We start from the raw sequence: 115,343 nt of genomic DNA, 5'->3' as shown, positions 1-115,343 counted from the left end.
TCCTTATTTATTATTAGAGGCTATTTTAGGATTAAATGTTAATCTACCTGAGAATAAAGTATATTTAGATCCGACATTGCCTGATAATCTGACTACTATTGAGATTAGAGGTTTAACTTTAGGTACTCAGCAGTTAGATTTTAAAGTAGTTCAAAAGAATGAAGAAATAGGAGTAAGTCTATTATCTGATTCTGAATTAGAGATTATTATTAAATAATTACATGGGGGTATTAAATTGATTAAAGCAATTATCTTAGATTTAGATGGTGTTGTTACTGAGACATCTGAGTATCATTTTCAAGGTTGGAAGCGTTTAGCTGACGAAGAAGGAATCTCTTTTACTCGTGAAGATAATGAGCAACTAAGAGGGGTTTCTCGTAGTAAGTCTTTGGAGTTGTTATTAGGAGATCATATTGATGATTATACAAAAGAGGAGTTTCAAGAGATGATGGATCGTAAGAATGGCTATTATCAGGAATATCTAACTGAAATGGGAGAAGATGACTTATTATCTGGAGCTAGAGATCTATTAAATGAAATTAAAGAACGAGGTTTAAAGATGGCTATAGCTTCAGCTAGTAGAAATGCTAAAACTGTACTTGAAGGATTAGATATTACTGACGAATTTGATACTATTTCTGATGGATATAGTGTAGAGAATGCTAAGCCTGCTCCAGATATATTCTTACATACGGCCAAAAAGTTAGGAGTAAAGCCAGAAGAGTGCGTAGTGCTTGAAGATGCTGAATCTGGTGTTGATGCTGCTTTGGCTGCTAATATGGTCGCCGTTGGAGTTGGCCCGAAAGATAGAGTGGGGCATGGGGATTATTGCTTTAGTAGTACTGCAGATGTAGATTTAAATAAAATTTTATAAGAAATCCTTGACACTTGTTTATACATGTTATATAATATAAATGTAGTAAGTTAAAGATAATGAATTTCAAATAAGAATATAAACTATCAGAAAATAAATAAGATATAAGATTATAAAAAGCTTTTGCTATATGATTAAGGGATAACTATGCCTTTAAATCATAGCAAAAGCTTTTTTATTTCCTGATTTAATGTATATAATTAGAATAATATTAAAAAAATGATTTAGAGCTTGATATTAAATTCAATTTATTGTACAATGTAAATGAGGTTCAATACATAATTTGTTTGTAAGTAATAAGTAACCGGTTTCAGATTGCATGAATAACAATTTAAACAAGACTATTAAGATATAATAATTTAAAAAAATATAAGTATATAAGACTATAAGAAGGCTTTTACTAGTAGATAATCTAGGAATTTATTGTCTGGGTTATTAATAGTAGAAGTCTTTTGTCTTATTATAAGCATCTGTAACCGGTTTAATACTTATATTAGTGACAAGTTGTTTATTTTTTAAGAATTTTCTAACATTAAAAAAGGAGGGGGAAGATGTTAAGTAAATTAAAAGAGATTAATCCTTTAAGCCAAACTGAAGAAGGGCCAAACACAGGATTATCAGAAGCACAGTTAGCCTTTTTATTGGTTGCACCAGCTTTATTGGTTATTACTGCTGTTGCATTATATCCAGTGTTAAAGTCTGTTTGGCTGAGTTTATTTCAAATGAATTTAAAGTTTGGAAATACTAAGTTTATAGGTCTGCAAAATTATATCGAATTATTTAAAACACCTAGATATTGGGGGGCTACTTGGAATACTATATATTTTACAGTAATTTCAGTATTCTTTGAAGCAACGATTGGTTTAGTAATGGCATTATTGATGAATCGTAGTTTTAAGGGGAGAGGACTTTTTAGAGCTTCAGTATTAATTCCCTGGGCTATTCCAACAGTTATTTCTGCTATGATGTGGAAGTTAATGTATAATCCGCAGATGGGAGTTATTAATGATATCTTGCTTAGATTGGGAGTAGTTGATCAAACAGTATCTTGGTTAGGACAAGAAAGCTTAGCTATGTGGGCTGCTATTATAGCTGATGTTTGGAAGACAAGTCCGTTTATGGCCTTGATGTTATTGGCTGGATTGCAAACTATTCCTGGAGAGCTTTATGAAGCAGCTGAGATTGATGGAGCAAATAAGTGGCAAAAGTTTAAGGAGATTACTTTTCCTTTATTAAAACCATCTTTATTAGTAGCATTATTATTTAGAACTTTAAGAGCATTTAGAGTATTTGGTTTACTTAGAGTATTAACTGGTGGAGGTCCTGCTAATAGTACAGAGAGTTTATCATTATATTCATATAATATACTCTTTAGTTATTTACAATTTGGAAAGGGATCTGCTGCTTCTGTTACAGTCTTTGTTGGAGTATTAATAATCAGTTATATTTATATTAAAGTATTAGGAACTGATCCTAGTCGTGACTAAAAGGAGGTAAGTAAATGGCAACTACTAAAAAGAAGGTTTCAACAATTAAGGTATTATTTTATTTTTCTATAGTTGGATTTATAGTAACAGTTATATTTCCATTTATTTGGCAATTTTTAATGTCTATAAAACCTGCTAGTGAGATGTATTCTATGCCTGTTGATTGGATTCCAGGTAAAATAATACTAAAAAGATATGTAACTATCTTTACTGGGCGACCGTTTGGGCGTTATTTATTAAATAGTTTGATTGTAGCTACAGGAACAACAACATTTTGTTTACTAGTGGGTTCCTTTGCAGCTTATGCTTTAGCACGATTAGAATTCACTGGTAAAGGGCCAATCTTAGCTTTAGTTTTAGCTCTATCTATGTTTCCGCCAGTAGCTATTGTATCTCCACTATATTTAATGTTAAAAAACGTGGGACTTTTAAATAATTATTTAGGGCTAATACTACCCTATACAACATTTGCTATGCCGATGACAATTTGGATTTTAACAAGCTTCTTTAGAACAATTCCATTTGGTTTAGAGGAAGCAGCTAAGATTGATGGAGCAACACCTTTGCAAGCATTTTGGAAAATAATTGTACCATTAGCTGCTCCAGGAACATTTACTGCAGCTATTTTAATCTTTATCTTTGCTTGGAATGAATATCTATTTGCATTAACTTTCATGACTAGTAGTTTAATGAAGACAGTTCCAGTAGGACTTACAATGTTTCCAGGTCAACATCGGATGCCGTGGGGAGATATTGCTGCAGCAACTGTAGTAGTTACTGTTCCACTGATTATTATGGTTCTTTTCTTCCAACGAAGAATTATTTCTGGTTTGACTGCTGGTGCAGTAAAAGGTTAAGTTTTATATCTTTGGGGAGGTGGTCATAAAAACTAAAAATGCTTTTAAAAGGTTAAATTTATTAAAATAAACTAAAAATCAAGTGAGGAGTGAGATAATGAAAAGAAAAAGTATTATAACATTAAGTTTAATAGCCCTGTTGGTTTTTGCTGTCACTGCAACTTCTTCAGCCTGGTGGATTTTTGGTGGTGATGAGGAGAAGAAAAAGAAAGATGGAGAAGTAACAATTACTTTTAGTACTGGAATTGATAATACTGGTACTGATCCATTATTGATTAAAAAGTTTGAAGAGAAGTATCCAAATATTAATGTTAAGCTTATTGAACAACCTTCTTCTAGTGATACACAACATGATACTTATGTAACTAAGTTATCAGCAGGTAGTTCTAGTATTGATGTTATGAATGTTGATGTAATTTGGCCAGCAGAATTTGCAGCAGCTGGTTGGTTAGAGCCATTAAATAAGTACTTTACTGAAGAAGAAATCAATAAATTCTTACCAGGGCCAATTGATGCAGTTACTTATAAGGGTAAAATGTATGCAGTTCCTTGGTTTACAGATGCTGGAATGTTATACTATAGAAAAGATATTGTAAAAGATGCACCAGATACATGGAGTGAATTATACACAAAGGCTAAAAAGTATATGGGTAAAAAAGGTACCACAATGGGCTTTACTTTCCAAGCTAAGCAATACGAAGGTCTAGTTTGTGACATTTTAGAGTATTTCTGGTCTAATGGTGGAGCAGTATTAAATGACCAAGGTAAAGTAGTAATTGATAGTCCAGAAAACTTACAAGCACTAAAGTTTGTAAAGAAGTTAGTTCAAAGTAAAGTTACTCCACCAGGTATTACAACATTTATGGAAGAATCAAGTCGACGTCCATTTACTGAAGGTAAGGCAGTCTTTAATAGAAATTGGCCTTATGTATGGTCAATTGCTCAAAGTAAAGGTTCTCCTGTAAAGGGTAAAGTTGGAATTGCACCAATGCCCAGAGGGCCACAAGGTGATTCTGGAGCAGCTACTTTAGGTGGTTGGAACTTAGCAATAAATAAGTATTCCGAGCATAAAGAAGCAGCTGTTAAATTTGTTAAATTCATGACTAGTTATAAGATGCAAGCATTTAATGCTATTAAATCTAGTCGAATTCCAACTAGAAAAGCTGTTTATCACGACAAAGAAGTATTAGAAGTTAATCCATATTATAAAGATATGTATAATGTCTTTATTAATGCTAAGCCACGACCAGTAACTCCTATGTATCCTCAGATTTCTGATGTGATTCAAGTTGAGGTACACAAAGTAATTAATGGTATGAAGAGTGCAGATAAAGCATTAGAAACAATGCAGAAGAAGATTGAAAAGTTAATGAATATGATGTAATTAATTCAAAGCGGAATCCTGGGGATTATCTCTAGGATTCTGCTTTAATAAAAAAATTTTAAATTTATTGTAACCGGTTTCAGGGAGGAGAAAATAATGAAATTAAAGAATAATTTATCTACAGAAAATGGTTGGCAGATAAGAGAAAATAAATTCAATGAAGACCAAATAGTAATTACAGGTAGTAATTTCATGATTGGTAATGGTTATTTAGGTTATCGAGGAACTTCAGCTGAATGGGGAGCAGATGAGTATGTAGGTTGTATTGTTACAGATACTTATGATATGGCTGATGGAAAATGGCGAGAATTGTGTAATGCTCCTAATGCTTTATATACTAAATTATATCTTGAAGGAGAACTAGTATCTGAATTTGAAGGAAAAATAAATGATTACCAAAGAGAAATAAATCTAAAACATGGTTTATATAACCGAAAATTAAATTGGAGTGCTAATAATGGAGCAAGTGTTCAGTTAGATGTTGAGAAGTTTGCTAGTTATGATAATCTTCATTTAGTGCCTATGGAATATACTTTTGAAGTTCAAGAGGATACAGAAGTTACTTTAATTACAGGAATTGATGGTCAAGTTTGGGATCTTAATGGTCAACATTTAAAAGATCACGAACTAATAGTTGAAGATGATTTAACTGTTATTAAGGCAGTTACTGGAGAATCTAATATAGAATTAGATGTAGCTGAAGCTTTAGAGATTGTAGGAGCAAAACCAAAATCAGAAGAAATTATTAAAGAAGAAAAGAGAATTTTACGTCAGTTAAAGTTTGATTTAGCAGCTGGTGAGCAAGTAACATTAAAGAAGGTAATGAGTGTTTATAGTAGTAATGATCTAGCTAATCCTTTTGAGGCTGCTACAAGAGATGCTAAAACTGCTATTGAGGCAGGTTATGATAAATTAAAAGAAGTCCATCAAACAAAATGGGATCAAGTCTGGGAAGTATCTGATATTAAAGTTGATGGTGATTTGGAAGCTCAAACCTTATTAAGATTTAATTTATATCATAATACAATTTGTACTCCTGCTCATAGTGATAAATTACCAATTGGTGCTCGAGGTTTATCATGTCAAGCTTATCAAGGCTCAGCTTTCTGGGACCAAGAGATATTTAATATGCCTATGTTTTTATACACTAGACCAGAGTTAGCCAAAAATATTTTAAAGTATAGATATCATACACTTGATGGGGCACGAAAAAAGGCTAAAGATTTAGGATATTATGGAGCTTATTATGCGTGGGTTAGTGGTAAGAGTGGTGAAGAGTTATGTCCAGACTTCTTCTTTGAAAATGTATTAACCGGCAGAAAAATTAGAAATCACTTTAATGATTGGCAGATACATGTGTCACCTGATATTGCCTATGCGGTGTGGCAATATTATCAAGCTACAGGTGATTGGGAGTTTATTGAAGACTATGGGGCAGAAATTGTCTTTGAAATTGCTCAATTTTTAGTAGCTCATGCTTACTTTAAGAAGGATAAAAACAGGTATGAATTTATTAGATTATTAGGTCCGGACGAATACCACGAAAATGTAGATAATAATGCATTTACTAATTATCAAGCTCAATATGCATTAGATAAAGCAGTAACTATTTATGAGAAATTGCAAGATACAGCACCTCAGAAGTTAATAAAATTATTAGGTAGTTTAGGATTAGGAGAAGAAGATATAGATAATTGGAGAGAGATGGTAGAATTAATTTATTTACCACAACCTGATGAAGAAACTTTATTAATAGAGCAATTTGACGGTTACTTTGATCTTGAAGATGTAACTCCTAAAGAGGTAGAATCAAGATTAAAAGATCCTCATGAGTACTTAGGTTGGCCCGTAGGAGTAACAGTTAGAACTCAAGTTAGCAAACAAGCTGATGTAGTTCAATTATTATGTATGCATAATAGTTTTGATGAAGAAGTAATGAAAGCTAATTATGAATACTATGAACCAAGATGTGAACATGGTTCTTCATTAAGCCCATCATCTCATTCTATTGTTGCTAGTAAAGTAGGCAATACAGATGAAGCCTATAAGCACTTAATGAAGTCAGCTACTGTTGATTTATATAATACAAATAAGGCTATTCATGGTGGGACCTTTATTGGTGGAATTCACACTGCTGCGTGTGGGGGAACATGGCAAGCGATTGTTAAAGGATTTGCTGGTTTAGAAGTCAAAACTGAAGGAATTAGTTTTGATCCTATCTTGCCAGAAGAGTGGGATGAATTAGAATTTAATTTAAAATATAATTATAATGATTTGGAATTAGAGATTACAGATGAGCAATTGGTTATTAATTCTGTAGTAAAAAATAAGGATGCTATTGAAGTTAAAGTTAATGATGAGGTTAAGATAATTAAACCTGGAGAAGAAGTAGTCTTTTCTTTGTGTTCTTAAAAACAAGTTGTATAGTATCAGTTTAAAGGGAGGTACCTGTGTGGTACCTTCTACTATTGTGTAACTTTTAAATAAATGCTATAATAGGAGGTAATAATAATGGATAAAAAGTGGTGGAAAGAGGGAGTAGTTTATCAAATTTATCCCAGGAGTTTTAATGATTCAAATGGAGATGGAATTGGTGATTTACAAGGAATTATAGAAAAGGTTGATTATTTAGACAAATTAGGGATTGATGTGGTTTGGTTAAGTCCAGTTTATGATTCTCCTAATGATGATAATGGATATGATATTAGCCATTATCAAAAAATCATGGATGAATTTGGTACAATGGAAGATTGGGAAGAACTCTTAGAAGCACTTCATACTAAAGGGATTAAGTTAATCATGGATTTAGTAGTCAATCATACTTCTGATGAACATAATTGGTTTGTTAAATCAAGAAAATCTAAAGATAACCCTTATCGAGACTATTATATTTGGAGAAAAGGAAGAACAGATACTCCACCTAATAATTGGAGGTCTAATTTTGGTGGTTCTGCTTGGCAGTATGATAAAGTAACTGGTGAATATTATTTACATTTATTTTCTAAAAAACAGCCTGATTTAAATTGGGAAAACCGAAATTTAAGAGAAGATATTTATAAGATGATGACTTGGTGGTTAGATAAAGGGATTGATGGTTTTAGAATGGATGTAATTAACTTTATTTCTAAAGCACCTGGTTTACCTGATGGAGATTCTGAGGTTGGCCCAGGAGCTATGGGAAGTGAACATTATGTTGACGGGCCAAAAGTCCATCAATACTTAAAAGAAATGAATAAAGAGGTTCTTAGTAAGTATGATATTATGACAGTTGGAGAAATGCCTTTTGTAACAGCTGATGAAGGAGCAAAATATGTAGCACCAGATAGAAACGAGTTAAATATGGTCTTTCAATTTGAACATGTACTCTTTGATGAAGGTTCTAAAGGTAGATTAGGTAAACCTCGAGATTGGAAATTAACTGATCTAAAGAAAATTTTGCATAAGTGGCAAGTTAAATTACAAGAAGAGAATGGCTGGAATAGCCTTTATTTAAACAATCATGATCAACCTAGAATGGTCTCTCGCTTTGGAGATGATAAAGAATATCGGGTTGAATCGGCTAAAATGTTAGCTACATTGCTACATACTTTACAAGGAACTCCTTATATTTATCAAGGAGAGGAAATTGGAATGACTAATTTTCCTTTTGAGAGTATAGATGATATTCGTGATATTGATACTCTAAATAAGTTACAAGAAGAGCAAAAGAAAGGGAATATTGATGATCTCAATGAGATGATGGATGTTGTAAGGTATTGGAGTAGAGATAATGCTCGCACACCAATTCAGTGGGATAATAGTCAACATGCTGGGTTTACTACTGGTACCCCTTGGATTAAAGTTAATCCTAATTTTAAAGAGGTTAATGTAAAAAAGGCACTAAATAATTCAGAGTCTATCTTTTATTATTATCAAGATCTAATTAGCTTAAGAAAAGAGGAACCAATAATTGTGTATGGTGATTATCAACTTCTTTTAGAAGATGATGAAAATATTTATGCTTATCTAAGAGAGTTAGAGGGAGAGAAATTATTAGTTATACTTAATTTCTTTGCTGAAAAACCAGAATTTAAATTACCAGATGATATATCTTTTCAAGAACAAGAATTACTAATTAGTAATTATGATGTAAGTAAAGAGGAAGGAATTGATAAAATTAACCTACAACCTTATGAAGCGAGGGTTTATAAGTTAAAATAATTTGAATATAAGCTGACCTCCTAGGGTAATTGGTTTATAAAGGAGGATTATAATGGGGATTACAATGCAAGATATTGCTCAAGAAGCAGGTGTCTCTAAAGCAACTGTCTCTCGGGTAATAAATGAGGACTCTTATGTAAGTAAAAGCACCAAAAAAAAGGTAATGGGAGTTGTAAATAAATATAACTATAAACCTCATACAGTAGCTAGAGGTTTAGCTAGGGATTTATCACATACAATTGGATTAATGATTCCTGGGCCACCACGAAATATTACTGATCCCTTCTTTTTAGAATTTTTACATGGAGCAGGTAATAAAGCAGCAGAATATAGTTATAGTTTATCTTTACCAACAATTAGTGATAATAATGAACAGAAGCTTTATGAAGAAGTAATTGATAAAAATGATATTGATGGTTTAATTATCACTGACCCGCAGGTAAATGATTTTAGAGTAGATTATTTAAAAAAAGAGGGTATTCCCTTTTTATTTTTAGGGAGAACATTTGCTGATGAAAATGTTTGTTGGGTTGATGGAGACAATGTGGGAGGAGCTTATCAAGCAACTGATTATTTAATTAAGCAGGGACATGAAAAAATCGCTTGTATTTCAGGTCCAACTAAATTTGTAGCTAGTCATACTCGTTTTGAAGGGTATAGACAGGCTTTATCTGAAAATGGTTTTGTTTTTAATTCCAATCTAGTTATTAGAGGTGATTTTACTAAAGAAGGTGGTTACTTAGCTATCAAGAAATTATTGGCTAAAGCAGATTTTTTCTCAGCTGTCTTTGCTATTAATGATGCAATGGCAATGGGAGCAATTCAAGCTTTAAAAGAAGAAGGGGTTAATATTCCTCAAGAGTGTGCTGTAATAGGTTTTGATGGAATTGATTTAGGCGATTACATTACTCCTAAATTAACTACAGTACGCCAACCAGTTTATCAATTAGGTCAAGAATCAGTTAAAAAACTAATTAAGTTAATAAAAGGCCAAGAAATTAATGAGAAACAGAAAATCTTACCTGTAGAATTATTGAGTAAAGATTCAGTTTAAACTATAAGTTTTGAGTTAGGTATCTTACCTAACTCTTTTTTCATGTGTTTTAAGAATTATAAAGGGTGTATGGGTTAATTTAATCTGATTAAGTCATGTTTATTTGAATTATCGCAATAATACTATTGTATTCTCTTTTATAATATGTTGTTTATATTTTTTTCATAAAAATCAGAAAATAAAAAAGGAGAGATTAAAATTAGGAAAAGCACATATTAGTACCCAAAAATTTAATGATAGTTAAATTTTTAGATAGGGGTGATTAAAAATGAAAGGTGATAAAATAATTTCTTTAACTTTGATTTTACTGTTAAGTTTGGTTTTAGTTGGTTGTTTAGAAGCTAATGCAGCTAGTAATAAAGTTAAATTAACAATTTATAAACTTGGTAAAGGAGAGATTACTCCTAAAGTAGGAACTCATACTTATAAACAAGGTGCTACAATTACTTTAAAAGCAGTTGCTAAAAAAGGGTATTCTTTTAATAAATGGTCCAGTAAGGGGATTAATGAATTAAATAAAAAGGTTAAAAATTGTGAATTAGTATTAGATCAGGACTTAACAATTACAGCAGTATTTAGTGATGGGAAAACACTTAATTTTGTGGATTATGATATTGAACAAGTACTTCGTAAAAAATTACAAAAATGGGGAAAATTAAATCAGCACTCTAATAATATTTTAAAGGAAGATGTTTATGGAGTAAAATCTTTAAATATTGAAGGAGTAGAAATAGAATCTTTCCAGGGGCTTCAATTTATGCCCGATCTAAATTACCTAGATATTCGAGAAAGTAAAGTCACCGGAAATTTATTTCCATTAGCGAAAAGTAATAATTTAAGGCAACTAATAATTAGAGAAAAGACAAAACTTAAAGATATAAGTCAGCTTGATCTTTTAACTCAACTTAAAGATCTTACTTTAGAAAATCATCAGTTGACTGAACTTTCTCAAATTAGCAACTTAAGTCAGTTAAGTAGACTTAATATTAGTAGTTCTAGCCTTAAAAGTATTAAAGGAATAGAAAACTTCACTAAATTAAAGAGATTTACTTTACAAAATGGAAAAGTTGCAGATATAAGTACTCTATCGCAGCTAACTAATCTAAAAAGGATAACTATTAATGATCTCCCAGTAAAGGATATAAGCCCTTTATCTAATTTGAATAATTTAAAATATTTGACTTTATCAGAGCTTCCAGTTGATGAATCAAAAGATCTAACTAAAGTATTGAAAAGTATGAATAATTTAAAACGTCTTTCATTGACTGATTTAAAAATTAATAGAGTTGATTTCTTAAAAGGAATCTCACAATTAAGTTGGCTTAATCTTTCTAGAAATTCTTTTAGTAATTTAGAAAAATTAAAAGAACACATACTTCGAATAAATAACCTAAGTACTTTATGGCTTAGTCAATTAGGTCTAGAAAATATTGATTTTCTATTAAAATTAGATTTAAATGAGTTAAAAGAAGTATATATTAGAGGAAACAACCTTGATTTATCAAAAGAGGCAGAAGATATGAAAGTTATTAACAAATTAAAGCAAAAAGGAGTCCAAGTTATTTATAAATGGCCCTGGCAATAAAAATAGTAGTAATTTAAGGGGGGGATGGAAATCAATAAAATTAAAAAGAAAAAAATAGTATTTGTAATGTTAAGCATCATGTTATTAGGACTAGCTGGTTGTTCTAGTTCTTTTAACAAGACTGAAACAGGAAATATTTATGGACAAGTCTATTTTCCGGAAGTTGAGGTTTCTGTGTTAGGTAATAACAATCCGGGAAGAACGGTAGTCTATCTAGATGATAAAAAATACCAGGTAACAACTACAAATGGTAATTTCACTTTTAATAATGTAAAAGCTGGTACCCATACTTTGCAAATTAAAGATAAATATTATTATTCAAAAGAATATAAAGTAAAAGTAGAAAACTCTAGTATAAAAACTGAATTAAAAGATAAAATAGGCGGGATATATTTAAAATCTTGGTACTTAGGAGGGGGTAGTAATTTAGTGTCAATTTTACAAGTTAATTTATCTAGTGAGATTGCTAAAAAAATAAAAAGTGGTGAGTATAAAGTAAAAGTATTTCGAATAAAAGATGGAAAAGAAATTTTAATTGAAGCCTATAAAAATGATTATTGGTTAGATGGAAATGTATATGTAGAAGATATATTTAATTTAAATAAAAAGTATAAAATTAAAGTTAAAGTTTTTAATAGTAAAGGAAAAGTAACAAGGCAATTTACTAAGCAAATAATATACCATAAATTAAATTTAATTGGCCCTAAAGATTCAGTAACAAAATCAAATCCTACTTTTAATTGGGAAGAAATTGATGGAATAGTAACTTATAGTTTTAATTTATCACACTGGGACAAGGCTAATAGCTATTGGTCTAGTTTGTTTACTCTTAATAGCAATAATTTATCAATCCCCCAATATGTACTACAAGTTACAGAAAATGATGCTGATAAGTGGGTTACTGGAAATAAGTATAGGTGGCACGTTAAAGGATATTTATATGATAAAGCTGGGCATTGTTACGAAGAATTTCAATCAGTTAAAATGAAATTTGATTATAAGTAAGGAAGAGGGGTGATCTAAGTAAGTACGATAAAATTAACTTTCAATGCCTTAAGATAAATCATAAAGGGGCTTATTATGAGTAAATGGAAGTATGCTTTAATTATGTTAGGACTAAGTTTATTAATAATTATGGTAGGGGGCAATAAAGTAATAGCTAACCATGAACATGATTTAGTGGATGCTGCTCCTTGGATTATAGGTAAAGATAGTGAAGAACATTGGTACTATACTGCTGATAAGGTTTGTAGTATTTCAAATTGTGACTATATAGAAGGAGTAGATAAAACTGGAAAAGCTCATTCCAAAAAATATGGATCATGGTCTTCAAAATCAGGTGATGATACTTATCATTATCGAAAAGTTGAATGTACTGCTTCTACAAGCCTTAATTCTTGCTCTTGGGAGAATGAAGAGAAAGAAAAACATACTTATAAATATGATAGCAGTATTGAAAAAGATAAGTGTACTGTATGTGGTCATACAAGACCAAATTCTTCTCATGAAGCCAGTAAAGAAAGTGAAAATTTAACAGAAGAAGGTAAAGAAAAAGTAAGGACTGCAAAAAATAAAACTGAAAAATCTAATAATAAATCTGATGAAGGAGAAGAAAAGAAAAGAACAAAAATCCAAAAATAAAGTTAAGGAAGTAGGAAATAGTTACAAAAAAGGAAGTAAAACTGAAAATATAACTCAAGATTTATTAAATCAAAAGTCAAAACAAAAGTTGAAAATAATAAAGGGAGTCAATACTAGAACCGGGCACAAAGATGGTGAAACTGCAGGTGATCCAGTAAGATACTCTACCGGAGAATATATAAGTAAGAGTACTGATTTAGTAATAAAGAATGTAACTCCTCATTTTAAAGTGGTTAGAAATTATGGTAGTTTTAATCAAAATAGTTTTTCCTTTGGAAAAGGTTGGAATTTTAATTATGATACTCGAATAATTATGGGGGTTAGACCTGATTATAAAGAAGTTGCTAGGAAGTTAAGTAAGTTTGCCAGTCAGTTAGAGGATTATTATCAAAAAGCAGTAAAAGATTATCAAAGAGCGAAAAGCTTATCCGAGAAAGCTCTAAAACGAGCCCAGGAAGCTGTGGTTCATGCTAGTAAAGCTTTGGAAAAGGCGAAAAAAGCTAAGGGGTTAGCTAAAAAAGCTGTAAAGGCTGCCCAGAATGGAAAGGAAGATGCAGAAGAAGCTGAACTGATTGCTTCTAACGCTTTGTATTATTTTCAACAGGCTATTGAAGAAGCTAGAAAGGCCAAGGATAAAGTTGCTACTGCTAAAAATATGGCTGATACAGCAATTAATAAAGCAGATACAGCAATTTTAAAAGCTAAAGAAGCCCTTAACTCAACTGATGGTAATTCTACGTTGGAAAGAGAAGCTCAGTCTGCTCTAGATAATGCGAAACGACTAAAGAAAAATGCTAAAATTGCTAAACAAAATGCAGTAACAGCTAAAGGAAGAGCAACTGATTTAGAAGAAAAAATTAAAATATTAATTACTGATTTAGAGTTTTTAGAAGAAGATATTACTGCTGAACAAGATGAAGCCGAAGAAAGTTATAATGAAGCAGAAACTGCTTTAAGTAACGCTTGGGATGCTTTAGATTCAGCTAAAAGAATGGTAAGAGAATCTGAAAAAATGTTAAATGCAGCTCAAAATCAATTGAGTAAAACTCAATCATGGCGAAAGACCGTAAAGAAGAAACACCAATTAATAGAGAAACTTAAAAAAATAAAAAACAAAGTTAGAGAGTTAGCACAAGAGGCACAATTAGATAAGGAATATTCTGAAGCAGCTCATTATCGTAATCAGTATAATGTTGATTGGTCCACTAATCTAGAAAGAGATGAAATTGGAACTCGCCGAGTAATATTGATAGATGAATCTGGGATTCCACATATTTATAAAATAGACAAGAAACCTGACTATGATGCAGATATTAAATTTTCTGATGGAAGAAAGAACTATTATCCAAAAGGGAGTTCTACTCAAGCAGTAAAACCAACAGATGATAAACTAGAAATTTTATCGGATGGCACCTATAAATTAACTAAAAAAGATAAGACAGTTTATTACTACTCCTATTTTGGTAAGCTTAAAAAAATTGAAAAACCAACTGAAAGATATCTTAAATTTAAGTATAATAAAAAACATGAGTTGGTTGAAATTAAAGATAGCTTCGGGCGTACGGTTAAGATAGATCGAGTTAATGGTAAAATAGTAAGTATTACTGATCCTATTGGAAGAAAACATTTCTATAATTATCGCGAAGATAAATTAGTTGCTTATACTGATCCTGCCGGCAACACTAGAAGATATGAATACAATGAGGATCACTTAACTAAGTTAATTTATCCGAATGGTGACAGTTGGACCTATTATTATCAGCAGCTTAATGGTAAATGGGTGGTGGACTATCAGGTAGATAGTAGCGAGGCCAAGTTTGAATTTGAATATAATAAAGATAGTCAGAGAACAATTGTAACTGATAGACGAGGTCACTCTACTATTTATATTTATAATGAAGATTATTTGACAGAAGAAACAGTTGGCCCTAATTATAATCGAGTACAAAAAGAATATGATAGTCAAAATAATTTAGTTGCAGTTATAGATAAAAGAGGTAATAGAACAAGCTATACTTATGATAGTAACAATAATATTACTAGTATTACTGATCCTAAAGGAAATACGATTAGTTTTACTTATAATCAATTTAATAAAGTAACTTCTGTAACTGATAAGAATGGTAATACAACTACTTATAGCTATGATAATAATGGAAATTTAACTAGAATTACTTATCCAGACGGGACAAGCCGTAGATTAGTGTATAATCAAGCTGACCTGGTGGTTAAAGAAATTAATCCAAGAGGAAATACGATTCAATATAAGTATGATGACTATGGCAATATTAAGGAGAAAATTTATCCTGATGGTAGTAAAGAAAAGTTTGTATATGATAAAGTAGGCAGATTATTGAAGAAAACTGGACCTAAAGGAGGTACAATAAACTATAGTTATAATGCCAATAACAAAGTAACTAAAATTGTGGATCAGTTAGGAAATACAAAAAAGTATAAATATAACTCTCGCGGCAAAGTAACTATTAAGATAGATGCTCGAGGAAATAAAATAGAATATAAATATGATAATCGAAATAACTTAAAAGCAATAAAGGATGGAAAAGGTAATGTAAGAAAGTTTGAGTATGATGCAGCAGAGAATTTAACCCGTAAGGTTATTTCTGAAAATGTTCATTATATATATAAATATGATAATTTAGATAGATTAGTGAGAAAAAAACAAGTAGAAACAGGTGTCACTACTGAGTATGAATATGATGCCGCTAGCAATGTAACAGCAATTACTGACGGTAAGGGAAATACTACCCAGTTTGTTTATGATGACTTAAATAGAAGGATTAGAAAGATAGATCCGTTAGGAAATACTGTTAGTTATGACTATTCTCCAGAAGGACAGATCAAATCAATAACAGATAAGAAAGGAAATACTACTATCTTTCAGTATGATAGTAGAGGAAGAGTAACCAAGGTAACTAATGCTTTAGGAGAGACAGTCCAGTATGAATATGATGCAGCTGGCAATTTGATCAAGAAAGTAGATCCTAAAGGTAATGAGACTGAATACAAATATGATAAACGAGATAGATTAGTTAAGAAAATAAATCCAAAAGGAAAAGAAACTACTTTTGAGTATGATGACGCCGGTAATTTAGTACAAAAAGTTGATCCTAAAGGTAATGTAACTAAATATAGCTATGACTTAAAAGGTAGATTAATTAGAAAAGAAAATGCTTTAGGAGAAGTCAAAAAGTATGAATATGATGCCGCTGATAATTTAGTAGTCATGATTAATGAGGCGGGAGTAAAAATCACCTATAAATATGATAAATTAAATCGATTAGTTCAGATTAAAAATGAATTAGGTAATACTACTAAATTCGGCTATAATGAGCTAGGTAAGGTAGCCTGGAAAGAAGATGCTCTCAGAAATAGAGTGAAGTATAAATATAATGGTTTAGGACAACTAACAAAAGTGATTGATGTTAAAGGAAAAGCTGTTAAATATAAGTACGACCAGGCAGGTAACTTAGTTAAGAAAATAGATAAAGAAGGTAATGTGACAGAATATAATTACGATCAACTTAACCGTCGAATAGCGATTGTGGATGCACTCAATAACAAAGTAAAATATGAGTATGATCCAAATGGTAATAAAGTAGCAATGACCAATAAAAACGGTAATACCTATCATTATAAGTATGATGAATTAGATAGACTAACAGCAGAGATTAATTATCAAGGAGAGAAGCAGACTTACGAATATGATGCTAACGGTAATTTGGTAGAGAAAACAGACTTTAAGGGACAAACTACTACCTATAATTATGATAAATTGAATCGACTAGTAAAAGTAGCATTTGAAGGAAAAACTAAGAAAGAATATCAATATGACGCAGTAGGTAACTTAACTAAAGCAATTAATTCTCATGCACAACAGACATTCCAGTATGATAAACTATCAAGATTAGTCAAGGTAAAAGTTAATAATAAGCAGGAAAAAGATAGTAGAGTAATTAAGTATAATTATAACGCTGTAGGAAAACGAACCAAAATGAGTATCCAGGATGGATTAAGAGATACTACCAGAGAACTAACTTATCAATATGATCAATTAAACAGATTAACTAAGGTAAGTTTACCAGACGGCGGAAAAGTCAAATATAAATATGATGAGTTAAATAGAGTAGTAGAAAAGGTAAATAGCAATGGTACAGGAACTAACTACCAATATACTGACCGTGGTAGAATAAAAACTATTAAACACTGGACTAAACGAGGCGGTGGTAGGAAGCTACTTGAATCTTACGGCTATATCTATAATGCCAACGGCCAACGGAAATTCCAAATAGAAGGAAGTGGAGAATTACAAGCTTATCAGTATGATCCAGTAGGTCGGCTAAAGAAAGTACACTATCCATTTAGAGATAAGAAGAAACTAGCTGACCTTAAAGAAAGAAAATACTTTGGATTACTTTCAAAAGTTGGCGATCCGACTGATTATCAGTTAAACTTTAATCATGATATGATATGGAGTGAAGAAAGTAATTTACGAGATCAATTAGAAAATAATTTAGACTCTATAGGCAGCAGCTCCGGCGGAGAAGGAACCTTAAGATTAGATCAAGGAGAAAACGCACTACCATTTGTAACAGAATTAGATGTCAGTATGGAGCAAGAAGATAAAATTGATAGCTTATATGATAAGGTTGCAAAAGGCGGTTCTTTTAATATTGATCCACTGAATAGTGGTTACTGGACAGAAGAATTCAGCTATGACCCAGCAGGCAATGTAGTAGTTAAACAAAATGGCTGGGGCCAAATCACCTACGCCTATAACCAAAGCAACCAGTTAGTCCAAGCCGGTCAGAGAAAATATGACTATGATGCCAATGGTAACTTAATTAAGGAACAGCTAGGAGACTTATCAGCCGAATATGAATACAATTATAACAATAGATTAGTCAGAGCTAGAAATAACAGCAACTACCCTCACTTCTTCAACAGCAGGCGACCATTTGAAGGAGAAGTCAGATATAAGTATGATGCTTTAGGTAGAAAGATAGAAAAAACAGTAGATCCTCTACAAGGGGCATGGCAAGAAACTCAGCGGTATATGTACGATGGAAAGAGCCATAACATTATTGAAGGCTATGAAATGAAAGTTAAAAGAAAAGGAAATAATGGAAATAATCGCATAAATGCAGGAAAAATGAATAAAATTAGTGAATATTATCATGCAGAAGGTAAACTAATTGCAATGAATTACTTCAAGAAGCCAAAGATAAGCGGCGGCTGGTGGCCGAAACATCCTAATAAGGGAATGAATTTCTACCACCAGGATGCCCTAGGTTCAGTAACAATGACTACCGGAAGAAACGGACAGGCTGTTGAGCGTTATGAATATGATGCTTATGGTAAGCCGTACAACGGCTGGTTTGAGCACAGTGCTCATAATCAAAATCCTTATGGCTTTACTGGTCAGAGATATAGTAATCAGTTAGGAACTTGGAACTTTGCTTACAGACACTATAATTCAAACAGCATGCGTTGGATAACCAAGGATCCAGTTAAGGATGGAACTAACTGGTATCAGTATTGTTATAGTGATCCAGTAAATTATATAGATCCGTTGGGATTAGATGCTACAACTTTTAAAGCAGCTGCCGGTTTATCTTGGTTACCTATGGCTGATAGCCCATTTTTACCTTTTGGCGATGCAGCATATGCCATAATTGTAGGTGGTTTAGGAATAATTGAATATGGACCACAAGTATATAATTCAGGTAGAAAAGTTATTGATAACTGGGGGAGTCGAGAAGCTAAAGAAAAAGTTAATAATCAAACTAAAGATTCGCAAGGGAAATTAGAACAAGTTGATGATCCAGCACCAGATGTGACTGGGAATAGTACTGATGATTCAGTAACAGGACAAGATGAAGAAAAGGGTACTATAGTCCTGGGTAATAATCTTAAAAATGGAGGAGGAAATGGATTTAACAATAATAATGATGATGATGGAATAGTAAAGAAAATTAAAGGTACAGCTAAGAATATAGCCAAAGTAGTTAAAGAGAAACCAGTAACAACTATAATTACAGTAGGAACATTAGGATCTGTTGCTGGAAATCTTATGCTTAAACCTATTGCAGATTTATTCCAATTATCAAAACCAGAAGAAGAAATAAAAAAACCGGAAGAATATAAAAATAGTAATCAAAATCAAATTGTAGAGGAAGGTAAAAAGTGATGTATAAGTAAAAAAAAGAATAAGAGTTACCTATATAAAAACATGGAGATATTATTTAAATAATATCTCCATGTTTGAAATTTATTAAATGGAGGTAATATAGTTGTTTAGTCAAAAAAATTTATTTATTATAATGACTGGTTATCTTACCAGTTGGCTAGTAATGATGTTTTTATTATGGAAAGGAGTAGTAAGTAGTTTTTCAATTTACATTAGTTGTTTTTTTATTTTAAGTGTTATATCATATACTTTTTATTTCTATATTCTTAAAGTTACTAGAATAAATACATTTTTATACGATATTGTATGTAATGTTTTTGCAATTTTAACTATTATATCTACAAAATACATTAGTGATTTTTTTAATCTTCAATCTATTATAATAGGAAATTTAATTTTTGTGTTAGCAGTATGTGTTTTTGTTTGGAAAGCTATTTCTTTAGTAAATAAAAGATTAAAAAAGCAATCACAAAAATATTATGAAAAAGGTATACAAAACTTTGATGAGAAGAAGTATAATTTAGCTCTAAAATATTTAAATAAAGCAGTAAAATATTATCCCAAAAATTATAAGCTATACTATTGGCGAGGAGTAATATATTTAGAATTAGATATATTTGAAAAGGCAATAAAAGAATTTAATAAAACATTACTTTTATTAGAGAATGAATCTTCAATTTATGGATTTGTCTATTGTAGAATAGGAGAGGCATATGATGAATTAGGAAAGAGTGATAAAGGATTAGAATATTATTTAAAGGCATATAAGTATTTTAAAGAGAATGATAATATAGATACTGATGATTGTAAAGTTACTTTATGGGAAATAGCAAGAATATATGAAAATGAAGGGCAATTAGAAAAATCTATTAAATATTTAGAAGAAAGAAATAGATTACATCCAAATGAGACAAAAGTATTACATAGTCTTGGGTATGATTATGACCAATTAAAAATGGAAGATAAAGCGTTACGATATTATTTGAAAGCATATGATTGTGCGAATGAGGAAGATAAGAAGGAAGAATTTCATTTAGCCAATCTTTGGAATATAGCCAAGATATATGATATTAAAAGTGAATATAATAAAGCTATTTCTTATTTAGAAGAATTGTTAGAATTGGATTTAGAGAATTATGGTAGATATTATAAAGGGTTAATTTTCTTAGGAATAATGTATTTTGAAGTTAATGATTTAGAAAAGGCAAAAGAAACTTTTATGAAAGGAATTGGATCGGATAAAGTAGAAGAAAGATTAGACTCTTATTATTGGCTAATTATAGTAAATATTAAACAGGATAATATAGAAGGTGCTAAAGAATTTTATAGAAAAGCTATAGAAATCAAATCTGATTTTATTGAAATATATGGTTGGGAAGAGATAGATTTAAATAAAGAAGAAGTAGAACAAATATTAACTCAAAAAGTTAAGTGATAAAAGATGACTAGCAATAGTTATCTTTTACTTTTCTTGATATGATGCTTATGGAGATCCATATAATGGCTGGTTTGAACATAGTGCTCATAATTAAAATCCTTATGGCTTTACTGGTCAGAGATATAGTAATCAGTTAGGAACTTGGAACTTTGCTTATAGACATTATAATTCAAATAGCATGCGTTGGATAACCAAGGATCCAGTCAAGGATGGAACTAACTGGTATCAGTATGTTAATGCTGATCCTGTTAATCGAATTGATCCATTAGGGTTATGGACTTTTGCTTTAGGTGTTGAAGGCTCAATAGCTGCTGGTTTGGCAGGGGATGTATCCTCTAAAGTTGTTGTAGATGATAATAATAATTGGGGAGTTGCAATAAATGTTTCTGGCGGAGGTGGTTTTCCAAATGCTTCTGGAGGAGTAGGAGTAGAATTCACTAATGCAGATACTATAAATAAATTAGAAGGTTAGGGAGGAAATGTAGGATTAGATTTAGATAATCCATATATTCCAGCATTACCATCTGGAGATATTAGTATTGGATCAGGGGGAGTTGTAGGTGTTTCCAGTGCAATAGATGCTGGTATTCCCTTACCTGAAGTCCATGGAATGGTTGGACATACGTGGATTATAACTGAAGAAGAAATGAAAAACTTTGGGGTGAATCTTAATGAAAAATATGGAAACTAAATAAAAGAGGCTTTGGAAAAATTAGAAAAAACTGAAATGATGAATATAATAGAAGATAAATTAAATATTCCAAGAGAAGAAATTGAAAAAATGAAGAGAAATATTAATTCAAAAAATAAATGTGATAATTAAAATTAACAACAATAGGTGCTTGATATCAAGCACCTATTGTTGTTAAAAAGTATTATATAAGGAGGAGTTGAATGGAATCATTATTTAAAAGTTATTTATCTAAAGATGAGAGAATTTTATGGATAGGACAGCCTCACAAAGGTTTACTTTTTGATAGAAGGGAAATGTATTTATTTCCAATTAGTATTGCAGCTTTGTTACTTAATATTGGAGTTTTATTTGTTTTCATAGTGAGCATATTGAGTATATTTTTAGATATTACTATTAGTTTATCTGAAAGTGAATTAGTAAATGTGTTTATTATGTTTATTAGTCTAATTATTTTAATAATTTCTTTTTATGTATTCTTGGGTAGGTTTATTTATAAAAAATGGAAAATGAAAAACACATACTATGCAATAACAAATGATAAAATTATTGTTTTAACTGATACTTATAAGAAGCTAGTAGAAAAGATAGATATTAATAGGATTAATGGCGGCTTAACCCCCTAATATTGGAGAAAATCTATATCATACTCAATCATTCGTAACTTCTTATTTTATGCAATAAAGACTTCAGGCTTAATCTTTTTATCTTTAACAGCTCGATAATATTGAGTTGGAGCTTGGTTATTTAAACTACCATGTCTACGCCTGTTATTATAATATCTCATATACTCACTAACAATCTCATAGACCTCTATATAACTTTGAAATTCATTACGACTATAACATTCATCTTCTAATATAGAGTGGAATGATTCAATATGAGCATTCATATTCGGAGTTTTTACTGGTATTTTTTGATGCTTCATGCCTAGAGATTGACAAGTACTACCAAAGAGTTTAGATGTAAACTGTGGACCATTATCTGTTCTTATAACAGGTAAATCCATACCTTTAGTTAATTCTCTTTTAGCAAGAGCCTTTTTTAATACTCTGCAGGCATCTTCAGCTTTACAACTTAAACCTAAATGGTAGTCAATTATTGACCTATCAAAGACATCTATTACTGATAACTGAAAGAAGAATTGATCTGTTCCAGTGATATAACCATATTTAAGATCCATCTCCCAAAGTTGATTAGAATTACTAATCTCGTCTCTCTTAGCTAACCTTCTAGGGTGACGATTCTTTATCTTTCTTTGAGGTCTTAATATATCAAGCTCTTTGCACAATCTATATACCTTTTTATGGTTGATTTTAAGCATATAATCTTCCTTTAGACAAGTAGTTAATTTCTTATAACCATAAGGAAAACCATCACCTGCAACTAATTCTAATAACCATTCTTTTATCTGTTCATCTGAGACTTTTTCACCAGCATAGCTATAAGAATAGCCAGGGATAGGTCTACCATTAGGATTATTTGAGCTATTATCATCTTCGCTATTATGATTAATATTATAATAATAAGTGGATTCTGATAAACCGACAAAGTCTAAAACTGTAGCTATCTTGTAACCTTTCTTTATCCACTTTATTGCAACCTTCACTCTGTCGGTTACTGCGGGTTTGATTGATCTCTTAAATCTCTTAAAATAGCTAATTCTAGTTCTTTTTCAGCAAGTAATTTCTTTAGCTGATCATTTTCAGAACTTACTTTCTCTAATCTTTTAGAAGTTTCTTTGAGCTTTTTCTTTTGATCCTTTGGTAATGAGTTAACAGAACCTGTCTTACGAGCTTTTTTAACCCAAGCATAAACAGTGCTTTTAGAAATTTCATGGCGCCGAGCTACTAAAGAAATATTATCTATCTGTCTGCATTCTTCTACCACTTGCTTTTTAAGTTCGTCAGAATACTTTGTTCTAGGCATTTTTAGTCCCCCTAATTTTAAATTATTTCCATTATACTACTAACAAACGATTTCTACAAGTCAGTTAGGGGGCTATATAGATGGGTTAAGTAGAATTATGCATTCTAATGGTAAAATGACTATAAGATTTGAAAGTTCAGATTTTATAGATGTAGATTTGTGTTCTTTATATATATATACTGGGTTTGATTTTTTTTATAAATTTGGCGATGTGTATAAAGAGAATCCTTCGATTGTGTTTTATAATATTGAACCAATTGAAAATATATTTGAAATCATAGAGAATAATAAGGATACTAACGATTGAATTAATTTAAGGATTCTATATGATTATTTTATTATTCAGCTATAAAATTAAATGAAAGGAGAAATTTTATTATAATGCACTCTATATTAAATAAGAATGAGGAGATTATGTGGTCTGAGAAACCACAATTTACTATAAAAAATTTAAATATTTTTTATATTTTGATAAATATATTTATGATAATTGTTGGTATAATCATTTTTATTCTTGGAGGTTTAGTTATTTACTTTTTTACAATCCGAGGTGAAATGTGGATTATTATTAAATTAATCACATTTTTCGGCGGTGGGTATTTTTTATGTGTAGGTTTTTATTTTAGTTTGGGTAGATTGATTTATAGAATTATTAAAAAAAGAAATACACAATATATTGTAACAGATAAAAGAATTATTATTATAATAAAAGGATTGAGAAATGAGATTATACAAGTTGCTAATATTAGCGATATTAAAATTGCCAGTAAAAATATAGCATCTAATGGAATTGGTAGTATAAAATTAGGAAATGAATTATCTTTTATGGAGTCAAGTCGTATTATATTTGGAATTGATTTTTTAGTTCCAATTAATAATGAATTCTTATTCTTAAAAGATATAAAAAATGCAAAAGAAATTGTGGATTTTATAAAAGAATTCAATGATTCGTAGAATTAAAGTGTATTTAAGAAATAATAAAGAGATATTGTAGAAAAAAATAAATAGTAATAAAATGGAATAAAATACAATTATATCTTCGAACTAAAGTAAAATGTATTGTCCATTGGACAGAACACAATATTGGTTAAGAATTCTTTGAATCTTATAGATATTTTTATAATAATAACGGCCAACGGAAATTCCAAATAGAAGGAAGTGGAGAATTACAAGCTTATCAGTATGATCCAGTAGGTCGACTAAAGAAAGTAAAGTATCCATTTAGAGATAAGAAGAAATTAGCTGACCTTAAGGAAAGAAATCACTTTGGATTGCTTTCAAAAGTTGGCGATCCGACTGATTATCAGTTGAACTTTAATCATGATATGATATGGAGTGAAGAAAGTAATTTACGAGAGCAACTAGAAAATAATTTAGACTCTCTAGGCAGCAGCTCCGGCGGAGAAGGAACCTTAAGATTAGATTAAGGAGAAAACGCACTACCATTTGTAACAGAATTAGATGTCAGTATGGAGCAAGAAAATAAAATTGATAGCTTATATGATAAGGTTGCAAAAGGCGGTTCTTTTAATATTGATCCACTGAATAGTGGTTACTGGACAGAAGAATTCAGCTATGACCCAGCAGGCAATGTAGTAGTTAAACAAAATGGCTGGGGCCAAATCACCTACGCCTATAACTAAAGTAACCAGTTAGTCCAAGCCGGTCAGAGAAAATATGACTATGATGATAATGGTAACTTAATTAAGGAACAGCTAGGAGACTTATCAGCAGAGTATGAGTACAACTATAATAATCGATTAGTCAGAGCTAGAAATAACAGTAACTACCCTCACTTCTTCAACAGCAGGCGACCGTTTAAAGGTGAAGTCAGATATAAGTATGATGCTTTAGGTAGAAAGATAGAACAAACAGTAGATCCTCTACAAGGGGCTTGGCAAGAAACTCAGCGGTATATGTACGATGGAAAGAGCCACAACATTATTGAAGGCTATGAAATGAAAGTTAAAAGAAAAGGAAATAATGGAAACAATTGCATAAATGCAGGAAAAATAAATAAAATTAGTGAATATTATTATGCAGAAGGTAAACTAATTGCAATGAATTACTTCAAAAAGCCAAAGGTAAGCGGTGGCTGGTGGCCGAAGCATCCTAATAAGGGATTGAACTTTTATCACAAGGATGCACTAAGTTCTGTAACAATGACTACTGGACGAAATGGACAGGCTGTTGAGCGTTATGAATACGATGCTTATGGAGATCCATATAATGGCTGGTTTGAACACAGTGCTCACAATCAGAACCCTTATGGCTTTACTGGTCAGAGATATAGTAATCAGTTAGGAACCTGGAATTTTGCTTATAGACACTATAATTCACAGAGTATGAGATGGATGACAGTTGACCCAGTCAAAGACGGGACTAATTGGTATGTTTACGTTAATGCTGATCCGGTTAATTTAGTAGATCCTGATGGGAGAAGTGCTACAGGAGCTTTTGGAACAATGTGGACTGTTGCTTTAGCTGAACCGACTCCTGTAGGAGAAACCATTGCTTCAGTAGTAACAGTTGGTTATGGTGTATATTCAATAGCTAATAGTTCCCAAATGCAGAAAGCTAAAGGATTGGATGAAAATGAAAAACACAAAATGAATAAACCTTTACCAGAGAGTAATTTAGATAATTTAAGAGATGTTTCGGATAAAGAAAATGTAAATCCAGGAAAGACTGAAGATGGAACAATTACTGGTCAGGGTGAAGAAAAAGGGGTTAAAAATTTGATTGATTATGTTAAAAAGGGAGGAGGTTCAGGTAATAATAATAATGATGGACCAAATTTAAAGGAAATTGCTAAAAAGACTGTTGCAATTGGAACAAGTACTGTGGTTGGTATTACACTTGGTACTAAAGGTTGTATAAAGGGTCAAAAAGAATTAGAAAAGCTAAATAATAAACCTGATCCTCAAAATCATGTTACTCATCCTCAAATGCAACAATCTCAAATTAAAGATGAGTCATCTTCTAATAAATAAAAATTTAAATTCTGTTCCCACCGGATATGCTAATTATTAGCATATCCGGATTATAATTTTTATAAAAAAGGAGGAAAATTTTGAAACATAAGTATAAAAAGTTAATAATTAATTTAATTGCTTATTTGTCTAGTTTAGCTGTAATAGTTTTTTTATGGTATACAACGAGAGTTTGGGGTCCCATTTATCCATTCATTTTTCTTATTTTAATTCCTTTTTTAAAATACGTTTGGTGTAGTAGTTTTGGGATATTAAGTATTAATAATTTACTTTATGATTTAGTAGAAAAGTTTTTCATAGGACTGGCTATTTCATTATCAATATTGTTTACTAGTTTTATTAGAGTAAAATTTGGATTAGGAAATATATTAGAGATTGTTACTTTAATAATAATTGTATTTATAAATTCCTGGATTTTAGGATTTAAAATTGTAGATTTTATTATAAATTTATTAAATAAATATTCAGAAAGAATTTATAAAATGGGAGTGGGTTATTATAATGAGGCTAAATATGGATTAGCGTTAAGATATTTAAATAAGGCTCAAATTTTTGATCCGGATAATTTTAAGACTTATTATTATAAGGGAACAATATATTTAGAGAAAGAAAAAGTAAAAAAAGCAATAAAAGAATTGAAAACTTGCTTATTAGTAGAAAATAGTTCAGCTTATTGTTATGTAGCTTTGGGAGAGGCTTATGATGAAATAGAAGAAATTGAAACAGCATTAGATTATTATTTGAAAGGGTATGATTGGTTTAACACATTAGATGAAAAGTTTGATGAGATTGATAAAACTCAAGAAGAAGGTTATTTAGTTGCTTTATGGGAAATTAGTAGATTATTTTGTATTCAAAAAAAGTATCAAAAATCTATTGAATATACAAAAGAATTTAAAAAAACAGTCTCTAAAAGTGATGAAAGATATATTGATTCTTTATTTTATTTAGCAGAACTTCATTTTAGAGTAAAGGAATTTAAAAAAGGTAAAAAATATTTATTAAGAGGGCTAAAAGAACGATCAGACCTTTGTTTAGTTTATCACTGGTCAGATGAGATAAATACTGATATTAAGAAAAAAGCAGAAAATTTTTTTGAGAAAAAGTGTGAAAATCGGAATAATCAAAAGTTATTAGGAATTTATAATTCACTTCTTTATTTTAAATTTCAACTTAATGATAAAAAAGAATTTAAAGATTATTTTAGTGAGCTGAAAAATAAATTTCCAAAAACTAAAACTACATATTATTGGAAAATAATGTGGGAACTTAAACAAGAAAATTATAAAGAGGCTAGAGAAATATATAAAGAAATTGATTATGATGATTCTGAGTTTATAGACTTATATAATTGGGAAGGAGTAAATTTAAAAAAGAATAAAATTAAAGAAATATTAGAGGGAAACTTAAATTAGCAATGCAAGGGCCAACTTCACTGTTGGTCCTATTTTATATTAGATCAAAATAGGTACCTATGAGTATAACCAAAGCAACCAGTTAGTCCAAGCCGGTCAGAGAAAATATGACTATGATGCCAATGGTAACTTAATTAAGGAACAGCTAGGAGACTTATCAGCCGAATATGAATACAATTATAACAATAGATTAGTCAGAGCTAGAAATAACAGCAACTACCCTCACTTCTTCAACAGCGGGCGACCGTTTAAAGGGGAAGTTAGATATAAGTATGATGCTTTAGGCAGAAAGATAGAAAAAACAGTAGATCCTCTACAAGGGGCTTGGCAAGAAACCCAGCGCTATATGTACGATGGAAAGAGCCATAACATTATTGAAGGCTATGAAATGAAAGTTAAAAGAAAAGGAAATAATGGAAACAATCGCATAAATGCAGGAAAAATGAATAAAATTAGTGAATATTATTATGCAGAAGATAAACTAATTGCAATGAATCACTTCAAGAAGCCAAAGGTAAGCGGCGGCTGGTGGCCGAAACATCCTAATAAGGGATTGAATTTCTACCACCAGGATGCCCTAGGTTCAGTAACAATGACTACCGGAAGAAACGGACAGGCTGTTGAGCGTTATGAATATGATGCTTATGGAGATCCATATAATGGCTGGTTTGAACACAGTGCTCATAATCAAAATCCTTATGGCTTTACTGCTCAGAGATATAGTAATCAGTTAGGAACCTGGAACTTTGCTTACAGACACTATAATTCAAACAGCATGCGTTGGATAACCAAGGATCCAGTTAAGGATGGAACTAACTGGTATCAGTATTGTTATAGTGATCCAGTAAATTATATAGATCCTGATGGAAGAAATGCTACAGGAGCTTTTGGAACAATGTGGACTGTTGCTTTAGCTGAACCGACTCCTGTAGGAGAAACCATTGCTTCAGTAGTAACAGTTGGTTATGGTGTATATTTAATAGCTAATAATTCGCAAAATAAAACAATCCAAAATATTTCTAGACAAAAAGATAATGAGGTAGCTCTCGATGAAGTTTTACCAGACAATGACGCATTAACTAGTTTAGATAAGAATTTTGGGAGAAAACTAAAAAAATTCTTTAATAATGGTAATGGCGGCGGTAATGGTCCGAACTGGAGTAAAATAATTATAGGAACAGGAGTTACAGTAGGAACAATTAGTTATGCAGTCAACGAATTTACAACCCCACAAAGAGAAGCGAAAAAGGCAGCTAAAAAACATTTGGCTATGTCTTCAAAAGAGGAAATGAAAAAATTAAAGAAACATATTAGAAAAAACAAACAAGAAGATATAAAGGGAGAGGGCGAGAGTGATATTTAAAAAAGAATTTTATTAAAAATTAAAAAAGCTTGATAAAAGCAAGGATGTATTTAAAAAATGCATCCTTGTATATAATTTAAGGAGGATTCTCATGAACATTAATTGGTTTAAAAAACATTTAATAATAACTTTGCTGATTATTATTAGTCAATTATTTTTATTTTATGTAAATTTAAAGAATAATTTATTAATTTTCATAACCATTTTAAATTTAATTGGATGGTTGTGGTTATTAAAAGTTAGAAAGATAGATGAAATAAAAAAAGCAAAATATTTTATGATATTTTGGATAATAATGTTATTTATAATTTTCCCTAAAATAATTATGAAATGTATTATTTTGAGAAAATTTGAAGTATCTGAATTTATTCCATTGTTTATTTTATTAGGGGTTTATTTTTTTGGTTTATTTTTAGATATCAAATCTTATAAAAAATATAGCTAAAAATTATGGGTCTCTGACTAATGTTGTGAAGAAAAATATGTAAATTTAAAAAATAAAAATGCATTTGCTATCATTTCTCTAATTATTTAAGTAGTCAACTACAATAATTAAAAGAAAGGAATCCAAGCAAATGCAAACTTATAATATCACAAAATTACTTGACTTGCCAGACCTAATTTCTACTGATTTATTAATTTTAGATGATGAATATATCTTTACGGTCGAAGCTAAAAAGAAAAAGTGGAGGTATCCTAATTACTGTTGGTCCTATTTTATATTAGATCAAAATAGGTACCTATGAGTATAACCAAAGCAACCAGTTAGTCCAAGCCGATCAGAGAAAATATGACTATGATGATAATGGTAACTTAATTAAGGAACAGCTAGGAGACTTATCAGCAGAGTATGAATATAACTATAATAATCGATTAGTCAGAGCTAGAAATAATAGCAACTACCCTCACTTCTTTAACAGTGGTCGACCATTTAAAGGAGAAGTCAGATATAAGTATGATGCTTTAGGCAGAAAGATAGAAAAAACAGTAGATCCTCTACAAGGGGCTTGGCAAGAAACCCAGCGGTATATGTATGATGGAAAGAGCCATAACATTATTGAAGGCTATGAAATGAAAGTTAAAAGAAAAGGAAATAATGGAAACAATCGCATAAATGCAGGAAAAATGAATAAGATTAGTGAATATTATTATGCAGAAGGTAAACTAATTGCAATGAATTACTTCAAAAAGCCAAAGGTAAGCGGTGGCTGGTGGCCGAAGCATCCTAATAAGGGATTGAACTTTTATCACAAGGATGCACTAGGATCTGTAACAATGACTAGTGGACGAAATGGACAGGCTGTTGAACGTTATGAATACGATGCTTATGGTGATCCATATAATGGCTGGTTTGAACACAGTGCTCATAATCAGAATGTATTTGGGTTTACTGGCCAGAGATATAGTAATCAGTTAGGAACCTGGAACTTTGCTTACAGACACTATAATTCACAGAGTATGAGATGGATTACAGTTGACCCAGTCAAGGACGGGACTAATTGGTATGTTTACGTTAATGCTAATTCGATTAATTATATTGATCCGTTAGATCTACAAATGGAGGAAAATATAGTATTAGATCTGAGATTTGTAAAGATAACAGATGATCAAAATAGCAAAAATAATAAGCTTAAAAAATCAGTAGAAAAGTCAATAGATAATATTCCTAAATCAATAAAAAAAGCCAAGAAGAGTTTTAATAACTCATTACAGAATATGAAGAAATATACTAAAATTAATAATAACGATGTTTTAATTGATACTGGGTTTGGTAGTAAGCATAATAATATAACTGAAGAAGTCTTTGATTTTCAAGTAACTCAAGATGGAGTGAAAGATAACGTACCAGATTTAGGTGCAAATTTAGATACAAGTATTGCCAAAGTAAAATATGAAAGTGATAATTTCAGCCTAGGATTGAAGGGTGCTACTGTAGAAGCAGAAACATCAGCAGTGATGGGAACAAGAGATTCTGGTAGTGTTAGAGTAGTTGCTTTTTTTGCTGAAATAGAAGGTTCAATTAAATTATCATTTATTGTTCCACTACCTGTACTTTATCCTATATTAAGATTAGGAGCTATTTTTGAATTTAGCAAGGAAAATTTTCGAAGAACTTGTTGGTTTTTTATAAGTTTAGGGCTTTTTGGTTTAGGAATTGGGATTTATATTTCTTTTACTTCTATAGTTGCGCCTTATTATTTAAAAGAAAAGTATGGCAAATAAAATATTTATAAGGATATTAAATGAAATCTTTATAAAAATAATGAATAAAGCTTAAAATTATCTTTATAAAGAGGAACTTAACTATTAATCAAGAAAATAATAAATTAAATAATAAATATTTTAATAGATAATAAAGTAATAAGGAGAAAAAATGAGTTTTACTAATAAGAATCAAGGTTATGCTTTAATAATTGTTTTATGGACAATAGTTATTTTAAGTATTATTTTGACTAGTTTGGTGGATGAGGTTAGTTTGAATACTATGTTAGTTAGTAATAATCTACAACAAAAAAGAACAGATCAAGTAGCTGTATCAGGTGTGATGCTAGGCATTAACCAATTAAAAAAGGATAAGACGGATTATGATACTAATAATGACCAATGGACTAAAGTAATTGAGGGAGAACTAAATAATTTAAAATATAAAGTAAGAATAAAGGATATAGGAAGTAAATTTAATATTAATTATAATTCTTATCAGTTATTTTATAGTTTTGGTTGGTGGAACCGAGAATTAGAAAAAAGATTAAAGCAAGGATTAATTTCTGACTTAGTTTTAATGAAGGATTCATTTGGTAAAGATTATGATCAAGCTGAAAAGTTTCTTACTACCTATGGTAAATTTAATTTAAATACTGATCGATTAGAGAGCTTAAAACAACTTATGTTATCTTTGCAGATAAATGAGTTCCAAACTGGATTAGTTATTGATTATTTACGTAAGCAGCGTAAGCAAAATAATATGTTTAGAAATATTGATAAATTAGATAAGTTATATTTAAAAGGATTAGCTGCAAGTACTGTAGAAAAAATAGAACCTTATATTACGACTAAAGGAAGAATAAATATTAATATAGCTAGGCAAGAGCTTTTATCTGCAATTTTAAGTCAGCAACTAAGGGTTGGCCTAGATTCAAGTCATCTTTATATTAATAAGATATTAAATTATCGCCAAGAAAATGGAATAAAAAATTTAAATAATTTACAGCGAATAATGAGTGTTAAAAAGCTTGAGGCGATAAAACCATATTTTACAGTTACTTCTCATTATTTTTTAATTACTACCAAAATTTTTTCAGGTAGTAATAATTTTAAGAAAGAAGTTAAAGCTATAGTAAAAAGAAAAAAAAAGAATAATCAATGGCAGGTTAAGATTTTAAGGTGGCAGGAATAAATATTATAAATTTCAAGTCAGGTGATTACGCCTGGCTTTTTTTCTTTTTGTTATTTTCTCTTTTACTATTGCATAAATTGATAATAGCAATTAAAAGGGGTTAGATAGTATGAAAAAGATGATCAATAAGTTTAAGAAGGTTAAAAAAGGTTTTGGTAAGTCAGTTAAGCAGACGATTATTGTAGGTGGAAATGAAGTTAGTATTCAATTAGCTGAACATCTAACTCAGTTAGGACAAAATATAGTAATTATTGAGCAAGATAGTAAAAGAATAAAACAGATACAAGAGCGAGTTGATGGTTTAGTCTTAGAAGGAAAGGGAACAGATCTGAGTGTTTTAAGGGAGGCAGGAGTTGAAGATACTGATTTATTAATTGCTATTACTACTGATGATCAATATAATCTGTTGGCGGGGATTTATGGACGTAATTTAGGAGTAGAACAAGTGATTGTTCAGATTAAAGATCAAAGATTATTTGATTCTAAGCTACAAATTGAGAGTTTGAAGCTTAATTTAGTTCTTAATCCTTTTACAATGACTATAAACCGGATTAAAGGTTTAGTCAAACCAGGAGTCGGTTCACAATTAAGTAAGTTATTAGGAGGGAAAGTTAAAGTCTCTAAATTGAAAATTTCTCATCAAGGAGATTTTGCTTATCAGACTGTTAAGGAATTAGATTTACCAGAGGATTCATTGCTATTGGCTGTATTACGTCAAGGTAGAGCTTTGATTCCGCATGGAAATGATAAGTTATATCCCGGGGATACCTTATTTATTATCTTTAAGCAAAGTTTTAAAGGAAAGTTAGGGGAGTTGATAAACTATAGTACCAAAACTAAAAATAAAATGGTATTAGTAGGGGGAGGTAGAATAAATTATCAATTAGCTAAAGCATGTGCCCAGGATTTTGTAGTAACTTTAATCGAAGAGAGTAAAACTAAGTGCGAACAGATTGTTGATGAATTAAATGATGTTTTAGTCTTAGAGGGTAAAGGAACAGATTTAAGATTATTAAAAGAAGAGGGGGTTGCTAATGCAGATGCTTTTATAGCTGGCACTAATAATGATGAAGCTAACTTATTATTAGCTAATATAGCTAATAAATTAGGGGTTAAATATGCTATCAGTGTTGTATCAGATATTAATTATAATTCTTTAAGTGATTTAATAGCAGTAGACCATATTATTAGTCCTTCCTTATTAGCTATTGATACCATTTTAGATTACTTACATCAGGGACAAGTTAGCGAAAATACTATTCTAGCTGGGCAAGTTAAGTTTGCTCAGGTTAAGAATAAAAAAAGAAACAAGTTGGCTCAATTAAATTTACCTACTGATTTATTGATTGGACTGGTCTATCGAAATAAGCAGGTGATAATTCCAGATGGTAATACCAGATTAGAAAGAGGAGATGAATTACTTATCTTTTCTTTGCTTACTAAACGTGATATTAAAAGTTATTTTAACTAGGGGGATGTGATATGAGATTAAGAATGGTTTTGGGAATGATAGGAATATTATTAGTTTTTGTAGGGGCTAGTATGTTATTGCCAATACTAGTATCTTTATATTATCGAGAAATAGATGGTATAGCTTTTATTGTTTCTATGGGATTTACTATTATTTGTGGACAGTTATTAAGAAAATTTGCAACTGAGAAAGAAGGGATTAGACATAGAGAAGGATTTGCAATTGTAACTTTAGGCTGGTTGATTATTCCGATTTTTGGGGCTTTACCTTTAATGTTAGCTGGGACATTTGATAGTTTTGTCAATGCTTTCTTTGAGAGTGTAAGTGGATTTACTACTACTGGAGCTACAGTTATTATGTCTTTAGAGAGTTTATCACATACTATTTTATTTTGGCGCAGTTTAATGCACTGGTTAGGTGGGATGGGGATTATAGTAATGTCGATTGTTATTTTACCTGAATTAGCAGGTTCAATGCAGTTATTTAAAGCTGAAGTTCCAGGCCCAGTTCATGATCGTTTAAAACCTAGAATTAGAGAAACAGCTAAGACTATTTGGGTAATTTATATAATTTTAACTTGTTTACAGACAATAATTTTATATTTTAATGATATACCTTTATTTGATGCTGTAATTCATTCTTTTGGTACTATCTCAACTGGTGGTTTCTCTTCTCGAACTTTAAGTGTTAGAGCATATGATAGTGTGGTAATAGATGCAATTATGTCTTTTTTTATGTTTTTAGGGGGGATTAACTTAACTTTACATTACCAATGTCTAAAAGGAAATATTAAATCATTATTTAAGGATAAGGAGTTTAGATTTTATGCCCTAATTGTTGCAAGTTCTATTATTTTAATTACTATTAATCTAAGATTTCAAGTTTATAATAGTTTTACTGAAGCATTAAGATATGCTTCTTTTCAAGTAACTTCAATTATTAGTACAGCTGGTTTTGCTACGGTTGATTATGACATTTGGCCTCCCTTTTCCCGAGGAATTTTATTGATTTTAATGTTTATTGGAGGATGTGCAGGTTCTACAGCTGGTGGGATTAAGGTGATTAGAATTTATGCTTTAATGAAAAAAGGATTTCAGGAGTTACATAAATTAATTCATCCCCGAGCAGTTACTTCATTAAAAATAGGTAATAGAGCTGTATCAGATGAAGTTTCAACTAGTATTTTAGGTTTTTTCTTTCTCTATATTATTGTTTTTGTGATATCAACAGTAACCTTAACTTCTTTTGGAATTGATTTAGTTAGTTCTATTTCTGCTGTAGCAGCTACTTTGGGGAATATAGGGCCTGGTTTAGGGTTAATTGGCCCGCTAAATACGTACGTTCCTTTACCAATTACGGGTAAATTATTACTCAGTTTCTGTATGATTTTAGGAAGACTAGAAATTTATACAGTATTAGTCTTTTTATTATCTGGCTTTTGGAGGAAGTAATTAAACTTTGCGAATTATAATTAAGGTGATATAATTAGTATTGAAAATTTACGGAAACAATTAGGAGGAATACTTATGCCAGCTAAAATTTTAGTAGTTGATGATGATAAAAATATTTGCAAGTTAATTGAGATTTATTTACAGAAGGAAGATTATCAAGTAATTACAGCTATGGATGGTCAAGAAGCAATTGATAAATACTATGAATATAATCCTCAGTTAGTAGTTTTAGATATTATGTTACCACAAGTAGATGGTTGGGAAGTTTGCCAAGAGATTCGTGAAGACTCTAATGTTCCAATTTTAATGTTGACGGCAAAAGGAGAAAAAGATGATAAGTTAAAAGGATTAGAGATTGGTGCTGATGATTATGTGACAAAACCTTTTGATCCTGATGAATTAGTAGCCAGAGTTAAAGTTATTTTACGAAGGACGAAGATTAGTCAAGAAGAAGAGGTTTTGACTTTTCCTAACTTAAGGGTTGACCACCAAAAAAGACAAGTCAATCTTAAGGGCCAAACTCTTGATTTAGCTCCTAAAGAATATGATTTATTATACTTTTTAGTTAGAAATGAAAAGCAGGTTTTTAGTAGAGAACAGTTATTAGATAAGGTATGGGGCTTTGATTTTATCGGAGATATTAGAACTGTCGATACGCACATTAAAAGACTACGGAATAAGATTGAAAGTCAAGTAAAAGATTATAATTATTTTCATACTGTTTGGGGAGTAGGTTATAAATTTGAAGTTACTGAAGTTTAATACTATCTCAAGAAAATTACTTATTAGATTTGTAGTAATTATTTTGGTAACTCTTTTTATTTTAGGATTGGCCCTTGCTTATCTCTTTCAAAATTATTACTATAATGATACTGAAGAGAAATTTATTGAGCAGGGTAAAAAAATAGCAACTTTAGTACAAGGTTCTCTTTATAAAGGTAATTATAAGGAAACAATATCTTTTTTACGTAATTCACAACGCTTTTTTGAAGGAGAGGTCTGGATTGTTAATTCCAAGGGATTAGTGCTTGCTACTACCCAAGAAAAAGAATTTCAAGGTATTCGTTTAAATAAGAAGGAGATAGAACAGGCATTTAGAGGTAAAATCATTAGTAAACGTGGGTTTGCTCGCTATTTTGAGGAACCTGTATTATTTACTGCTGTACCAATAGTTTTTGAAGAAAGAGTAATTGGAGCAGTCTGTGTCTATTCTCCGTTAGCAGGTCTGTCTTCTACTCTAAAAGATTTGCAATGGTTATTGTTTTATGCTGCCTTATTGGCTATTACTCTAGCTTTTATTTTAAGTTTTACCTTATCAAAGCGATTTTCTCATCCTTTAAAGGTAATGAAAAAAATAGCTGTTAGTATGGCCCATGGTAATTTTTCTAACCGGGTAGAGATTAATTCTAATGATGAAATAGGTCAACTAGCATCTTCATTTAATTATTTAGCTGATAAACTAGAAAAGACTATTGATTCTTTACAAAAAAAGGAGAGGCTACAGCGAAGATTTGTAGCAGATGTTTCTCATGAATTACGTACTCCTCTAACTTCAATTCATGGATTTATTAAAGCTTTAAAGAATGGGGTTTATGAAAGTAAAGCAGACCAGCAAGAATACTATGCTATTATTTCAGAAGAGGTTAAGAGATTAATTAGATTAGTTAATGATTTATTAGATTTATCACGACTTGAACTGGGACAAATTAGGTTAGAACAGGAACCCTTGAATATGAAGGAAATAATTAAAGGAGTTATTAAAAACTTAGAGTTAAATTTAGCCAAAAAGAATCTAACAATTAACCTTAATACGTCTCAAGAGATTCCTTTAGTTTTGGCTGATCGGGATCGAATTGAACAAGTATTAATTAATTTGCTTAGTAATGCTATTGATTTTACCCCTCAAGGGGAACGAATAAAGATAGACTTTTTAGTTGAACCTAATAGAGTAAAAATATTAGTAGAAGATACAGGTCCTGGAATCCCTAAGGAAGAATTAAATGATATTTGGAATAGGTTTCATAAAGTAGATAAGGCGCGAACTACAAGTAAAGGGGGTACAGGATTAGGGTTGGCTATTGTCAAGGAGATAATTGATAGACATGACGGTCAAGTCTGGGTCGATAGTAAAGAAGGAGTAGGTTCAAGATTTGGTTTTAGCCTTCCTAGAGCTTAAGAATAACTACTAAAATACAAATTAATTTAACTTCGTCATACTTTCGTAAAAAAAGGTTGTTATACTGTTATACAAATAAGGAGCATTCCTGTTAGGTTTAAATATGACATTCGACAAAAAAAGAACTCCTTGGTATAATTTTGGTTGCAGACACCAAATACCAAGGAGGCCGACAAATGAATTATACCCAAAATAAGAAGATTAAGCAAATTAAATCGACAACTTTAGTAATTGGAATTGATATTGCCAAGAAGCAACATGTAGCGAGAGCCCAAAACTATCGGGGGATTGAATATGATAAACCATTAAAATTTAAGAATACTCAGAATGGTTTAGAAAGACTTTTAAATTGGATTAAGAAAGTTAAAATAGAAAATGAGAAAGAAGAAGTAGTTATAGGAATGGAGCCAACAGGTCATTATTGGCTAAATATAGCTCAATTCATCACAGAAGAAGAAATAAAACTAGTACTAGTAAATCCTCATCATGTAAAGAAATCGAAAGAGTTAGATGATAATAATCCAACAAAGAATGATGTTAAAGATGCCAAAGTAATAGCTCAATTGGTTAAAGATGGTCGCTTTTCTGAACCAAATATTCCTGAAGGAATTTATGCGGAAATGAGAGTAGCTATGACGCATAAAGAAAAGCTAACGCAAGATTTAACCAGAGTGAAAAACAGAGTAATGCGTTGGTTAGATATATATTTTCCAGAATTTAATGAAGTATTTAAAGATTGGACTGGAAAAGCAGCGTTAGCTACTTTAAAATATTTTCCTTATCCAGATCAGATAGCTAAGATGGAAGCAGAAGAAATAGTAGCTAAATGGCGAGAAGAAGGTATTAAAAGAGGTGTGGGAATAAAGAGAGCTAAGAAGTTAAAAAAGGCAGCTGTGAGGTCAATAGGTGTAACCGAAGGATTTAAGATGGGGAAAGAAGAGATTAGCTATCATATAAAACAATATTGTTTTATAAACGAAGAGTTAGAAGTTTTAATGGAGAAAGTAGAAAAGTTGTTAGAAAAGATACCTGGGGTTGAAAAAATGCTGACAGTAGATGGAGTAGGAGTTAAAACAATAGCAGGTTTCATCTCAGAAGTAGGTGATTTGTGGGATTATGAACATCCAAAGCAAATTATAAGTTTGGCGGGTTTAAACTTAAAAGAAAATAGCTCAGGTAAGCATAAGGGGGAAACCAAAATAACAAAGCGAGGACGTCCCAAATTAAGAGCTTTATTGTATAGGGTAGCAATGCCTCTGGTGGCACAGAATGATGAATTTAGACAATTGCATAAATATTATACTACTCGTCGTGAAAACCCGCTTAAGAAAAAACAATCTCTGATAGTTTTGTGTTGTAAATTAATCCGAGTTCTTTTTACATTAGGTAGAAAGCAAGTAGAATACGATGGGAAAAAGATGTTGAATGATATTAAAAGACCTAATGTGAAGAATGCTGCTTAAAGGTAAGTAAATCAAATTTATATATTGGTTCTTTTAGCTTTATTCATTATAGGAATTGTACTTTAATAAACGAAGCCAGGAGAAGCTGGAAAGAATTTTTCCATAAGGGCATGACCCAGTTAAGGAGCATATCCAGCCTCCACCCATGGACAGGTAGAACGAAGGAATTTAGGGGCGTAGACCCTGCGAGATATGGGAGGTTAAACTGCCATGGTATTTGTGGAGATCTAATTTGGCGACCATATTTAAAAATGCTAAATTCTCTTTTAGGTATAGTTTATCAAAGATATTCCAAATATTTATTTATCTTCAATTAATATCTATTTGTCTAATGGAAAAATGTTTATTAAAAACTCAAATTCTAAGAATGAGTGAGTATAAGAGAGCTAGTTTAACTTACAAGAGGGAGGGATAACTGATGAGAAAAAATAATTTTATGTTATATGGTTGTTTAGTATTAGTAGGGATTTTGGTAGGAAGTGTTTTATTTGTTAATCCTAGTGCTCAAGCTTTTTGGGGAGACGATAAGCATGTAGAACAGAAAAAAGAAAGTAAAAAAATTGTTATTCCTCAAGAACAAGCAATCACAAAAGTAGTTGATGAAGTTGGCCCAGCAGTAGTTAGTATTATCACCAAAAAGGTCAAAGTTAGTCGTGATTTTTTCTTAAATCCTGTTCCTAGACAAGTAAAGGGACTTGGTTCAGGAGTTATTTTTGATAAGAAAGGTTATATTTTAACAAATAACCATGTAGTTGCTGGGGCTGAAGCAATAAAAGTTATCCTATCAGATGGAAGAGAGTTGCAAGCTAAATTAGTTGGTAATGATCCTAGAAGTGATTTAGCTGTTATTAAAGTTGATGCTAAAGATTTACCGGTGGCACCACTAGGGAATTCAAAGCAAATAGATGTTGGTCAGTTAGCAATTGCTATTGGTAGTCCTTATGATGTTAAGTTTAGAAATACGGTAACTACTGGAGTAATTAGTGCTGTAAATAGGACAATTAGAACTAAGAATGGAATTTTGGAAAATTTAATTCAAACTGATGCATCTATTAATCCAGGCAATAGTGGAGGTCCATTATTAAATAGTCAAGGTGAAGTAATAGGTATTAATACTGCTATTATAGGTGGTAGTGCTCAAGGAATTGGGTTTGCTATTCCAATTAATAAAGCTAAAAAGATAGTTAGCGATTTAATTAAGTATGGAAAGGTAAAACGACCTTGGTTAGGTATCTATGGTACTGATATAACTGAGAAACTTAAAAACTATTATGGTTTACCAGTGGCTAAAGGAGTATTAATTATTCAATCTGTTACTGATAGTCCAGCTAGTAAAGCTGGTTTATCCCAAGGAGATATTATTATTGAAGTGAATCGTGAAAAAATAGAGGGCATGGAAGAGTTAAAGAGAATTATTAAAAAACAGGAGATTGGTGATAAATTAAAGTTATTAGTCATGGATAATAATGGAGGATTAACTCCAGTAACAGTTACTCTTAAAGAAATGCCATCAAAATAATAAAATATGGTTTATTTCCCCTGTTAGTAGCAGGGGAATGATTATAAGTAGGAGGTTAAAGAATGAATGTTGCGTTAGTTATTCCAGCATATAATGAAGAAGAAAGAATTGAAAATGTAATTAGAACCGCTCAAAGGTCAGATGTTTTATCAGAGATAGTAGTAGTTAGTGATGGTTCTACCGATAATACTGTCCAAGTTGCTTTAGAATGTAATGTACAAACAGTAGCTTTACCTATTAATCAAGGTAAAGGAGCAGCAATGCAATATGGGGTAGAAAATACTGATTCAGAGATAATAGTATTTTTAGATGCTGACTTGGTCAATTTAAAGGTTGAACATATTGAAAGCTTAGTTAATCCAATTATAGAAGATAATATGGATATGACTTGTGGTGTCTTTCAAGCAGGAAGGGATAGTACAGATATGCATCATAAGATCACACCATGGTTGACAGGACAAAGAGCAGCTAAAAGAGAAGTAATTGAATCTTGTACTGATCTTACTGAGTCTAAATATGGAGCTGAACTGTCATTAACTAAAAAGGCAGTAGAAGAAAAGCTTAAAGTTAAAAAGGTTTGTTTAAAAGGTTTGACTCATACAACTAAAGAAGAGAAAATTGGATTAGTAAAAGGATTTTGGGCTCGGTTAAAGATGTACTGGCAAGTTATTAGTTACTTTAGAAAAAATGACTTAAAGTATGATAGTATTGATGCTGTAATGGAATAGTAATTAAATTATAAAAAGAGCCAAACTGGATTGGCTCTTTTAATCTGTGAAATCACCAATGAATTTAGGCTCTATTTCTAGCTTAATACCGCTTTTTTGATAGACTTTGTGTTGTACTTTTTTGATGAGTCTTTTAATATCCTGGGCAGTAGCTGAACCTAGGTTAACAATAAATCCAGCGTGTTTGGTAGATACTTGTGCATCACCAACTTTAGTACCTTTAAGTCCTGCTGCTTCAATTAAGGCTCCTGCATAGTGATCTACAGGGCGTTTAAAAATACTACCTGCACTTGGCATTTCCATAGGTTGTTTGGCCCATCTTTTTTGGTTCAAATCATCCATTTTTTCTTTAATCTGCCTTTCATCACCTTTGTCTAGTTCAATGTGGGCTTCAAAAGCAATTAAATCTTTTTCTTGAAAGATACTATGGCGATAAGATAAATCCACCTCTTCCTTGGAAAGCATAATTTCCTCTCCAGTTTCATTTAAACAGAGAACTTTTGTTACTACATCTTTTATTTCTCCTCCATAGGCACCAGCATTCATATATAGTGCTCCTCCTAAACTACCAGGAATGCCAGTAGCAAATTCTACTCCAGTTAATCCAGCTGCTAAGGCTTTATCTGCTAAGGCAGTTAGAGTAGCCCCGGTTTGAGCAATCAAGTCTGTGTCTTTAACTTTAATTTTATTTAATTCGGTCATATTAATGACTAATCCTGAGACTCCTTTGTCAGCAACAATTATATTACTTCCCTCTCCTAGTATAAATCTATCTAAGTCTTGGTTTTTTGTGGCTTTAAGTAGCTTTTTTAGTGCATTAAGACTAAAAGGAGTAGCAAAAATATCAGTTGGCCCACCTACTTTAAATGTTGTATGTTCTTTAAGTGAATAATTGAATCTAACTTCAAGGTTTTGTATTGTTTGTAATTTTACTTTTAGACTTTGGTTATCTATCATAGTTATCTCCTCCTTGTATTTTATATATAGTTTATCATACTTATAATCAACTCTAAAATGGAATATATTTTGAAAAGATAATCTAAATTAGATATAATTAGTTTAGATAGGATAAAAATTAAGAGGTGAAATAATGGGAACTGAAAGTAGGTATCAAGCTGGACGGAAAGTTAGCTTAGTTAGTTTAATAGTCAATATAATACTTTCTGTTATAAAAATTATAGTTGGATTTATGTTTGCAAGTCAGGCTTTAGTAGCTGATGGATTTCACTCAGTATCAGATGTTATTTCTACAATGATTGTATTGATGAGTATTAAAGTTTCTCAAGTACCACCAGATAAAGAACATCCTTATGGCCATGGTAAAGCAGAAGCTATTGCTACCAAATTATTAGGATTAATTTTGGTGGGAACTAGTTTATTACTAATAAAAAGTACCATAACCAGTATTTTAGAGGGGGCCAAAGCAAAACCAGGTAGTTTAGTTTTATGGGTAGCTTTTATTTCAATTATAGCTAAGGAATTATTATACCAATATACAATACATATAGGAGAAAAAATTAATAGTAAAGGTCTAATAGCTGATGCTCATCATCATCGTTCAGATGCTTTCTCTTCAATAGCAGCTTTAATTGGGGCAGGAGGGGCCAAGCTTGGCTTCCCAATATTAGACCCAATTGCTGGTTTAATAGTAGCCTTATTTATTGCTAAGGTTGGAGTAGAAATATTACAAGATGCAATTGATGAATTAATGGATGCTATTCCTAATCAAGATAAGATGAGTGGGATTGTTGACCAAGTTAATAGTTTAGAAAGGGTTATTACAGTAGGAGATATTAAATTAAGAACATATGGTCCTTATTTATATGTTGATTTAAATGTTGTAGTTAATAATGAACTAACTGTTGTGGAGGGACACAAAATTGCTGTAGAAGTAAAAAAAAGGATTAAGAATTTATATCCTAAAGTAGAAGAAGTAATGGTACATATTGATCCTGAAAGTGTTTATCAATCAAAAAACTAAAGAATAAAGGAGTAGTAATCAAGATGTTGGTTAAGAAAAAAGGTTTATTAGTATGGATGATATTATTTATATGTAGTTTATTATTAACAGGCTGTAATGATGCGGTAGTAATTAAAGATTTACAAATTGATTCAAAATTTTATCATCAAACGGGTTATTTATTGGGAAATGATAGAGTAAAGCTTAAAATAGAATTAGATAAAGAATTAAATCAAGACTTAACTTATTATTGGAAAGCAACAGGAGGTAGATTTTTAACCCAAGGTAAGCAAGAGGTTACTTACATAACTCCTAAATTACCAGGTGATTATAGTTTAAAATTAGTAATTAAGAAAGAAAATCAAGTAGCAACAACATTTAAGTTTCCTTTTGTAGTAAAGGGAAATTATCCTAAGCGAGTAAAATTAAATAAAGTAGTTATTAATTCTTTAAAATCAGGAGTTAAATTAGACTGGTCAGCTTATAAAGGAACAGATTTTTATAGTTATAAAATACTAAGAAGTAATAATTTTTATATAGATGATCAGGCACAAGTTATAGCTAATATAACTAATCAAGCTCAAGATTATTATACAGATGATAATATTGAGCCCAATCAAGTTTATAGTTATCAAATTATGGTGATTAATCATAGTGGCTACCTATCAGCTAGTAATGAAGAAATGATTAGGGGATTGCCACAAGGAGTTAGAAAACAGCGGATTAAAGAGGAGATTTCTCAAATTGTAGTTGATGATATTCATCTTAAGTCTTATATTACAGTTAGGGATAAACGCCAGATTTTAGTTTTAAATAATAATGGTAAAATAGTCAAACAAATAAATTTAGGGATATACCCTAAAGAGGCAGTACTTGCTTTAGAAAATAAATATTTGTTTGTCTTAAGTTTAAGAGGAAATTCTATTGTTAGGATTGATTTAGAGTCATTAGAGAAAAAGAAATATAAGTTAAATATTAGGATGAAAGATATCACTAGTAGTGGTGATTATTTATACTTATTACCTAAGAGTAAAAGAAAGTTAATTAGGTTTGCTATTAAGAAGGGTAAGATTAAAAATAATTTTTCTATAAAGTTTAAAGGCAAACGGATAAAAGCAAGAAGAATAAGAGTGATTAATAATGAGTATTTAATAGCTGATATGGTATTTGGGCCAACTTTATTTTATAATTTAAAGAATTTAAGTAAGCCAATTAAGAAATTAGATATAGGGCCTATAAAAGATATAGCAGTTTCTATAGCAGGTAGTCAATATTATATATATCTAGGAAGTATAGGTAATAGAATTATCCAGTCATATCTGATAAATTCAGATGATAAAATAATAGAACAACAAGGATTTGTTGTTAATTCGTACCCTAGGGATTTATTAATTAAAGGGAATTCATTATTTGTAGGTTATGATTCTAAAAAAATCACTATTTTTGATTTAAAAAAGGATAAGCTTAGCCAGAAGATAAAATTAAATAATTACATCTATGATTTAGGGCTGTCTAAAAAGAGTAAAAGATTGTATTTAATAACTGCTGCAATAGATAAAACTAATAGTTATTTAACAATAATTGATTTAAAGAAGTTTAATTAGGAGGATTTAGTTTATGGGTTATAATATTAATTATGCTAATCGGGGCCAAAACTTAGAAAATATGATTGAAACATCTAACCAACAGTATTCTTTTCAACAGCGGGCGTTAATTCAAAAGATACCTACTCCAGTTAAAGTACTAAATATTAATTCTAGAACAGGTAAAATAACTAATGGATTTTATAAAAAGAAGTCTACAGTTGATTATATTGGAGTTTATAATGGAGTTTCAATTGCTTTTGATGCTAAAGAGACTAGTATAAAGACAAGATTTGATTTAAGTAATGTTAAGCAACATCAGCATAAGTATTTAAAACAATGGAATGATAATGGGGGGATTGGATTTCTAATTATTTATTTTAATAAATTAGATGAACTTTACTATCTCCCCTTTCAATTATTAGATGATTATTGGCAAGGGATGTTACAGGGAGGAAGAAAAAGTATTCCGTATCAAGAAATTGCCCAAAAAGAATTTTTAATAGGTAGTAAAGGTTTAGTTTTGGTAGATTATTTATCTATAGTGGATAAAATTATAGCAGATAAAGATAATTATAATTCTTGAATTTTGTTACTATCTATAATAAAATGTTGTAGGATATGCTTATATCTATATACATAATTTTTAAGTTTTTGGAGGGGTAAATATGGCAAAGGAGATATTAATTACAGATGACGCTAATTTTATGCGAACAATGCTGGCTAAAATATTAAAAGAAAATGGCTACGAGGTAGTTGGGATGGCAGCTAATGGAGAAGAAGCTATTGAAAAATATAAAGAATTAAATCCTGATTTAGTTACTATGGATATTACAATGCCGGGGATGGATGGTATTGAAGCGACTAAAGAGATTATTGATTATGATGCTGATGCTAAGATTATAGTTTGTAGTGCTATGGGCCAAAAACCTATGGTTTTAGAGGCTATTGAAGCTGGAGCAAAGGACTTTATTGTTAAGCCAATTAAGCCTGAAAAGGTAAATGAAACACTAGATAAATTACTTAAGTAATTTATCTAGTGTTTACATTAAAAACAGTTAATCTTTAAGTAGCACGAAGATTAACTGTTTTTTTACTAGTTAGAAAAGAGGAGCTTTGGTTTTTTTATTGAAATTCATGATAAGCATATAAAAGAAAGAGTATGTACTTATTAAAATTATGATTTATGGAAATAATAGTTTTAGAATAAAAATTCAGAGGAGGAATTTTATGTCTAATAAAGCAATTAAAGCGGTAATAGAAGGTCGATTACAAGGTGTTGGGTACAGAGCTTCGACTCAACAACAGGCAACTAAATTAAATATTAAAGGTTATGTGAGAAATTCCGATGGGAACGAGATTGAAGTAATAGCTCAAGGAGAAGAGGAGAACTTAGAAAAGTTTATTCAATTTTTAAAGGAAGGAACAACTAGATCTGAAGTAGAGGATGTTAGTGTAGAATGGGTAGAACCAGAAGGAGATTATTTTAGATTTAGTATTAATTATTAATTAAGTTAAGTGAGGGGATATAATGGGCTTATTAGCTAAAATAAAAAAGATATTTGGCTTAAATAAAAAAAAGAAAATGTTAAAAGTACAAGTTATTTGTAACAAATGTGGAGAAGAAATTAATTCTGTATTTCGTAAAAATTATGATTTTCAACCTTCATACGGGACTGAAGAATATGATTATGCAATTAATAAGCAATTAGTTTGCCCTGGATGTTATAATTCACTTGATTTAAAAATGGAACTTAACCAAAGGCTAAAAATACTTAACAGTAAGCTTGAAGGCGGAAGCCTAAAAATAGAAGGCGAGCAAAGTGATTAAATGTTGGGGGGAAATAGAAATGACTGTGGCTAATTGTTTAACGTTGATTCGTATCTTACTTCTCCCGTTTTTTTTATTTTTCTTTTTTTACGATTTTTCTAATCATTATTTAATTGCAGCAATTATCTTTACGTTATCTGCTTTAACTGATTTATTTGATGGTTATATTGCTCGTAAATTTGATCAAATAACTTCTTTAGGTAAGATATTAGATCCATTAGCTGATAAATTAACTTTTATTATTGTTTTTACCGCTTTAGCAATTGACGGATTTATTCCATTTATTTTAATAGTATTTATTTTAGTTAGAGAATTAGTTGTTTTATGTGGATCTATGTATATGTACTATCGCAGTAAAGATATCATAAGTCCTAGTAATACTGGTAAAGGTGCTACCTTTTTACTTTACATAACAGCTGTTTCTTATATCTGGGATCTATCCTTTCTACAGCCAGCAGCTTTTATAGCAATTGGATTGGCCCTTCTGTCTGGAGTTAGGTATTGTATAGAAGGATATAATAAATACTTTGTAGGGCATAATATTAAAAAATAATAATTCTAAGACACCAGTTATGGTGTCTTTTTTCATTATATACCAAATAATAATTAAAAAAGCAGTTATTTTTTGGATTATAGTTAAGTATAAATAAAGTGAGTAGGTGATTGAAAGCCACTTGTTAAAATTCATTATCTAATTTTTGCTAGTTTAAACTGTAAAGTGGGGATAAAGATGTTTGGAATTAAAGATAAAATTGTACTTAGTATGTCAGCTATTAGATTAATCTCTGGGATGATTGAGTTATTAGCAGCTTGTTTAATCTTTAAGTTTAACTCAAGAATTGTTGCTTTTGAAATCAACTCTTTCTTGGCTTTAGTTGGCCCATTAGTAATGGTATTAGCTACTAGTGTAGGACTAATAGGTCTTGCTGATGAATTATCTTTATTACAGATGGGAGTAATTGTGTTAGGAGTAATATTAATTTTTGTAGGCATAAAGTTATAAGTAAGGAGTGGTTGGGTGGTTGATTATAAAAGAGGTTGGAATTTTGATTTTGAATTTCCACTAGTAGCAAGAGAAGAGAAGCCTAGAACTCAAGGGTTAACTATGATTATTGATAAAGGCTTAGGTATAAGAGAGACTAAAGATTTGCTTGAATTAGCTACTTCTTATATTGATTTTTGGAAATTAAGTTTTGGAACTTCTGCTTTATATCCTAGAGAAATACTAAAGAAAAAAATTAAGTTAATTAAATCATATGAGATTGATATTTATCCTGGGGGAACTTTTTTAGAGATAGCTATTAATCAAAATAAAACTAGTGAATATTTAAACGAGGCTAAAGAATTAGGGTTTACAGCAGTTGAGGTTTCTGATGGTACCCTTTCGTTGCCTATTAGTTTAAGGTCTAATATTATTAAACAGGCTAAGAGTTTAGGATTTAAAGTACTGACTGAGATTGGTAAGAAGGATAAAAACAAAGAATTTAAAGTTAATCAAATGATTAAACAACTAAAAAAGGATGTAATTGATGGAGCTGATAAAATAATAGTTGAAGCTAGAGAGTCTGGAACTGGAGTATCAATTTATGATCAACAGGGTCAGGCAGATCAATTTATGCTAAAAAAAATATTATTAGAAGCTCCTAATCATAATGATATTATTTGGGAGACGCCTTTAAAGAAACAGCAAGTGTATTTTATTAGATTGTTAGGTAATAATGTTAATTTAGGTAATATAGATCCTAGAGAAATTTTAGCGCTAGAATCATTGCGAAATGGATTACGAGGTGATACATTTAAGACTATCTTAAATGATGATGTAGATGACGGATTATTTATAGAAATTGATTTATAATTAAGATGATTTGGAGTGTGATATAGTGAAATTAGATGTGATACTTTCTGCAGATGAAATTGTTGCAGAAGAAATAATAGGTAAAGTAGCGGTAGTAATTGATGTATTAAGGGCTACTAGTACGATGATAACTTCTTTGGCTAATGGTTATAAGCAAATACTACCTGTAGTTAGTATTGAAGAAGCGAAAGAGTTATCTGCTAGTTTAAAAGAAAAACATTTTATAGCAGGAGAGAGAAATGGAGTTAAGATTAAAGGATTTGATTTTGGGAACTCGCCTTGTGATTATATAAAAAGTAGTGTAAGAAAAAAGCTTATCTTAACTACTACTAATGGAACTAAATGTTTTACTAGGTTACAGAAAGCTCAAGAAGTTATAATTCTTTCTTTATTGAATATGAAAGCAGTTATTGACTGGTTACAAAAAAAAGATGAAATTGTTTTTTGTTGTGCTGGAAGAGGAGGGCAGTTTGCTCTAGATGATTTTATTACTGCTGGGAAAGCAATAGCTCAATTATCTGCTAATAATCAAATAAAACTAAGTGATACTGCTAAGGTGGCTTGTGATTTTTATTCTTATAATAAAAAAAGTATTTTAAAAACACTAAAGAATTCAGCTAGCGGGCAAAATTTAGTTAAATTAGGAAAAGAAAGTGATATTGAATTTATAGCAAGTGGTGAATTTAGTATAGTACCTTTCTATAAAGATCATAAAATTGAAGTTAAATAATTCAACTGCCGGAGTATTCCGGCAGTTTTTGCTAAAAATAGAATAGTATTTATAAAAGAATAGATAAATTTAATGAAATTAAGAAAAGTAGGAGGTGGTTTAGTGAATAGTTTAAGTAAAATAATTATAGTTACTTTACTTATTTTTTTGTGTTCTCCTATTATCTTAGCAACTAAACAGATTCCATGTGACTGTAAAGAAGTGCGGACTCTTTCTTTAAAATATCCACCACTGCAAGGAGATGATGTTTGGGAGTTACAAAAGCAATTACAAAAGTTAGGGTTTTATAAACATAAGTTAAATGGAAGCTATGATTGGCAAACATATGTAGCTTTAAAGAAGTTTCAGTATATTAATAGTAAAAGTGCAACTGGAGTAGTTAAGCAAAAGACTTGGCTTAAATTAGCTAAAGCTTTGGGTAAATCCCCTTTTGTAACAGTAGATAATAAGAAGTTAAATTCCCCTCAAGGAGAAATATCTCTTGTAGTAGATGGATATAGCAGACAGCTTAAGGTCTATTCAAACGGAAAATTATATCATACTTTTCCAGTTGCTATCGGAAAACCATCTACTAAATCCCCTATTGGTGAATGGGCAATAGTTCATAAAGATGCTGATTGGGGAGGAGGGTTTGGTGATAGATGGATGGGATTAAATGTTCCCTGGGGTAAGTATGGGATTCATGGGACCAATAAACCTGGGTCTATAGGTACAGCAGCTAGTCATGGTTGTATTAGGATGTATAATAAAGATGTTAAGCTTCTTTATTCATGGGTTGAGGTTGGAACTCGAGTTAAGATTATTGGAAATCGTGATCCCATTAAGCTCACCCACCAACTTCGGCCTGGTCATACTGGTAAAGATGTCTTATTAGTCCAAGAAAGATTAAGAAAGTATGGTTTCCAACCTGGTTATACTGATGGTAGGTTTGGAGCTTCTACTAAGGAAGCTATAAAGAATTTAAAGTATATTTATGGTTTAAAAGATGATGTAGTGGTAGATGAAAATGTATTTTATATTCTTAATTTAAAATAAGAAGGGAGTAAATTTAGTCTTGCTTAAAAAGTTTAGTTTTAAAAAGTGGTTATTTAGTGGTATTTTTTTTATAGTAATTGCTGTAATTAGTAGTGGATTAACATATTATTTTAAGTTTTATCAACAGAAAGGGTTTAGTATAGACCCTCAAGCCAAAATAGATTATGAGCAAGAATATCAAGTTACTTATTGGGACTATCCCTTATTGATTGGCCAAGATAAGAGGTATAAAAAGTTTTTACAGCAAGCAATTAGTAAATTTAACAAGCGGTATTCTAATATAAGGGTTAATTATCAATTATTATCATTTATTGAAGGCCCTAAAAAGCTAAAAGAAGCCTTAAAAGAAGGGAACCCACCAGATATTTATCATGGTATCTTTGGTAGAAAATTAGTAAATTCTAAATTACAAATTCCAGTTAGTATTTATTTAGCTAAGGAAAAAAGAGATAGTTACAGTTCACTGGCTATGGCTGCTTTTTCATATCGAAAACAGATTTGGGGATTACCTACTTGGTTACTACCGGAAGTTTGGGTTGGTAATAAGGGTCTGTTGACTAAAGCGGGTTTAGATTTAAAAAAGGTTACTAAACAGGGGTGGACTATAGATAAATTATTAGAAATAACTACAAAACTTAAAGAGTTAGATAGAGATAATAATATAATATTTAATCCTTATAATGCAAGACTGTTTCAGCAGTTATTAGCTACAATAGGTAAAAATAATTTAGTCTCTCAAGAGAAGAAACTGGCTATTGCTACTAAAGATTTAGAAAATATCTTTCAACTATTAGATAAACTACAAGAAGAGAAAGTTTTACCTCGTAATAGAGCTAAAATGAGTAAGATGTTGTTGTCTAGTCTTTGGGCCAATCAAGCAGGATTAATAGCACCAGTAAACATTTGGCTGTTAAATAGTCTTTATCAACAAAGTAAAAAACAACAAATTGATTTAACATTACTACCTATTCCAACCTTTAGTTCTCAACGAAATAGAGTACCTATTTCTGTTACGGGATTACTTTTATTTAGACAAGAAAACTATCAAGGTGATGCTCATACTAAAGCTGTTTATAAATTTGCTCAATTTATGAATCGACAACAAAATTTATATATAAGTAAGCAATTAAATGTAGTGCCAGCTTATCTGCCATTACAATCTGTTTGGAAAAGAGAGGTAAAATTAAAGAAACTTATTAAAAAACAACTTATTACTTATGTAAGTAGAGGATACAGTAAAAAAGCAACTGGATTTGCTAATGAGAAATTAGAAATTAAATTAAGAACAAAATTAAGAAAGAATTACCAAAATTATTGGTTAAATAATCTATCTAGCACTGCAGTAGTTAATAATATCTGGATGATTGGCAGCAGGTTATAAAAAATAAAATAAAAAAAGAAGCGGAAGTTGATTAAATTAAACCTCCGCTTTATCCTTGCTGTAAATATTGTTCTAAAGTTAGGTTATTAGAGCTAATTTTAAGGGCATGCTTTCGTCCTACATAACGAAGATGCCATGGTTCATATTGATAACCAGTGATTCTTTTTTTTGCTTTTGGATAACGAATAATAAAACCATATTTAGAAGCATTATTAGCTAACCACTTTCCTGCTTTAGTTTCTCCAAATTTTTCTATTAATTGATAATTTATTTTTGGACTAGATACATCAATAGCTAGTCCAGTCTGGTGTTCACTCTCACCTGGTTGAGCACTAGTCTTATTTGCTTCTTTTTTTCCTTTTCTTCTGACATTATAGTTAAAAATATTTTTTTGTCTTTGGTAAGATCGATATCCAGAGATACCAGCTAGTTTAATATTTTCTTGTTTAGCTTGAGTAAATAATTTTTCTAGTGCTTGAGCGACTATTGGTCTAACTTGTTTTTTAGGTACATTTTCTTCAAAAGGAAATGGAATATTAGGAATTGTCAAGTTAGTTGGTCTAAAATCAGCTGGTAGTGCTCGGTTTTTATTAACTAATACTAATTTGCTAGTTGGTTGAGTAATAATTGCTTTTCCTGCTTTAGTTCTTTTAATTGGGCCAATTATGGGGTTATTAGAAGGGTCATTTTTTTGTTGTGGTGGAATATGATCATTTTCTATTGAACCATTTAGATTAGGTTGAAAGATTAAATTATCAATAGCAAAAATTTTAATCCCAGAATAACTAATCATTAGTAATAAAAGACCAATAATAAATATTTTTTTATTCATTGTATCCCTCCTTGTTAGCCAATTATAACTAATATTAGTCATGACTTGCAATCTATACTTTATAACTTTAATAACAATTATAGGAAGGAATAGTTATTCTATTTTAAATTAGAAGAACATATAATTTAATTAAATCAAGTGACTTTTTAGTTTAAGGAGTGATTTAAATGCTAGAAAGTTATTTATTATTAACTTTCGTATTAGCTTTAGGATTATTAGCAGGTTCTAATCTATTAGTAATAGCTAGTACTATTTTAGGATTGCTTAAATTATTTAAACTTAACTTTATTTTAAATATATTGGATGGTCGAGGGATAAAATTAGGATTATTATTTTTATTAATGGCGGTTTTATCTCCTATGGCTAGTGATAAATTAGGAATTAAAGATATTATAGATAGCTATAAGTCTGTGCTAGGTCTGTTTGCTTTAGTAAGTGGTATTTTAGCAACTCAAGTAGTAGGAGTAGGGATTAATTTATTAGATAGTGATCCTGAATTAGTAGTAGGAATTTTACTAGGTTCAATTGTAGGGATTGTTTTTTTTAATGGTGTTCCAGTTGGCCCGTTACTTGCAGGGGGGCTGACAGCTATTTTTTATCGGATTTATTCATTATTACTTGGTTAGGAGGGGAATTTATGTTTTGGGTATTGATAATTTTAGGTGTCATATTTGTTTTTCTATGGGTTATGAAGCCTCAGGATAAGAAATCAAACCTTAAAATGTTTGATACTTATAGTCATTATTTAAGTAAATACCAGAAGTTAAAGGATAAGAAAAAAGGAAAACAGAAAGAGAATTAATTCTCTTTCTGTTGGTTTCCTAACAGGTCGTCTTCATTGACTAAAAAGAAAGTTAATAAAGAGACTGTTAATGCAATGACAGCTGCAGTAATAAACATTACTGTTGTACTAATTTGATTAAGCAGACTAAAGGTTGGTGGGCCAAATGCTACACCTAAGAAACGAGAACTACCATAAATAGAAGTAATCCCACCACGATGAGTACTAGCAGCTGTACTAGTTACTAAAGTATTTAAAGCAGGTAATACTAATCCGTTTCCTACTCCTAATATTGCCATTGCGATTAAATAAAGAATTAGTCCCTCTAAGAAAGGTAGGATAGTTAATGCAATAGTTGCAATAAATAATCCTAGAGCCATAGCATGTTTAAAATATTGCCCCTTTTTTTCTAAATAAATTCCCGATAAATATGAACTAATGGACATAAATAAGATCGGTAGAGCTAGGATGAGCCCTTTTTTAAGTCCAACAACTTTATATTTGGTCTCAAACAAGTCTGAAATAAAAGATAATACGCCAAATAGTATAAATAGAACAGTTATTCCAGCTAATAAACTAAAGAAGAGTGATTTCCCCTTTTCTTGAAAAATAGACTTAATTTGAGTTAGATAAGTCATTAAACTTTCCTTTTTTTTACTTCTTTTAGGCTCTTGTACCAAGAAATAAACTGCTAAAGCAATAGGAATAGCTAAGAAAGCATAAGAAAAAAATAAAGCATGCCAGACAATTAAAGCTACTGCAGCCCCTAATAAAGGACTAAGAACTTTACCTAACCCATTAGCTGATTCTATGATTCCTAATGCTGTACTTCTTTCTTCTGATTGAAAAATATCACCAACTAAAGCAATCACAATAGGATAAGTGCCTGCAGCTCCAATCCCTTGGATAATGCGTCCTAATAAAATAAGATAATACCCTTTCTTTCCTAGTGTTACAGCTGTAATTCCAGATACTACCCCACCTAACCCATAGATAATTAATGAAGGAATTAAAATAACCTTTCTACCATATCTATCTGATAGATAACCTAAAAATGGAATAGACAATCCTGCTGCAGCTGAAAAAAGAGTAATCATTAATCCTACTTGAAACTGATTAATATTTAGGGCTGATTTTATTTTAGGAAACTCTGGAATTAGCATTGAGTTTCCTAAAACCATTAGAAATGGTACTGAAGCAAAGACTCCAACCATTACTTTATATCTTTTTTCCATTTAAGTGCCTCCTATAACTGATAATTAACTCCATAGCCCCCTCTAGGAAAATGCCAATTAATATTACGATAAGGGCAGCCGTACGGACAAGCCATACATTCAATACATCTTGTATAATCAATTTTAATTTTATTACTTTCCTGGTCCCAAGAATAAACTCGAGTAGGACAATAGTAAGTGCAAGGTTTATTTTCACATTCTGTAATACAAACATCTTTTTCTTTAATCTCAATATGTGACTCTTCGTCTACTTCTATTGTGACATATTGTAAGGGAGATTGGTTATTTTTTAAGAAATTTCCCATTAAAAGACCCCCCAATCTTTCCAGCCATAATAAAGGTCTGTAATTGTTTTTTTAAGAGGTTGCATATTTAAAAGTTCTTTTTGGATATCATTCATTTTTTCTTTATTTGATTTAAGTTGCACTCTAAAGAAATCATAAGCAGCATCATTAACAGCTTTAGCAATTAAAAAATCAGAGTCAGGATGTTGTTTGTAATATTTTTTAGCTGATTTACTTTTTTTAATATTCTTCATAAAGAAGCTATTCATCACTCGTTTGTGGTAACCTTTTAGTAATTTAGCACTAAAGTCTTGAGCAGCTCTAGCTTGAGCTACTGTCTCAGCAGCGTATAGCCCCGTTATCATAGCTAAATCTGTTCCTCTACGTCCACTAACCATCATGGCTGCGTCTCCAATTACTAATATACCGTCATCATAAAGTTGAGGTATATTTTCATAACCACCTTTAGGGATAATATGTGATTTATAGGCTATAGGTTTTGCTCCTTCTATTAATCTTTTAATTAAAGGGTGGTTTTTAAAGTGATATAACATTTGATAAGGATTTAATCCTTTATTATTAATCTGATTTAGATAACCCCCAACAATCAAAGAAAGAGATTCCTTATTAGTCCAGATCCCGCCTTTACCAACTACTCCTGCAGTTGGATAACCAATTATGCCAATAGTAGCACCTTCACCTGGCTCTAATTTAAACCGTTCTTCAATTTTTTTAGCAGGTAAAGCTAACTCTTCTTTGACATATAAAGTCATACTAGAAGCTTCTAAGTCACCTCGCAAACCAGCTTTTTTAGTTAAAATAGCATTAGCTCCTTCGGCTAAAACTACTACATTAGCATAAATGACCTCTCCAGTATCTAACTTAATTCCATCTACCTTTTTATTTAAAAGTCCAGTCTTATGGTAAACTAAATCAGTAGCCAAGCTATTTGTTAATAAATGAGCTCCTTCATTAACAGCTTGCTGGGCAAACCATTTATCAAATTGACTTCTGATAGCAGAGAATTTATTATAGGGTGCTTTTTTAAACTCTAAACCGGTAAACCCCACTTTAAATGCTGAAGTTTTATCCATCATCCATAGTTCATCAGTAACCAAAGGTCTTTCTAAAGGCGCTTCTTCCCAAAAAGCAGGTATTATTTTGGCTGTTGGTTTTCGATAGATATTACCCCCAAACATATTCTTACTACCTGGTTCCTTTCCTCTTTCAATTAGAGCAACTGATAAGTCATTTTCTGCCATTTTAAGAGCTGCACTTGAGCCTGCTGGTCCTGCTCCAACAACTACTGCATCATAACGATCATTACCCATCTTTACACCTCATTTCTCCTATAATTCAAATTAGTATTAGTTTAAGTATTTAAATCATTTTTATGTTGACATTATTTGTATAAAAAAATAAGTTAGTTACAAAATATAAATTAAGAGTAATGGTTAGTTTGAAGAAAGGAGATAAAGATGAAGCCTAAAAAAATGCTAATCTGGCTTAATTGGTTTTATTTTTTAGAAATAAATCAGTATGAATTATATAAAAGGCAACAGCAAGAAAGTAAAGACGATTATATAAAAAAAGTCTTAGATAAATTTGCTACCATTGAAAAAGAGCATGCTAAAAAAATAAAAAAAGAAATTACTAATCTAGGAGGAACGCCTACCAAAATGGGAAATGGTTTAGGACGGTTATTAGGCTCTACAGCAGGTAGTTTGACTTCATTAACAGGAACAGTTAATTTATTTAGAATTAATCTTACATTAGAAAGAAGGGCTATTAAGGATTATAGAAGGTTAATAAAATATACCGATTCTAAAAAGCTACAGAAATTATTATGGTCTAATTTAATTGAAGAAGACTTACATCATAGCTGGTTTGCCCATCAAAAGGAGGAACTACAAGATCAGATTAAATCACAACATAATATAACTGAAAGTTAGTCCTAAATTTTAGGGAGGGCTAAAATGTTAAATTATCTCAAAAGTTATTTAAAAAGGGTAAAATCTGAGCTAAATAATAAAACATTACGGAGATTACTATTAATTGTACTAACTTTATTTCCTTTAAGTGCGGGAGGAATTGTATTAGTAGAAGAAGGAGAATATTTTAGAACTTTTGGAGATGCTTTATGGTGGGCTGTTGTGACAGCTACGACTGTAGGGTATGGAGATATGTATCCTCAAACTTTAATAGGTAGAATAATAGCTATTTGGGTTATGCTATTAGGGATTGGAACTGTAGGGGCAATTACAGCTAAGTTAGCCGATCTTTTTATAGAAACTAAAAGAAGGAAGGAGCTTGGTGAAGTGCCAGCTAGATATGAAGATCATTTAATAATTTGTGGATGGAATAGGAAGGTGAAGGATATAATTCAACAGATTTTAAATGAAAATTTAGAGCAAGAAATTGTTTTAATAGCTAATAAGGAACGCGATCCATTTCCGGATAATGATGATGTGCACTTTATTAAAGGAGTTATGGAAGAAGAGGACATATTAAAAAAGGCTGGAGTGATGAAAGCTCGAGCGGCAATTATAGTAAATAAAGAACAAAATGATGCTAAGACAGTATTAACTGTTTTAAATATAGAGAACTTAAATCCTAATATCTATACTGTAGCTGAAATTAGTGATAGTAGAAATAAAATTCACTTAAGAAATGCCAATGTTGATGAGATTATAGTAGATAATGCGATTAGTAGTCAGCTATTAGTTAGATCAGCACTTTATAGTGGGACTTCTAAAGTAATTGAAGAGTTATTATCTAATGAAAGTGGTAACCAATTATATATGTTAACAACTAAAAAAGATGATGTAGGTCAAGAGTTTTTAGATTTATTTATTAAGTATAAAAAAAAGGATGGGCTAATTCTAATTGGCATTAAGCGCGAGAATGAAATAATTGCTAATCCTGATAATGAACAAAAAGTTAGGGCCAATGATAAATTAGTTTATATAGCTGGTAGTAAACTATAATTTTTAAAAATATTATTACCGAAATTGGTCTAATGACAATATACTGTAATTAGAAAGGAGGTAGTATAATGACGGTAGTTGAATTAGATTCTAAAGATTTAAGAAAGAAGTGTGATTTAAGTCAGTTTGAGTTTGCTACTACTGACGAATTGGCACCTCTTTTTACAGCTTTAGGGGCTAAAAGGGCTCTAGAGGCAATTGATTTTGGTTTAGAAGTAAAGCAGACTGGATATAATATTTTTGCCCTTAACTTTTGTGATGCAGAGGAACAAGAATACATCACTTCATTAATTAAAGAGCGAGCTCTAAAGGAAGAACCTTCTGATGACTTATGTTATGTATACAACTTTGATAATCCTAAACAACCACAAATATTGTACTTGCCAGCAGGTTTAGGAAAAGAATTTAAAGATGATATGGATGATTTTTTAAGCCAAATTCAAAAATCCTTGAAGCATACTTTCTCTGGTGACGAATTTCAAAAGCGCAAGAGTCAATTAAAGAATAGATACAAAGGCCAAAGTAAATTATTATGGACTGAATTAAGAAAAGAAGTAGAAGAATTAGGATATATTTTAGAGAGAGAAGAAGAAGGATTTGCTATTATTCCTTTATTAGAAGATGGAGATCCAATGAGTGAAGAATATTATACACAACTAGCAGCAGAAGAAAAAGAAAAAATTCAGCAGACAACTCAATTAATTCAAGAAAAGATTGATCAAGTCTTTGATGAAGTAACAAAAATACGTGAACAATACAGATCTAAAGTAGAAAAGTTAAAGGAGGAACTAGCTTTAGATCTAGTTACTAATTATCTAGATCCTTTAATTAAAAAGTATAATAATTTTACTCGGGTTAATTCTTACTTTAGTAAACTTCAAGAAGATATCCTTGCTAATTTAGATATTTTTGAAATAGAAGGTCAAGATGCTAGTTTCTTTTTAGTAGAAGATAATGATAATCTAGAGGATAAATTGACTCGATATAAGGTTAATTTAGTAGTTGATAATAGTGAATCTGAAGGTGCTCCAGTTATTTTAGAGACTAATCCTACATACTATAATTTAGTCGGAAGCATAGAGTATGACAATCATTCTAATCAATTGCAGACTGATTTATTAAAGATTAAAACTGGAGCTTTACAAAGGGCTAATGGAGGATATTTGATTTTAGAGGCTAGAAAATTACTATCGAGCTTTAAATCGTGGCAGACTTTAAAAAGAGTTCTTAAAACTGGCAAGGTAGAGATTGAAAATTTAGGCCAGGAGTATGATAAATTTCCTTTAGTAACTTTAGAGCCCGAAGGTATAGAGTGTAATTTAACGATTATTTTGTTAGGTAGCCCCCAAATCTATCGCTTACTTTATCACTATGATCCAGATTTTAAAAAGTTATTTAAGATTAAGGCTGATTTTGATGCAGAAATGGAAAGGAATGAAAAGAACAATTATCAATTAGCTCAGTTTATTGCCCAACAATGTCAAGAGAAGGATTTACGCCCTCTAGATTATAAAGCAGTAGCTAAAGTAATTGAATATTCCTCATGGCTTAGGAGAGACCAAGAGAAATTAACTACTAAATTCAGTACGATTATTGACCTGTTGTATGAAGCTGATACTATAGCTAAGTTAAATAATAAGGAAATAATTACTGAAATTGCAATTAAAGAAGTATTAAATAAAAGAGAACAAAGAGTCAATCGTTACGAAGAGAAGATTCAAGAGTTATATCAAGAAGATAAAATTTTATTAGAAACTACAGGCGATAAGATAGGTCAAATAAATGGTTTATCTGTACTTGATTTAGGTGATTATACTTTTGGGCGACCTAGTAAGATTACTGCTGCAGTTTATCAGGGCCAACGTGGGGTTATTAATATTGAGCGTGAGGCGGATTTAAGTGGTAAAATTCATGATAAAGGCATACTTATATTAACAGCATATCTAGGAGAAAAGTTTGCTCAAGATAAACCTTTATCTTTAACTGCTAGTTTATGTTTTGAGCAGATGTATTCTGAGATTGATGGAGATAGTGCATCTAGTGCTGAGTTATATACTCTATTATCTGCTTTGGCCCAAGTACCTCTTAGACAGGATTTAGCAGTTACTGGATCTGTAAATCAACAAGGGAAGGTTCAACCAGTTGGTGGAGTAACAGAGAAGATAGAAGGTTTCTTTAGAGTCTGTAAGGAGGAAGGTTTAACTGGAAAACAAGGTGTTTTAATCCCTAAACAAAATAAAAATGATTTAATGTTAAAAGATGAAGTAATTAAAGCAGTAAACAATAATAAGTTTCATATTTATACTGTTAGTTGTATTGAGGAAGGAATAGAGTTATTAACAGGTAAGAAAGTAGAGGTTATTAATAATTTAGTAGATAAAAGAATTGAGAAGTGGGCTGATGAATCTAAGTAAGTTTTAGGCCAGGTTTAGCCCTGGCTTAAAACAGAAAGGGAGGTGAGTAAATGTTAAAGAGGCTAGCTTCTTTAGGAATACTAGTATTAATTTTAATTTTAAGTTCTAAGGTTATGTTGGCTTATAATTTAAATGAACTAGAAAAAGAAAAGTTTCTATTATTAGTTTATAATAGATATAAGTTTGAAGTGTGGGCGATAGCAGGAGCTATTTTTTTATTAAGTTTAATTATTATTATTTTAGTATTTAGCATAGTCAAACGTAGGGAAGCAGAAAAAAAGTTAAAAAGTAGTCAAAAACGTTTAAAGTTAGCTTTATGGGGGACTAATCAAGGGTTATGGGATTGGAATATTAAGACTGATAAAATCTATATTAATGATCAATGGGCCAATATGTTAGGATATAAGACAACTGAATTAGCAGGAAGGTTTAGATACCTCCAACATTTATTTCATCCTGACGATATAAAGAGAGTTAAAGATGCTATGGATCGTCATCTAGCAGGAAAGACATCAATTTATGAAGTAGAGTGTAGATTATATACTAAATCAAAGCAGTGGAAATGGATTTTAACGCGTGGGAAAGTAGTTAGTAGAGATAAAGATGGCCAACCTATTAGAATGATAGGAACTCACCAGGATATTGATAAGCGTAAGCAGGTAGAAGAGGAGATTAGATATCTTAATTGTCATGACTGTTTAACTGGTTTATATAATCGTAGTGGCTACCAAAAGAAATTATCTCAGTTAGATAACAGGAATAATTTACCTTTAAGTATTATTATGGGAGATGTTAATGGTTTAAAAATAATTAATGATATGTTTGGACATGATAAAGGTGATAAATTATTAGAGGAAATAGCTCGTATATTAGAAAAGATTACCCGGGATCAAAATGATATTGTGGCTAGATGGGGTGGGGATGAATTTGGAATTATTTTACCTAATACTAATCATCAACAAGCAAACAAAATTATAGCTAGAATTAATGAAGAATGTGCAGAATCTAAATTCAGTCCTCTCAAACCTAGAATTGCTTTAGGCGTAGCAACAAAAAAAGATTTTAATCAAAAGCTAGATGATATAATTAATGAGGCAGAAGGTAAGATGTATCAAGATAAATTAAATTGTAAGCAGCATGTAGAGTGTAATATGCTTAAGTCACTAGAGCAGGAATTATTAAATAAGGCAGATGAAATAGGGTTAAAAGTAGCCAGAATTAAAAAATTAGCCATTGAATTTGGCCCTAAATTAGACTTATCTGTAGATCAACTTAAACAGTTAAAATTATTAGTTAGATTTAGAGATATTGGGCTCTTAGCTATTGAGGATGAAATATTAGATAAAAATAAGGAGGATTTAACCCCCAAAGAAGAAAAAAGAGTACAAGAGCACCCTGAAATTGGTTATAGATTAGCTAAAAATTTTCCAGACTTAACTCCGATTGCTAATTCTATTTTATTTCATCATGAATATTGGGATGGAAGTGGCTATCCTCAACAATTAGAGGGGCAAGAGATTCCGTTATTATCTAGAGTTTTAGCGATTCTTGAAGTATATGAAAAGGTACTTAATAAAGATTCTGCATCCTATAAAAAAGTAATAAAAGAGCTTAAAAAAAGAGCAGGAACTCAATTTGACCCTAAGTTAGTGAAAATATTTATAGAAATGTTAACTAGTTAGCTTTTAATTTCTTTATAGTATTGAGCGCCGGCTCCTACAATAGCTATTCCAAACGAGATAGCTCCAGCAATCATTAAAGTATTTACTCCAGCTTCTACCCCTGCAATATATTTTTGGTTAATTAAATAAAGCATTGTTCGATAAGCAGGAACCCCTGGTACTAAAGGTAAAATACCAGAGATTACAAATACTGTAGCTGGTAGTTTCTTAATGCGAGCAAAGACTTCTCCACAGATACCAACAATTATAGCTCCAATAAAGGAAGCAAGTATTAAGTTATTAGTTAAAGTCTGAGAGATTAATAATCCTGCCCAACTAAACGTTCCTGTTAATCCCAATAAAAATAAACTTTTTTTAGGAGCTTGAAAAGCAATTCCATAACCTAAAACTAAAATGAAATTTGCAATTAATTCTAGTAATATTTTCATTATCTAAACACCCCTAAAGCCATAGCTACTCCTACAGCTAAATTAATAGCAACTAAAATCACTTCTATACCTCGACTAGTAGCTGAGATTAAGTCACCATTGATAGCGTCACGAATGGCATTAGTAGCAGAAACACCAGGGACAAAAGATAAAATTCCGCTAACGGTAATTATACTTAAATTAGTTCCAATACCATAGCTATAAAATAAGTTAGCAATAACACCTGCAATAAATCCAGCTATTAATTCTGGGATAAAATTGATATCTTTTAAGAAACCACTTAATCTAATAAATAGTTGTGCTCCTAAACTAGCTATAAAAGAAGGAAAAATATCTAGATAACTACCTTGGGCCAAGATGGCGTACATAGAAGATGCTAATGCACTAGCTAAGATAACTATAGATAGATTATATTCATCTTTAGCAGTAGCAATATTATGAAGCTTAGTCATTGCTGTTTGATATTCTGTAGTCTTTTGGGCCAACTTTCGAGAAAAAGTATTTACTTGATTGATTTTATCTAGATGTACTCTACGACTATGTATTCTTTTGACAATAGTATAACCATCATCGATTGAAACAAAGAGCCCTGTAGGAGTAACTATACTGTGTGTATATTCCATACCATAAGCTTGTGAGATACGATTAATAGTTTCTTCAGCCCGATAGATTTCTCCACCGTTAGTTAAAATAGTCTCGCCGGCATAACCAGCAATATCTAAAACTTGTTGTGGTTTTTTCATTTTTACCTCCTCATTTTAATATTTTATCATAGATTATTTCTTAGTTACAAACAGGAAGATAAATTTTAATCTAGAAATATAAAATACTAGTAAATCAGTGGGCAACAAAGGGCAACAAATGAATATTTTTATCTCAGTATTTATTTTAAAAGAGAACTTAATTGGGAAAAGTTAAACTATATATCAGTAATTTTAAGAAGGAGTGATAAAGATGAGACAAGCTAATATTTATCATTTATATCATAGTGGTGTAGCAATAGAAACTACTAATGCATGGTTAGTAGTTGATTATTATAATGATACTCCGAGTAAAGATAGAAGAAGTTTAAGTAATGGTGTGCTAGATACTAAAGATTTTAAAAGAAAAAAAGATAATCTAGTATTTGTAACCCATAATCATCATGATCATTTTAACCCTGTTATTTTTGAATGGGACGAAGAGGTCGATATTAATTATATCTTAAGTGCTGATGTTCAGGCCAAAGAAAAAGATAATCGCTATAAAATGGACAAGTATCAAAAGTTAGAGTTAGATGATATATTAGTTGAAACTTATGGGACTACAGACCAAGGGCTTTCTTTTTATATAGAAGTTGATGGCTTAAATATTTTTCATGCTGGAGATCTTAATTGGTGGCACTGGAAGAAGTTTAGTCCTCAAGAACGCAAACGAGAGGAAAAGGATTTTAAGGAGGAGTTAGACAAGTTAAAAGGAAAAAAGATAGATATTGCTTTTATACCAGTTGATCCTAGATTAGAAGAGTATTATTATCTAGCTGGAGAATATTTTATAAAGACAATCGAACCCCGGTTATTAGTACCAATTCATTTTGCAGATGATTATAGTATTACTTCTGACTTTGCAAAAAAAGTTAATCAATTATCAACAAAAGTAGTAGAAATTAATAAAAGAGGTAAAAAAATAGAATTTAAGAAGTAATTTTATTTATTATTTTTCCTTTAATTTTTGTGTTAAATTACATATAATATTGACTAACCCTCAATAATTATTCGAGTAACTAAAATAATATACAATAGAGGAGGAGTAGAGAATGGTTAAAGGAATAGGTATTCCACCAGCAGAAGGGCTATATTCACCTAAGCAAGAAAAAGATAGTTGTGGAGTAGGTTTTATTGCTCAAATGAAAGGTGAAAAAAGTCATAAAGTAGTGGAGCAAGGATTACAAATATTAGAGAGGTTGGCCCATCGTGGTGGTATTGGAGCAGATCCATTAACAGGAGATGGAGCTGGCTTATTAATTCAGATGCCAGATCAGTTTTTAAGAAAAGAGATGAAACAAGAAGGCGTTAAATTGCCCGAGGTAGGAGATTATGGTGTAGGTATGGTCTTTTTACCCCGGAAGTTAGATGAAGGTTTATTAGCAGAGGGAATTATTGAGCAGGTAATTAGAGAGGAAGGACAGAAAGTACTAGGGTGGCGTGAAGTGCCAGTTGATACATCTAATATTGGCGAGAGTGCTGCTAGTACCCGTCCAGTAATTAAGCAAGTTTTTATTAAAAAAGATAAAGCTATAGATAATTTTGAACTTAAGTTATATTTAATTCGTCGTAAGATTGAAAAGGCGATTGCAGAATCTGATATTAAAAATAAAGAATACTTTAATATGCCGAGTTTTTCTAATTCGGTCTTAGTATATAAAGGTTTATTGTTACCAAGACAAATTAATGACTTTTATCAGGACTTAACAGATCCACAGGTTAAGTCGGCTATTGCTTTAGTACACCAAAGATATAGTACTAATACTTTCCCATCTTGGGATTTAGCTCAGCCATTTAAGTATTTGGCCCATAATGGTGAGATCAATACGTTACGGGGTAATATTAATTGGATGGCTGCTCGAGAACCGGATTTAGAGTCTGAAGTATTAGGGGATGAGATCAATGATTTATTCCCAGTGACTAATGAAGAGGATAGTGATTCAGCTAATTTAGATCATGTAGTTGAATTATTATTAGCTTCAGGATTTAGTTTAGTAGAAGCAATGACGATGTTAGTTCCTGAAGCTTGGGAGAAAAATGAGGAATTAGATCAAGAAGTACGTGATTATTATGAATATAATGCTTGCATGATGGAACCATGGGATGGTCCAGCTGCTATTGCATTTACAGATGGTAAGCAAATCGGTGCTACTTTAGATCGAAATGGTTTACGACCAGCTAGATATATAGTAACTAAAGATGACTATGTAATCTTAGGTTCTGAGATAGGTACTTTAGATGTTGAAGCTAGTAATGTAGCTGAAAGTGGTCGTTTAAAGCCAGGTGAAATGTTATTAGTTGATACAGAAGAAGGTAGAATTATTCCAGACGAAGAGATTAAAAAGGAAGTAAGTTCTGCTAATCCTTATGGTCAATGGTTAGAGAAGAATAAACAACACTTAACTGATTTAGAAGAGGGCGTTAAGCGTTATAATGAAGATTTTGATACTATTCCAGAAAGGTTAAGGGCATTTGGTTATAATCGTGAAGATTTAAGTGTTTTAATTGGCCCGATGGCTGAAAATAAAAAAGAGGCAATTGGTTCAATGGGTAATGATACACCATTAGCTGTTTTATCTAATAATCAAAAGCCGTTATTTAATTACTTTAAGCAATTATTTGCGCAGGTAACAAATCCACCGATTGATCCTATTCGAGAAGAAATTGTTATGTCTCTTAAGTCAAATCTAGGTTCTAAAGGTAATATCCTAGAAAGAACTGAAGACAAAGCTAAGACAATTGAACTTGATTCACCTATTTTAACTAATGAAGAATTAGATAAAATAATACACTTAAAAGATAATGACTTTAATACTCGAGTAGTGCCAATGGTCTTTGATCCAGAAGAAGAAAATGGTTTAGAAAAAGGTTTAGAAAAGATGTTCCATCATGTAGAAGAGAGTATTGATGCGGGGTATAATACAATTGTATTAAGTGACCGAAAAGTTGATGATTTTAATGCTCCAATTCCTAGTTTATTAGCAACTTCTGCTTTACACAATTATTTAATTAGAGAACACAAGCGAAATGGTGTAGATATTATTGTTGAAACTGGAGGAGCAAGAGAAATTATGCACTTTGCTTTATTAATTGGTTATGGTGCATTAGCTGTTAATCCTTATCTTGCTTTAGAAACTATCTCCTATATGAGTGAAGAGGGATTATATTTAACTGAAGCTGAAGAAGAGAGCAAAAGAAAGAAAAGACAGAAAAAATATATTAAGGCTGTAGAAAAAGGCTTGTTTAAGATCATGTCTAAAATGGGGATTTCTACAATTCAAAGTTACCGGGGAGCGCAAATTTTTGAAGCTGTAGGTCTTAGTTCAGAATTTGTAGAAAAATATTTCCCAGGTACAACGACTAGAATTGAAGGGATTAGTCTAGATGTATTAGAAAAAGAAGTAATTACTAATCATCAAGATGCCTATCAAGGATTGAATAATAATTCTGAAAAAATGTTAGAGACTGAGGGAGAGTATAAGTGGCGTAAACAAGGAGAGCATCACTTATTTAGTCCAGAAGCAATTGCTAAATTACAACAGGCTACTCGTCAAGGAGACTATGAGCTTTATAAAGAGTATGCTTCATTAATTGATGATCAAAGTGAGCAGTTAGCTACTATTAGAGGTCTTTTCGAGTTTAAAGATAAAGATCCAATTCCTTTAGAAGAGGTAGAATCAGTTGAAGAGATTAGACAAAGATTTGTAACTGGAGCTATGTCTTTTGGCTCTATCTCTAAAGAAGCTCACGAAACAATTGCTAGAGCTATGAATGAAATTGGTGGTATGTCTAACTCTGGTGAAGGTGGAGAAGATCCAGCTCGGTTTGATGATGATAGAAGGAGTGCTGTTAAACAGGTAGCGTCCGGAAGATTTGGTGTAACTACTCATTATTTAGTTAATGCTGATGAGTTACAAATTAAGATGGCCCAGGGTGCTAAACCTGGTGAAGGTGGTCACTTACCTGGTCGAAAGGTTAGTGAGACAATAGCTGAAGTAAGGCATACTACGCCAGGAATCGATTTGATTTCACCACCACCACATCATGATATATACTCTATTGAGGACTTGGCCCAATTAATCTATGATTTAAAGAATGTAAATCGAGATGCTAGAGTAAGTGTTAAATTAGTGTCTGAGATTGGAATTGGAACTATTGCAGCCGGAGTATCTAAAGCTCATGCTGATATGATCTTAGTTTCTGGTTTTGATGGTGGAACTGGTGCAGCACCACTTAATTCTATAAAACATGCTGGTTTACCTTGGGAATTAGGACTTTCTGAGACGCATCAGGTATTAACTAAAAATAATCTAAGAAGCCGACTTAGAATTCAAACTGATGGTCAAATGAAGACAGGACGAGATGTAGCAGTAGCTGCCTTATTAGGCGCAGAGGAGTATGGTTTTGCTACAGCTGCTTTAGTAGTGTTAGGCTGTATTATGATGAGGGATTGTAGTAGTAATAACTGTCCTGTAGGTATTGCTACGCAGAATCCAGAGTTAAGAGCAAGATTTGCGGGTAAGAAAGAACAATTAGTTAACTACTTTACTTTTATTGCTCGACAATTAAGAGAAATTATGGCTGAATTAGGATTTAGAACAGTTGATGAAATGATTGGTCAAACTGATAAGTTAGATATGAATGAAGCTATCAAGCATTGGAAATCAGAAGGTGTAGATATCTCCAATATCTTACACAAGCCAACTTTACCAGATAGAGTAGTTGGGCGATGTGTAGAAGAGCAAGACCATGGTATTGATGATATTTTAGATAGAGATCTAATTGACCAAGCTAAATCTGCTTTAGAAGATCAAAAAGCTGTAGAATTTGATGTTGAAATCAATAATACTAATCGAACTACAGGTACAATGTTAAGTGGTGAGATTGCTAAAAGATATGGTGGAGAAGGTTTACCAGATGATACCATTAAAATTAAATTTAATGGTTATGCAGGACAGAGTTTTGGAGCCTTTGGTATGCAAGGTTTAACTATGAACCTAACAGGTCAAGCTAATGATTATGTTGGTAAAGGATTATTTGGTGGGAAGTTAATTGTACAACAACCTGAAGAAGCTACTGGAAAAGCTCATGAAAATATTATCGCTGGTAACACAATTTTGTATGGTGCAACTAGAGGAGAATTATATATGAATGGTGTTGCTGGTGAAAGATTTGCTGTTAGAAACTCTGGTGTTCATGCAGTAGTTGAAGGTATTGGAGATCACGGTTGTGAATATATGACAGGTGGTCGAGTAGTTGTATTAGGTAAGACTGGCCGTAACTTCGGAGCTGGAATGAGCGGTGGTATTGCTTATGTTTATGATATAGATGGTAATTTTAGAGATAGACTTAATAATTTAATGGTAGAAGCAGAGCAGGTAGAATTAGAAGAAGATATTGAAACTATTAAAAGATTAGTTGAAAATCATGTGCAATACACTGGCAGTAAGCGTGGGCAAGAAGTTCTAAATAATTGGGATCAAGCTATTAATAAGTTTGTAAAAGTTACTTCGCCACGTTATAAAGAAATACTTGCTAGTCGCAAGGAGGGAAAGCGTAATGGCTAAATCAGGAGGAAAAGGATTTTTAGAAATTGATAGAGAAGAGGTCCCTAAGCGACCAGTTAAAGAACGAGTAAAGGACTATAATGAAGTATACGAATCTCCAACCGAGGAATATGGAGAAAAACAAGCTAAGCGATGTATGGATTGTGGAACTCCATTCTGTAATTATTCTTGTCCACTTGGTAATTTATGTCCTGAGTGGCATTCATTTGTGAGGAAAAATGATTGGGAAAAAGCCTTAAAGTTATTGCATAAAACTAATAATTTTCCTGATTTCACAGGGCGTTTATGTCCTGCTCTTTGTGAGGGAGGATGTGTTTTAGGAATTGATGATAATGCAGTAGCTACGCAAAATATTGAGCTTGCTATTTCAGAGAAAGGTTGGGAAGAAGGATGGATTAAGCCTCGTCCTCCTAAAGTTAGAACTGATAAACAAGTAGCCGTGGTAGGTTCAGGACCAGCTGGTTTAGCAGCAGCTCAACAGTTAAACAGACAAGGACATAATGTTACTGTTTATGAGCGTGATTCCAAGCCAGGTGGTATGTTAAGTTATGGTATTCCTGATTTTAAGATAGATAAGTCTGTAGTAGCTAGAAGAGTTAATCAACTTAAAGAAGAAGGCGTTGAGTTTGTGCTTAATACTGAAATAGGAACAGATTTATTAGCTACAGAGCTTGAGAGAGAATATGATGCTGTTGTGTTAGCTGGTGGTTCAAGAAAAGCAAGGGACCTTCCAGTTTACGGTCGTGAACTAGATGGTATTCACTATGCTATGGATTATTTAACACAACAGAACAAGAGAGTAGCAGGTAAAGATATCTCTGAAGATGAAGTAATTAATGCAGAAGGTAAACGAGTGATTGTAATTGGTGGTGGAGATACTGGTTCTGACTGTGTTGGGACAGCTATTAGACAAGGTGCCGAAAAAGTATACCAGATTGAATTATTAGAAAAACCACCTACAGAAAGAGCAGCTAATAATCCATGGCCACAATATCCACAGACTTTAAAAACATCTAGTTCTCATCAAGAAGCAGAATCTTTAGTAGATACCAATGATGATGAACTTAATGTTCGAGATTGGTCTGTGTTAACCAAAAAATTTAGTGGTAATGATGACGGCCAAGTAGAAAAATATCATGCTGCTAGAGTAGAATGGGTTGCAGATGAGAATGGTGAACAAGAAATGAAAGAGATTGAGAATAGTGAATTTTCTTTAGCAGTAGATTTAGTAATTTTAGCTATTGGATTTGTTCATCCAGAACATGAAGGTATGATTGAAGAATTAGACTTAGAATTGGATGAGCGCAAGAATGTTAAAGCTAATGATTATCAGACTAGTCGAGATAAGTTTTTTGCTGCTGGTGATATGAGAAGAGGAGCCTCTTTAATTGTAAGAGCTATTAATGAAGGTAGGGAAGTTGCTAAAACTGTTAATAAATATTTAAATAAATAATGATAGGTAAAAGAGACTAACTTCTTAGGGAGGTTAGTCTCTTTTGTGTGCTCTGTAGTCTATGCTGATAGTAGGTGTAAGTCCTGCCTATTCTGGAAGAATGGATAATATGGTTGAGATATTGTGGCACTCACAGACGAAATGGGTGAGCAAACGGAGAAAACAAACGTCAACCTAAGTTAATAAAGAACAGGATATGAAGCCAACAGTAACAGGGTGTTCATCGTGAGATGTAATCTGAAGAGTTTGAGGCGAAAAATCAGTCCGGAACAATATGTGAACTGAAGGTGGCATTCATTAGTGACGATCTACCAAAAGGATGGAGAAGTCCAAAGCTGACTTACAGACCATTGGAGTATGTTAGATTAATGAGTGTGATTATGGTCGGAATGATTGGAATATAGCATAGGTGACCAGAGGATGCTCTAATATGGTCTTTATAGAAATCTATAAAGATAAGTGATGATATAACCTGAATAGGGAAAGTCAAAGCGATGAAATATTAGAGTTCAGAAGCTATCATAGTAGTGAAAAAAAATCAATGAAAGTTGATTACAGTGAAGGATAGCCAGGTTATTGAAGTTTAGAATTGAGTGTTGATGGTATTTAAATCAAAATGGTTTAAACATTGTTAAAGACAATAAGTCTTAAAAGAAATAGCGGACAGAAAATCATAACTGGAAGCGTGATGAATTTAAGAAAAACCATGACCTAAGTAGTAGTAAACTAAGAGGTGCGATTGGCGAGAGCTTAGAAGACGTGCTTAGGAATGCTACGAATATAGGGGTTTAGATATTAAGACAGGATAGGAAGAACTGGTAAGTCGTGAGGTAGGATAGGTGAAAAAAAATTAGTTCGCTATATAGTATAAAAGATTTAGTGACTAAGAAAAGACATTTACATTGTGCAGCTCAGAAAGTTTTGAATAATGGTGGTTGTGGAGGGATTGACGGTGTAGAAGTTGAAGAATTTAGAGAAAATTACACTAAGAATATGAGTGCTTTATATCGCCAGTTAACAGAAGATAGATATGAGCCACAACCAGTTCTAAGAACGTATATCTCAAAAGGAAATGGAGAACAAAGACCACTAGGTATTCCAGTAATTAAAGACCGAATTGCCCAACAAGCAGTGAAACAGATTCTAGAGATACACTTTGAAGAAATATTCTGCGACTGTTCTTATGGTTTTAGACCTAATAGGTCAACCGAAGATGCAATTAAGAAAGTAGAAGAATATAAAGAACAAGGTTATAATTGGGTATTAGACGCAGATGTCAAATCTTACTTTGATACAATAGATCATGAAATTTTAATGGAGCTGATAGCAGAGGAAGTAAGTGATGGTTGGGTATTAGATATTATTAGGTCGTGGCTTACTATAGGTGTCATGACTGAGCAAGGAAGAGAAGAAACAACGGAGGGAACTCCACAAGGAGGCGTAATTTCTCCACTTTTAGCAAATATCTACCTACATCATTTTGATAAGAAAATGAGGTGTCGAGGATATAAGATAGTTAGATTTGCCGATGACTTTATAATTATGGCTAAGAGTAAAGCTAAAGCAGAACGTGCTTTGGAAGTAACTCGCCAGATTATAGAAAATGAATTAAACTTAAGACTACATCCTCGGAAAACAGTAATTACGAATTTTAATGATGGATTTAAATTTCTAGAATTTAAATTTTATAATTGTGATTACAAAAAGCCAAAAGAGAGCTCTATTAAAAGTTTCAAGGACAAAGTAAGAAAGAAAACTAAAAGGAATAGGTCAATAGGAGTAGCTGTAATGATTGATGAGCTTAATTTAATTATTAGAGGTTGGGGTAATAGTTTTCTACTAGGAAATGTTAAAGGACTATATAAAAGGTTAGATGGTTGGATAAGAATGAGATTACGTTGTTTTATAGAAGGAAAGAAGGCGAAAGGGCAGAATTATCGCCTTCCTAATAAAATATTAAGAGATTTAGGACTAGAATCACTGCTTACCGATGTGCTTTAGACAAGAGTAAAATATACATTTGTGGCAACACAAAGACGATAACTTACTCTCTGTTAAGGAGCAACAATGACCGAAAGCTGTATACGGGAGAACCGTACGTGCAGTTTGACAAGAGGTCCCAGCCGTGAGGCTGGTCCTACTTTATTTTTGTTTTTCTAATCATCTTATTTTAGATAGACTTTTGTAAGTTTTATTTACTTACTTAATTTAGTATTATTTTCAATGAAAACCTTATAGTATTTGCATTTAACAATTAAATAAGATATTATATTGGAAAGATTATGCCATATTACATATTCAATACATAAATTGGTTATACAAATTATAGATCTATTTAAGAAAGGAGCCAATTTATGTCTGATAATTTCACAATTGAGGAAGTAGAAAGACAGTTAAAATTAAAAGGATATAGTCCAAAAACGATAGCAGTATATTTAAGTCATGTAAAAAGTTTTATTCGGTTTTTTGATAATAACTTAGATCGAATTACTAATAAGAAAGTAAATAAATATTTATTATATTTATTAGAGGAGAGAGGATTATCTCATTCCTTTGTTAATCAAGCAATTAACGCAATTAAATTTGTGATTAATGAAATATTAAATAAAGATAATATTTCAGTTTATATCTTGTTTATTCAGCTGGATTGAGAGTAGGTGAAGTAGTTAGATTAAAAATTGAAGATATTGATAGTGATAGAATGTTAATTAGAATTCGACAAGGGAAAGGAAGAAAAGATAGAGATACAATACTTTCTAAAGGTGGACTTAAGCAATTACGTAAATACTATAAATTATACAAGCCAACAGGCTGGTTATTTCCAGGAGGAAAGCCAAATTCACATTTGACTAGAAGAAGTGTACAACGAATCTTTAAGAAAGCTTGTTGCAAAGCTAAAATTACTAAGGATGTCTCAGTTCATTCTTTAAGACATTCATTTGCTACACATTTGTTAGAGAGAGGAACTGATTTGCGTTATATTCAGGAGTTGCTTGGTCATAAAAGTTCACGAACAACCGAAATCTATACTCATGTGAGCAAACGAAGTATTGGTAAAATTGAAAGTCCATTAGATAAATTAATGGATTAATGATAATGGAGGTATAGTTGGTATTAACGACATATGTCGTTAATACCACATTAATTATTAGATTTACGAAATATGTCGTAAAAAAAAGAGTTAGGCGACAGACACTAAACATGTATTATTTCGCTTGGCTTAATTAATTTGAAAGGAGAAAATTATGTTGAAAACCATTTCAGATATTTTATATTCATCTCTAGAGAATTTATTTGTAAATCAATCCAGGATCTTGGAATATACAGAAGAGACTAATATAACTGAATGGAATTTAGGACATCATCTTGCAAATGAAATAAAAAAATATCTTTTTTGGTTAGATAATGATGTTGAGGTAATTAAAACAAATTTAGAAAATAAAAGACCTGATATTATATTTCATAAAAGGACCTGTTACTCTTTAGATTATCTAGTTATAGAAATTAAAAGAAATGAAGAAAGTGGAAAATCTGATATTGAAAAAATTGAAGATTTTTGGATGGGAAATAGATTAGATTATAGGTATGGGGCCTATATAAATATTGATGATAATGGTGATTATAATGGTTGTGTTTTTGATCAAAATGGTAATAAAAAAGATATTAATAGAGAAGAAAATAATTATGTATCTCCATTTTGCAAGATGAGGTTAATTAATGAACAAGCTTCTGATTTATATAATAAAGTTGATGAGGTTTGCGAAGTTGAGAATAGAAATAAGGGGTGGAGGGCAAAAAATAGAGTTGAAAGAATTGAAGGATTGTGGAGGGAATTGTTAGAGATAGATGATTAAATTTTAGATCTAAGGTTTTCCGAAAGTATAAGGGAAGTAATTTGACTTTCATAGGAGGAAAAATTATGGGGAAAGATGATAATATAATAAAAAATGAAGTTATTGCTGAATCAGAAAGAAGGAATTATGAACGTGTACGGATCAGGATAATCCATATACTTTTATTGATATAAGAATATTTCAAAGAGGTTTTGAGGATGGTGAAAAAGTATATTACCCTACCCAAAAAGGGGTGCAATTTCGCGAAGATCATTTTCAGGAATTAATTGGGGAATGGACATTGGTTCCGGAATTATTGTTTCACCAAAGTATAACTGAAGAAGCTTGGCCAAGTATGAAAATCGGGAAGTACGACAATGCTGTATTTGAGGCTTTTAAGCTTGTTGAAATAAGAGTTAGAGAGATTGGAAATTTTCCGCAAGATAAAATAGGAGTAGCTTTGATTAGAGAAGCTTTTAATGTTGATAGTGGTCCGCTACAAAATTTTGATTTACCAAAAGCAGAACAAGAAGCTATATCTCACTTTTTTTCCGGAGCAATAGGATTATATAAAAACCCACATAGTCATAGAAAAGTAGAATTAGAATTTAAAGAAGCTTTTGAGATGGTTTTAATTGCAAGTCATTTATTAAGCAAATTAGATTCAATAGAGGAAAGAATTTCAGAAAAAATTTATAATATGCTGAGATTATAGTTGAAACGAAGCTGATCCGTTTTAAAGACGTGTCCGTCGCCTAACATGGGCTTAACGACATCTGAGCTGTGGAAATATCGACCGCGATGACTTATATCAGTAGGATATTGTTTTAAAGGAGAAGATTAGTTGTATCGAAAGTAAGCTCAGACGTCGCGAATCCCAGGGACGTTGTATGTCCAGCGAAGCTGGACATATCCAACGGGTGAAAGTCCCGTCAAGGTAAAAGTCAAAGCCTTGTAGTAGGATAGCAGTGTGGTGAGAGATCTAAACATTGAAGTCTATTGACAAAGATATCGTTAGGATATCGAGCAAGTATTCAGACTATAACACCAGTGAACGCATACTAGCTTCGAAAGGGGTAAAATTTGGTGGTCGAACCTTTAACGTCTGGGTGAAGACAGGATATATAAATGAAAATGACTGAAACATTTATATACACCAGCGGAGTATTAGCGGTAGTATGGATACAAGGATATGTCTGGAACTGGAGAAGCCCTACTTCTTCCTGTGAGAAATCACTTGAGCAAAGAAGATTTTATAACTAAGACCTAGGAAATGAATTGGAAAAGAAGAGGGTGGCGGACGGGTTTGTAGTAGCGAAGATTATGAAGTAAATATAACTTCATATAGCAAAGGAACCCTACTATTTAATAATTTCTCTAACAATACAGGAGGTAAGGGTGAAATGATAAAAGCATCCATTAGTTTACAAGACTTGAGAAGGAGAATATATCTTAAATCTAAAAAGGAAGAATCTCATAAATTCTGGGGGATGTATGTTCATGTATGCAAAATGGACACACTTAGGAAAGCATATATAATGGCAAAAGAGAAAGCTGGTTCTTCAGGAATAGATAGAGTGACATTTGAAGATATTGAAGAAATAGGAGTAACAAAATATCTGAAAGAAATAAGAGAAGAACTAGTAAATAGGACATATAAACCACAGATAAATCGAAAACAAGAGATACCAAAAGAAAATGGGAAAGTAAGAGTGCTAGGAATTCCAACTATTAAAGATAGAATAGTACAGGGAGCTTTAAAATTAATATTAGAGCCGATATTTGAAGCAGATTTTCAAGAAGGTTCTTATGGATATCGCCCAAAAAGGAATGCTCATCAAGCAGTAAAGAAAATAGAAAAAGCAATAATAACGGGGAAAAGAAAAGTAATAGACTTAGATTTATCAAATTACTTTGATACAGTAAAACATCATATTCTGCTAGCTAAAGTGGGAAAGCGAGTAATAGATAAAGATATAATGCATCTGATAAAGCTAATATTAAAAGCTAGTGGGAAAGAAGGTGTACCTCAAGGTGGAGTTATTTCTCCATTATTTGCTAATCTTTATTTAAATGAAGTTGATAAAATGCTTGAAAGAGCAACCGAGGTGACAAAGAGTAAAGGGAGATATACAGAGGTAGAATATGCCCGCTTTGCAGATGATATTGTAATAGCAGTATCGAGCCATTACAGTATGAATTGGTTGCTTCCAAAAGTAATGAAAAGGCTGAAAGAAGAATTTAACAAGATACAAGTAAAGATAAACAAAGAAAAGACTAAGATAGTGAACTTAGAAGAAGGAGATTCAATAAATTTTTTAGGGTTTACTATAAAAAGAAGGAAGACTTTCAGCGGAAAATGGGGAGTATTGACAACACCTCAAATCAAGAAGAGAACAAAGTTACTACAGAAAATAAGGGAAGTAGTTAAAAAGCATAGAACAACAGGTATATTTGAAAGTATGATAGAAGAATTAAACTCTGTACTAAGGGGTTGGATTAATTACTTTACCATAGGAGATTCAAGAAATTGTTTTTCTTATATCAGAGATTATGTAGAAAAGAAAGTAAGAAGGTATCTAATGAAGCAGCGAGGAAAACAAGGATATGGCTGGGAGAGATGGAGTAGCGATTGGTTGTACAATAAAGTAGGTTTATTTAATGATTATAAAGTAGCTCATTATCAACCATAGCGAAAGTTAGTACAGCTTAAAACTTATGAGATTTAAGACGAAGTTAATAGGAAAGCCGTGTACGGGAGAACCGTACGCACGGTTTGCAGAGGCGGAGTTTGGGAATTTAATATAGATAAATGTTAATCTAAATTAAAGCACCAGCTTCGACCCTACGTATGTCCAGCGAAGCTGGACATATCCAACGGGTGAAAGTCCCGTCAAGGTAAAAGTCAAAGCCTTGTAGTAGGATAGCAGTGTGGTGAGAGATCTAAACATTGAAGTCTATTGACAAAGATATCGTTAGGATATCGAGCAAGTATTCAGACTATAACACCAGTGAACGCATACTAGCTTCGAAAGGGGTAAAATTTGGTGGTCGAACCTTTAACGTCTGGGTGAAGACAGGATATATAAATGAAAATGACTGAAACATTTATATACACCAGCGGAGTATTAGCGGTAGTATGGATACAAGGATATGTCTGGAACTGGAGAAGCCCTACTTCTTCCTGTGAGAAATCACTTGAGCAAAGAAGATTTTATAACTAAGACCTAGGAAATGAATTGGAAAAGAAGAGGGTGGCGGACGGGTTTGTAGTAGCGAAGATTATGAAGTAAATATAACTTCATATAGCAAAGGAACCCTACTATTTAATAATTTCTCTAACAATACAGGAGGTAAGGGTGAAATGATAAAAGCATCCATTAGTTTACAAGACTTGAGAAGGAGAATATATCTTAAATCTAAAAAGGAAGAATCTCATAAATTCTGGGGGATGTATGTTCATGTATGCAAAATGGACACACTTAGGAAAGCATATATAATGGCAAAAGAGAAAGCTGGTTCTTCAGGAATAGATAGAGTGACATTTGAAGATATTGAAGAAATAGGAGTAACAAAATATCTGAAAGAAATAAGAGAAGAACTAGTAAATAGGACATATAAACCACAGATAAATCGAAAACAAGAGATACCAAAAGAAAATGGGAAAGTAAGAGTGCTAGGAATTCCAACTATTAAAGATAGAATAGTACAGGGAGCTTTAAAATTAATATTAGAGCCGATATTTGAAGCAGATTTTCAAGAAGGTTCTTATGGATATCGCCCAAAAAGGAATGCTCATCAAGCAGTAAAGAAAATAGAAAAAGCAATAATAACGGGGAAAAGAAAAGTAATAGACTTAGATTTATCAAATTACTTTGATACAGTAAAACATCATATTCTGCTAGCTAAAGTGGGAAAGCGAGTAATAGATAAAGATATAATGCATCTGATAAAGCTAATATTAAAAGCTAGTGGGAAAGAAGGTGTACCTCAAGGTGGAGTTATTTCTCCATTATTTGCTAATCTTTATTTAAATGAAGTTGATAAAATGCTTGAAAGAGCAACCGAGGTGACAAAGAGTAAAGGGAGATATACAGAGGTAGAATATGCCCGCTTTGCAGATGATATTGTAATAGCAGTATCGAGCCATTACAGTATGAATTGGTTGCTTCCAAAAGTAATGAAAAGGCTGAAAGAAGAATTTAACAAGATACAAGTAAAGATAAACAAAGAAAAGACTAAGATAGTGAACTTAGAAGAAGGAGATTCAATAAATTTTTTAGGGTTTACTATAAAAAGAAGGAAGACTTTCAGCGGAAAATGGGGAGTATTGACAACACCTCAAATCAAGAAGAGAACAAAGTTACTACAGAAAATAAGGGAAGTAGTTAAAAAGCATAGAACAACAGGTATATTTGAAAGTATGATAGAAGAATTAAACTCTGTACTAAGGGGTTGGATTAATTACTTTACCATAGGAGATTCAAGAAATTGTTTTTCTTATATCAGAGATTATGTAGAAAAGAAAGTAAGAAGGTATCTAATGAAGCAGCGAGGAAAACAAGGATATGGCTGGAAGAGATGGAGTAGCGATTGGTTGTACAATAAAGTAGGTTTATTTAATGATTATAAAGTAGCTCATTATCAACCATAGCGAAAGTTAGTACAGCTTAAAACTTATGAGATTTAAGACGAAGTTAATAGGAAAGCCGTGTACGGGAGAACCGTACGCACGGTTTGCAGAGGCGGAGTTTGGGAATTTAATATAGATAAATGTTAATCTAAATTAAAGCACTAGCTTCGACCCTACAGGTGACATACCAAGTTAATATCAATTAATAAAGAGTAATTAGTATAATGAAAAAATAGAGCGATATAATATTAAATTTAGGTAGGTGAAAGATGAATGTTTAGCAGAAGACTAAATTGGAAATTTATTATTTTGTTAATATTAGTTTTCTTCTTGGTTGGATGTAGTGATTCTAATAATGCTACAGAGAATGGAGGGATAGAAGGATATATTTATAGAGATTTAAATGAGGATAATTATATTGACTATATAGTAAGTGGAGAAAGAAGAAATGATGCAAGTTTAGTTCCAGTTTTTGCTAAGATTAAAGCAAGAGATTATAGTTATGAACCAACATTAACTTATTCAAACCAAATAGGATATTTTAAAATAAGCAGATTGAAAGAAGGAGATTATGAGGTTCAAATTAGTATTCCAGTTGAAGGAGATTATTATCCTGATTATATTGAAACTAAGATTCATGTAAATAAGGATAAGATAACTAAAATTAATTATTCTGATTAAAAGGAGTATAAAAATGAAAAGAATAAATTTATCATTTAGTATAATTTTAATCGTTTTTAGTTTAATATGTGGAATAAATATTAAAATTGAGGCAGAAGAAAAAATAGATTTAAATAAGTATTTTGATTCAACTATAGAAAATAAATCAATTTATGATTCTTCAAAGGAGAATGAAAAAGAACCAAAACAACAAGATCAAAATGTTTCTGAAAAAGAAGAAACATCATTTAATAATTCTAATACAGGATTTAAGTGGTTTGCTGGTGTTACACAGAATACTTTTGACACTACCATGACATTACATGGATTAAAATGGACAAAACATAAAGAAGAGTTACAAAGAGGTGTAGGTTTTTATGGTGGAGTAAAATATAAGTTTACTGATCGAGTAGGAATTAATGGAGGTATTGAATATATAGCTAGTGAAAAGGATGATTTAAAAGTTAGTTTATTTGCTCCTTATGGGGAAGTTACATTAGGTTTTTTCGATGATGGATTGTCAACACTTTTTAGGCCACTTTTTTCTCGGACATTAAATACCTATATTCAACAGGTGTAAGATAATCAAGTGACCCGTGAATTCGGTGGTTATTATACCAGTTAACATAATCAAAGAGCTCATATTCTAATTCTTCAAAACTGTTAAATTTTCTATTAAATACAAATTCAGTTTTAACTACTTTAAAGGCGGCTTCTGCTACTGCATTGTCATAAGGACAACCTTTTTTACTTAAAGATCGTTCAATATCGAATGTACTTAAAATCTGATCTATTGCTTTATTTTTAAACTCATTACCCCTGTCAGTATGCAAGATGTTTATCTCATCAATTGGTCTCTTAATACTATAAAAGGCTTTAGTTACTAATTCAGCATCTTTCTTTTTACCAGCAGCACAACCTATAAATTCACGGTTAAACAGGTCTATTATTAGGCATATATAATTCCATTTGCCATTAACATTAACATAGGTTAAATCACTAACTACAACATCTAAGGCCTGCTTTTTATTGAAATCTCTATCAACAATATTATCTATTTTTTCTTCATTACATTTTGGAGAATGAACTTTATACTGCTTAACAGTATAATTGGAGACTAGACCATACTTTTTCATAATTTTAGATATTCGTCTTCGAGATACTTTATAACCTTTTTTATCTAGTCTATTTTTGATTTTTCTAGTCCCATAATTATTTCTACTATTTTTAAAGATAGTTATTATTAGATTTTCAAGTTCGGTATTACAAGACTTTTTCTTGGGTTCGTAATAAACAGAACTTCTTGAAATATTAAGCACCTTGCACATTGCGCTAATACTGTATTTCTCTTTATTTGCCTTAACAACAGCTACTTTTGTCCTAGTATCAGCGCTGCTTGCTTTAAAATATCATTCTCCATCTTAAGTTGTTTAATTTCTTTACGTAATTTTAATAGTTCTTTTTCTTCATCAGTTCTATTATCTTTAGCTTTAAAAGAACCAGAATTATTAAAGTCTTTTTTCCATTTATGGACAGTAGATCTTGCAATACCATATTCATTAATAATATCACTTATCTTTTTACCGTTATTAGCAAGGTTAACAATTTTCTTTTTAAATTCATCATTATAACGTTTGGCCATGATATTCTCCCCCAATTTAATTTATATTCTTTTATTATATCATGTCCGAGAAAAAACTGTATGATTAATTATAACCTATCTATGATTTAATAGAATTAAATGCTGGATTAGGTAAGTATTCATACGAATTTATGAAAAGTTACTTTTCACTAGAAAGTTATAGTCGTCAATCAACACAAATACATGGAGGAGAAGGAATAGGTTATCTACTTGGTAGTCAGATTAATATTCCTTTTAATAATGATAGTTATTTAAAGACCGGAGTAAAATATAGGTTTTTAGATATAGAGATTGATCAAATAGAGTTTGAGGATGCATATGGTTTGGAAATTGATATGAGTGGGTGGAGATTTAATCTTGGAATTTGCAAATATTTTTAAAATGAATATATAAAAGAGGGAATTAGTGTTATTAGATTATAGAAATTTAAAGTGGAATTGCTATTGTATTAAAACGGGTACGTCACCTAACAGCAGCTTAGCGACATCCCAGTGTGGGAGTATAAATGAAGATTGGGACTGATTATGTGAGGTTGTAATTTTAATTAGAGGTTAGAGTGTTGGTGAGGACGTCGCGAAGCTGCGGGACGTTGTATGTCCAGCGAAGCTGGACATATCCAACGGGTGAAAGTCCCGTCAAGGTAAAAGTCAAAGCCTTGTAGCAGAATAGCAATGTGGAGGGAGATCGAAGCATTGGAGTCTATTGACAAAGGTATCTATAGGATATCGAGCAAGTATTCAGACCATAACACCAGTGAACGCATAGTAGCTTCGAAAGGGCTAAATTTGGTGGTCGAGCCTTTAACGTCTGGGCGAAGACAGAATATATAAATAAAATTGACTGATGCATTTATATACACCAGCGGAGTATTAGCGATGGTATGAATACAAGGATATGTCTGGAAGAGATGGAGTAGCGATTGGTTGTACGATAAAGTAGGTTTATTTAATGATTATAAAGTAGCTCATTATCAACCATAGCGAAAGTTAGTACAGCTTAAAACTTATGAGATTTAAGACGAAGTTAATAGGAAGCCGTGTACCGGGAGAACCGTACGCACGGTTTGCAGAGGCGGAGTTTGGGAATTTAATATAGATAAATGTTAATCTAAATTAAAGCACCAGCTTCGACCCTACATAAGACATTTTGCTAAATGGAAGTTTTGTGGTTTGATTAAAAATAAAGAAACTCATAGTTCTGAGAGATAGATGCTGTAAAATGATATCTTCTTGAATTTCTTAGACAATAATTAGTTTTGGATATTTTACATTTATCGTTAAACTAAATTATCATCTGTATAATCTAATAATTTGAATTTAATTCTTATGAGAAATATGAGAAAACTTCTCGATAGAGAAATTAAATTACCAAGAAGTTAGATAGAGATAGTATTTTGCACTATCCATTTTGTTAATTCATCTTTTGAAAGATTTTCAGATGATAGTTTTATCATTATTTTATAAGTTTCTTTTTCAGAGGCAGTTATTTCATATCCGTTATTTTGAAGGAATGTATCCATAGCAACAAGGGCAACCCGTTTATTGCCATCTATGAATGGATGATTTTTGCATAAGTGAAATCCATAGGCTGATGCCATTTTGAAAATACTATCATGCAAGTAGTTACCTTCAAAAGTGCTTTTAGGTTGCTTTATAGCAGAATCAAGAAGTTTTTCATCTCTTATTCCAGTGCTACCACCATAAATTTGGATGAGTTGCTCATGGAAATATAGTATAACCTTTTTAGGAATAAAATTTACATTTTTCATTTAGATAGTTCCTTTAATGTGTTTTTGAATTTTTGATTTGTTTTTTCAAAAGATTTAGTCCATTCTTCAAATTCAGGGTCATAAGGAGTTAATGTAAAACCATCATTTTCTTCAATAAGATGGAGTTCTTCTCCTTCTTTCAAATGATATTTTTCCATGACTTCTTTAGGAATAGTAAACCCATAACTATTTCCAACTTTACGAAGTTTTATAGTTTGCATAGTTATCACCTCACTTATATTATAACATTTGTATTACATAATATTCAATAGAAATTTAAATGGGAATTGAAGATTGGTAGGAGATTGTAAGGTTTGGAGAACGCAAAACGCCTTATAACAGCACCTTAGCGACATCCCAACTTGAGAGAATAAATGGAAAGCGGGGCTGACTTATGTTAGGTTGTAATTTTAGTTAGAGGTTGGGGTGCGTTGGTGGGGACGTCGCGAAGCTGCGGGACGTTGTATGTCCAGCGAAGCTGGACATATCCAACGGGTGAAAGTCCCGTCAAGGTAAAAGTCAAAGCCTTGTAGTAGGATAGCAGTGTGGTGAGAGATCTAAACATTGAAGTCTATTGACAAAGATATCGTTAGGATATCGAGCAAGTATTCAGACTATAACACCAGTGAACGCATACTAGCTTCGAAAGGGGTAAAATTTGGTGGTCGAACCTTTAACGTCTGGGTGAAGACAGGATATATAAATGAAAATGACTGAAACATTTATATACACCAGCGGAGTATTAGCGGTAGTATGGATACAAGGATATGTCTGGAACTGGAGAAGCCCTACTTCTTCCTGTGAGAAATCACTTGAGCAAAGAAGATTTTATAACTAAGACCTAGGAAATGAATTGGAAAAGAAGAGGGTGGCGGACGGGTTTGTAGTAGCGAAGATTATGAAGTAAATATAACTTCATATAGCAAAGGAACCCTACTATTTAATAATTTCTCTAACAATACAGGAGGTAAGGGTGAAATGATAAAAGCATCCATTAGTTTACAAGACTTGAGAAGGAGAATATATCTTAAATCTAAAAAGGAAGAATCTCATAAATTCTGGGGGATGTATGTTCATGTATGCAAAATGGACACACTTAGGAAAGCATATATAATGGCAAAAGAGAAAGCTGGTTCTTCAGGAATAGATAGAGTGACATTTGAAGATATTGAAGAAATAGGAGTAACAAAATATCTGAAAGAAATAAGAGAAGAACTAGTAAATAGGACATATAAACCACAGATAAATCGAAAACAAGAGATACCAAAAGAAAATGGGAAAGTAAGAGTGCTAGGAATTCCAACTATTAAAGATAGAATAGTACAGGGAGCTTTAAAATTAATATTAGAGCCGATATTTGAAGCAGATTTTCAAGAAGGTTCTTATGGATATCGCCCAAAAAGGAATGCTCATCAAGCAGTAAAGAAAATAGAAAAAGCAATAATAACGGGGAAAAGAAAAGTAATAGACTTAGATTTATCAAATTACTTTGATACAGTAAAACATCATATTCTGCTAGCTAAAGTGGGAAAGCGAGTAATAGATAAAGATATAATGCATCTGATAAAGCTAATATTAAAAGCTAGTGGGAAAGAAGGTGTACCTCAAGGTGGAGTTATTTCTCCATTATTTGCTAATCTTTATTTAAATGAAGTTGATAAAATGCTTGAAAGAGCAACCGAGGTGACAAAGAGTAAAGGGAGATATACAGAGGTAGAATATGCCCGCTTTGCAGATGATATTGTAATAGCAGTATCGAGCCATTACAGTATGAATTGGTTGCTTCCAAAAGTAATGAAAAGGCTGAAAGAAGAATTTAACAAGATACAAGTAAAGATAAACAAAGAAAAGACTAAGATAGTGAACTTAGAAGAAGGAGATTCAATAAATTTTTTAGGGTTTACTATAAAAAGAAGGAAGACTTTCAGCGGAAAATGGGGAGTATTGACAACACCTCAAATCAAGAAGAGAACAAAGTTACTACAGAAAATAAGGGAAGTAGTTAAAAAGCATAGAACAACAGGTATATTTGAAAGTATGATAGAAGAATTAAACTCTGTACTAAGGGGTTGGATTAATTACTTTACCATAGGAGATTCAAGAAATTGTTTTTCTTATATCAGAGATTATGTAGAAAAGAAAGTAAGAAGGTATCTAATGAAGCAGCGAGGAAAACAAGGATATGGCTGGGAGAGATGGAGTAGCGATTGGTTGTACAATAAAGTAGGTTTATTTAATGATTATAAAGTAGCTCATTATCAACCATAGCGAAAGTTAGTACAGCTTAAAACTTATGAGATTTAAGACGAAGTTAATAGGAAAGCCGTGTACGGGAGAACCGTACGCACGGTTTGCAGAGGCGGAGTTTGGGAATTTAATATAGATAAATGTTAATCTAAATTAAAGCACCAGCTTCGACCCTACATATGAAATTCCCTGTAATACTAGTATAATATAAGTGGGAGGTTAACGGTGAATTTATCATAAAAAATACATTTGGGGGTTATTATGGGAAAAGATTTATCTGAAATGACATTAGAAGAACTTTGGGAATTGTTCCCAATAATCTTACGTGAACATAATCCAGAGTATAAAGAATGGTATTTAAAAGAAAAAGAAAATATTGAAAAAACAGTAGGTTTGAATAAGATTGAACGAATTAATCATATTGGCAGTAGCGCAATTGAAGGACTGATTGCAAAGCCAACAGTAGATATTCTGTTAGAAGTTGGTTGTAATAGTGATATTGATAATTTAAAATTAAGGCTAGAAAATGCAGGTTGGACACTTATGGCGTTTGAAAAGAAACCAGATTTAAAAATGTCATTTAATAAAGGATATACTTCAAATGGATTTGCTGAAAAGGTATTCCATCTCCATGTCCGATTTTTAGGAGATTGGGATGAATTATATTTTAGAGATTACCTTATGATTCATGAAGAAGTTGCGAAAAAATATGGAGAATTAAAACAAAAATTAAAAAAACAATATGAGCATAATAGAGATGGATATACTGAGGCAAAAACAGAGTTTATTAAAAAATGGACAAAGCAAGCAAGAAAAGAGTTTCCTAATAGATATCTACCATAAAAGATGACTGGAGAAATCATTAAATTATTCGTGGGAGCCGGGAACTTCATATAACAAAATATTGCCGGTTCCATTCCTAACGTCATTCCACCCAAATTCCTTCGCTAAGGGCAGTCGCCCTAGAACTCAGGATAGATAGGTTATAATTAATCATACAGTTTTTTCTCGGACATGATATAATAAAAGAATATAAATTAAATTGGATTTTTAGAAATTAAGAAGAAATTATTATACAGAGGTGAGTTTATAATATGAAAAATAAAAAAGCAATCATTTTAATTTTGGTATTATTTTTATTAATCAGTAGTACAGTAGTATTTTCATTTGATTCTTCTAATATTAATTTGAATCAGAATAAATTCAAAGGAAAAAAATTAGGTATTATTATTAAAATGGATGATAAATTTAATTATGAAAATTTAGAAAAAAGTTATCTTAATACAAATAAATATATGCTTAATAAAGAGGAATTAAAAAAAACATTTAAATTTATAGGAAATCATTTTAAAAAACATACTAATATGGAAATTTTAAATTTGAGTAATGAAAATGAATTAATTACTTCACAAAATTATGATTATAATGTTATTCAAACTAAATATAAAATAGATTATTTATGTATTATTAATTTATCTAATTTATATTTTAATCATTTTAATGAAATTATGATAGATGAAAATTATGGATCTTTTATTAAAATTTCTTGTTTTGATTTTTTAACTATTAAATTATCTAGTTCGAGATATCAAGAATCTATATTTAATTTTGATTTATATTTAGGTTCAACTAAAAATATTACTTCTAAAACAAAATATCTTTATTCTGTATTAATTTCATATCAATTATTTGATTTATCTAAAGAAAAGTTAATATATTCAGAAGAAGAAAAAGGAATTTATAAAACTAATCTTAATTATGATAAAATTGGATTAATAAAAAAAGCAATTGTTAATTCTTTAGAAGGAACAACAATATTGAAAGATAATTTTAATATTGAATTTTTTCAATATTAAGGACATGAATTTATAGTTAATAGAGAATTGTCCAACTTCAGATAACAGCAGATAGCTACATCCCATTTATGAGTATGAATGAAGGTTTGGTTTGACTTATGCAAGATTGCAGTTTTAATTAGAGGTTAATGAGCATTAGCATGGACGTCGTGAATCTGCGGGACGTTGGATATGTCCAGCTTCGCTGGACATATCCAACGGGTGCAAGTCCCGTCAAGGTAAAAGTCAAAGCCTTGTAGTAGAATAGCAGTGTGGTGAGAGATCAAAGCATTGAAGTCTATTGACAAAGATATCGTTAGGATATCGAGCAAGTATTCAGACTATAACACCAGTGAACGCATACTAGCTTCGAAAGGGGTAAAATTTGGTGGTCGAACCTTTAACGTCTGGGTGAAGAATTGGAAAAGAAGAGGGTGGCGGACGGGTTTGTAGTAGCTAAGATTATGAAGTAAATATAACTTCATATAGCAAAGGAACCCTACTATTTAATAATCTCTCCAACAATACAGCAGGTAAGGGTGAAATGATAAAAGCATCCATTAATTTACAAGACTTGAGAAGGAGAATACATCTTAAATTTAAGATGTAAATACTTATAGGATTTAAGATGAAGTTAATAGGAAAGCCGTTTACGGGAGAAGCGTACGGTTTGCAGAGGCGGAGTTTGGGAATTTAATCTAAATAAATGTCAATCTAAATTAAAGCACCAGCTTCGACTCTACATCTGAAAGTGCGACCAGCCTTTGAAATAATAGGAATAATTTATATCTTAGGCTATCTAAGTTAAAAGTCTTTTGGATTACTTATTTTATTAGAGGTCGATTGTAATACTGATATTGATAATTTAAAATTAAGACTAGAAAATTCCGGATGGAGACTTATGTCGTTTGAAAAGCAACCAGATTTAAAAATGTCATTTAATAAAGGGTATACACCAGAAGGATTTGCTAAAAAGGTATTTCATCTTCATGTCCGGTTTTTAGGAAATTGGGATGAATTATATTTTAGGGATTATCTTATGATTTATGAAGAAGTTGCTAATAAATATGGAGAATTAAAACAAAAATTAAAAAAGCAATATGAGCATAATAGAGATGGATATACTAAGGCAAAAACAAAGTTTATTAAAAAATGGACAAAGCAAGCAAGAAAAGAGTTTCCTAGTAGATATTTACCGTAAAAATTAATTTTGGCTTAGATGAGGTAATAACATAAATTGTATCCTTGGGATAGGGAACTTCATGAAACATAGTGTTTGTGTGCATCAAAAATTGGGGGACCTTGGTGAATATAGGCTTTGTCACATCTTTTGCGGTTGCAGGGTTAGGTTGGATACTGTACCAATCCTTCTGCAAATAATGTAACTGTAGATGGCTAGGCATGCCTACGTCGCAAACACTAGGAATGTTATGCGAAAGATGAAATCGGAAACCCATTGAAAATTGTTAATTAGATATAGTATTGTATTCTTTCGGGGGACCAAGAATAAAGGGTAAGAAGTTTAAAAATTGCAAATAAAGATTTAAAGTTACTAGCCTTGTATCAAAATTTATCCTGGCAAAATAAGAACTCCTTTGATTAAATGGATAGACACTCCACCAAGTATAAATTCTATAAAATCAAAGGGGTTGATAAAAAATGAATCGTCTTAGTGATTATATCATACTTTTAGATAAAGCAGGTTTTTTTACAGTATTTGAAGTTTAATTAGAATAGCTGTTATTTTTTGTTATTACAAGCAGTCTCTTAATGTATTCTCTAAAATGCTTTTTCTGCCTGAAACTCCTGTCTGTGAATTTACAGGTCTAACTAAAATCCTTGTATCAGCTGGAAATACAGGGAAGCCTCGTAATAAGGGAAAAATTAAAGTATTACTCCAGGTTACTGGTTGGTCGGGGAGTTCAGGAGTTGGATAAAGTCTAAATCCAAAGCTGCCGACAAATCTTATAGTGATCAGTCCTTCGTAGGTATCAAAATCCCCAAAATCAGATGGGGCTGGTAAATTGGTTGCGGAAATAGTTACTGCTCTTCTAGTAGGATTAACTTGTCTAGCTAGAGCTACTCCAATTGCTTGTTCTGCTAACTGTGAATTTGGCTCCAGGACTATACTACAAGGCAGTGGAACAGAGGGGGCACCGGGAATACATAATACATCTCCAGGAAAAATTCTATCTGGATCTTCTATATGGGGATTAGCTTCAATTAATTGGTTTAGGGTAGTGTCAAAAGTTTGAGCAATAAAATACATAGTATCGCCAGGTTGGACAGTATAACGACTTTGAAATCCGGGTGGACAAGTTTTAGGTTCCCGGGAAGAAGTTTGTTTCTCCATTGTTAGAATCACTTCCTTTCAAGTAAGCTATAAGTTAATTTTATTTATTATATTCTGAGTTTGATTACTTTGTTTATATTAAAATAATAAATTTAAATAGAAAAGGGTTGAGAACCGAGAAAGTTAAAATGGGGAAATTAAATAGGTTATAAAAAGACTAGGAGAAAGCTTGGAAAAATTTAAGTTTTAAAATAGGGGAAAACCTTTTTATAAATGTAGAACCGCAGAATACTAAAGTAAAGAAATTACTTACTGGTTTAGGGTTTTCCTTTGATAGAGAAATAAGCTGAGAAAGCTTATATAATAAAATGTCTAGAGAATTTAATAGAGTAGGTCTTTGAGGAGGAAAAGAGGTGGAGAAAGTTACTAAAGCTTTTGTAAGAGAATCTTTTAAAAAAGCAGGGACTAATTATAGTGAGGCTACTAAAAATATTGGTTTATGGAAGTCAGAAAAATATATTTTTGATAAGTATTTTGAGAAGGAAAAATCCATTTTGGATATTGGATGTGGAGCGGGACGAACAACATTTAACTTATATGAAATGGGCTATACTAATATTGTAGGGTTGGACTTAACTTTTGAGATGATAGAAGAAGCTAGAAAAATAAATAAAAAAGATGAGACAAATATTGATTTTGTCGTAGGAGATGCAACTAATTTAAAGTTTGACGATTGTTTTTTTGATTATGCTTTATTTTCATTTAATGGAATAATGCAAATTCCTAAAAAAGAGAATAGAATTAAAGCTCTAAAGGAGATCAGAAGAGTATTAAAAGAAAATGGAATTTTTATATTTACAACTCATGATAGAAAAAGTAATGAAAAATTCAAAGAGGTTTGGGAAAAAGAAAAGAAATTATGGAAAGCAGGGAAACAAGATACAAGATTATATGAATATGGAGATAAAATTATAGAATCAGAAAATAAAAACAGAGATTTATTTATTCATTTTCCAAATAGAGAAGAGGTATTAGAGTGTTTAGATGAAACCAACTGGGAACTTGTAGAAGATTTTTATAGAGCTGATTTATTTGAGGAGGACCAAAAGGTTAAGGAGTTTTCAACAGAATGCAGATTTTGGGTGGTGAAAAAATAGAAACAAGCTGTGCTAAGCCCAGGGATGTTGTATGTCCAGCGGATGCAAGTCCCGTCATAAAAGTCAAAACTTTGTAGTAGAATAGCAATGTCTAAGTATTGGAGTCTATTGACAATCCATGTTTTAAATTATATGACTCTAAAATTATCCTAATTAATTAGACACATATTTATAAAAAATTTGTATTATAATATTTAAATTAAGGGGGGGAGCTAATATTGAATTTAGCAGAAATTAAAAAGTTAATTCCCAAATGTTGTACTGTTGCTAAAATAGATATTAATAAATGCTATAAAAATGAAAAAAGATCTTTAGAAGAATTTTTACCTTCTGTTAAATCAATTATTGTTTTAGGTCATCACATTAGAGATTCTCGTGAATGGATATGGAGTCGAATGAAATCTGAAAGAGGAAATTGCACATCTATAGCTGATTTACATACTAAAGATATTATAAAAGAAATCAAGAATTTTATTGAATTGGAAGGTTATAATTCTAAAATAATTCCTTATCCAGGAGTTAGTGGGATAAGGTTTAAAAAGCTTGCTATGAAAACGAGAATAGGAGAGATAGGAGATAATTTTTTATTTTTGCATAATGAGTGGGGACCTTGGGTTCACTTGAGAGTTTTATTAACTGATACCAAAATAAATAGTAGCCAGGAGACTTTTATAGATGAAGTATGTATTCACTGTGGAAAATGTATTAAAGCTTGTCCAGTGAATGCTATAATTCAAAATAGTTTTAATAGTCAAAGATGTAAAGAAAGACAAGAACAATTAAATGTTGCCCATAGTTGTGAAATATGTGCTAGAATTTGTCCAATTGGAGAAACTCCTGAAAAAATCAAATTAGTTAAAGTTGATGAATGATAAGGATATATTTTAGGTATATTATTTGATTTATTCATAATAAATTTATTAAGTTAATTATTCAACAAGGTAATTTTGACTAAAAAACAAACTTACATAATCGTTCATTGACGATTAACGATTAATATGTTATTCTAAATTTGGAGGGATAAAAAATGGTTGATTCTAAAGATGAAATTAGAGAAGAAATAATGAAGAATTATTCTCAAGTAGCTAAAGGGGAAAATACAGGTTGTTGTAATAGTGGTGGATGTTGTAGTGAGAATTCTGATAATTTAGATGTAATTAAAGTTGGTGAGAAGTTGGGCTATTTTAAAGAAGATTTAGAATCAGATTTTATTGAAGCTAATCAAGGTCTTGGTTGTGGGAATCCTAAAGCTATAGCAAATCTAAATCAAGGACAGACAGTACTTGATTTGGGTTGTGGAGCTGGTTTTGATGTATTTCTTGCTGCTCGAGAAGTTGGTTCAAAGGGAAGAGTTATTGGGGTAGATATGACTCCAGAAATGATTAATAAAGCTAGAAAAAATGCTAAAAAGAATGATTTTACACATGTTGATTTTCGATTAGGAGAAATTGAACATCTTCCAGTAGCAGATAATTCAGTTGATGTTGTAATTTCTAATTGCGTAATTAATTTATCGGTTGATAAAGAAGCTGTATTTAATGAGATTTCGAGAGTATTGAAACCTGGAGGGACATTGGCTATTTCAGATGTATTAAGGAAAGATGAATTTCCAGAAGAGGTAAAAAATAATATAGGGAATTATAGTAGTTGTATTGCTGGTGCTTTATCGCTTGAAAAATTAAGAAAAATATTAGAAAAAACTGATTTAGAAAATATTAAAATTATAAAAAAAGATAATAGTAAAGAAATTGTTAAAGACTGGTCATCTGAAATTAATACCGAGAGCTTCATTTTTTCTGCTTATATTACTGCTCAAAAGCCACAGTAAATAATAGAAGGGAGATATAATGTCACAACAAACTAATACGACTTGGCAAGAAAATTTTGCGCAATTATCTAAAGCATTAGGGCATCCTCATCGGATTAAAATAATTCAAATTTTGGCTGATTTACCTGCTGATAATCATTGTATGGTAAGTAGTATTGTCGATCAATTACCTATTTCACAATCTACTGTTTCGCAACATTTAAAAATACTTAAGAAATCTGGTTGGATAAAAGGAAGAATAGACGGGCCAAGGGTCTGTTATTGCTTAGAAGAAGGAATTTTTGACCGCTATAAGAAACTAATTAGTAATATTGAGCAGGAAATAAATTAGAATAACTTTTTCTTAAAATATCAGAAGTAAGGTCAAGATTATATAGTAGAATATAAAAGAAGTTATATTTTCCAAAAGACTAGATAAATTAATGGTTATATGTGCATAAAGATAGGCAAATAAGTAAATACTTATAAAAAGAATAGATCAGATAATCTGATCTATTCTTTAGTTATTAGAAGTTATTTCTTAGATTTATTTTTTGATTCCATATTTTTACCCATATCAACTAATTCTTTAGATACTTCCCTTTGATACTCTTGGGTAATCCAACCAAATAAAGCTGGCATACTATGGCCGTCTGGATATCCTTTAGGAGTTTCATCTTGGTATTGCTTGGCCCCTAGTACTTGTTCAACAAATTCTTTACTACTAGCTAAGTCATTAGCAGGATCTGCTGGATTATCTTTATGAGTATTATCTATCTCTTCATATTTTTCTGACCCTTCTGTCATTCCCATATTAAATTCCTCCTTTCTTTTTTATAGTTTGTTCAAGAGATTAGTACTTTATAATAAGTAAATGATTACAGTATGATTTATAATTTCTTTAGGAAGGATTTTACATAGAACTATCTAATATCATTAAATAGGGTTTAAATTTTAAAAATTATTGGAGGGATAACATGGCTGATTATAAAGGAAAACTAAATAGACAATTTCCAGCTAAAATTAGTACTACTGCTTTTACTTCAATCTATATTTTGCATTTAACTAACAAATTTGGTAAGATGTATGGGCAGAAAATTTTAGATACAATCAATGAACAGATGGGTACACGCTGGAAACCATCTCGAGGAATGGTCTATCCATTATTAAGGGAAATGGAAGAAGAAGGTTATCTAAAAGCATGGTGGGATGAACCTGATAAAAGGTCTATTCGGTATTATAAAATAACTGAAAATGGAGCTAAGCATTTAGAAAAAATGAAAATAAAGTATAAAAGTTCATTTAGAGAAGCAAGAGCAATAGTAAATACAGCAATTGATGAAATTTATAATGATGAAATATAAGATAAGAATGGAGCTGATTTTATTTTAGCAGCTCTTTTCTATTCTATTAATAATATTATTCTTTTTACAAATAATAAGTTTGAGGGGGGATAAAATGAATCTTAGTGATAAAGAAAGAATGCAAGGGTTGGTTGATGGAGATTATTGTCTTCAAGTGGCTTATGATATGATAGATAGATTTAAAGAGGCTGAATTAGATAATAAAGGATTTAATAGTTTAGAGATGTTAATGATTAAATCTTTATTTGATGATTTATTTGAAAATACAGTTAATAATAGCTATAAAATTGGTCGGGAAGAGATAGAAAATGACTTATCTCAAATGATAGATGATGATCTATTAAATCTATTCTAATTATGATAGGTCTATTTAAATTTGTAGATGGGGGAATGCAGAATACCCCTATCTCCCCTCAAACATAATTTTTTTCTTATAATGAAGGAAAAAGAGTAATAAGTATCTAATATTAGTTAATAAGGAATAATAATATATTTAAGGAGGGATTAGATGAATAAGAAACGGAATAGTCGGTTAATTTTAGGAATACTTTTGTTAGTTGGTATGTTAATTTTTGTAGGATGTAATAAAAAACAATTATCTAATGTGACTATTAAGGTGAAAAATGAGCAGGGAGAGAAGATAAATGCCCAAGCAACACTAATTAAAGAGGGTAATGAAATAACAAAAAAAGTTACGAATGGATTGTTACAAGTTAAAAATATAGCTCCAGGAGAGTATCCAGTAAGAATTACTAAAGAAGGTTATAAAACAGAGAAAGTAAATATAGTAGTTAAAAATAATGATATAACTCTTCCAATAACTTTAAAGGTGGAAGAACAGTTTGATTTACAGGTTGAGATTAAAGATGAAAAAGGTAATAAATTAGATGCTAAAGTAGTAGTTACAAATGATAGTAACACATTAATTAAAGGTATGAGTCGAAATGGTGAATTTAAAGCTAAAGATTTAGAATCTACTAAATATTCTATCCAGGTTATAAAAGAAGGATATAATAATGTAAAAAAAGATGTGGTAATTAAGGATGCTGATATATTACTTCCAATAACTTTAGAGAAGAAAGAAGTAAAGATTAAGTCTGAACAGATTAGCCAAGGAGATTTAAGTTTCAATATAACTGACGTTAATAATAATAAACTTGCTGCTAAAGTTGTTATTAAACAAGGAGATGACATCAAGCAAAAGAAAGGTTCAACAGTTTTATTTTCTGATTTAGCTACTGGAAAGTATAAAGTTAGTATCTCTAGATCAGGATATGAATCTTGGGCCAAGACAATCAACTTAGATCAAGATAAAATTAGTAAAAATATATCTCTAAAAGGTGGTAGAGTTCACCAGTATTTAATTAGTAGTCAAGATAAGCAGCAAAAAATTGTAATTGAAAATCTAGCTAAAGATGAAGAAGCTATAATGGCTTTAACCTATTTAGATTGGGCCAACTTACCTAAGGAGAAAATCTATGAAGTTAGAAAAAAAGGAAATAAATTAGTTAAGAAGTATGGAGCTAATTTTGCAATTTCTAAATTAGATTATTCTTTAGGTCAAACTAAGCAATTTACAGTACCAAATAAGGTTAAAAAAGAAGATATAACTGCTACTTTAGAAGCAGTAGGAGAACATATTTATGTTTTTGTAGATAATAAGACAGAAGTTAAGCAAGAAAAAATTGATACTCTTGTAGCAGAATTTGATAGAAAAATATATCCTCAGATTACAGGACAGGATATAAAAGGTAAAGTGGTAGTTTTACTAAGTAACTTTGATAATTATTATCGAACAGGATATTTTGATCCAGCCGACTTATACTCTAATTTAGGAAATGAATTGCCTATGTTTTATTTAAATGCTGATAGAGCAAAGAATACTCTGTTAACAGCTGCTGCTCACCAATATCAACATATGGTTTTCTTTGCAGCTAAAGCTAAAGCAGGGCGAGTTGCCAATGATGCTTGGATTAATCAAGGCTTGGCCCAGTTGGCACCTCAATTATTAGGTTATATCAATCCTGAAAAGAAAGGTTGGTCAAAAAATAAAGGGAATGGTTGGGTATATAGTAAAAAGTATGGTTATTTAAATAATACCACGCAGGTTAATTTATTAGTTCAAGATGGTAGTATACCTTTTATGGGAGGAGCTTCTTTATTTGTTAACTATTTAATAGAGCAATATGATGCAAAGATTATAAAGGAGATTATAACTAGTTCTCAAGCTCCAATGAAGGTAATTGAAAAGTATACTGCTAGAGATTTTGATAAGATTTATTTAAATTGGGTAACTACAAATTTAGCTGATAGTATAGAAGAAATTAAGAATCTAATTTATAATTATTCTAAATTTGACTTACAACAGTTACCAAAATTAAATAAAAAAGAAATTAATGTACTAGGAGTCAATCACTTTAATATTACTAATCAAGAAGGTATGATAATTATTAATCAGCCTCCTGAAGTTAAAGGCAAAATAGGCGTTATAATTATCAGAAAACCTAAAAACTAATATGAATAAATGGCCTACTTTTTATTAAGTAGGTCTTTTTTTATAATATCAATTTATTTTGGTCATAATATAAATCGGGGTCTAAAAAGTGAAATTTAAAGAGGAATTAATTACTGAATTAAAGAAATATCCAGATCTTTATAATGAGGTAAGAAGTGAAATAATAGTCCCTAGTTTAGAAAATAATGAGATTCCTTATGTTGAGGAAATAAGTAATGATCACACATTAGAAAGAGCAGATGATAAAAAGTTAATAGCAGGACTAGTTAATAATCTTAAATATTATATTGAATATGAACAAGAGATTGGTGAAAGTGATATCTAAGAGAGCTAATTTAACTTATACGAGGGAGGAATATTATGAGGGGTAATGTTGATCATTTTTTAAAGTATGGAGGAGTAAAATTTGAGTATAGAGCTTCCGAACAAGAGGTTAGAGATTTTATTAATCAGTTACCAGCTAATAAAAGAGATAGCCTAGCTGAAGTAAGTCAAATTTTAGCCGATGAAGGATTAATTGATCTTAAGCCAGAACATTCTACTATTGATAAAGAGTTATTAGATGCTCAAGTAGAAGAGAACAGAAGAATTTAAAATAATAGGGCCTTAAGGCCCTATTATTTTATCTATATTAAATTATTGATAATAATCATCACGTTCTCTAGCTAAACTAAATAAGGATTGGATGTATTCTTGAATTGATATTTCTTGATTAACAAATTGTTTAATCGAATTGTCATTTTTAGTATGGCAACTCATATTCTATCAACTCCTTTGATTATTATCGTCATTTCTTATTATTATTTATGTTTAAAAATAAAATACAATAAATTAAAATTATAAATTTTGCAAGAATAGAAAAAAGTGAATAATTAGATAATATTTTAGATTGAAAACCAAAATTAGAATAAAATTAAGACTAAAGTAATATACTATATAAAAAGCTAGGAGGGGTAATAATGAGAGCAACAGGAATTGTACGTAAAATTGATAATTTAGGTAGAGTAGTAATTCCTAAAGAAATTAGAACTAAAATGAAAATTGATAATGGGAATACATTAGAAATATTTGTTGATAAAGATGATACGGTTGTTTTAAAAAAGTATAGTCCCGTAAAAGAACTTGGGAATTTAAAAAGCTATATAGATACATTAGAAGAAACAACAGATTGTAAAGTTATTATTTCTGATACTGATAAGATATTAGAGACTTCTTCTCAACTAAAAGATTACTCTGGTCATGTATTAGGTTCTAAGGTCAAAGATATAATTAAGTCAAGAAAAACAAGAGTAATCAATAATGCTCAAGATGAAGATTTATGTGTTGATTTTCGGACTAAAGAAGAAAACTTAGGTTCATTATTAGTTACTCCAGTAGTTAAACAAGGAGATATTTTAGGTGCTGTAATACTATCTTCAACTAAAAAACAATTAGGAAATTTTGAAAAAAAGATAAGTAAGATTACAGCTAAAGTGATTAGTAAAAAGTTAGGTCTATAATTTTAAGCGGGGAATATTCCCCGCTTAAAATTGTATATCTTATTTTTTATCTCCCTTGACATTAATTACATTAGTTATTATAATGTGCATGTGATGATAAATATTTATCTAGCGTGTTACTGAATTATCAGGCATTAGCTAGGGGAAAATATGGGTATATCATTTTAGGGAGTGGTATATTTATATTTTTTTCTAGCTTTTTATTAATTAATCGATTATGGTCAGAATTTGCATCAAAATAGGAGGAAGATTCGAATGGCCAAGCTTGGAAAAGAAGATTATCAATATTTAGTGAAGAAAGTTTTTAATAATAATGTCATATTAGCAACAAAAAAAGCTAATAATAAACATGAAGAAGTTGTTCTTGTAGGAAGAGGACTAGGATTTTCTAAAAGTGAAGGAGATATTATTTCAAAAGCTGAAGTTGAAGTTGAAAAAGAGTTTGTACCAGCTGATAAAGAAAAGAAAGAAACATATCAGCAATTAGTGGCTGAAGTTGATGAAGAAGTAATTGGTTTAACCGAAGAGATTATAGCAATGGTATCATCTCAGATAGAAGAAGAGTTAGACAAGCATATTCACATTGCTTTGGCTGACCATATTTGTTTTGCTTTAAAGAGAATTAAAGATGGAGCTAAAATTACTAATCCCTTCTTACATGAAATCAAGACTTTGTATAATGAAGAGTATAAACTAGCCCAAAAAGCCGCTAAGATAATTAAAGATAGAACTAATATTTCTATTCCTGAAGGTGAAATTGGTTTTATTACTTTGCATATTCATGGTGCTAGAGAAAATAGAGGGATGACTAAGACAGTGGAGTATACTTCCTTAATTAAAAGTATGGTTGAGCGTGTTAAAGAAGAGTTAGATATTGAAATCTCTTATGAAAGCTTAAATTATGCAAGGTTAGTAACTCACTTAAGATTTGCTTTAGAAAGGATAGAACAGGATGAGGTAAATAAAAATCCTTTTTTAGATGATATCAAAAATAATTTTAAAGGGTCTTATCAATTGGCAGCTAAATTAACACAGTTAATAGAAGATAAATTTGAATATCAAGTCCCAGAGGATGAAATTGGGTATTTAGCAATGCACTTACAGAGATTAAGAAAAGATCTAATTTAAAATAATAAACTAAATTATGGGAGGTAGCTAGTATATGTTTAATCTGTTTGGTAGTAAAAGTAAAGAGATAACTTTAGTTGCACCACTAACAGGAGAGGTGGTAGATTTATCTGAAGTACCTGATGATGTATTTGCTAACAAGGTTGTTGGAGATGGAATAGCTATTAAACCATCAGAAGGGAAATTAGTAGCACCTGTTGAAGGGGTAGTTAAGCAGGTATTTCCTACTAAGCACGCTGTAGGAATGGAAACGTCTGAGGGAGTTGAACTATTAATGCATATTGGAATCAATACAGTTGAGTTAAATGGAGAAGGATTTGAAAAATTAATTGATGAGGGCACAAAAGTTAAGCCTGGAGATGAATTAATTAAATTTGATATAGACTATATCAGTGAGAATGCTACTGCAATAGTGACTCCTATTTTAATTACTAATATGGATGAGGTTGAATCAGTTGAAGCAGTAGATACTAAAGAAATAACTGCTGGGCAAGAGGAAGTTTTAACAATTAAGATTGATTAATTTTGTCGAACATAATAAAAAAACAGATAAATGTGTTGACAAATGAGTAACTAACATGTATAATATAATTGAAATCAAAATTGAATCTAACCTTTAACTAGCGTGTTACTGGTTAAGCAGGCATGAGCTAGGAGAAGATATACATTTCCTGTATACAAGGAATTTATGTCTTCTTCTAGCTCTTTTTTATTATAAGAGCTTTATAAAGCATAATTTTTTAATACTGATCAGTATTAATTTTTCTGAAGATTCTGAATTTGATTTTAAGTAAAAATATTTAAGGATAGAAGATTATAATATTAATAAGAATCCTTCTCTAAAGGTAAAATAATAAAAAATCATAAGGAGGATTTATAATATGCAAGCATTTAAAAAATTACAGAAGATAGGTAAAGCATTAATGACACCTGTAGCGATTTTGCCAGCCGCAGGATTACTGTTAGCTTTTGGTACTAAGTTAGGATTACCGATGATGTCCCAAGCAGGTGGAGTTATTTTCTCAAACTTAGCATTATTATTTGCAGTAGGTTCTGCAATTGGATTAGCTGGAGGTGCAGGGGTAGCTGGTCTAGCATCAGTAGTGGCATTCTTAATTATGAATAAAACTATGGGCCAAGTTGCTGGTGTAACTTCAAAGATGGTAGCTGAAAGCCCAGCTTATGCAGAAGTGTTAGGTATTCCAACCCTGGCTACTGGAGTATTTGGTGGACTTATTGCTGGTGTAATAGCAGCAACAATGTATAATAGATTTTATGATATTGAATTACCAGATTTTTTAGGATTCTTTGCTGGTAAGAGATTTGTGCCTATTATCACTGCTGTTGTAGCATTTTTAGTAGGTTTAATTATGCCAACAGTTTGGCAACCGTTCCAAGAAGGATTAGCAGCATTATCATATTTAGCTAATGAAACTAATACTAATATTTCTACTTTTATATTTGGTGTATTTGAACGAGCTTTAATTCCATTTGGATTACATCACATTTTCTATTCTCCATTCTGGTTTGAGTTTGGTAAATATGTAACTGAGGCAGGAAATGTAGTTCATGGAGACCAAACAATCTTTATGAAGATGTTACAAGATGGAGTAAAAGATTTCAGTACTGCTAATTATCAAGGTGCAGGTAAGTTTATGACTGGTAAGTTTCCATTTATGATGTTTGGACTACCGGCTGCTGCTCTTGCTATGTATCATGAAGCAAAAGAAAGTAAAAAGAAGGTTGTTGGTGGTATCTTATTCTCAGCCGCTTTGACTTCATTTTTAACGGGGATTACAGAACCGATTGAGTTTTCTTTCTTATTTGTAGCTCCAATATTATATGTGATTCACTGTTTATTTGCTGGTTTATCATTTATGTTAATGAATATGTTAGGAGTAAGAATTGGAATGACTTTCTCTGGTGGAGTTATTGACTTTATTACCTTTGGTGTGATGCCAGGTATGACTGCTTGGTGGTGGGTAATAATAGTTGGTATTGGATATGCATTCCTTTATTACTTTGGATTTAGATTTGCCATTAGAAAGTGGGATCTAAAGACTCCAGGTCGTGAAGAAGGAGAATTTGATGGAGGTGCTGCTTCAGTAGTAAGTGCTAATCCATCTGACCAAGATAATGGAGATAGTAAACCAGCTCAGATTTTAGAAGCCTTAGGTGGAGCAGAGAATATTGAAGATATTGATGCCTGTATTACAAGATTAAGATTAGCTCTTGTAGATGATTCTAAAGTTGATGAAGCTAAACTTAAAGAATTAGGTGCTTCTGGTGTAATGAAACCAGGTGGAGGTAGTGTACAAGCTATCTTTGGGCCAAAATCTGATGCACTTAAAGATAAAATCAAGAAATTAATGTAGATAGATAAAAAGACAGGCCATTTGGCCTGTCTTTTTATTAGTAAAGTTTTGCTCGATTAGTTTATTATACCTTGATTTTTAGTTAGCAATACTATAAAATTATTATTGTTGAAAAATAATTTTATAAGATAATAAGTAGAGGAGGAAGTGAATTATATGTTTAATCTTTTTGGGAATAGTACTAAAGAAATTACATTAAAAGCACCCCTAACAGGAGAGGTGGTAGATTTATCGGAAGTACCTGATGATGTATTTGCTAATAAGGTTGTTGGGGACGGTTTAGCTATTAAACCAGCCAAAGGAAAATTAGTAGCTCCTGTAGCAGGGACAGTTAAGCAGGTATTTCCTACTAAGCATGCTGTAGGAATTGAAACACCAGAAGGTGTAGAATTATTAATGCATATTGGAATTAATACAGTTGAGCTAAATGGAGAAGGATTTGAAAGATTAATTGATGAAGGCGCAAAAGTAAAGCCTGGAGATGAATTAATTAAATTTGATATAGACTATATTAGTGAGAATGCTACTGCGGTAGTGACGCCTATTTTAATTACTAATATGGATGATATTGAAGATATTGAACTAGCCAATGTAACAGATATAACTGCTGGCCAAGATGAGATTTTAACAGTTACTATTTAATCAATTATTAAGTACTAAGGAGTGAATTGATCATGAAAAAATCTGTAGTAATGGTTAACAACGAGACAGGAATTCATGCTAGACCTGCTTCTATGATTGTTCAAGAAGCAAATAATTTTGATTCTGAAGTATTTATTGTAAAAGATGATAAAGAGGTTAGTGCTAAGAGTATTATGGGGATTATGAGTCTAGGAGTTAATCAAAGCACTGAGGTAACTATTAAAGCCGAAGGTAGTGATGAAGAAGAAGCTGTACAAGCTTTAGTAGATTTAATTGAAGATGGTTTTGGAGAATAAAGTAATTATCCCACTTCTTTTGAGGTGGGATTTTTAATTAGCGTTATAAAGGAGGATAATCTACTAATGAAGATCTTTAAAAAACTACAAAAGGTTGGTAAGGCATTGATGATTCCTGTATCGGTACTTCCAGCAGCTGGTATTTTAGTTGCTATAGGTAGATTATTAGCAGGACAGAGTGGTATTATCTCAAAGATAGGTGAATTATTATTTGAAAGTGGAATGGCAGTCTTTGAGAATTTACCGCTTATATTTGCTTTAGGAGTAGCAATTGGATTTACTAGTGAAGCTATAGCCGCTTTAGCAGCAGGAGTTGGCTATTTAGTATATACTAATAGTTTAGATACAATGGCTAAGTTTATTGGCATTATAGAGAGACATTCTAACCATATTACAGAGATTAATACTGGGGTTTTTGGTGGAATTATAATTGGAGTTATAGCAGCTAAATTATATACTAATTTTCATGAAACAGAATTACCACCATACTTAGGTTTTTTTGCTGGCAAGCGTTTAGTACCAATTATAACTGCAATAGCTTCTTTGTTAGCAGCAGTTATATTATCTTTTATCTGGCCTCCAGTTCAAATATTTATTAACCAATTTGCTAGATTTGTTATGAAATCTCCACTAGGACCAGCCTTTTATGCAGCAGGAAAAAGAGCTTTAATACCAGTTGGTTTGCATCATGTCTATTATCCACCTTTTCTTTATGAATTTGGGAGATTCACTACAGAAGCTGGTGAAGTTTTAAGAGGTGATACGGCTAGGTATTTTGCTGGTGATCCAACTGCTGGTTACTTTATGGCCAGTGAATTTCCATTAATGTTATTTGGTCTGCCAGCAGCTTGCTTAGCCATGTACTTAAGGGCCAAACCTAGTAATAAAAAGGCAGTAGCAGGAGCAATGACTACTGCAGCGTTAACTTCTGTTTTAACAGGGATTACAGAGCCAATTGAATTTTCATTTATTTTTATTGCTCCTTTATTATATATATTTCATATATTTGGAGCATTTTTGTCTGGATTATTAACTAAATTTTTTGAAATCAGACTAGGATATACCTTTTCTGCTAGTATTATTGATTATGTTTTAGGGATTAGTAATGCTGAAAATCAATTGGAGTTTTGGTTAATAGTAGGGCCAATTATTGGAGTATTATATTTTGTAGTCTTTTATATAACAATTCCATTATTTGATTTTAAAACGCCAGGTCGGGCTGAAAAAGAGGAAGATATAGAGGTAATAACAGAAGAGAGAGTATTAGAAACAGAAGTTGATAATAAAAAAGATATAAAAGTAGATGATAGAACTCAGGCTTTTATTACAGCATTAGGTGGTATTGAAAATATTGAAGATGTTGATGCTTGTGTTACACGCTTAAGATTATCACTTGTTGATGATTCTAAAGTTGATGATGAGTGGTTAGAAGAGTTAGGAGCTGTTGGTGTTGTCAAGATGGGGGGAGGAGTTCAGGTAATGATTGGCCCAGAGTGTGTTGAGCTTAAAGATAAAATTTCTAAATTGCTTTAATTTGCAATTAACAAAAAAGATTATAGGATTAAGAATAAAATAATAAAAAAAACTAAAACTAATATTAAAAGAGCTTATAAGGGAGTTGAGATATGGAAAATGGCATTTTCTTTTTGGTTGCTATAATTGCTGGAATGTCGATGGCAATTCAAGGTTCTTTAAATTCAGTTTTAGGTAAAGAAATTGGTCAATTAGAAGCAACTTTTGTTGTTCATGTTATAGCTCTTATATTATTAGTAGCTTTATTGGTTTTTAATTTAGGAAAAGGTGATTTAAGCAATTTATCTTCTGCCCCTTGGTATAGTTATTTAGGTGGAATTTTAAATGTCATAATTTTATATGGAGTATTATTTAGTATTTCCCAGTTAGGAGTAGGTAATGCTACTACAGCTATTGTAGCAGCTCAAATTTTAACCGCAGTAGTAATTGATCATTTAGGTTTGTGGGGTTTAAAGCAAATTTCTTTTCACTGGACTCATGGTTTAGGGATAGTATTTTTGGCTGTAGGTGTTCGATTATTATTAATAGGCCAATAAATTTGACATCTTTTTTTAGATTAGATATAATATACACACCCCAGGGTAGGGGGGCAAAATTAATTCGAGGTGATAATAATGAGTAAAACTACTGTAGAAGTAACTGCGGAAGATTTTGAAGAAAAGGTTCTAAATTCAGATGTACCAGTTGTTGTTGATTTCTGGGCGCCTTGGTGCGGACCATGTAAAATGATTGCACCAGTACTAGAAGAATTAGGAGCTGAATATGGGGATGATGTTAAGATAGCTAAAGTTATGGTGGATGATAATCAATCATTGGCCCAAGAATATCAGGTAACAAGTATTCCTAATCTTGTCTTTTTTAAAGATGGAGAGCCTGTAGATAGACAAGTAGGTTTCTCAAGCAAAGAAGATTTACAAGCTAAAATAGAGAATATTTAGAACATATTAGGGATGGATATATCCATCCCTAAAATATTGTTGCTCAGGAGTGAAATTAATGGCAACTAGTGAACATGAGGAATTAAAACAAAATCTATTAACCAGATTAAAAACGGTTAAGGGACATGTTGAAGGTGTAGAAAGGATGTTAGAAGAGGATAAAAGCTGTCAAGAAATATTAATTCAACTTTCGGCTATTAAGTCTTCAGTAAACAGAATAGGCTTATCATTGTTAGAGAATGATGCTTGTCAGTGTATTGTAGAATCAATTAAAGAAGAAGAAGATGTAGAGTTAGCTGTCAAAGAAGCTTTAGATACAGTCTTAAAGTTTACAAAGAAAAAATAATGGATGTATAGTTAACCTTGCTAATGTTAAATAGCAGGGTGTTTTTTATGAAACAATTAATTTTTAGTTTGCAAATAAAAAGATTAACAGTTATAATTTAGATTGTATTTAAAGTTATAGAGGACCATTTGATATTGCACGAAGAGAAGTTTTTAAACAAGTCTAAATTAAATTAGGAGGTTTTGTAATTGGTATCTGAGTTATCGGAAAATGCAATAAACTTATTAGAAAAAAGATATTTACAACGAGATGAAGAAGGCAATTTACAAGAAACGCCCCCAGAAATGTTTCAAAGGGTAGCTAAAAATATTGCTAGTGCTGAAGAGAAGAAAGAATTAAAAGAAGAATACGAAGAAAAGTTTTATAATTTAATGACTGAACTTAAGTTTTTACCAAACTCACCTACTTTAATGAATGCTGGAGCAGAGCTACAACAGTTAGCAGCTTGTTTTGTGTTACCAGTTGAAGATAGTATGGAAGGAATCTTTTCTGCAGTGAAGAATGCTGCTTTAATTCATAAAAGTGGTGGTGGAACAGGATTTTCTTTTAGTAGATTAAGACCTAAAAATGATGTAGTAAAGAGTACAGGAGGAGTTAGTTCCGGTCCGCTAAGTTTTATGAAGGTCTTTAATCGTGCTACTGATACTGTAAAGCAGGGCGGAAAGCGCAGAGGAGCTAATATGGGGATGTTACGAGTTGACCACCCTGATATTTTAGACTTTATTCATGCTAAGGGTGAGCTAACAGAAGAAAACCAAGAGTTATACGATGACTATAAAGAGACGATTGAAGGGACTAATTTGTCTCTAATAAAGGTTGATAAAAAGTTAGATAATTACAAACGAAAGTTATTAGATAATCAGTTTTCTAATTTTAATCTATCTGTAGCTGTAACAGAAGATTTTATGGATGCAGTTAAAGAAGATAATGAGTATGATTTAATTAATCCTCGGACAGGGGAGAAGGTAGATCAACTTCCAGCACGTAAGGTATATAATTTAATTGTTAATTATGCTTGGAAAAATGGTGAACCAGGAATGGTCTTTCTTGATGAGATTAATCAAGATCATCCACTACCAGAAGAGATAGAAGCTACTAATCCATGTGGTGAACAGCCATTATTGCCTAATGAAGCTTGCAATTTAGGATCAATTAATCTATCTAAATTTGTAGCTAACGGAGAGGTATTATGGGATGAGTTAGAAGAGACTATTAAGTTAGCAGTTAGATTTTTAGATAATGTGGTCTCTGTTAATAAATATCCTTTACCAGAGATAGAAGAGAAGGTATTACAGTATAGAAAAGTTGGCTTAGGAGTTATGGGCTTTCATGAATTAATTATTCGGTTAGGTATTGCTTATAATAGTAAAGAAGCAGTTGAAATGGCAGAGCAAGTAATGAAGTTTATCAATGATAATGCTCATCATTATAGTCAAGAGCTAGCAGCAGAGAAAGGTGCTTTTCCTGCTTTTGATGAGAGTGAATATGAAATCCCCCAAAGAAATGCTACTTTAACGACTATTGCACCAACAGGTTCTATTAGTTTCTTAGGTGGTACTAGTGGTGGAATTGAACCATTCTTTAGTTTTCAGTATTCTCATACTGATGCTGATGGAAATGTAAGTTACTTTGAGTATGACTTTACAGAAGAAGCTCCAGAAGAAGCACTAGTTACTGCTATGGATATTGAACCAGAATGGCATATTAAGGTTCAAGCTGCTTTCCAACAACATGTTGATAATGCAGTAAGTAAGACTATTAATTTTTCTAATCAAGCTACTAAAGAAGATGTAGCTGAGGCTTATAAGTTGGCCCATGAGTTAGGTTGTAAAGGATTAACAGTCTATAGAGATGGAAGTAGAACAGCTCAAGTTTTAAGTACAGAGGAGGAAGAAAGCTCAACAGAAGAAGTAAAAGTTAATAACGAGACTATCCTTCCAGAAGAACGACCTCTAGCAGCTGCTGGAGAGACTATTATGTATAATACAGGTTGTGGGAAGTTATATTTAACAATTAATTTTGATGGAGCAGGTAATCCAATTGAAACCTTCTTGACAACTGGTAGTGATGGTGGTTGTCATGTAATGACTGAAGCTGTAAGTCGTTTAACTAGTTTAGCCTTAAGAAGTGGAATTGCTCCCGAAGAGATTATAGATCAATTAGAGTCAACAACAACATGCCCTAGTTTTATGTATGAAAAAGGCAAGGGCCAAAAACTAGAGGGGCGTAGTTGTCCTGATGTAGTAGCAAGGGCTTTAAAAGAAATAGTGGAGTCTAAAACTTTTCGACATCTAAGTTCAGATTTAGAAGTTATTCAAGAAATAGAAGAATCTAAAGCAAAAGTAGCAGCTTCTGATGAAGGAGATAAGCCACTTTGCCCAGAGTGTGGAGAGGAAATCCATTTTGAGCAAGGTTGTAATTCCTGTAAAAATTGTGGATATAGTAGTTGTGGTTAATTGATCTAAAGAGTGGGGGCTAATGCCTCCACTCTTTTAATTTAGATTAAAAATCTGTGGAAAACCACCTAATTTAAATGCAATATAACCTCGTTCAATACAGATAAAAAAGAAGAGTAAGGTAAAGATAATTAAGAAAAAAATATGTTCTCCCCAGCCATTTGTAGTAATGTTAGTATGAAATTTAAATCGACGTTGGTTAGGATAGAAAAAAGGAATCCCCTGGGAATTAAACATATCTGCAATCAAATGACTAAAGTAGCCAATTATCAACCCTAGCCAAATTATTAAATTAATCCAGTTTAGACTTATTAATTGATTACATAATAGCCCAAATAAAATGACTCCTAATAAACTATGAGTAATGCCTCTGTGTTTAACCCCAAATAACTTAAGTGGTTTGCTAATAAACCATAACTTTCTACCTGCTTTACTATTTGCATGGTCTATATCAGGTATTAAAGCCCCAATAACCGCTGCGATATAAAATTGAAAGAGTGTATCATTAAATAGACTGCCTGTAAGTAAAAAAGAAAGATCTATAATTTGAAATGTAGATAGTAATTTAATTGTTAGTAATGCAAATGCAAAGCCAAAGAATGAATGAGTATGATAAGTCATATTTATCCTCCTGTTATTAATTAGATGATTTATACTCTATTGTATCAAAGATTTGAATTATATCGTAGGAAATTATTTCATAGAAATATTTTGTTTATTTAATCATATGAATTATATTGATGTCTATAATTTAGGGGGGCTAAAAATGACTTGTAAAAATTGTATTCATTTTATTAATAATAGATTTTATTGTTCTAAATTAAAGTGTCATGTTTATTTAACAGATAAGTGTCGTTATTTTAAGAGGAAACCTAATTTAAGCAGGATTTAGTGTATAAATAGCGAATAAATAAAAATGAGTCTAAAGGGGGTGTTCAATTGAGAAAGATATTTTTTCTGTGTTTGGTATTTATTGTATTAATGAGTCAATTAACTTATGGACAACAGCTGTTTACAGATGAAATAGATCAATTGACTGCTGATTTATTTAGTGATTATTTAAAGCAAAGTCAAGGGTATATAGCTAAAATAGAAGATGAATCTGTTTATTTAAATTTAGGTTTACAAGCTGGGATACTTAAAGGGGATACATTTAGTGTATTAAGAGAGTATGATTTACTTAAAGATCCTATAACTGGGGTTATATTAGGAACTCTAAACCATAAGATAGCTACATTAAAGGTCAAGGAAGTTAAAGCAAAATTTTCTGTAGCACAAGTTATCGAAAAATCTTCTTTAGAATTGCAGGTAGGAGATCGGGTAAAAAGGCAAAAGCAAAGAATAGGAATTTTAAAGTTTAATGCTACAAAGCTACCAATTGATATAGTTAATTTACTTCAAGAAAGTCTAATTGCTAATCTAAAGAGAAAGGGCCAATTTAAGGTTATATCTAAAGATAAATTAGAGAAACTAATTAATAAATTAAAGTTAGAAAATACTTTAAGTCAAGATGAATTACAATTAATAGGTAATAAGTTAAAACTTGATCTGTTAGTAACTGGAGAGATTTTTCAAGAAGAAAAAAAATTATTTATTAAAGGAGAGCTATATAGTACCAAGTTAGATAGTCTAGTTAGAGAAGAAGTAATGACAATTAGTAAAGAAAATAAGCTAATTAATTATTATTTACAGCAATTTAAAGAGGCTACACTTGATTATAGATTATTAACTACAAGTAAATTATTTAAGTATCAATTTTTAGATTTAGTAGTAGCTAATATTGACCAACAATTAGACCAAGAGATTATTTTAAATACTAGACAAGCTTTGCATATACTAAATTATCAAGCACAAGAGTTGTTAACTGAAGGTAGAATTGATAGTTATTATAGAACTAAATATGATGATTACAAATTAGTAGTAGTGGATAGTAATAATGATCAAATATCAGAGTTAATAGCCCAGAACTTCAATTATTTATTTAAATTTAGTTGGCAAAAGGATAAGTATATCAAGCAAAGAATAAAAGGGTTTAAACGTAGTCGTCCTAAAGCAGTAGTTAAATTAGCTACTAAAGATTATTTAATAACTAGAAATATTAATCACCAGCTCCAGTTTAATTTAATTACAAGGAATAATTATAAAAAAAATTTCAAATTACAACTTAATAAAAATGAAGGATATCGTTTAGCAATGGGGGATTTAGACCAAGATAAAAAGAAGGAAATAGTGCTTACTTCATACCAAGGAAAAGGTAAATATAAAATTAAAATTTATACTAAAGCAGGAAAGCTAGAGACAGTATTGCCTGGTAGATATGGGCCAGCAGTTTTAGTCACTGATTTAGAAAAAGATGGAAGATTAGAGTTAGTAGTTCATACGACAAAAAAGGATAATCGAGTTTTAGTCTATAATTGGGCCCAGGATGAACTTGTTAAAAGTTGGGAGAGTAAGCCATTGGATTTAAAGATTAGAGATTTAGCAGTAGGAGATATTACAGAAGATAAATCTTTAGAATTATTAGTTTTAATGGCAAATGATAAAGAAAGCAAAATTAATATTTATCAAAAATAATATTTTAATATATAATTAGGTTGCATATATATTAAGATAAGTGTATTTTAATGCTAAACAGAGATTAAGAAATAGATAATGAGGTGGATATTATGAAGAAAGTTCATATTATAGGTATTGGTGGGATTGCTATGTCTGCGATTGCCCAGTATTTTTTGACAATCGGATATCAGGTAACAGGTTCTGATTTAGAAAATAATGAATTAATTGAAGAATTAAAAAATAAAGGTGCTCAGATTAAGATTGGTCATCAAGCAGATAATATTGATTCTAATTTAGAAAAAGTAATTTATTCTGATGCTATTCCAGATGAAAATGTTGAGCTTAAGCAAGCTAGAGAGTATGGAATAGAGTTATTAGGTCGTTCCCAAGCATTAGCTTTAATTACAGCTAACAAAAAGGTTATATCGGCTTCTGGAACTCATGGTAAGACAACAACTTCAGGTCTATTGGCCCAAATTTTAACGGGGGGCCAAAAGAATCCAAGCTTTATTATTGGTGGTATTTTAAATAATTTTAATAGTAATTTTATGATTAAGGAAAGCGATTATTTTATCCTAGAAGGTGATGAGTATGGAAAGTCTTTTTTAAAGTATCCGTCGGATATTGGAGTAGTAACGAATATTGAATTTGATCATCCAGATATTTATCGTGATTTAGATGATATGGTAGCGACCTATAAAGAATATGTAGCAGGTTTAAGTGAGTGTTTAGTTACTAATAATAAGGTTTTAGCACAATTAGAAATAGAATCTACTAGCTTACCTATTGAAGTATTAACGGTAGGAATTAATGACCAACAAGCTGATTTTAATGCAGTTAAGATTACAGAAGTAGAGTTAGAATCTTATTTTATTTTGGAGTACCAGGGCCAAGAGATTGGTCAATTTAGACTGCCTGCTTTGGGAGACTATAATATAAGACATGCTTTAGAAGCAATTGCTGTAGGTAAGTATTGTGGACTGTCTTTTGAAACTATGAAAGAGTCTTTAGGTCAATGGCAAGGAGTTAAGAGGAGATTTGAAGTATTATCTGATGATGATAATCAAATTATAATCACTGATTATGCTCATCACCCAAGTGAAGTAAAGGCTGTCGTTGATAATTTAGACCGAATTGAGACTGATAAACAAAAAGTAGTAATCTTTCAGCCCCACCAATATTTGAGAACAAATAGTTTATTAAAAGATTATCAAAAAGTACTTAATCAAAACTTAGATGAACGGGTTATTTACCAAATTTATAAAGTAAGAGAGAGAGTAGAAGAGAAAGAGTTAGAAAGATTAGGAAAAAGGTTAAGTCAATTAGTAAGTGACCAACCTGTTACCTATATTAATCAGTGGTCTAATTTAGAAGAGTGGTTAACTAAGTATAATTACAGTAATGATGCTATTTATCTTTTTTTAGGAGCTGGAGATATAGATCAATTTGCTCGTAAATGGGCAAAAAAGAGTTAGAGCAATTGCTCTAACTCTTTTTTGTTTTTCAAACCTCCTGTATTTTTTGAACTAATTTAGGATTAGAATAATAATCTATTACTATAAAGGATAAAATTAACATATAGGAGGGGGCGGAAAAATGAAAAGAGAACAAAAGAAGTTATTAATAGAAAAATATATGAATATAGCCCATCAAGAAGCTGGAATCTCCCCAGAAGAATTTGTTCAGTTAGCTACTGAAGTGATGAATCAATTTAGAATTGAAAATGATGTAGAACTATATAGGCAGATTAATTCTTGTATATATAGAAAAGTAGATGATATAGAAAAGCAAAGTAAACACATTAAGTGTATAACTAAGACTTAATTGGTAAAAATAACCTTAAGCAAACAAATTAAAAGGGAGTGATTATTGTGTTAAATCAGGTAGGATTAGTTGGCAGACTAGCTAGAGACCCAGAGATGAAAGAGTTATCGAGTGGCACTAAAATGACTAATTTGGTATTAGCAGTTGATAGAGATTATAAAAATAAAGCAGGAGAAAGGGAAACTGATTTTATCAATGTAGTAACTTGGAGAAAATTAGCTAAACATTGTGCTGATTTTTTAACTAAAGGTAGATTAGTTAGCATTGAAGGAAAAATAGAAGTTAGCAATTGGGAAGATAAGGAGACTGGAGAGAGAAGATATAAGACAGGAGTAGTTGCTAATAAAGTTAAGTTTTTAGATAGTCCTAAGAATTCTGCAGAAGCATCAGCTTAATTTTAATAGGGGAAACTAAATTGTTTCCCCTATTAAAGGAGTAAGAAAAGTCAAAGAGGTGTATGGCCAATGTTGGCCTATCAGGGTGAAAGTAATAAACAGGAATCCAGGAAGTGGGATTCTTGTTTATTATGAACTCTAATCTATTGTTGAGGTTGTCTTTCTCTTCTTTCTTGCCTCTCACTCATTTTAAATAATTCATCTTGTGGAGCTTTATGCTGAGTTAAGTCAATAGCACCTAATAGTAGATGTGCTAAACCAAAGCCAGCTATCCCCCAACCTAATGAAGAACTTTTAGAACGAAGGTTAATTCCTAGTGTAGTAACTACAGTACCTAATACAGTAGGAATAAGTCCTTCTCTAATTTTGTTTTTAATAATTAATCCCTCCTTAGAGTTCATTTTTAGTATAAGTTAGATTGAAAAGAATTATTCAGCTATAAATGAGCAAAAACCGTTCCAATTTATGGAAGCAACTTGATATAGTTTTTCTATGCAACATTTAATAACTCTAAAGTGGTATTTAATGGTATGCCAGTTTGAGCACATTCATAAATCCATTCTATATATTCTCTTTTACTGTGCTTTCTGGCTTCTAGAACACCTCTGCCAAATTTCATTGGTTTATCTAAACCAATGGTACAAAATAAATAAACTAAATTTTGTAATACCCAGATTCTATCTATGGCTTTGATAGATCTGACTTGATATTTATCAAGACCTAATATCCTTTTAGATTGTCTAAAATATACTTCAATAGACCAGCGTTTAGAATAGTATTCTAAAATAGTTTTTTCATCTAAAGAAACATTAGTGCAGAGGAATGCTCTTAAAGCCTTAGAATTCTTAAAAGCATCTACAGGCCAAGATAAAATTACAACCGCATTTTCTATATTATTCAGGTTTCCCTCATAACGGTGAACCCAATATTCAGAGCCGTTCACGGTCACAAGGTGAACATCACTCTTTTGAATATATTTTGCATAATCAGATATACCGATTCTAATACCTTTAGGGTAAATAATGCGGTTTCTTTTAAGAGCTCCAATGCAATGATAACCCTTTTTAGCATAAGCATTAATTATTTTAGGACAATTATACCATGAATCAAATAATGCATAAGCATTTGTAGGTGGTGTAGGCATAGATTCTGCAATATCACAAACAGTATCAATTTTACTTTTGCCTTCTCTATCATAGCGTTGAAGGTCATAAACTAAATTATGCTCACCAGATTGAATCATAGTAGTTAATAATTGATGTCCTAACACAGTTCTTCCAGTTAAATGAGAGTAGCAAAAATCAGTTTTCTCAATTGGTGACTTTGCCTGTGACGAAGGCTTAGTCTTTTCAGAAACAGTGTCATCATGAAGAATAAAGATTGGTTCATCATTATTCTTTGCATAATCAAATGAAAACTCTAAACTTTGGTTTTTAATAATTTCTTTAATGAATTCTTCATTCCAGTTTCCTTTAGATAAGAAATGACCAATTGTAGTTCTATGATTTTCACTATACTCTGCAATATCAGTTGTTTTAGATGAAAACCCTTTAGAAATTCCTGCTAGAATGAATTCTTTTATATGCTTTAAAGCTGGTTTAGAATAATAAAGATTAAAATTATTTTCGTCAAAAAACTTGTCAATTAGCTTATTATCAGGTAGAATAAAGTTATTAGACATTTCCAACATCCTTTCTGGTGAGAGTTTGGTATGGTAACTTTATTCTACACCAAAATGTTGGGAATGTCTTGTTTTATTTTTTGACTTGGAATAATATGGGTTCAAATTTGCTCATTTATAGTATTCAGTTCAAGATTAATTTATCGAATTATCTATAAATGTAGTTATCTGTTGGGATATTTGATTTAAGTTATCTTGTTTTATTTTTAAAGTAAATTTATCTTGGTATTTATTGAGGGAATGTTGATATAGAGGATCATAGTATTTAATTAATAATGTTTTGATGACGTCATCAAATTGGCCCTGTTTACATTCTTTAATTAATTGTTGGTAACCAGCTTTACCTATTTTTTTAACTAGATGCTTCTTAATAGCTGAGATGGACTCTAAAGAACGGTTAATAAATGATTTTTTATTTTGATTATAAGTTTCGGAGTATTCACTAAAAATTTCATCTATTCTACTATCAATAGACCTATCGATTAAAATATGTATTCCTTCTTCCATAGCTTCTTTAAAAAAGTCTGGGATAACAGAAATTCCAACTCTTTTACTCTCTGATTCTACTGCAATGATTGGTACTCCATTAATTTTATTTAATTTTTCCCATAATAAAGAATCAAATTGTTTTTGGTTTGTAGGTTCTCCTAAGCCGATACTACTAAAAGCTGAACCACGGTGGTTAGCAAGTCCTTCTAGATCAATAATTGGAATACCTAAATTTTGTAGCTGATAGAGCAGTTTAGTTTTACCTACTCCAGTATAACCATGAATAACTAGTAATTTACTATCTAGTTTGTATTCTTCTAGCTGATCTAGGATAAAATGCCGGTAAGCTTTATAGCCACCCTTTAATTTATAAAGTTCAAATCCGGCCATTTTAGCTACTAGACCAATACTTTCACTTCTCATACCTCCTCGGGCACAAAAGAGGATAAGATTCTCGTATTTTTTAGATAGCTTTTGAATTTTTTTAACCAAATCAGGTAGTTTAGGTGCTACAATTTCTATACCTAGTATGCGAGCCTTAGCAGGTGATTGTTGAGTGTATACTGTTCCTACTTGGGCCCGTTCTTGATTATCAAAAATAGGTAAATTAATTGCCCCCGGAATAGTTGCTTCATTAAACTCTCCTGGTGATCTAACGTCAATGTAAGCTGTTGATTTTAAGTCTAAAGTTTCTTTATAAGTAATTGATTTCATTATTATATACTCCTATCTATAAGTTTATTATTAACATTGTATCAGAAAATATGAAGGAATTAAAAACCTTAATCGGAATTAATAAAATGAATTGGCTAACTTAGCAGGAGTATGATATAGTAAAAATGGGCTTAGAAATTATAAGTTGGGGGTGAGTATAAAGTAATGTATCAAATTAAAGAAGAAGGAAAGAATTATAAGCATGTTGTAGATGAAGTAGGTACTAGTTACTATGCCCAAAAATTATTTACCACTAAAAAACCAAAAGGTAGAGTAGCTAAAAGCATTCTTGATGATATAAAAGCAATCATAAAGGAAGATAAGTCTATTAATCACCAGCAATATCTTTCTTATCACGATACTATGATTATTGATGGAGAATATTATTTATTAAGGGCCAATATAGAGCTAATCCCATTAGCGGATTATTTACAAAAAGAAAGAGTGGCTATTAAATTAGCTAATAATTGGCTAAAGACAATATTAAATATTTTTGCTAATGCTAAAGATGATCTATGGTCTGGGCTATTACTAGAGAGTTTGATGGTTGGGCCTAATCAGAAAATATTTATGCTTGATCCAATAATTATTAATAAAATTATTCAGTACAGA

The 115,343-nt window shown here is 31.2% G+C and carries 108 protein-coding genes and 1 pseudogene (2 of these 109 only partly in view); 91 read left to right on the top strand and 18 right to left on the bottom strand.

The genetic code is table 11. The features are described from left to right. The 15 genes and pseudogenes from HALHA_RS07605 to HALHA_RS07535 form a co-directional block, all read left to right on the top strand. Window positions 1-217, top strand: partial view of an amylo-alpha-1,6-glucosidase gene (locus HALHA_RS07605; RefSeq protein WP_015327209.1) — the end only. Its footprint begins 1,859 nt before the window's first position; only the last 217 of its 2,076 coding nucleotides appear in the window; its start codon lies off the left edge, out of view; the stop codon is at window positions 215-217. A gap of 18 nt (window positions 218-235) precedes the next feature. Next, window positions 236-874, top strand: coding sequence for a beta-phosphoglucomutase (gene pgmB / locus HALHA_RS07600; RefSeq protein ID WP_015327208.1), 639 nt, complete (start codon window positions 236-238; stop codon window positions 872-874). Window positions 875-1,425: 551 nt separating this feature from the next. Further along, the gene (locus tag HALHA_RS07595; RefSeq protein WP_015327207.1) at window positions 1,426-2,361 is read left to right on the top strand and encodes a carbohydrate ABC transporter permease; all 936 of its coding nucleotides are present in this window, start codon (window positions 1,426-1,428) and stop codon (window positions 2,359-2,361) included. 14 nt (window positions 2,362-2,375) lie between these two features. Further along, on the top strand, window positions 2,376-3,218 hold the full coding sequence (locus tag HALHA_RS07590) for a carbohydrate ABC transporter permease (protein WP_015327206.1): 843 nt from the start codon (window positions 2,376-2,378) through the stop codon (window positions 3,216-3,218). Between the two features lie 97 nt (window positions 3,219-3,315). After that, complete coding sequence (locus HALHA_RS07585; protein WP_015327205.1) at window positions 3,316-4,602, top strand: ABC transporter substrate-binding protein; 1,287 nt, start codon at window positions 3,316-3,318, stop codon at window positions 4,600-4,602. A 96-nt stretch (window positions 4,603-4,698) separates the two neighbouring features. Further along, complete coding sequence (locus HALHA_RS07580; RefSeq protein ID WP_015327204.1) at window positions 4,699-7,014, top strand: glycoside hydrolase family 65 protein; 2,316 nt, start codon at window positions 4,699-4,701, stop codon at window positions 7,012-7,014. A 99-nt stretch (window positions 7,015-7,113) separates the two neighbouring features. Further along, entirely contained in the window at window positions 7,114-8,802 is a 1,689-nt protein-coding gene (locus tag HALHA_RS07575; protein WP_015327203.1) for a glycoside hydrolase family 13 protein, read from the top strand. 52 nt (window positions 8,803-8,854) lie between these two features. Then, window positions 8,855-9,856 carry a LacI family DNA-binding transcriptional regulator gene (locus tag HALHA_RS07570; protein ID WP_015327202.1) on the top strand — a complete coding sequence of 334 codons (1,002 nt, stop codon included), beginning with the start codon at window positions 8,855-8,857 and terminating at the stop codon, window positions 9,854-9,856. Between the two features lie 268 nt (window positions 9,857-10,124). After that, entirely contained in the window at window positions 10,125-11,441 is a 1,317-nt protein-coding gene (locus HALHA_RS07565; protein WP_015327201.1) for an InlB B-repeat-containing protein, read from the top strand. A 24-nt stretch (window positions 11,442-11,465) separates the two neighbouring features. Next, complete coding sequence (locus HALHA_RS07560; protein WP_015327200.1) at window positions 11,466-12,446, top strand: beta-sandwich domain-containing protein; 981 nt, start codon at window positions 11,466-11,468, stop codon at window positions 12,444-12,446. 75 nt (window positions 12,447-12,521) lie between these two features. Next, window positions 12,522-13,082, top strand: coding sequence for a hypothetical protein (locus HALHA_RS07555; RefSeq protein WP_015327199.1), 561 nt, complete (start codon window positions 12,522-12,524; stop codon window positions 13,080-13,082). Further along, window positions 13,042-19,290 carry an RHS repeat-associated core domain-containing protein gene (locus tag HALHA_RS07550; protein ID WP_015327198.1) on the top strand — a complete coding sequence of 2,083 codons (6,249 nt, stop codon included), beginning with the start codon at window positions 13,042-13,044 and terminating at the stop codon, window positions 19,288-19,290. The genes HALHA_RS07555 and HALHA_RS07550 overlap by 41 nt, the downstream gene beginning before the upstream one ends. Window positions 19,291-19,393: 103 nt before the next feature. Continuing rightward, window positions 19,394-20,725 carry a tetratricopeptide repeat protein gene (locus HALHA_RS07545; RefSeq protein ID WP_015327197.1) on the top strand — a complete coding sequence of 444 codons (1,332 nt, stop codon included), beginning with the start codon at window positions 19,394-19,396 and terminating at the stop codon, window positions 20,723-20,725. 109 nt (window positions 20,726-20,834) lie between these two features. Next, a pseudogene (locus HALHA_RS07540) lies at window positions 20,835-21,200 on the top strand (RHS repeat-associated core domain-containing protein); the annotation flags it as partial. A gap of 422 nt (window positions 21,201-21,622) precedes the next feature. Continuing rightward, window positions 21,623-22,045 (top strand): hypothetical protein, encoded by a 423-nt coding sequence (locus HALHA_RS07535; protein WP_015327196.1) that lies wholly within the window; start codon window positions 21,623-21,625, stop codon window positions 22,043-22,045. A 47-nt stretch (window positions 22,046-22,092) separates the two neighbouring features. Here HALHA_RS07535 and HALHA_RS07530 read toward each other — a convergent pair. Continuing rightward, a protein-coding gene (locus tag HALHA_RS07530; protein WP_156801226.1) for an IS3 family transposase occupies window positions 22,093-23,348 on the bottom strand; the annotation gives its coding sequence in 2 pieces (ribosomal slippage) (window positions 22,093-23,042 and window positions 23,042-23,348; 1,257 coding nt in all). Between the two features lie 381 nt (window positions 23,349-23,729). Between HALHA_RS07530 and HALHA_RS07515 the strand changes: the two genes are divergently transcribed. From HALHA_RS07515 to HALHA_RS07450, 15 genes are all read left to right on the top strand, one after another. Then, window positions 23,730-24,302, top strand: a complete 573-nt coding sequence (locus HALHA_RS07515) for a hypothetical protein (RefSeq protein WP_015327192.1) — start codon at window positions 23,730-23,732, stop codon at window positions 24,300-24,302. A gap of 515 nt (window positions 24,303-24,817) precedes the next feature. Beyond that, window positions 24,818-24,991, top strand: coding sequence for a hypothetical protein (locus HALHA_RS13485; RefSeq protein ID WP_156801225.1), 174 nt, complete (start codon window positions 24,818-24,820; stop codon window positions 24,989-24,991). 315 nt (window positions 24,992-25,306) lie between these two features. Beyond that, complete coding sequence (locus HALHA_RS07510; RefSeq protein WP_041607715.1) at window positions 25,307-26,341, top strand: RHS repeat domain-containing protein; 1,035 nt, start codon at window positions 25,307-25,309, stop codon at window positions 26,339-26,341. A gap of 80 nt (window positions 26,342-26,421) precedes the next feature. Further along, window positions 26,422-27,756: a tetratricopeptide repeat protein gene (locus HALHA_RS07505; RefSeq protein ID WP_015327191.1), complete on the top strand. Its 1,335-nt coding sequence runs from the start codon at window positions 26,422-26,424 to the stop codon at window positions 27,754-27,756. A 388-nt stretch (window positions 27,757-28,144) separates the two neighbouring features. Next, complete coding sequence (locus HALHA_RS07500; protein ID WP_015327190.1) at window positions 28,145-29,119, top strand: RHS repeat domain-containing protein; 975 nt, start codon at window positions 28,145-28,147, stop codon at window positions 29,117-29,119. A gap of 91 nt (window positions 29,120-29,210) precedes the next feature. Continuing rightward, window positions 29,211-29,564 carry a hypothetical protein gene (locus HALHA_RS07495; protein WP_015327189.1) on the top strand — a complete coding sequence of 118 codons (354 nt, stop codon included), beginning with the start codon at window positions 29,211-29,213 and terminating at the stop codon, window positions 29,562-29,564. Window positions 29,565-30,190: 626 nt separating this feature from the next. After that, complete coding sequence (locus tag HALHA_RS07490; protein ID WP_169314485.1) at window positions 30,191-31,342, top strand: RHS repeat domain-containing protein; 1,152 nt, start codon at window positions 30,191-30,193, stop codon at window positions 31,340-31,342. A gap of 151 nt (window positions 31,343-31,493) precedes the next feature. Then, entirely contained in the window at window positions 31,494-32,516 is a 1,023-nt protein-coding gene (locus HALHA_RS07485; RefSeq protein WP_015327186.1) for a type II secretion system minor pseudopilin, read from the top strand. A 109-nt stretch (window positions 32,517-32,625) separates the two neighbouring features. Beyond that, a complete protein-coding gene (gene trkA, locus HALHA_RS07480; protein WP_015327185.1) occupies window positions 32,626-33,987 on the top strand; it encodes a Trk system potassium transporter TrkA in 1,362 nt (453 codons plus the stop codon). Between the two features lie 11 nt (window positions 33,988-33,998). Further along, window positions 33,999-35,438 carry a TrkH family potassium uptake protein gene (locus tag HALHA_RS07475; RefSeq protein ID WP_015327184.1) on the top strand — a complete coding sequence of 480 codons (1,440 nt, stop codon included), beginning with the start codon at window positions 33,999-34,001 and terminating at the stop codon, window positions 35,436-35,438. 75 nt (window positions 35,439-35,513) lie between these two features. Then, the gene (locus HALHA_RS07470) at window positions 35,514-36,200 is read left to right on the top strand and encodes a response regulator transcription factor (RefSeq protein ID WP_015327183.1); all 687 of its coding nucleotides are present in this window, start codon (window positions 35,514-35,516) and stop codon (window positions 36,198-36,200) included. Further along, window positions 36,181-37,614 carry a sensor histidine kinase gene (locus HALHA_RS07465; protein ID WP_015327182.1) on the top strand — a complete coding sequence of 478 codons (1,434 nt, stop codon included), beginning with the start codon at window positions 36,181-36,183 and terminating at the stop codon, window positions 37,612-37,614. Before HALHA_RS07470 ends, HALHA_RS07465 begins: the two co-directional genes overlap by 20 nt. 176 nt (window positions 37,615-37,790) lie before the next feature. Next, window positions 37,791-39,077, top strand: coding sequence for an IS110 family RNA-guided transposase (locus tag HALHA_RS07460; RefSeq protein ID WP_015326059.1), 1,287 nt, complete (start codon window positions 37,791-37,793; stop codon window positions 39,075-39,077). A gap of 418 nt (window positions 39,078-39,495) precedes the next feature. Next, window positions 39,496-40,596, top strand: coding sequence for a S1C family serine protease (locus tag HALHA_RS07455; RefSeq protein ID WP_015327181.1), 1,101 nt, complete (start codon window positions 39,496-39,498; stop codon window positions 40,594-40,596). Window positions 40,597-40,658: 62 nt separating this feature from the next. Then, window positions 40,659-41,324 (top strand): glycosyltransferase family 2 protein, encoded by a 666-nt coding sequence (locus tag HALHA_RS07450; RefSeq protein WP_015327180.1) that lies wholly within the window; start codon window positions 40,659-40,661, stop codon window positions 41,322-41,324. A 39-nt stretch (window positions 41,325-41,363) separates the two neighbouring features. On the opposite strand, the gene murB is transcribed toward HALHA_RS07450, so the two are convergent. Further along, window positions 41,364-42,281, bottom strand: a complete 918-nt coding sequence (gene murB, locus HALHA_RS07445) for a UDP-N-acetylmuramate dehydrogenase (RefSeq protein ID WP_015327179.1) — start codon at window positions 42,279-42,281, stop codon at window positions 41,364-41,366. Window positions 42,282-42,414: 133 nt separating this feature from the next. On the opposite strand from murB, the gene HALHA_RS07440 reads away from it, so the two are divergent. From HALHA_RS07440 to HALHA_RS07385, 12 genes are all read left to right on the top strand, one after another. Further along, window positions 42,415-43,305, top strand: a complete 891-nt coding sequence (locus tag HALHA_RS07440) for a cation diffusion facilitator family transporter (protein WP_015327178.1) — start codon at window positions 42,415-42,417, stop codon at window positions 43,303-43,305. A gap of 23 nt (window positions 43,306-43,328) precedes the next feature. Then, the gene (locus HALHA_RS07435) at window positions 43,329-44,888 is read left to right on the top strand and encodes a YncE family protein (protein ID WP_015327177.1); all 1,560 of its coding nucleotides are present in this window, start codon (window positions 43,329-43,331) and stop codon (window positions 44,886-44,888) included. Between the two features lie 13 nt (window positions 44,889-44,901). After that, a complete protein-coding gene (gene recU / locus HALHA_RS07430; RefSeq protein ID WP_015327176.1) occupies window positions 44,902-45,453 on the top strand; it encodes a Holliday junction resolvase RecU in 552 nt (183 codons plus the stop codon). A gap of 82 nt (window positions 45,454-45,535) precedes the next feature. Next, complete coding sequence (locus HALHA_RS07425; RefSeq protein ID WP_015327175.1) at window positions 45,536-45,898, top strand: response regulator; 363 nt, start codon at window positions 45,536-45,538, stop codon at window positions 45,896-45,898. A 199-nt stretch (window positions 45,899-46,097) separates the two neighbouring features. Then, the gene (locus HALHA_RS07420) at window positions 46,098-46,376 is read left to right on the top strand and encodes an acylphosphatase (protein ID WP_015327174.1); all 279 of its coding nucleotides are present in this window, start codon (window positions 46,098-46,100) and stop codon (window positions 46,374-46,376) included. Window positions 46,377-46,398: 22 nt separating this feature from the next. Continuing rightward, on the top strand, window positions 46,399-46,698 hold the full coding sequence (locus tag HALHA_RS07415) for a thymidine kinase (protein ID WP_015327173.1): 300 nt from the start codon (window positions 46,399-46,401) through the stop codon (window positions 46,696-46,698). 19 nt (window positions 46,699-46,717) lie between these two features. Continuing rightward, window positions 46,718-47,251 carry a CDP-diacylglycerol--glycerol-3-phosphate 3-phosphatidyltransferase gene (gene pgsA / locus HALHA_RS07410; RefSeq protein ID WP_041608152.1) on the top strand — a complete coding sequence of 178 codons (534 nt, stop codon included), beginning with the start codon at window positions 46,718-46,720 and terminating at the stop codon, window positions 47,249-47,251. Window positions 47,252-47,428: 177 nt separating this feature from the next. After that, window positions 47,429-47,701: a YqhV family protein gene (locus tag HALHA_RS07405; protein ID WP_015327171.1), complete on the top strand. Its 273-nt coding sequence runs from the start codon at window positions 47,429-47,431 to the stop codon at window positions 47,699-47,701. Window positions 47,702-47,716: 15 nt separating this feature from the next. Beyond that, window positions 47,717-48,553, top strand: a complete 837-nt coding sequence (comA, locus tag HALHA_RS07400) for a phosphosulfolactate synthase (RefSeq protein WP_015327170.1) — start codon at window positions 47,717-47,719, stop codon at window positions 48,551-48,553. 25 nt (window positions 48,554-48,578) lie between these two features. Next, entirely contained in the window at window positions 48,579-49,283 is a 705-nt protein-coding gene (locus tag HALHA_RS07395) for a 2-phosphosulfolactate phosphatase (RefSeq protein ID WP_015327169.1), read from the top strand. 102 nt (window positions 49,284-49,385) lie between these two features. After that, a complete protein-coding gene (locus tag HALHA_RS07390; protein WP_015327168.1) occupies window positions 49,386-50,318 on the top strand; it encodes a L,D-transpeptidase family protein in 933 nt (310 codons plus the stop codon). A 19-nt stretch (window positions 50,319-50,337) separates the two neighbouring features. Then, window positions 50,338-51,699, top strand: coding sequence for an ABC transporter substrate-binding protein (locus HALHA_RS07385; RefSeq protein ID WP_015327167.1), 1,362 nt, complete (start codon window positions 50,338-50,340; stop codon window positions 51,697-51,699). A 49-nt stretch (window positions 51,700-51,748) separates the two neighbouring features. Here HALHA_RS07385 and HALHA_RS07380 read toward each other — a convergent pair whose 3' ends face one another. After that, window positions 51,749-52,531 (bottom strand): M15 family metallopeptidase, encoded by a 783-nt coding sequence (locus HALHA_RS07380; RefSeq protein WP_015327166.1) that lies wholly within the window; start codon window positions 52,529-52,531, stop codon window positions 51,749-51,751. A gap of 167 nt (window positions 52,532-52,698) precedes the next feature. Between HALHA_RS07380 and HALHA_RS07375 the strand changes: the two genes are divergently transcribed. Beyond that, the gene (locus HALHA_RS07375) at window positions 52,699-53,157 is read left to right on the top strand and encodes a DUF441 domain-containing protein (RefSeq protein WP_015327165.1); all 459 of its coding nucleotides are present in this window, start codon (window positions 52,699-52,701) and stop codon (window positions 53,155-53,157) included. Window positions 53,158-53,168: 11 nt separating this feature from the next. Then, window positions 53,169-53,333: a hypothetical protein gene (locus HALHA_RS13480; protein WP_015327164.1), complete on the top strand. Its 165-nt coding sequence runs from the start codon at window positions 53,169-53,171 to the stop codon at window positions 53,331-53,333. Here HALHA_RS13480 and HALHA_RS07370 read toward each other — a convergent pair. From HALHA_RS07370 to HALHA_RS07360, 3 genes are read right to left on the bottom strand one after another with little or no spacing between them, the layout of a single operon-like run. After that, window positions 53,330-54,547: an MFS transporter gene (locus HALHA_RS07370; RefSeq protein WP_015327163.1), complete on the bottom strand. Its 1,218-nt coding sequence runs from the start codon at window positions 54,545-54,547 to the stop codon at window positions 53,330-53,332. The genes HALHA_RS13480 and HALHA_RS07370 overlap by 4 nt on opposite strands. Window positions 54,548-54,558: 11 nt before the next feature. Further along, on the bottom strand, window positions 54,559-54,852 hold the full coding sequence (locus tag HALHA_RS07365) for a ferredoxin family protein (RefSeq protein WP_015327162.1): 294 nt from the start codon (window positions 54,850-54,852) through the stop codon (window positions 54,559-54,561). Further along, window positions 54,852-56,162 (bottom strand): FAD-dependent oxidoreductase, encoded by a 1,311-nt coding sequence (locus HALHA_RS07360; RefSeq protein ID WP_015327161.1) that lies wholly within the window; start codon window positions 56,160-56,162, stop codon window positions 54,852-54,854. Before HALHA_RS07360 ends, HALHA_RS07365 begins: the two co-directional genes overlap by 1 nt. Before the next feature lie 147 nt (window positions 56,163-56,309). On the opposite strand from HALHA_RS07360, the gene HALHA_RS07355 reads away from it, so the two are divergent. From HALHA_RS07355 to HALHA_RS07340, 4 genes are all read left to right on the top strand, one after another. After that, entirely contained in the window at window positions 56,310-56,783 is a 474-nt protein-coding gene (locus tag HALHA_RS07355; RefSeq protein WP_015327160.1) for a ferritin-like domain-containing protein, read from the top strand. A gap of 24 nt (window positions 56,784-56,807) precedes the next feature. Then, a complete protein-coding gene (locus HALHA_RS07350) occupies window positions 56,808-57,818 on the top strand; it encodes a potassium channel family protein (RefSeq protein WP_015327159.1) in 1,011 nt (336 codons plus the stop codon). A 68-nt stretch (window positions 57,819-57,886) separates the two neighbouring features. Further along, on the top strand, window positions 57,887-60,232 hold the full coding sequence (locus tag HALHA_RS07345; RefSeq protein ID WP_015327158.1) for a Lon protease family protein: 2,346 nt from the start codon (window positions 57,887-57,889) through the stop codon (window positions 60,230-60,232). 50 nt (window positions 60,233-60,282) lie between these two features. Beyond that, window positions 60,283-61,914, top strand: coding sequence for a diguanylate cyclase domain-containing protein (locus HALHA_RS07340; RefSeq protein WP_015327157.1), 1,632 nt, complete (start codon window positions 60,283-60,285; stop codon window positions 61,912-61,914). Here the strand turns inward: HALHA_RS07340 and HALHA_RS07335 are convergent. Continuing rightward, the gene (locus tag HALHA_RS07335) at window positions 61,911-62,342 is read right to left on the bottom strand and encodes a threonine/serine exporter family protein (protein WP_015327156.1); all 432 of its coding nucleotides are present in this window, start codon (window positions 62,340-62,342) and stop codon (window positions 61,911-61,913) included. The genes HALHA_RS07340 and HALHA_RS07335 overlap by 4 nt on opposite strands. Further along, on the bottom strand, window positions 62,342-63,085 hold the full coding sequence (locus tag HALHA_RS07330) for a threonine/serine exporter family protein (protein ID WP_015327155.1): 744 nt from the start codon (window positions 63,083-63,085) through the stop codon (window positions 62,342-62,344). The genes HALHA_RS07335 and HALHA_RS07330 overlap by 1 nt, the downstream gene beginning before the upstream one ends. 211 nt (window positions 63,086-63,296) lie before the next feature. Here HALHA_RS07330 and HALHA_RS07325 point away from each other — a divergent pair, with 211 nt between their 5' ends. The 12 genes from HALHA_RS07325 (at window position 63,297) to HALHA_RS07275 (ending at window position 79,811) form a co-directional block, all read left to right on the top strand. Continuing rightward, on the top strand, window positions 63,297-64,025 hold the full coding sequence (locus HALHA_RS07325; RefSeq protein WP_015327154.1) for an MBL fold metallo-hydrolase: 729 nt from the start codon (window positions 63,297-63,299) through the stop codon (window positions 64,023-64,025). 112 nt (window positions 64,026-64,137) lie between these two features. Next, the gene (gene gltB, locus HALHA_RS07320; protein ID WP_015327153.1) at window positions 64,138-68,652 is read left to right on the top strand and encodes a glutamate synthase large subunit; all 4,515 of its coding nucleotides are present in this window, start codon (window positions 64,138-64,140) and stop codon (window positions 68,650-68,652) included. Next, window positions 68,645-70,105 (top strand): glutamate synthase subunit beta, encoded by a 1,461-nt coding sequence (locus HALHA_RS07315; RefSeq protein ID WP_015327152.1) that lies wholly within the window; start codon window positions 68,645-68,647, stop codon window positions 70,103-70,105. Before gltB ends, HALHA_RS07315 begins: the two co-directional genes overlap by 8 nt. Window positions 70,106-70,954: 849 nt before the next feature. After that, window positions 70,955-72,106, top strand: coding sequence for a group II intron reverse transcriptase/maturase (ltrA, locus tag HALHA_RS07310; protein WP_015325832.1), 1,152 nt, complete (start codon window positions 70,955-70,957; stop codon window positions 72,104-72,106). 353 nt (window positions 72,107-72,459) lie between these two features. Next, window positions 72,460-72,756 (top strand): site-specific integrase, encoded by a 297-nt coding sequence (locus HALHA_RS13630; protein WP_052326471.1) that lies wholly within the window; start codon window positions 72,460-72,462, stop codon window positions 72,754-72,756. Continuing rightward, on the top strand, window positions 72,753-73,196 hold the full coding sequence (locus HALHA_RS13625; protein ID WP_052326470.1) for a tyrosine-type recombinase/integrase: 444 nt from the start codon (window positions 72,753-72,755) through the stop codon (window positions 73,194-73,196). Before HALHA_RS13630 ends, HALHA_RS13625 begins: the two co-directional genes overlap by 4 nt. A gap of 154 nt (window positions 73,197-73,350) precedes the next feature. Next, a complete protein-coding gene (locus tag HALHA_RS07300; RefSeq protein WP_015327151.1) occupies window positions 73,351-73,959 on the top strand; it encodes a hypothetical protein in 609 nt (202 codons plus the stop codon). Between the two features lie 280 nt (window positions 73,960-74,239). Then, on the top strand, window positions 74,240-74,653 hold the full coding sequence (locus HALHA_RS07295) for a TIGR02391 family protein (RefSeq protein WP_156801224.1): 414 nt from the start codon (window positions 74,240-74,242) through the stop codon (window positions 74,651-74,653). 688 nt (window positions 74,654-75,341) lie between these two features. Next, window positions 75,342-76,631: a group II intron reverse transcriptase/maturase gene (gene ltrA / locus HALHA_RS07290; protein ID WP_015327141.1), complete on the top strand. Its 1,290-nt coding sequence runs from the start codon at window positions 75,342-75,344 to the stop codon at window positions 76,629-76,631. A 671-nt stretch (window positions 76,632-77,302) separates the two neighbouring features. Beyond that, window positions 77,303-78,592, top strand: a complete 1,290-nt coding sequence (ltrA, locus tag HALHA_RS07285; RefSeq protein ID WP_015327148.1) for a group II intron reverse transcriptase/maturase — start codon at window positions 77,303-77,305, stop codon at window positions 78,590-78,592. A 252-nt stretch (window positions 78,593-78,844) separates the two neighbouring features. Beyond that, the gene (locus tag HALHA_RS07280) at window positions 78,845-79,252 is read left to right on the top strand and encodes a hypothetical protein (RefSeq protein WP_015327147.1); all 408 of its coding nucleotides are present in this window, start codon (window positions 78,845-78,847) and stop codon (window positions 79,250-79,252) included. 13 nt (window positions 79,253-79,265) lie between these two features. Beyond that, on the top strand, window positions 79,266-79,811 hold the full coding sequence (locus tag HALHA_RS07275; protein WP_015327146.1) for a hypothetical protein: 546 nt from the start codon (window positions 79,266-79,268) through the stop codon (window positions 79,809-79,811). Here HALHA_RS07275 and HALHA_RS07270 read toward each other — a convergent pair. After that, window positions 79,762-80,888, bottom strand: a protein-coding gene (locus HALHA_RS07270) for an IS3 family transposase (protein WP_156801223.1) whose coding sequence is annotated in 2 segments (ribosomal slippage) — window positions 79,762-80,636 and window positions 80,636-80,888 — 1,128 coding nt in all. Because the reading frame shifts where the segments join, the coding sequence is not laid out codon by codon here. The two genes, HALHA_RS07275 and HALHA_RS07270, sit on opposite strands and share 50 nt — an antisense overlap. 116 nt (window positions 80,889-81,004) lie before the next feature. Here HALHA_RS07270 and HALHA_RS07260 point away from each other — a divergent pair. Then, the gene (locus HALHA_RS07260; protein WP_015327144.1) at window positions 81,005-81,253 is read left to right on the top strand and encodes a hypothetical protein; all 249 of its coding nucleotides are present in this window, start codon (window positions 81,005-81,007) and stop codon (window positions 81,251-81,253) included. Window positions 81,254-82,248: 995 nt separating this feature from the next. On the opposite strand, the gene HALHA_RS07255 is transcribed toward HALHA_RS07260, so the two are convergent. After that, on the bottom strand, window positions 82,249-82,641 hold the full coding sequence (locus HALHA_RS07255) for a type II toxin-antitoxin system death-on-curing family toxin (protein WP_015327143.1): 393 nt from the start codon (window positions 82,639-82,641) through the stop codon (window positions 82,249-82,251). Continuing rightward, window positions 82,638-82,862 (bottom strand): AbrB/MazE/SpoVT family DNA-binding domain-containing protein, encoded by a 225-nt coding sequence (locus HALHA_RS07250; protein ID WP_015327142.1) that lies wholly within the window; start codon window positions 82,860-82,862, stop codon window positions 82,638-82,640. The genes HALHA_RS07255 and HALHA_RS07250 overlap by 4 nt, the downstream gene beginning before the upstream one ends. Before the next feature lie 757 nt (window positions 82,863-83,619). On the opposite strand from HALHA_RS07250, the gene ltrA (HALHA_RS07245) reads away from it, so the two are divergent. From ltrA (HALHA_RS07245) to HALHA_RS07230, 4 genes are all read left to right on the top strand, one after another. Then, window positions 83,620-84,909: a group II intron reverse transcriptase/maturase gene (gene ltrA / locus HALHA_RS07245; protein ID WP_015327141.1), complete on the top strand. Its 1,290-nt coding sequence runs from the start codon at window positions 83,620-83,622 to the stop codon at window positions 84,907-84,909. A 240-nt stretch (window positions 84,910-85,149) separates the two neighbouring features. Beyond that, window positions 85,150-85,731, top strand: coding sequence for a GrpB family protein (locus tag HALHA_RS07240; protein WP_015327140.1), 582 nt, complete (start codon window positions 85,150-85,152; stop codon window positions 85,729-85,731). A gap of 251 nt (window positions 85,732-85,982) precedes the next feature. Continuing rightward, window positions 85,983-86,744, top strand: coding sequence for a hypothetical protein (locus tag HALHA_RS07235; RefSeq protein ID WP_015327139.1), 762 nt, complete (start codon window positions 85,983-85,985; stop codon window positions 86,742-86,744). An 805-nt stretch (window positions 86,745-87,549) separates the two neighbouring features. Then, window positions 87,550-87,924, top strand: a complete 375-nt coding sequence (locus HALHA_RS07230) for a GrpB family protein (RefSeq protein WP_281098781.1) — start codon at window positions 87,550-87,552, stop codon at window positions 87,922-87,924. Between the two features lie 552 nt (window positions 87,925-88,476). Here the strand turns inward: HALHA_RS07230 and HALHA_RS13030 are convergent. Next, a complete protein-coding gene (locus tag HALHA_RS13030; RefSeq protein WP_015327138.1) occupies window positions 88,477-89,076 on the bottom strand; it encodes a LysM peptidoglycan-binding domain-containing protein in 600 nt (199 codons plus the stop codon). A gap of 353 nt (window positions 89,077-89,429) precedes the next feature. On the opposite strand from HALHA_RS13030, the gene HALHA_RS07215 reads away from it, so the two are divergent. The 4 genes from HALHA_RS07215 to HALHA_RS07200 all read left to right on the top strand — a co-directional run bounded on the left by HALHA_RS07215 (window position 89,430) and on the right by HALHA_RS07200 (window position 92,332). After that, on the top strand, window positions 89,430-90,173 hold the full coding sequence (locus HALHA_RS07215; RefSeq protein ID WP_015327137.1) for a class I SAM-dependent methyltransferase: 744 nt from the start codon (window positions 89,430-89,432) through the stop codon (window positions 90,171-90,173). 218 nt (window positions 90,174-90,391) lie between these two features. After that, window positions 90,392-91,045 (top strand): 4Fe-4S binding protein, encoded by a 654-nt coding sequence (locus HALHA_RS07210; RefSeq protein ID WP_015327136.1) that lies wholly within the window; start codon window positions 90,392-90,394, stop codon window positions 91,043-91,045. A gap of 155 nt (window positions 91,046-91,200) precedes the next feature. Then, window positions 91,201-92,001, top strand: coding sequence for an arsenite methyltransferase (gene arsM, locus HALHA_RS07205; RefSeq protein WP_015327135.1), 801 nt, complete (start codon window positions 91,201-91,203; stop codon window positions 91,999-92,001). A 19-nt stretch (window positions 92,002-92,020) separates the two neighbouring features. Next, entirely contained in the window at window positions 92,021-92,332 is a 312-nt protein-coding gene (locus HALHA_RS07200; protein WP_015327134.1) for an ArsR/SmtB family transcription factor, read from the top strand. A gap of 182 nt (window positions 92,333-92,514) precedes the next feature. On the opposite strand, the gene HALHA_RS07195 is transcribed toward HALHA_RS07200, so the two are convergent. After that, entirely contained in the window at window positions 92,515-92,793 is a 279-nt protein-coding gene (locus HALHA_RS07195; RefSeq protein WP_015327133.1) for a hypothetical protein, read from the bottom strand. A gap of 164 nt (window positions 92,794-92,957) precedes the next feature. Here HALHA_RS07195 and HALHA_RS07190 point away from each other — a divergent pair, with 164 nt between their 5' ends. From HALHA_RS07190 to HALHA_RS07170, 5 genes are all read left to right on the top strand, one after another. After that, window positions 92,958-93,344: a PadR family transcriptional regulator gene (locus HALHA_RS07190; protein WP_015327132.1), complete on the top strand. Its 387-nt coding sequence runs from the start codon at window positions 92,958-92,960 to the stop codon at window positions 93,342-93,344. A gap of 94 nt (window positions 93,345-93,438) precedes the next feature. After that, entirely contained in the window at window positions 93,439-93,699 is a 261-nt protein-coding gene (locus HALHA_RS07185; protein ID WP_015327131.1) for a hypothetical protein, read from the top strand. Between the two features lie 153 nt (window positions 93,700-93,852). Continuing rightward, window positions 93,853-95,859, top strand: coding sequence for an MSCRAMM family protein (locus HALHA_RS07180; RefSeq protein WP_015327130.1), 2,007 nt, complete (start codon window positions 93,853-93,855; stop codon window positions 95,857-95,859). 88 nt (window positions 95,860-95,947) lie between these two features. Beyond that, a complete protein-coding gene (locus HALHA_RS07175) occupies window positions 95,948-96,184 on the top strand; it encodes a hypothetical protein (protein ID WP_015327129.1) in 237 nt (78 codons plus the stop codon). A 35-nt stretch (window positions 96,185-96,219) separates the two neighbouring features. Further along, complete coding sequence (locus HALHA_RS07170; protein WP_015327128.1) at window positions 96,220-96,453, top strand: hypothetical protein; 234 nt, start codon at window positions 96,220-96,222, stop codon at window positions 96,451-96,453. Between the two features lie 42 nt (window positions 96,454-96,495). Here the strand turns inward: HALHA_RS07170 and HALHA_RS13840 are convergent, their stop codons facing one another. Beyond that, window positions 96,496-96,618: a hypothetical protein gene (locus tag HALHA_RS13840; protein WP_015327127.1), complete on the bottom strand. Its 123-nt coding sequence runs from the start codon at window positions 96,616-96,618 to the stop codon at window positions 96,496-96,498. A 200-nt stretch (window positions 96,619-96,818) separates the two neighbouring features. Here HALHA_RS13840 and HALHA_RS07165 point away from each other — a divergent pair, with 200 nt between their 5' ends. From HALHA_RS07165 to HALHA_RS07115, 11 genes are all read left to right on the top strand, one after another. Further along, a complete protein-coding gene (locus HALHA_RS07165) occupies window positions 96,819-97,358 on the top strand; it encodes a stage V sporulation T C-terminal domain-containing protein (protein WP_015327126.1) in 540 nt (179 codons plus the stop codon). A gap of 255 nt (window positions 97,359-97,613) precedes the next feature. Further along, on the top strand, window positions 97,614-98,486 hold the full coding sequence (glcT, locus tag HALHA_RS07160; RefSeq protein WP_015327125.1) for a glucose PTS transporter transcription antiterminator GlcT: 873 nt from the start codon (window positions 97,614-97,616) through the stop codon (window positions 98,484-98,486). 34 nt (window positions 98,487-98,520) lie between these two features. Beyond that, window positions 98,521-99,009 (top strand): PTS sugar transporter subunit IIA, encoded by a 489-nt coding sequence (locus HALHA_RS07155; protein WP_015327124.1) that lies wholly within the window; start codon window positions 98,521-98,523, stop codon window positions 99,007-99,009. A gap of 358 nt (window positions 99,010-99,367) precedes the next feature. Next, on the top strand, window positions 99,368-100,861 hold the full coding sequence (gene ptsG, locus HALHA_RS07150) for a glucose-specific PTS transporter subunit IIBC (protein ID WP_015327123.1): 1,494 nt from the start codon (window positions 99,368-99,370) through the stop codon (window positions 100,859-100,861). A gap of 156 nt (window positions 100,862-101,017) precedes the next feature. Then, the gene (locus HALHA_RS07145) at window positions 101,018-101,503 is read left to right on the top strand and encodes a PTS sugar transporter subunit IIA (protein WP_015327122.1); all 486 of its coding nucleotides are present in this window, start codon (window positions 101,018-101,020) and stop codon (window positions 101,501-101,503) included. 32 nt (window positions 101,504-101,535) lie between these two features. Beyond that, window positions 101,536-101,799 (top strand): HPr family phosphocarrier protein, encoded by a 264-nt coding sequence (locus tag HALHA_RS07140; RefSeq protein ID WP_015327121.1) that lies wholly within the window; start codon window positions 101,536-101,538, stop codon window positions 101,797-101,799. A 66-nt stretch (window positions 101,800-101,865) separates the two neighbouring features. After that, entirely contained in the window at window positions 101,866-103,332 is a 1,467-nt protein-coding gene (locus HALHA_RS07135) for a PTS transporter subunit EIIC (protein WP_015327120.1), read from the top strand. 92 nt (window positions 103,333-103,424) lie between these two features. Next, window positions 103,425-103,868, top strand: a complete 444-nt coding sequence (locus HALHA_RS07130; protein ID WP_015327119.1) for a DMT family transporter — start codon at window positions 103,425-103,427, stop codon at window positions 103,866-103,868. Window positions 103,869-103,946: 78 nt separating this feature from the next. Then, complete coding sequence (trxA, locus tag HALHA_RS07125) at window positions 103,947-104,270, top strand: thioredoxin (protein ID WP_015327118.1); 324 nt, start codon at window positions 103,947-103,949, stop codon at window positions 104,268-104,270. 58 nt (window positions 104,271-104,328) lie between these two features. After that, complete coding sequence (locus HALHA_RS07120; RefSeq protein WP_015327117.1) at window positions 104,329-104,616, top strand: metal-sensitive transcriptional regulator; 288 nt, start codon at window positions 104,329-104,331, stop codon at window positions 104,614-104,616. Between the two features lie 188 nt (window positions 104,617-104,804). Beyond that, the gene (locus HALHA_RS07115) at window positions 104,805-107,072 is read left to right on the top strand and encodes an adenosylcobalamin-dependent ribonucleoside-diphosphate reductase (protein WP_015327116.1); all 2,268 of its coding nucleotides are present in this window, start codon (window positions 104,805-104,807) and stop codon (window positions 107,070-107,072) included. A gap of 36 nt (window positions 107,073-107,108) precedes the next feature. Here the strand turns inward: HALHA_RS07115 and HALHA_RS07110 are convergent, their stop codons facing one another. Beyond that, complete coding sequence (locus tag HALHA_RS07110) at window positions 107,109-107,693, bottom strand: metal-dependent hydrolase (protein ID WP_015327115.1); 585 nt, start codon at window positions 107,691-107,693, stop codon at window positions 107,109-107,111. 145 nt (window positions 107,694-107,838) lie between these two features. Between HALHA_RS07110 and HALHA_RS13835 the strand changes: the two genes are divergently transcribed. The 5 genes from HALHA_RS13835 to HALHA_RS07090 all read left to right on the top strand — a co-directional run bounded on the left by HALHA_RS13835 (window position 107,839) and on the right by HALHA_RS07090 (window position 111,847). Beyond that, window positions 107,839-107,964 (top strand): hypothetical protein, encoded by a 126-nt coding sequence (locus HALHA_RS13835; RefSeq protein ID WP_281098752.1) that lies wholly within the window; start codon window positions 107,839-107,841, stop codon window positions 107,962-107,964. Between the two features lie 47 nt (window positions 107,965-108,011). After that, window positions 108,012-109,646: a FlgT C-terminal domain-containing protein gene (locus HALHA_RS07105; protein WP_015327114.1), complete on the top strand. Its 1,635-nt coding sequence runs from the start codon at window positions 108,012-108,014 to the stop codon at window positions 109,644-109,646. 92 nt (window positions 109,647-109,738) lie between these two features. Further along, the gene (gene murC, locus HALHA_RS07100; RefSeq protein WP_015327113.1) at window positions 109,739-111,103 is read left to right on the top strand and encodes a UDP-N-acetylmuramate--L-alanine ligase; all 1,365 of its coding nucleotides are present in this window, start codon (window positions 109,739-109,741) and stop codon (window positions 111,101-111,103) included. Window positions 111,104-111,224: 121 nt separating this feature from the next. Continuing rightward, window positions 111,225-111,452 (top strand): hypothetical protein, encoded by a 228-nt coding sequence (locus tag HALHA_RS07095; protein WP_015327112.1) that lies wholly within the window; start codon window positions 111,225-111,227, stop codon window positions 111,450-111,452. A gap of 47 nt (window positions 111,453-111,499) precedes the next feature. Then, entirely contained in the window at window positions 111,500-111,847 is a 348-nt protein-coding gene (locus HALHA_RS07090; RefSeq protein ID WP_015327111.1) for a single-stranded DNA-binding protein, read from the top strand. 143 nt (window positions 111,848-111,990) lie between these two features. Here the strand turns inward: HALHA_RS07090 and HALHA_RS07085 are convergent, their stop codons facing one another. The 3 genes from HALHA_RS07085 to mnmH form a co-directional block, all read right to left on the bottom strand. Beyond that, window positions 111,991-112,248, bottom strand: a complete 258-nt coding sequence (locus HALHA_RS07085; protein ID WP_015327110.1) for a hypothetical protein — start codon at window positions 112,246-112,248, stop codon at window positions 111,991-111,993. 89 nt (window positions 112,249-112,337) lie between these two features. Continuing rightward, a complete protein-coding gene (locus HALHA_RS07080) occupies window positions 112,338-113,528 on the bottom strand; it encodes an IS701 family transposase (protein ID WP_015327109.1) in 1,191 nt (396 codons plus the stop codon). A 135-nt stretch (window positions 113,529-113,663) separates the two neighbouring features. Then, window positions 113,664-114,731, bottom strand: coding sequence for a tRNA 2-selenouridine(34) synthase MnmH (gene mnmH, locus HALHA_RS07075; RefSeq protein WP_015327108.1), 1,068 nt, complete (start codon window positions 114,729-114,731; stop codon window positions 113,664-113,666). 165 nt (window positions 114,732-114,896) lie between these two features. Between mnmH and HALHA_RS07070 the strand changes: the two genes are divergently transcribed. Continuing rightward, window positions 114,897-115,343, top strand: partial view of a protein kinase family protein gene (locus HALHA_RS07070; RefSeq protein ID WP_015327107.1) — the 5' end (the start) only. 951 nt of this gene lie beyond the right edge of the window; 447 of the gene's 1,398 nt are visible here — the first part of the coding sequence; the start codon lies at window positions 114,897-114,899; the stop codon falls past the right edge of the window.

Origin of the sequence: Halobacteroides halobius DSM 5150 (assembly GCF_000328625.1) — a bacterium.
Classification (GTDB): domain Bacteria; phylum Bacillota; class Halanaerobiia; order Halobacteroidales; family Halobacteroidaceae; genus Halobacteroides; species Halobacteroides halobius.
Note: the sequence above shows the minus strand (reverse complement) of the source record. Positions and strands in the feature narration are given on the sequence as shown.

Excerpts from the sequence above, each read along its gene's own strand:
- HALHA_RS07360 (WP_015327161.1), bottom strand. The coding sequence starts at position 56,162 with ATGGGTAATGATCGTTATGATGCAGTAGTTGTTGGAGCAGGACCAGCA.
- HALHA_RS13840 (WP_015327127.1), bottom strand. The coding sequence starts at position 96,618 with ATGAGTTGCCATACTAAAAATGACAATTCGATTAAACAATTTGTTAAT.
- HALHA_RS07095 (WP_015327112.1), top strand. The coding sequence starts at position 111,225 with ATGAAAAGAGAACAAAAGAAGTTATTAATAGAAAAATATATGAATATA.
- ptsG (WP_015327123.1), top strand. The coding sequence starts at position 99,368 with ATGCAAGCATTTAAAAAATTACAGAAGATAGGTAAAGCATTAATGACA.
- HALHA_RS07280 (WP_015327147.1), top strand. The coding sequence starts at position 78,845 with ATGTTTAGCAGAAGACTAAATTGGAAATTTATTATTTTGTTAATATTA.
- HALHA_RS07365 (WP_015327162.1), bottom strand. The coding sequence starts at position 54,852 with ATGGGAAATTTCTTAAAAAATAACCAATCTCCCTTACAATATGTCACA.
- HALHA_RS07580 (WP_015327204.1), top strand. The coding sequence starts at position 4,699 with ATGAAATTAAAGAATAATTTATCTACAGAAAATGGTTGGCAGATAAGA.
- HALHA_RS07080 (WP_015327109.1), bottom strand. The coding sequence starts at position 113,528 with ATGTCTAATAACTTTATTCTACCTGATAATAAGCTAATTGACAAGTTT.
- HALHA_RS07575 (WP_015327203.1), top strand. The coding sequence starts at position 7,114 with ATGGATAAAAAGTGGTGGAAAGAGGGAGTAGTTTATCAAATTTATCCC.
- HALHA_RS07425 (WP_015327175.1), top strand. The coding sequence starts at position 45,536 with ATGGCAAAGGAGATATTAATTACAGATGACGCTAATTTTATGCGAACA.
- HALHA_RS07450 (WP_015327180.1), top strand. The coding sequence starts at position 40,659 with ATGAATGTTGCGTTAGTTATTCCAGCATATAATGAAGAAGAAAGAATT.
- HALHA_RS07135 (WP_015327120.1), top strand. The coding sequence starts at position 101,866 with ATGAAGATCTTTAAAAAACTACAAAAGGTTGGTAAGGCATTGATGATT.
- HALHA_RS07340 (WP_015327157.1), top strand. The coding sequence starts at position 60,283 with ATGTTAAAGAGGCTAGCTTCTTTAGGAATACTAGTATTAATTTTAATT.
- HALHA_RS07140 (WP_015327121.1), top strand. The coding sequence starts at position 101,536 with ATGAAAAAATCTGTAGTAATGGTTAACAACGAGACAGGAATTCATGCT.
- HALHA_RS07570 (WP_015327202.1), top strand. The coding sequence starts at position 8,855 with ATGGGGATTACAATGCAAGATATTGCTCAAGAAGCAGGTGTCTCTAAA.
- HALHA_RS07560 (WP_015327200.1), top strand. The coding sequence starts at position 11,466 with ATGGAAATCAATAAAATTAAAAAGAAAAAAATAGTATTTGTAATGTTA.
- HALHA_RS13630 (WP_052326471.1), top strand. The coding sequence starts at position 72,460 with ATGTCTGATAATTTCACAATTGAGGAAGTAGAAAGACAGTTAAAATTA.
- mnmH (WP_015327108.1), bottom strand. The coding sequence starts at position 114,731 with ATGAAATCAATTACTTATAAAGAAACTTTAGACTTAAAATCAACAGCT.
- HALHA_RS07275 (WP_015327146.1), top strand. The coding sequence starts at position 79,266 with ATGAAAAGAATAAATTTATCATTTAGTATAATTTTAATCGTTTTTAGT.
- HALHA_RS07235 (WP_015327139.1), top strand. The coding sequence starts at position 85,983 with ATGAAAAATAAAAAAGCAATCATTTTAATTTTGGTATTATTTTTATTA.
- HALHA_RS13030 (WP_015327138.1), bottom strand. The coding sequence starts at position 89,076 with ATGGAGAAACAAACTTCTTCCCGGGAACCTAAAACTTGTCCACCCGGA.
- HALHA_RS07315 (WP_015327152.1), top strand. The coding sequence starts at position 68,645 with ATGGCTAAATCAGGAGGAAAAGGATTTTTAGAAATTGATAGAGAAGAG.
- HALHA_RS07170 (WP_015327128.1), top strand. The coding sequence starts at position 96,220 with ATGAGGGGTAATGTTGATCATTTTTTAAAGTATGGAGGAGTAAAATTT.
- gltB (WP_015327153.1), top strand. The coding sequence starts at position 64,138 with ATGGTTAAAGGAATAGGTATTCCACCAGCAGAAGGGCTATATTCACCT.
- HALHA_RS07420 (WP_015327174.1), top strand. The coding sequence starts at position 46,098 with ATGTCTAATAAAGCAATTAAAGCGGTAATAGAAGGTCGATTACAAGGT.
- HALHA_RS07200 (WP_015327134.1), top strand. The coding sequence starts at position 92,021 with ATGTCACAACAAACTAATACGACTTGGCAAGAAAATTTTGCGCAATTA.
- HALHA_RS07405 (WP_015327171.1), top strand. The coding sequence starts at position 47,429 with ATGTTTGGAATTAAAGATAAAATTGTACTTAGTATGTCAGCTATTAGA.
- HALHA_RS07440 (WP_015327178.1), top strand. The coding sequence starts at position 42,415 with ATGGGAACTGAAAGTAGGTATCAAGCTGGACGGAAAGTTAGCTTAGTT.
- trxA (WP_015327118.1), top strand. The coding sequence starts at position 103,947 with ATGAGTAAAACTACTGTAGAAGTAACTGCGGAAGATTTTGAAGAAAAG.
- HALHA_RS07415 (WP_015327173.1), top strand. The coding sequence starts at position 46,399 with ATGGGCTTATTAGCTAAAATAAAAAAGATATTTGGCTTAAATAAAAAA.
- HALHA_RS07565 (WP_015327201.1), top strand. The coding sequence starts at position 10,125 with ATGAAAGGTGATAAAATAATTTCTTTAACTTTGATTTTACTGTTAAGT.
- HALHA_RS07585 (WP_015327205.1), top strand. The coding sequence starts at position 3,316 with ATGAAAAGAAAAAGTATTATAACATTAAGTTTAATAGCCCTGTTGGTT.
- HALHA_RS07475 (WP_015327184.1), top strand. The coding sequence starts at position 33,999 with ATGAGATTAAGAATGGTTTTGGGAATGATAGGAATATTATTAGTTTTT.
- HALHA_RS07155 (WP_015327124.1), top strand. The coding sequence starts at position 98,521 with ATGTTTAATCTGTTTGGTAGTAAAAGTAAAGAGATAACTTTAGTTGCA.
- trkA (WP_015327185.1), top strand. The coding sequence starts at position 32,626 with ATGAAAAAGATGATCAATAAGTTTAAGAAGGTTAAAAAAGGTTTTGGT.
- HALHA_RS07550 (WP_015327198.1), top strand. The coding sequence starts at position 13,042 with ATGAAGGAGAAGAAAAGAAAAGAACAAAAATCCAAAAATAAAGTTAAG.
- HALHA_RS07145 (WP_015327122.1), top strand. The coding sequence starts at position 101,018 with ATGTTTAATCTTTTTGGGAATAGTACTAAAGAAATTACATTAAAAGCA.
- HALHA_RS07330 (WP_015327155.1), bottom strand. The coding sequence starts at position 63,085 with ATGAAAAAACCACAACAAGTTTTAGATATTGCTGGTTATGCCGGCGAG.
- ltrA (WP_015327141.1), top strand. The coding sequence starts at position 75,342 with ATGATAAAAGCATCCATTAGTTTACAAGACTTGAGAAGGAGAATATAT.
- HALHA_RS07250 (WP_015327142.1), bottom strand. The coding sequence starts at position 82,862 with ATGCAAACTATAAAACTTCGTAAAGTTGGAAATAGTTATGGGTTTACT.
- HALHA_RS13480 (WP_015327164.1), top strand. The coding sequence starts at position 53,169 with ATGTTTTGGGTATTGATAATTTTAGGTGTCATATTTGTTTTTCTATGG.
- HALHA_RS07355 (WP_015327160.1), top strand. The coding sequence starts at position 56,310 with ATGAAGCCTAAAAAAATGCTAATCTGGCTTAATTGGTTTTATTTTTTA.
- HALHA_RS07120 (WP_015327117.1), top strand. The coding sequence starts at position 104,329 with ATGGCAACTAGTGAACATGAGGAATTAAAACAAAATCTATTAACCAGA.
- HALHA_RS07595 (WP_015327207.1), top strand. The coding sequence starts at position 1,426 with ATGTTAAGTAAATTAAAAGAGATTAATCCTTTAAGCCAAACTGAAGAA.
- HALHA_RS07325 (WP_015327154.1), top strand. The coding sequence starts at position 63,297 with ATGAGACAAGCTAATATTTATCATTTATATCATAGTGGTGTAGCAATA.
- HALHA_RS07345 (WP_015327158.1), top strand. The coding sequence starts at position 57,887 with ATGACGGTAGTTGAATTAGATTCTAAAGATTTAAGAAAGAAGTGTGAT.
- HALHA_RS07185 (WP_015327131.1), top strand. The coding sequence starts at position 93,439 with ATGAATCTTAGTGATAAAGAAAGAATGCAAGGGTTGGTTGATGGAGAT.
- HALHA_RS07335 (WP_015327156.1), bottom strand. The coding sequence starts at position 62,342 with ATGAAAATATTACTAGAATTAATTGCAAATTTCATTTTAGTTTTAGGT.
- HALHA_RS07435 (WP_015327177.1), top strand. The coding sequence starts at position 43,329 with ATGTTGGTTAAGAAAAAAGGTTTATTAGTATGGATGATATTATTTATA.
- HALHA_RS07490 (WP_169314485.1), top strand. The coding sequence starts at position 30,191 with ATGAAAGTTAAAAGAAAAGGAAATAATGGAAACAATCGCATAAATGCA.
- glcT (WP_015327125.1), top strand. The coding sequence starts at position 97,614 with ATGGCCAAGCTTGGAAAAGAAGATTATCAATATTTAGTGAAGAAAGTT.
- HALHA_RS07515 (WP_015327192.1), top strand. The coding sequence starts at position 23,730 with ATGCACTCTATATTAAATAAGAATGAGGAGATTATGTGGTCTGAGAAA.
- pgsA (WP_041608152.1), top strand. The coding sequence starts at position 46,718 with ATGACTGTGGCTAATTGTTTAACGTTGATTCGTATCTTACTTCTCCCG.
- HALHA_RS07485 (WP_015327186.1), top strand. The coding sequence starts at position 31,494 with ATGAGTTTTACTAATAAGAATCAAGGTTATGCTTTAATAATTGTTTTA.
- HALHA_RS07455 (WP_015327181.1), top strand. The coding sequence starts at position 39,496 with ATGAGAAAAAATAATTTTATGTTATATGGTTGTTTAGTATTAGTAGGG.
- HALHA_RS07500 (WP_015327190.1), top strand. The coding sequence starts at position 28,145 with ATGAAAGTTAAAAGAAAAGGAAATAATGGAAACAATCGCATAAATGCA.
- HALHA_RS07370 (WP_015327163.1), bottom strand. The coding sequence starts at position 54,547 with ATGGAAAAAAGATATAAAGTAATGGTTGGAGTCTTTGCTTCAGTACCA.
- HALHA_RS07300 (WP_015327151.1), top strand. The coding sequence starts at position 73,351 with ATGTTGAAAACCATTTCAGATATTTTATATTCATCTCTAGAGAATTTA.
- HALHA_RS07555 (WP_015327199.1), top strand. The coding sequence starts at position 12,522 with ATGAGTAAATGGAAGTATGCTTTAATTATGTTAGGACTAAGTTTATTA.
- HALHA_RS07470 (WP_015327183.1), top strand. The coding sequence starts at position 35,514 with ATGCCAGCTAAAATTTTAGTAGTTGATGATGATAAAAATATTTGCAAG.
- HALHA_RS07240 (WP_015327140.1), top strand. The coding sequence starts at position 85,150 with ATGGGAAAAGATTTATCTGAAATGACATTAGAAGAACTTTGGGAATTG.
- murC (WP_015327113.1), top strand. The coding sequence starts at position 109,739 with ATGAAGAAAGTTCATATTATAGGTATTGGTGGGATTGCTATGTCTGCG.
- HALHA_RS07255 (WP_015327143.1), bottom strand. The coding sequence starts at position 82,641 with ATGAAAAATGTAAATTTTATTCCTAAAAAGGTTATACTATATTTCCAT.
- ltrA (WP_015327148.1), top strand. The coding sequence starts at position 77,303 with ATGATAAAAGCATCCATTAGTTTACAAGACTTGAGAAGGAGAATATAT.
- HALHA_RS07590 (WP_015327206.1), top strand. The coding sequence starts at position 2,376 with ATGGCAACTACTAAAAAGAAGGTTTCAACAATTAAGGTATTATTTTAT.
- HALHA_RS07110 (WP_015327115.1), bottom strand. The coding sequence starts at position 107,693 with ATGACTTATCATACTCATTCATTCTTTGGCTTTGCATTTGCATTACTA.
- HALHA_RS07085 (WP_015327110.1), bottom strand. The coding sequence starts at position 112,248 with ATGAACTCTAAGGAGGGATTAATTATTAAAAACAAAATTAGAGAAGGA.
- HALHA_RS07180 (WP_015327130.1), top strand. The coding sequence starts at position 93,853 with ATGAATAAGAAACGGAATAGTCGGTTAATTTTAGGAATACTTTTGTTA.
- HALHA_RS07130 (WP_015327119.1), top strand. The coding sequence starts at position 103,425 with ATGGAAAATGGCATTTTCTTTTTGGTTGCTATAATTGCTGGAATGTCG.
- HALHA_RS07375 (WP_015327165.1), top strand. The coding sequence starts at position 52,699 with ATGCTAGAAAGTTATTTATTATTAACTTTCGTATTAGCTTTAGGATTA.
- HALHA_RS07260 (WP_015327144.1), top strand. The coding sequence starts at position 81,005 with ATGAAAAGTTACTTTTCACTAGAAAGTTATAGTCGTCAATCAACACAA.
- HALHA_RS07510 (WP_041607715.1), top strand. The coding sequence starts at position 25,307 with ATGAAAGTTAAAAGAAAAGGAAATAATGGAAACAATTGCATAAATGCA.
- HALHA_RS07350 (WP_015327159.1), top strand. The coding sequence starts at position 56,808 with ATGTTAAATTATCTCAAAAGTTATTTAAAAAGGGTAAAATCTGAGCTA.
- HALHA_RS13835 (WP_281098752.1), top strand. The coding sequence starts at position 107,839 with ATGACTTGTAAAAATTGTATTCATTTTATTAATAATAGATTTTATTGT.
- murB (WP_015327179.1), bottom strand. The coding sequence starts at position 42,281 with ATGATAGATAACCAAAGTCTAAAAGTAAAATTACAAACAATACAAAAC.
- HALHA_RS07380 (WP_015327166.1), bottom strand. The coding sequence starts at position 52,531 with ATGAATAAAAAAATATTTATTATTGGTCTTTTATTACTAATGATTAGT.
- HALHA_RS07165 (WP_015327126.1), top strand. The coding sequence starts at position 96,819 with ATGAGAGCAACAGGAATTGTACGTAAAATTGATAATTTAGGTAGAGTA.
- HALHA_RS07195 (WP_015327133.1), bottom strand. The coding sequence starts at position 92,793 with ATGGGAATGACAGAAGGGTCAGAAAAATATGAAGAGATAGATAATACT.
- recU (WP_015327176.1), top strand. The coding sequence starts at position 44,902 with ATGGGTTATAATATTAATTATGCTAATCGGGGCCAAAACTTAGAAAAT.
- HALHA_RS13485 (WP_156801225.1), top strand. The coding sequence starts at position 24,818 with ATGGAGCAAGAAAATAAAATTGATAGCTTATATGATAAGGTTGCAAAA.
- HALHA_RS07535 (WP_015327196.1), top strand. The coding sequence starts at position 21,623 with ATGGAATCATTATTTAAAAGTTATTTATCTAAAGATGAGAGAATTTTA.
- ltrA (WP_015327141.1), top strand. The coding sequence starts at position 83,620 with ATGATAAAAGCATCCATTAGTTTACAAGACTTGAGAAGGAGAATATAT.
- HALHA_RS07190 (WP_015327132.1), top strand. The coding sequence starts at position 92,958 with ATGGCTGATTATAAAGGAAAACTAAATAGACAATTTCCAGCTAAAATT.
- HALHA_RS07495 (WP_015327189.1), top strand. The coding sequence starts at position 29,211 with ATGAACATTAATTGGTTTAAAAAACATTTAATAATAACTTTGCTGATT.
- arsM (WP_015327135.1), top strand. The coding sequence starts at position 91,201 with ATGGTTGATTCTAAAGATGAAATTAGAGAAGAAATAATGAAGAATTAT.
- HALHA_RS07460 (WP_015326059.1), top strand. The coding sequence starts at position 37,791 with ATGAATTATACCCAAAATAAGAAGATTAAGCAAATTAAATCGACAACT.